Below are 115,343 nucleotides of genomic sequence, written 5' to 3' on the forward strand. Positions count from 1 at the left end.
AATAACGTGAACTGAGTTTGCGGCAGTGGAAGAATATCCATTACCTCACTTAGCGGCAAGCGTGCTGAGGTATCATTTTTGTCGGTTAATTCCACCTCTACATTCGGAGGTAGCGGAATATTTAATTCATCCTTAATATCACCATTGAGGTTTGCTAAGGAGAACGTAAGACCGTCTGCGTCTGAAAGGGCCATTTCAGTAACAACACTGTCTTTAAGCTTAATGTTGTAATAGGCGTCCTCGTCTTTTTTGGCTGTCCGTTCAAGAACGACACCATAGGTGCCTTTACTCTTAGATTCACGATCCTTCGCGAGCTCTTCCGACCAGGATAATCCGGAAGCTTCTGCTGTTCCAAGATCAACGGTATTCTTGTTGCGATCCTCGTCAAATGTGGCTACTGGCCGATATCCGCCATCCTGGAATCGACTGTAGTAAGTAGTATCCGGTAGCCATTTCAGTCCGCTGCGGTAATCCCGGAACAAGCTCTGGTATTCGTCTTTTCCATGTAAGGTAGTCTCCAGAAAAGCTGATACATAGACTTTTGCGATTTGCCGCTGTTTATCTGCTTCCATAATTTGCGCTCGATTTAAAAAGAGTCCAGCAGGTAATGTCTGATCATAGGCACCCCAATCGCTGTTGAACTGACTGTGATTGGCGTCCGCAATATACAGCGAGCTTTTGAAAGCGGAGGACCCTTGGGAATAGGAAGTACGTATATACTGTCGATCACCATAGAAATCATGTACATCCCCATCGCGAGCCCCTTGCAGAGTCAAATAGTTAACATCCTTGAGACGGGCTTGCTGATCGTCTATCGCTTTGTCCGTTGGGGCAAGGGCGACTACAGAGGTTATATTAAAACGATCTACTGCCTTCATAACGGGATCATTTTTGAACCAGCGATCGGCATCTGCAGCCATAGCAACAGCTTGTCCACCGCGGCTATGACCGAGCAGGGCGGTTTTTGTGAAATCTATTTTCTGATAAAAAGGATTGCCCGGTTGTTCTGAGAAATCTGCAAGCTGTTCCAGATGTTTCAGAATGATCCAGGTTCGTACTTTAAAATCATTGTCCGGAATACCAGACCAAGCCGAATAGTTGAGGAAATTCTCATCCAGGGAAATTGCGATAAACCCTCGACTGGCCAAGAGTTCACCGAGATAAGCATACCCTCCGTCAGAGTAATCTTCCATCATGTGATTTCCGTGCACCATCAACACTACCGGATAGGGACCTTCGCCCTCAGGCATCCATACACGACCATTAAGTGGAAGTGCATTATAATCGAATCCCCAGAATAAAGTGCGCAGTTTTGACCAATTCTTAATATAAGCAGAAGCATCTACTGTAGAAGAGATCACATTTGCATCCTTGCCGTATTCCGTTCGGTGCAAATCCTTACCGTTGGCATAGGTGAAGGACTGATAAGCTTGATTGCCAGGTTGTGCCGGATCGGAGGCAGTCAGTGGAATTACATCCGAATCACTGATATCAATAGGCTCCAAAGTAGGAAGTTCCTGCACTCCGTTTGCCAGAGCCAGTTGGGAAAAAGTTACCGTAATGGTAAGCAGAAGTCCCAGTGTTACTCTTTTGCTGCGCAGCAGACCGATAGCCAAACCGCCTAACGCACCTAGTAGTGACAGAAGGACAGCAATGAGTGCCGCTGCTTCAATCTCAAAATCAGCGTAATATAAGATTAGTAGAATAGCTCCAAAATCGCTCAATACACAGCCTGCGAATAATCGTGGGATGCGAAGTCCGGTCAACGCGATCAGTACGGCTATGATATTGCTGGCAATGGCCAGCAGAATGGTGCTCGTACCTGCAGCAAGTGCAATATCTGTGGGCACCCCTAACCCAGTAGGTATACCTAATACAGCAGTCGTGAAAGCCAAAAAGCAAACGATCCAAAGACCAGCGATTGCTGTCCTCCAGACCGTTGTATCATAACGGTAAGTTCCCCTAACTCTTCGTTTAATTTCTTGAGTCATTCGCCTGTGAAGCCGTGGTCTTATCGGCGCAGGGACGTACTCTAAATCCATACCCATGATTCTCACTCCCGACATTAAGCGGTAATTTTCTCTAGACCATAAGCTGTAGCAATAATATTACTTTATAGCATCAATAACAAGTGGATCTTACAGGAACCCACACCATTGCCTGTATAGCGTGGGACTCACAAGATTCCTTTGTCATTGGTTGGAAAAAAAGGTTTGACACAGTTAAAGGGTTTCAGTATTATATCCATATAACCAACTAAGTAGATAGGAATAATCGAAGAAAGTTCTTACCGTACAGACGGAGGGACGCTCGCATTAGGCTCGCAGACACGTGTCATAGGACCGGTTTGACCTGCCATACGTGGGCTTTCCTCCGTTCTTTTTGTTACCTGCAAGCATAAACGCCTCGGCCTCCTAATAAGGACTATAAGCGTTTAAGCGAGAAATATAAGGAAAATGTATAACGTGAAACTTATACTTTCTTATATTTTAAGAATGAAATGATGGCAAGAAAAACATGGGGGAGTGGAAATGATGAAGAGAAAAATGAACAAAGGGCTTCTTGTAGGATTTACCTTGTTGCTGACGGCAGGACTTACTGCGGCTTGCGGCGGCAATAACAATAGCGGAAATAGTGCTAGTTCGGCAACGAACTCACCAGCAACAACTAATACAGCGGAGGCTACGAATGCTGCAGAAGCTACAAAGGCGCCATTCAAAGATCCGGTAGAACTGCTCAACGTCTCCTATGATCCTACTCGTGAGCTATACGAGAACTATAATAAGGCTTTTGCAGCTTACTGGGAAAAAGAAACGGGACAGAAGGTCACAATTAAGCAATCTCACGGTGGATCAGGTAAACAAAGCCGTGCAGTGCTTGATGGTCTGGAAGCGGATGTGGTCACACTGGCCCTTGGATATGATATTGACGCATTGCAGGAAAAGGGTCTTATCAATGAAGGCTGGCAAAGTAAATTTGATCATAACAGTTCACCTTATACCTCAACAATCGTGTTCCTAGTACGCAAAGGGAATCCGAAAGGAATCAAAGATTGGCCGGATCTGCTCAAGGAAGGCGTAGAAGTGATTACACCAAATCCGAAAACATCAGGTGGTGCACGTTGGAACTACTTGGCGGCGTGGGGTTATGCGTTAGACCACAACAATAACGATGAAGCTAAGGCTGAGGAATTTGTAAAAGAACTGTTCAAACATGTTCCAGTGCTGGATACGGGGGCGCGCGGTTCGACGACCACTTTTGTAGAGCGTGGAATTGGCGATGTGCTGATTGCTTGGGAGAATGAAGCTTATCTTTCTGTAGAAGAGCTCGGTCCGGATAAATTCGATATCGTAAATCCATCTGAAAGTATCCTGGCTGAACCGCCGGTAGCAATAGTAGATAAGGTTGTGGATAAAAGAAATACGCGTGAGGTGTCCGAGGCTTACTTGAAGTATCTCTATACGGAGGAAGGACAAAAAATCGCGGCTGAGAACTACTACCGTCCAACGCTAGAAAGCGTGAAAGAACAATATAAAGATAAGTTCCCGGAAATTAAGCTATTCACACTGGCTGATAAATTTGGAACTTGGAAAGAAACACAAGAGAAGCATTTTAACGATGGCGGGATCTTTGACAAGATCTATGTGCCGGGTGCTAAATAACAGATTAATAAAATGGGATTATTACTTTGCTTTTAGAGATTTGTCCCTAGTAAGGGGCTGATCGGCTAACCTGCCGAAGGCGAGAAAGGATGAATAGGGGATGAATGTCACCGCAACTACTACAGCTGCACCGGCGACAACTCGGAGAAAGATACTGCCCGGTTTTGGAATAACGATGGGGTACAGCGTACTTTACCTGAGTCTTGTAGTACTCTTGCCGCTCTCAGCGCTACTGTTCAATTCTACTGGGCTGAGCTGGGCGAAATTCTGGGATGTAGCTACCGATCCGCGCGTATTGGCCTCGTATCGTGTCAGCCTTTCTACGGCAGCGGCTGCTGCTTTTGTGGATGCTATTCTAGGTCTTTTGCTGGCATGGGTACTGGTACGATATGAATTTCCGGGCAAAAGAATATTTGATGCGCTGATCGATCTTCCGTTTGCTTTACCGACAGCTGTAGCTGGTGTCTCCTTGACGGCTCTTTATGCGACAAACGGCTGGATCGGAGCGTGGCTTGAGCCGCTGGGATTAAAGGTGGCATTTACTCCGCTTGGCATTACCCTTGCCTTAATGTTCATCGGGATACCGTTCGTCGTGCGAACGGTACAGCCGGTGCTGGAGGATTTAGATCGGGATATGGAAGAAGCCTCAGCAACCCTTGGTGCAGGCCGCTGGAGAACCTTTCGTTCAGTGGTATTGCCAGAGTTGTTCCCTCCGCTGTTAACAGGCTTTGCTTTGGCATTTGCCCGTGGTATCGGCGAATTTGGCTCAGTCGTATTCATCTCCGGTAATATGCCGATGAGGACGGAGATTGCTCCGTTGCTTATTATGTCTAAACTGGAGCAGTATGATTACGCTGGTGCTACTGCCGTAGCATTGCTGCTACTGCTCATTTCCTTCTTAATGCTGTTAGTCATCAATACGCTCCAGCGTTGGGTGCGTAAGACTTCTCGGTAGGTCTTTAGGTTTTGACTCTCTATATTGCAAGTATTTAATTTGGAAGTTTTGTTTTGCTGAGCGATTCTTAGCGAAGCTATAACCGAACAGGTAAATGACGACTTTATTTTACGAAGCATACTTGCTTCCGTAGAATGCGGAATCCCAAGGAAATTGAGGATTCGCAGAGTGAATTTTCTTTTAGAGGAGCGATAGCGATCTCGAAGTTTTGAACCAGATAACTGGTAAGAAAGGAACGGAGAGGAATATTGGAACTGTAGAAGCGTTAGCGTTCGCCTTTATCCTCGGATTTCTACCGCGGACAGCGGTTCAAATCAGGAAATCTGAGGATAACAGCGATCGGAAGTCCAATATTCCTTGGAAGTGACCCATTACCAGTAATCTTGTTTGAACGATTCCAGCCGCCCGATAACTCCAAAATTCACTCAAAGACGCTTCATATTTCCCGTTGTTCGGCATTTTTCAAAAGCTAATCATGCTTTCGTAAAACCCTTTAAAGGAGGAATAACTTGTGGCAGGCACCGTCCCACTTCAAGCCCCCCGGCTGCAGAAGAATACGTCCTCACCAGCGACAACGGAAACCAAGGTTGTAAAATGGGTGTTGATCGGAGTTGCTGGACTAGTCCTTTTTTGGCTGATTGCTCTGCCTTTGGTTGTAGTGCTGACAGAGGCGCTGAAAAAAGGCTGGGACGTATATATAGCTGCTCTAACTGATCCAGATGCCCGTTCCGCACTGAGGCTGACGCTTCTAGTTGCAGCGATCACTGTACCATTGAACACCTTCTTTGGTGTAGCAGCTGCGTGGGCAGTAACCAAGTTTCGTTTTCGCGGCAAAGGGTTTCTCATTACCTTGATTGATCTCCCCTTTGCAGTATCGCCGGTCATCGGCGGTCTGATCTTTGTGCTCGTCTTCGGCGCCAACGGTTGGTTTGGCCCTTGGCTGAGCGCCCATGATATCAAGATCGTATTTGCGCTTCCAGGGATCGTGTTGGCCACACTGTTTGTTACATTTCCTTTTGTGGCGCGTGAGTTAATTCCACTGATGGAGGATCAAGGGACACAGGAGGAAGAGGCAGCGATTACCCTCGGAGCACATGGTTGGCAAATCTTTTTCAGAGTCACGCTTCCTAATATTAAATGGGGTTTATTATACGGCATTATTTTGTGTAATGCGCGGGCCATGGGCGAGTTTGGTGCAGTCTCTGTAGTATCCGGGCATATACGCGGGGAGACGAATACACTGCCGCTGCACGTTGAGATTTTGTACAATGAATATCAATTTTCAGCATCTTTTGCAGTAGCATCACTGCTCCTCTTATTGGCTTTGGTGACGATGATTATTAAAAGCTGGTTATCACGAAAAAATGCCCATTGACAGTACTTTTGGTTCCGTGCTAAGTTAATTCATAGTATACTGGTTGGTAATAACGGAATTGTGAAAATTAGGCGGATATAATCCTTTGGATGGGGAAAGGGAGGCTAGAGAATGGCTAAACCGCTGAAAGTGGATGATTTATGGCTTACGCGGATTGCAGGGCTTCTGGATGATATGGAGTTTGGCTCCTTGCACATCGTAGTGCATGAAGGTCAGATTGTTCAGATGGAGCGTACGGAACGCAAACGTTTTGAGAATGGCAATGGCAACGCAAATGGGCGTTACATTGGTGAGGGCGGAACCCGGCGAGCTGATTCCCAATCGGCAGGACGTTGATACAATCCCGGGCAATCATACAGGTATATATTATCTTACTGGATTAAAATTATGGAGTTGCCTCAGCAGCCTTGAAAGCCTGCTGAGGCAACTCCTCTGTTTTTTGATACGAAGCATCGATCGGACTCAGAGTACCCCTAAACGCAGTTTTTTTGCACATTTGGCATGCTAACGGACCCTATAGTCGCTATCGCATAAAAAACATCAAATAGGTATCTCTTTTACCAAAAGACAGAGCAGCGATTCATCCGAACATGGAGAAACGACTGCTCTGTTATCTTTTTCCCACGCAAGCGACCGACGATATCAGCCCTTTTAATAGCGAGGGGCTTGGCGTGAGGCGGACACACCCTCCATCAGCAGTACGAGCGCAGTAACGCCGTGCATAATCCAGCCTAAGATAGGAATGAACGCTAAAATCGAGGTGATAATGCCTAGCACGTTTCCGACAATGGGTTTCCGCTCTCTTTGCAGTATAACGATGGCTACTGCGTGGAGCAAAAAAGCAATGGCCAGTGGAACCCAACCATTAGCGATGATAAAGAGTCCACCGATCAACGGCAGAGCCAGAAAGGCTTCATACAGGCACGTACCCCATTTAAACAGCTTTGCTACAGGAGACATTATGCTTCACCAACCTTTTTAGAATATTGTTATAGATACTATTCCACACAGTTAGTAATAGGATTCAAGAATTTGATCTTCCCAAGTCCTGTGAATAGCGCAGTGAATTTTGGTAATGGACGGCATTTTCATATTCATATATAGTGTGAGTTAGATATTTCCAAAAGGATGGTAAGGAGTTGTAATCACCCGATGAGGATACAAACTTTCCTATTAGGTGATTTTCAATTTTTAAAGGAATCACCAAGGGGAGATCAAATTGCTTAGAAAGTCTTTTTTCACAAAACTACTTATTGCCTACCTTATTATTGTATTCGCTTACACGATGATTGCGGTCTGCCTGTCTTTTTTTAAGGACAGTCAAAGAGTGCGTTCAGAACTTAGTCAGAATCAGCAGAATTTTCTGATGCAATCGCGTGACAAAATTGATACGAAGCTCGGTGTTTCTTTCAATTTAATTGCGCAGTTGAGATTAGATGAGCATGTCGTTAAATTCGCTGAAAAAGAACGGAATTACTATGAGATCACACAAACCTCATATGCACTGCAAAATCATATAGATGCATTCTCTGAATTCGGCTACAGCATCGATTTAATGAAGACTAACGACGATCTGGTCATTACGCCGCAAATCTCGTCGGATAGAAGACGTTATATGGAAGATATGGGGATGACTAATGAGGATTTTGCACAATTAGGCACAGACAGCACGAGCCCAAATATAACGCTATCGAGTAGACGAAATACTTCGGTGGGAGATGAAAGCGCATCCATAATAATTGTTAATCCAGAAAGGGTAGGAATAGGGAATTCATTGTTTTTCGTTGTCTCATTCTTTGAGCAATTACTGCTGCCGCCCCTATCATCTGATACGCAAGAAGCTTTTGCCATTATCGAGAATGGTCGATACGTTACGCTCAAATCAAGCTTTGACGATAAACGGGGCAAGGAATTGCTTACTTATCCACTGGCACAACTAGATGGGCAGGCAACCGCTGATTACACGAAGCTGTCCAATGAGGAATTCGATTTCCATTTGATCCGCTCGAAAACGATGCCACAATGGTCGTATATGTATGTTACACAGAATTACTCATTGGCAGACTCCTTTACACCGAACTTGAAAGGGGCTGTACTTCTACTAGTTATTCTCATCATTGTTGGACTTGCGTTCGCATATACAGTTTCCAGGCGCATGTACCGGCCAGTAGGTCATCTCGTCGGCTTGTTCAAAAGCTACGGTGAGCCTGCGGGTACAGACGAATTCGCTTTCCTCAATGAGACAGCGACGAGTATAAGTAAAGCTAATGAACAGATGAAATCTGCACTAAATGAGCATAGACTCTCAATGAGAGACAAGTTTCTGCGGGATTTGCTGCATGGATTAATTTCTCCTGACAAGGTGGATGACCTGCTAAATACGCATCAACTACAAAGCCTTTCTGCCAACTTGAGCGTTTGCGTGATTTCCTTCTCGAACAGTAAGGAATTGGAGGAGCAATATTCGAAAGAAGCGATTCTTACGATAAAATCAAAGACTTCGTTGATCATTTATGAGCAGTTGAAGGTTCATTTCCCTTGTGAGCTGCTTGATCACGATTTCACTAAATTTGTCTTCATAATCAGGGACTCCGATACGGAATCGATTCAGAAGAAGCTCATGAAAGCGATGGCTCAAGTCGAGGATGCACATGCGTATGGATTGACTGCAGCTGTCGGCCAGCCCGTAGCCTCTGCAGGTGAGATTGACCGCTCCTTTATCCAGGCGCTTGATATCCTGAAGCGGAGATCGGCAGTGGATAAGACCTCCGTCATCACTTATAAACAACTCAGCCAAGTTCAGATGGTTAGCTATTATTATCCTATCGATACGGAACGCGAGCTGATTAGCTATGTGATTCGCGGCAAACGGGAAAATGCATTAAATACGCTAAACCGTCTTCTATCGGAAAATCTGGAGCAAAGGCAGTTAACGCGGCAGCAGCTCGACCAGTTCAGCTTGCTTGTGTTGGCTACACTGAGTCGAATTATCCAGCAGTTGAATATGTCTTTCGAAGAATTTGTTCAAGCCCACAAGGAATCTCTGGACATTGTGCAGCACGGCGAATCGAAGGAGCTGATGGTTTCGGCCATCACGACCTTATTTAGCGCTATGCTCGATACGATTGATCAGCAGAATGAAATGATGGATAACAGTACGGTAAAGCGGATGATCGAATATATTCACGACAACTACAACAGGGATTTATCACTTAGCATGATAGCGGAGGAGTTTAACTTCTCTCCCGGGTATGTCAGCATCGCATTCAAAAATCATTCCGGCGAAAATTTTAAAGATTACTTGAATTTTTATCGTGTGCAGCAAGCCAAAGAAATTATGCGTCAACAGAAAGACATTAAGATTGGTGATTTGGCGCTGATGGTCGGCTGCAACAATGCGAACACGTTTATTCGCATGTTCCGGAAGTATGAAGGGTTAGCTCCCGGTCAGTACGCAAAGAAGCTTAACGAGAAGCAATAAGATTTCAAGGCTTTATATAATGAATATTGTTGATTCAACAATAGCCGCCTAGCCTAAGTGCCAGGCGGCTATTGTATGTTCGACGGACGTTTCTCTATAACGAGAAATTGTTGATACATAAAAAAATGCACATTATAGGCCATGACATAAAGAGTTGGTGGTAGATGAAATAATGGTGATAGACAGCGCTTACATTCATTCCTATAGTTTAAATTGCAACGCTGACCTTTCAATTGGGAGCGCTCCTGAGGGGATCAGCTAAACATCGTTGCGAGAGGAGAAGAGAGTGCTGCTTAACTTTAAGGAAATAAAAACCAACCTGATCAGAGACCGTTATCTTTATCTACTCCTGATACCGTTTCTGGCTTGGTATATCATCTTTGCGTATAAGCCGATGTACGGTCTGCAAATCGCCTTTAAGGATTTCAGTGTATATAAAGGAATTGAAGCGAGTCCCTGGGTTGGATTTGAACACTTCGAGACCTTTTTTAAAAGTCCATATTTCTGGCGGCTATTAAAAAACACAGTATTGCTCAGTTTGTATCAATTGCTGTTCGCGTTTCCTGTGCCGATTATCCTCGCTTTGTTATTTAACGAATTGAAGAATGGGGTATTCAAAGCAACGGTGCAGACCTTCACGTATTTGCCCCATTTTATTTCGGTCGTTGTCGTAGCTGGGATTGTTACTAACTTTTTGGCTCCTAGCAACGGCATTGTCAATATCCTGATCGAAATGATGGGAGGAGAAAAACAATACTTTCTGACCAATCCCGATTATTTCCGTACGATTTTTATCGGGTCCATGGATATTTGGAAGGAAGCTGGATTTGGTACCATCATCTATATAGCTGCATTGTCCGGTGTCAATCCGGCTTTGTATGAAGCAGCGGTTATCGATGGAGCTAATAAATGGAAGCAAATGTGGCATATCACGCTTCCCGCCATCATTCCGACGATCTCAATCATGCTTGTCATGAAGGTGGGTTCTATGCTGGAAGTAGGCTATGAGGCGATCATTCTTCTGTATCAGCCAGCCACCTATGAGACGGCCGACGTTATTAACACCTATGTGTACCGGTCCGGTTTGCAGGATGCACGTTACGACCTGGCGACAGCGGTGGGACTGTTCAATGCCGTCGTTGGATTTATTCTCGTCGTATTTGCCAACAAGATGAGCAAGAAGTTAACGGAGACTGGATTATGGTAGGTGATGGAAGATGAAAAAAACCAGAGGCGAAAAGCTGTTTTATATCTTTAACTGTGTATTTCTTGGATTGATCGCTTTGCTCGCGTTGTACCCGTTTGTCTATGTCTTATCCGCATCCATCAGCTCCTCCCAAGCGGTCGTTACAGGCAAGGTGATCTTACTACCGCGCGATATTAACTTTGACTCCTATGCAAAGGTATTATCGGAAAAAGGGATTTGGATTGCCTATTTAAACACGTTTTATTACACCATATTCGGCGTAATCGTCAATTTAATTCTCACCATTTGCGGTGCCTATGCCCTGTCCAAGAAACGGGTTATGGGGCGCACGGCCATCAGCTTCTTTATTGCGCTGACGATGTGGTTCCAACCGGGCATGATTCCGATGTATCTCAATTTCCGAGATCTGAACATGCTTGACAACAGGTTTACGATAATTATTGGTTTCGCGATTACGACCTTCTATGTCTTCCTCATGAGAACGTTCTTTCAGAGTATTCCGGAGGAACTCGAGGAAGCGGCAAAGGTTGACGGAGCAAATGATCTGACGATCTTATGGAAGGTTTATCTGCCGCTGTCCAAAGCTTCTCTTGTGACGATCGGATTATTCTATGCGGTGCACCGTTGGAACGGCTATTTCTGGACGATGATTCTTCTGAGCGATGAGAGTAAGATACCGCTACAAGTTCTGTTAAAGAAACTCATCGTAGAAATGAACGTGAGCGACGAGATGGGGAATATGGCGGTATATTCTAAGGAAACGATCATTTATGCGACGATCATCGTCTCTATTATTCCGATTGTTGCAGCCTATCCCTTCATTCAGAAATATTTCGTCAAAGGCACCATGATCGGCTCGGTCAAAGGATAGTTGGCTGCTTAAATTTTTTTAATATGAAATCAAGAAACCAATAATTGGAGGTCGTGAATGTGGGTAACAAAAAATGGATGAAATCATCTGCAATAATCATGTTGACAGTCGGTATGCTGCTAGCCGGCTGTAGTAACAATAACGCTCCGCAAAATAGTGGAAGCGCGGCGAATGATTCAAAAGAGGCAGAGGCAAACCCTCTATCCGGGCATCTGATCGTTAAAGACCCGCTTGAACTGACGATCCACATGCACTACTCAGATAAGTTTATATTCGACGATAACTGGCCCGTCTTCAAAGAAGCAGAAGCCATGACCAATATTAAGTTGAAGGGAACCGCATCTAAAACCTCGACGAATAGCAAAGAACTGTTCAATACAATGATGGCATCCGGGAAAATTCCGGATCTGGTTCATCATCAAATTAAGGAGCAGTATGACAGTCTGGGGATTGAAGGGGCCTTTCTTGAGCTGGATGGATTGATCGAAAAGCATGCCCCGAACATTAAAAAGTTCTTTTCCGAACATCCAGATGCAGCCAAATATATGAAAGCCTACAACGGAAAAACGTATTTCCTTAACTTTACTCCGGATGGGCCGGCTGCTAAAGGCTGGTTTGTACGCCAGGATTGGTTGGATAAATTGGGACTTGAGCAACCGAAAACGGTAGATGAGCTGTACGCGCTATTGAAAGCATTCAAAGAAAAAGATCCGAACGGTAACGGAGTGAACGATGAAATTCCATACTTCAGCCGGACAAAGCTGGATGGGATTTATGATCTGCTGATCCAGTGGGGCGTGCGGGGCGGGGCCGATGCGGCCAAACGCGGATTTTACGCGGACAACGGTGTCGTGAAGTACGGCATGTATGAGCCAGGATATAAGACGGCCATTGAAAATATTGCGAAGTGGTATAAGGAAGGTTTAATCGATAAAGAAATCTTCACCCGCGGAGCGAAAGCGCGTGACATTTTGCTCGCAGACAATGTCGGTGGCATGACGCATGACTGGTTCGCCAGCACGGCTAATTTTAATGACATTCTTGCAGCTAAGATTCCGGGCTTCTCCTTTGTTCCGATGACGCCTCCAGCGAATACCGAGGGCAAAGTCGTCGAAGAGAGCTCCCGTAAAGAGACGCATGCGAGCGGATGGGGAATCTCAGCGGCAACCAAACATCCCGTCGAAGCGATCAAATATATGGATTTTTGGTTCTCCGAAGAGGGCCGGAGACTAATGAACTTTGGCATCGAAGGAAAGGATTACGACCTCGTGGACGGCAAGCCGAAGTTTAAAGATTCTGTATTGAAAAATAAAGAAAAGACAGTGATCCAACAGCTTCAGGAAGAGGGAGCACAGATCGAGCTGGCCTTTCATCAAGACTATGCTTACGAAGAGCAATGGACCAACGCGACTGCATTGAAAGGCATCAAGGAATACATTGACAATGGCTATATTATGGAGGCTTACCCGCCGATTGCGTATACGGATGAGGAACGGACCAAATTTGAGGAGTTAAATGCTGGCGTACTGACTTATGTGGAGGAGAAGCTTCAGAGATGGGTGCTTGGCGTGGAACCGATCAACGATGAGACATTCAGTAAGTATATCAAGGAATTGGAAGGATTAGGAATAAAGGATTTGCTTGCTTTAGAGCAAGGTGCATACGACCGTTACATGAAATAGCTGGAGTCGCTCCTTCCGGAGTCTTAATGATTTCGGAGGGGGCATTTCGAATTCGAAATAACATAATGGAGATGAATAAATGAATCTGCAATCATGGCTGAAAGAGCCGATGTCTACGACGGAGCTGTTAGCTAACTTGCGATCACGGCTTGAGCCGATGGACGAGAAAGCCGCCTATATCGCAGCACATATGCCTGATCATGTGCGCGAGACGATCACGAATGCCGAATTCGCCTATCAAGGAATGATCATGCTTCCCGGTACGGGGGGAGTCAGGGAATTTGTCGGGAATCCGCCCAGCTGGCTGGAGCGCAGACATAATGACAATGAATATTTATGGCAGCTGAATCGCATGAATCATTGGCAGGACTTACTGGAAGCTTACTCGCTTACCAAGGACGCGAAGTATGGACTCAAGGTCATCGACGAAATGCTGGACTGGATCGAAACGGTTACTATTCCTGAGGACTTGCTCGATAAGCCGATCGGCTATTTTACGGAATGCCATCCGCTGAGGGTTTTGGAGATTGGTATCCGGGGCTACAAAATTTGGCCGCTTGTCTTGGAGCATCTAGGCCGCTCGGAGCTGTTTACGGAGGCAGTATTAGAGCAGTATTTAACGGTCATTTACAAGCAAGTAAAAGCTTTGCGTAACGTGTCGCCTCAGCTGTGGCCTAAAGCGGATCATAACCATTATTTAATGGAGTGTTTGGGACTTCTGACGACTGCCCTTTACTTTCCCGAGCTGAAAGAAGCTGAGGAATGGAAGGCTTTTGCGATCGAGGGCATCGAAAAGTGCAGCATGGCGCAACTGACAGAGGACGGCGGTCAAATCGAGGGCTGCCCATCGTATCATAATGGCTGTATGTTCTGGTTTGGGTTGGCTGTGGTTCTGGCTAAGCGTTTCCAGTTTCAGTTCTCCCCAGCGTACATGGAACGGTTTAGAAAAAATCTGGATTACTCCATTTACTCGTTAAGACCAACCGGGAAATGTGTACCTGTAGGTGATTCCTATGCGAACCCGCTTGCTGTAATGTCCGGTGTCTATGGGTATTTTGCGTTGGATGATGTTTCTTGGCTGGGGCTAGCAACGAACTTGATCGATGTGACTGAGGTGGTACGGGAAGCAAGCAAGCATGTATGGAGAGCACTCGATGTCCGCCAATTCGTGGAAGAGCTGCATTCTCTGCAGGGCAGACAATTTGTATTAGATAAGCAGACGACATTCTGGAATCGTACGCTAGATCAAGCGATTATCCGCAGCGGCTGGGATTCAAAGGCTCTTAGCTTTTTGTTTATATGTAAAAGCCCAATACAGAATGCCCACGCCCATATCGATCTGATGAGCTTTGATTTTACGGCGCTTGGAAAAGACATGATTTGCGATCCCGGATTTTTTTGTTATCGGGATGATGAAGACCGCAAACAGTTTAAGAGCTCAAATTATCACTCCACACTGCTGATCGATGAGCGAGATCATTTCGAGTATATTTCTCCGTTTAAATTCGGGCCGCAAAAGCCCGGTGGAATCTACAATGTAGAAGATAGAGGCTTCTACCGGCTCGCCAGTGCTTGTCATACCAACTACGATCCGGTTGTTCATCACCGGCATATTTCGCTAGTGGATAATCGATTCGTGCTTATTGCCGATCGGGTAGAAGGGCTGAATGACCATAGCGTTCAGCGCTATTTCCATCTAGATTTTGTCGAGGTGGAAGAGAACAAGAACGGTGTGATCGCGACAAGTAATATTGCGAATCTCGCGATAGCGACAAGCCATACGGGAGAATTGAATCTCTTGAAGGGAAGATTATCCGATGAGACCGATCTCTCAAGGCCTTCGACAAGGGTCCGCTTTCAGGATAGGTACAGCGGTACTATGAATTTCATGACCGTGCTTATTCCTTTTCATGGGGTGCAACAGCCTGCCGTTCAGATTATTGAAGAAGAGGAAAGTGTATTCAGCTTCGAGCTTGGAGATCAGTACTTGGTTTCGATAAACGAAAGAGATATGCACATAAGCAAACGGGCTTGAAAAGGGGGGACCCTTAGAAAGTTAAAAATAGGAGTGAGCAGATTGTTGAACCTTCAGGCTGATGATCAAATTTGGGTAGATAATGTCATTTCTAAACTAACGGACAAAATGGACGCCGTATGTGAACGATCAAGAAGCAAAATTCCATATACGACAAGAAATGGCACGCACGACAATCAGATTGAAAAAGATATCAACTGGTGGACGAATGGATTTTGGGGCGGTATGATGTGGCTCATGCACCATGAAACCGGCGCTCAGAAGTACAAGGAAATCGCCAATTTCACGGAAGATGCATTGGATGCCTGCTTCCATCAATTCTACGGTCTGCATCATGATGTCGGATTTATGTGGTTGCCTACGAGCTTGGCCAATTATAAAGTTACCGGAAATCCGGAATCCCGTAAGAGGGCAATGCATGCCGCCAACTTACTTGCTGGACGATTTAATCTGGCAGGCGGATTTATCCGCGCTTGGAACGATGATACGGCCAGCGAAGATACAAGAGGGTGGGCGATCGTGGACTGCATGATGAATCTCCCGCTTCTCTATTGGGCGAGCGAAGAGACTAACGATCCGCGATATGCGCAAATCGCAATGAGGCATGCGGACACCGCTTTAGAAGCTTTTATCAGGCCGGACGGTTCCGTGAACCATATCGTGGAGTTTGATCCGTTCCATGGAGGAGTAGTCCGAACTTACGGCGGCCAAGGCTACGAGGATGGCTCGTCCTGGACACGTGGGCAGACCTGGGCTTTATACGGCTTTATGATCAGTTATACACATACGGGAAAGCCGGAGTATTTGCAGGCGGCCAAACGGGTGGCGCATTATTTTATGGCTAATATTCCGGATAACGGGGTTATTCCAATCGATTTCCGGCAACCGAAGGAGCCCGCTTACGAAGACTCCACGGCAGCGGTGATCGCAGCTTGCGGACTGATCGAGATCACCCAAGTTGTTGGCGAGCACGAAAAGGAGGTCTACCTGAACGCTGCGCTGAAGCTCCTGAGAACAGTGGACGCTACTCGCTGCGACTGGACGACCGATTCCGATCATCTTTTAATGAACGGTTCAGCAGCGTATCATCATAAAGACATTCATGTTTCAATCATTTATGGCGATTATTATTTCATGGAAGCTGTGTTCAAGTTAAAGGGGAACGACTTGTTTTTGTGGTAGTGAAATGATATACCAGATGTGCTAATCAGATTAATGGGAGTAATTGCATAGTTTAATGAGAATCGTTGATTCCAAAAGCCGCCTTGCGTATGTGCTAGGCGGCTTTATTATTTTTGGACAGACATTCCGTTATTCCGAGAAACTGTTGTATGTTCAATATGGGAAGAGGGGTAAGCGTTACCTGAACTATGCTGATCCTTGCCTGTGTACCACAGAGTCGTATATAGTTGGAACAGCAATGCTGAACGGTGCTAAGCTTAGTGTATGTTAAAGAGCTAGGAGGAGAACGGTATGGGGACGACAGGAAAGCTGGATATACGTCATGAATGTCCTTCAGTGGAACAGTATTTAGCGCTGAGAAAAGAAGCTGGTCTGAGTGAAATGAGCGCGGAAGGGGCTGGGATAGGATTGCCTCGATCTATTTTCGCGGTTACCTTGTATGAGGAGAATACCTTGATCGGGATGGGCAGGGTGATTGGCGATGGGGGATGCTTTTTTCAGGTCACGGATATCGCGGTTAAGCCTTCACATCAAGGACGGGGTTTAGGCAAATTGATCATGGGGGAAATTAGGCAATTTCTTCATACTGTACCGGACAAGGCTTATGTAAGTCTGATTGCAGATGGGGAAGCCTCGAAATTGTATGCACAATATGGCTTTGAATCGGTCATGCCACGTTCTCAGGGAATGTTTTTGCGCCCTTAATGCGAGTACATGCTGTTCAGTAGAGAGTGCCCCTTGTGTTGGTTAAGGGGTTTTTCGTTTGGAAGTTAACTTATTGGGAATCTGATTTTAAATAACCCTCGTGGGATAAATAATGTTTAAAGGTTGTAAGGGAAAAGCTATTGAGACGAGTATTGAAAATACAAATAAGTAGGAAGGTCGTACAATGACCTTATCTAAACAAAGTGAGGAAAAACAGATGGATGTTGTAGTATTGGGTGCTTCAGGAACGATTGGAAAGGCGATTGTACAGGAGGCTTTAAAAAGAAAACATGAGGTAACCGCTGCGGTACGTAACCCAGAAACGTTCACTCTTGAACATGAACGTCTGCACATCACGACAGTAGATGTTCTAGATGCTGCTTCAGTTGCAGCTGCAGTCCGTGGACATGAAGAGGTCATTAGTGCTTACGGTCCAGCAGTCGGCCAAGAGAAGGATTTGATAACAGCAGCGAAGGCGATTGTAGGGGGAATGCAAGAAGCTGGGCTTAATCGATTGCTGGTTGTTGGTGGTGCGGGCAGTTTGAAGACAGAAACCGGAGAGCTGTTGATGGATACGGAAAAATTCCCTGCTGAGATTAGACCGTTGGCTGAGGCACATGTGGAAGCTTATGAAATCTATAAAAACACAGAGCTGGACTATACGTATGCCAGTCCTGCCGCGGAAGTTCAGTCAGGTCGACGTACAGGTCAATTTCGCATTGGACTCGACCGTCTCGTTTTTGATGAGAATGGCGAAAGCATGATTAGTGTGGAGGATTTTGCTGTAGCTATGGTAGACGAGCTGGAAGAGGGGAATTTTAGCCGGACGAGATTTACTGTAGCTTATTGATATCAAGCTAGTTGTGGATTGAAGTGTAGCGGAAAGGGGCCGAATCATGTATCTGGTAACTGCTGAGCAAATGCGGCAGCTGGATGGAGAAACGATCCAGCGGCTGGGGATTCCAGCGATTGCGCTGATGGAGAATGCGGGAAGAGTGATCGCAGAGGAGATTGTTGCGCTGTGCCGGCGGAGAGGTGGAGCGAGCTGCAGAAATGCAGCCGATGGAGAAGACGCCGGGCGGACGGATGCCGCGCTTCCCGTCGCGGCATTTCAGGTCAGCGCAGATCATGCGCTGACCCTGGACCATGCCGCCGACGAGCGATGGTTCATCCTCGTCGGCAAAGGCAACAACGGCGGCGATGGCATCGCCGCCGCACGGTACCTTTGCGAGACGGGCATTGCCGTCACGCTCGTCTATGCGGTGCCGCCGGAGTCGCTCTCCGGCGAGGCCGCCCTGCAGCGCGATGCGGCTGCAGCCATGGGCCTGCCTGCCGTGGTATACGGCAGGGACCGGCTGGACCTTGCCGAGTGCAGCGGCATCTTGGATGCGCTGCTCGGCACCGGCGCCGCGGGAGCCCCGCGCGGCGCCTATGCGGAGCTGATTGCCGCAGCGAACAGCAGCGGCAAAGTGATTGTGTCCGCGGACATCCCGAGTGGTCTGAACGCGGACACGGGTGAGACGCATGAGCCTTGCATTCATGCGTCGGTGACGGTATGCCTCGCGTTTCTCAAGCGAGGCCTCCTGCAATACCCCGGCGCAGGCGCTGCGGGGCATGTGAAGGTCCGGGCCATCGGCATTCCGACTTCTCTGGCCTCAGAAAGCGGTGTGCAGGTTCACCTGCTGACACCGGAAGTGCTACATGCCCATCTAGGCGTAGATATAGCCCGCCGGCGTTCGCCTGAGGGCCATAAGGGCACTTATGGGCATGTCCTTCTTGCCGCCGGCACCTTAAGAATGAGCGGTGCCGGACTGCTCTCTGCCCGTGCTGCGCTCCGGGCAGGCTGTGGGTTGGTGACATGGGCGCTTCCTCAGAAGCTGATGCCTGCTATCATCGGTTCTGCCCCTGAACTCATGCTGGCCGATGTTGGAGGCAATGAAGATGGAACCTGGCAAGCAGGGAGCGTTTCAGAGCTGCTGAAGCTAAGTAAAGAGCGAGATGTTCTTGCCGTTGGTCCTGGTCTTGGTCGATTTGAGGCCGATATAGAATGGCTTCGCAATCTCTGGGAAGGAACGGATTGTCCTCTGGTGATCGATGCCGATGCCTTGAACATATTAGCTGAAGCTGATTACAAGAGCTGGGCAAGTAGACGCCATCCCGTGATTCTGACGCCTCATCCAGGTGAGATGGCCCGCCTTGCTAGGATAACAACAGCTGAGGTGCAACGGGACCGCATCAAACTGGCTATAGGTTATGCGAAAGAGCATGGGATTACACTCGTATTAAAAGGAGCACATACGGTTATAGCAACGCCTGAAGGGCAAGCTTATGTAAACACCACAGGCCATCCCGGCATGGGCACTGGTGGGGCTGGTGATGTGCTAACGGGCATCATTTCCAGCCTGCTGGCTCAGGGACTGAATGAGGCGCAGGCAGCAGCTTTTGGTGTATATTTACACGGATTAGCAGGGGAGAGAGCTGCCCGTCAGCGCAATAATCCAGCGGCTATCATTGCCGGTGATATCATAGAAGCACTCTGAGTGCAGCTTATAACAGCAGTAAGCAGAGCAGCGGTAGAAATAGTGCAAATACAGGCAGTAGCAGAGGGGAGCGCTCCACACCCAGTTGCGTCACCCGTAACAGCAACAGTCCCAAAATTCCTGCAAAACCCCATAGCAGTAGCTCTGCACCTTGTTCTGCTGCTAGCCATAGACCTGCACCGAAACCTGCGGCAACGTATACAACAAGGGAAACGATGTGGGATGTGGAGCGTAGGAGGCGCAGCAGAACATCGGCTACTAGTGCTGCTGGCAGTCCATAAGCGTAAATCGCATATGGGATTGAAAGAGGCCAACCCTCAGGTACGCCGTTATGTTGTGGAAACCCAAGCATAAGTAAGGAGATAAGGACGTACGTTAGCCCTGCGCAGGCTAATTTTGTTAAGGCATACATACCACTTGTTAAACGGACAGAAGGAATATCATAATCGGGCATCTTATTCATAGGTATACATTCCTCTCATGGTGTGTTGTGTATCAGCTTGTACCCATGTCTTCACCGTTGACATGAATACACGTCGGCGGGGATTCATCTGATTTTCTAGACCTGGCTGGCGGCTTTGGTGCTGTGTGGGGAAAATGACGGGCTGTTCCTTACATCCTGTTCGTTCCCCATAATAGGGGTAGGTGGGATTCATTTTTCTAATACACTCCTCCTTGCCTTCTATCCTCCGTATATTTCTATGCTTGCGCCCAGAAAAGCGTGCGCTGTCTTTAATACATATGCGTTTATAAACCCGAGTCGGAGGAGGCGCTTGTCCATAGTGAATGATTGGCGAAAAATCGATGATTTGAATCGTGGAACCGCGGTTCAGAAAGAGGTCTATGACCTTCTTACAGAGCTGGATATTATGAATTTACTAACGGACTATAATCCCTTGTTGGTTGGGACAATACCGCTTGGAATTCAAGTGGAGGGCAGCGATTTGGATATCATTTGCGAGGTTCATGATCCTGCGAAGTTTAAGGCGCTAGTTGCTCGATATTTTGGAGCTATGGAGGGGTTTGTTAGCGAGTCGAGGGTGGTTCAAGATATCCCTCGAACGAAAATTAACTTTATGGCAAAGGGCTGGCCTATAGAACTGTTTGGACAGCCGAGGCGAACAGAGCTCCAGAATGGTTATTTGCATATGATCGTTGAAGCTGAAATTTTAGCTCAAATGGATGATGCTTTTCGCAAACAAATCATTTTTTTAAAGACAAATGGATGGAAGACAGAGCCTGCCTTTGCGAAAGCTCTGGGATTAGTGGGAGATCCTTACGAAGCGCTGCTGGAGCTAGAAAAGCTTCCTCGAAGTGCTCTTCATGCTTTATGCCGTTCTGTACAAGCGAGGGGACAAGTATGATTTATAGAGAAATGGTTGCGGATGATTATGAAGCTGCTTATCAGCTGTGGGAGCATACAGAGGGGATGGGACTTAGCGAAGCGGATTCAAAGCCGGAAATTCTGCGTTATCTGGCGCATAACCGAGGCTATAGCCAGATTTGTGAGAATGAAGATGGCCAGATGGTAGGTACGGCATTATGCGGGCATGATGGGCGAAGAGGCTACATGTATCATGTTGCCGTTCATAATGACTGCCGGGGGATGGGTGTTGGTCGTAAGCTTGTGACTCGCTGTCTTGAGAATCTCCGTACAGCCGGTATTGCCAAGTGTCACCTGATGGTTATTGGAACCAACGAACAAGGAAGAGGGTTCTGGGAAGGGATGGGCTGGCAGTATAGAAGTGGAATTATGCTGTACTCCCAGGATATCTTGTGATACTCAGGACATGAAATAGAAATACTAGCCTTTGAATAAGCAATGTTAGGCATATTTATATCACAGCAAATGTCACGGTGAACTCCGACTGCTAGTGCAGTATACTATATAGGAGTACGATAATTGCCTATTCTTGCAGGCAGGAGGTCTTTTATGCGTTTTAAGGATGTATTTTCAATTATTGGTCCGGCAATGGTCGGTCCCTCAAGCTCACATACCGCTGGAGCGGCACGGATCGGGAGGGCTGCAAGGCAGGTGTTAGGAGAAGTACCGCGTGTAGCCGAGGTAACGTTTTTCGGTTCTTTTGCAGCAACTTATCAGGGACATGGTACAGATCGAGCGATTGTTGGAGGGTTACTTGATTTCACTACCGACGATCATCGGCTTCCAGATTCCCTAGAACTGGCGGTTGAAGCAGGGATGGAAGTTTCTTTTAAACAGGGAACAGGTCTGTTTCCACATCCCAACACAGTTAAGCTGAACCTTATCGGACAAGAAACAGGAAGCAAACTGACACTAACAGGGACATCTATTGGTGGCGGGAACATTGAGATTGTCGATATCGACGGTTTTGGGGTGAAGCTTACAGGGGTCTATCCAACGGTTCTGATTAATCATATGGATTATTTAGGTGTTCTGGCGAGTGTTACGGAAGTGATGCGTAACGGACAGTTTAATATAGGGCATATGTCTCTGGATCGAAAAAATCGCAGTGGGGCAGCCTTAACGGTCCTGGAGCTGGATGAAGCAGCTACACCGGAGCTTATTGAAGCGCTTAAAGCGCTTACTGCTGTGAAATCGGTGAAGTTGGTTAATCTAAACGAAGGTAAGCAAGAAGAGAAGGGGAAGGAAAGTTTAACATGAATTTTCAAACACTTAGTGAGCTGGCTGTATTGTGTGAGGAACGGGGTCTCACCATTGGGGCGCTAATGCTCGAAGAGCAAAGCGCGGAATCTGGACGTTCCAGTGAACATGAATTCTCCACGATGCGTGAATATTATGGCGTGATGAAAGAGGCTGTTCATCGCGGGATGCATGAAGATACAACTTCACGCAGCGGTCTTACAGGCATGGATGCCCAGCGTGTAGGCGCATATAATGCAGCTGATGAGCCGTGCCTAGGCGGACCCGCAGGTCAAGCTATGGCTTACGCGCTGGCTGTATCTGAAGTGAATGCCTCTATGGGGCGCATCATTGCAACCCCTACTGCTGGTTCATGCGGGATTATTCCGGGTGTATTTCTCAGCTGTCAGGAGCGGTTTGGCTGGGATGATGATTATATGGTATCCGGATTGTTCGCGGCCGGGGCTATCGGTTATGTCATTGCCAATAATTCGTTTGTATCGGGCGCGGAAGGTGGCTGTCAAGCTGAGGTTGGTTCTGCTATTGGGATGGCGGCAGGCGCTTTAACCGAGCTGCGCGGCGGAACGCCTGCACAAGCAGTGCATGCTGTCGGGCTAGCACTTAAGAATACCTTAGGTCTGATTTGTGATCCGGTTGGTGGACTTGTAGAGATTCCTTGTATTGTTAGAAACGGATTCGGTGCAGTTACCGCACTTGCCGCCGCAGATATGGCATTAGCGGGTGTTCGTAGTGTGATCCCATCTGATGAAGTCATCAAGGTTATGCTTGAGGTGGGCTCAGCAATGCCAGAGAAACATCGTGAAACTGCGGGAGGCGGTTTAGCACAGACACCTACCGGTCGTAAAATCATGCAGGATTTACGCAAAAAGAAGTAATCTATAAGCCTTGAATCACAATTTTTTGTAGATTAGAGCATTTTGAAACGTTCCAGCTGATCCCATTGCCCTTCTTGCCGAAGGATTTCTGCCTGCCTAGGTCCAATGAGGTCAAAGTGGGGAAACGATGAACGATTATGAATATATTGGGCAGGCAATCCATTCTTCTCGCACCAATGTTTCAGTGTGGTAAGATTACTGCAGCCCACCTTGGTGACAGTAGTGATGTCAGGAAAGCGCGGGTCCAGCCAATAATGAGTCAAGAAGGCGATCTCTCCTGCGGAGACCGCTTTTTTCCACCGGGATAATTCTTCTCTATTGATGCCGAAGGCCATAACAGCTCCTCCTTATCTATTGTAGTTGATAACATTATAACCCATGAAAGGGGATTACATCATGAACGGACAAGTACGAGCGGACATTCGTCTGGGGCTTGAAGTGGATATTGTGCTTAAGCAGGATCAGCCTACAGGCAAGCTGACACACGGTACGGTAAAAGATATTCTCACGAACTCGCCTCGGCATCCGCATGGCATTAAGGTCAGATTAACAAGCGGACAGGTAGGACGAGTTAAGAATATTACAGGGAACTAAATAACCTATACTTCTCCATATTAATAAGCGGCCCTAATCTCAAGGCATCTGTTCACGGGAACAGAACAGCCTTCAGAGATTAGGGCTTTTTGATTTAAGAGGTTATATTCGGCCCATAAAATCCTCAACAGATTTATCGGCTTTGGTCTGATTACACAACGTGCAAGCGCAGACGCAATTATCTGGGGTTGTATGGCCGCCTTTAGCGCGAGGTAGTAAATGATCAATAGTATCCCCATAAGCGCCGCAGAAGTAGCAGGTATAGTTATCTCTAGCTAGGATATAAGCGCGAAAATCCTTATTGCTATACAACCGCCTTATGGTTCGACGATTCACAACGATAGCGGCATGTTCCCTGACTAGCGTAACCGCAAGGGCTAGATCGATTTCCTGATGCCAGCGCCGCCCCTTATCGCTATGGCCACGCATTAAGATCATCCCTTTAGCAGTGGGAATCAATTGGGTCGGATCTTCAGGATTTATCTTCGCACCTTGAGAAGGTGTATGTTTTCTTCGCTGCTCCAAACCACGTACGCGGCGGTTCGGATTGGATTGGCCTGAAGAAGCAGCGGCGGAAGATGGTTTCCCCTCTTTGGGACGTTCCAATAGAGCCTGCTGATGGGTTTGGACCATATCAGGTTTTACCAGTAAGGGGTTTGCTGTGAGCTTTATATTTAGTGCTTCCCGTTGTTTACGACATTCACGGCAGGCACCACGGCGTGACTGCCCCTTGGAACGTTTGCCTGTACGTCTGCGAAACTCAGAGAGCGGCTTTTGTTTGTGGCAATAAGCACACTGTTTGGTAGATAGAAGGTCGGTATCATTCATAGGTATGTTAGGTGCAGCGCGTGTGTACGCATGTCCTGTCTCCTTGTTTTATAAGTTTCACACCATACTTTATGTCTTGAATTTCTCGCTTAAACACTTAGCGTCCTTATAAGGACGTCGGAGGCGTTCATGCTTAGGATTCGATGGCTTCTATTTATGAGATCGGTCAGGTGCAATATATTAGCTTCTAAACTTAGTATAACTTAAAGCGCTGGTGTTCACATCGTACGTAAAAAAATCAAAAACTCAGCGAAGTTTGTGATATGCATCTCGGTGAAATACAGGGAAAACTTGTAAAATATAAAAAGGGCAGATTCGTTTTCTAGATAGGGTTGCTCTAATTCTTATTTGGAAATGGGGAAGTGAAATGGAATTAACGAAGGGAAGGCCGGGTACAGTAACATGGCTTTATATTCTTCTTATTTTTTTGGGGGTTGGAGCGTTAGGAGGGGGCGGTGCTCTTGTAATAGATCCAAGCGGGGATCTAATGAAAATGCCGACTTCTATGCTGGAAAGATCGCCATTCTCAGATTTTTTATTCCCGGGTATTCTGCTATTTATCATATTTGGTTTACTGCCCCTCCTCGTTGTTTATGGTCTGATCAAGAGACCTCAGTGGCACTTGGTGGAATTATTAAATCCTTTTAAGAAATTATATAGCTTCTGGGCTATGTCTCTGTATATCGGGTTTGGGCAAATTATTTGGATAACGGTGCAGACGTACATGCTGAATAGTGTTGCAATTATACATTTGATCTATATGAGTCTAGGGCTGTTGATTCAGGCCGTTACACTACTCCCCTCTGTACAAAGTTACTTTTCGCTGGACGGCGGTACGGAAAGACGTTAAAATTGCAGTGAACATAAGGCATTTCATTTGTCAGGGCAAGGAGCGAGCCGATTTGACAACGATATACGATATTGCCAAAAGAACCGGTTACTCTCCAACAACGGTTTCTAAGGCGTTTAATAATTATTCCGATGTACGGGAGAAAACTCGTCAGGAAATATTCCGGGTTGCCCAAGAAATGGGATATTTGCCAAATTCACACGCCCGTACATTGACCACTAAGAAATCGTGGACCATCGGCGTGCTATTTGTAGAGAATACGGGATTTGGTATTCGCCATCCTTTTTTCAGCGCTGTGATCGAGAGCTTTAAGAAGGTTGCTGTTGAAAAGGGTTATGCCCTCATGTTTATCTCCAAAGATGTCGGCGGTAAGCAAAGTGGTTATTTAGAGAATTGCAGGATTCGTGGCGTAGACGGCGTTGTTGTCTTCTTGTCCGATTATGAGGATCCGTATTTCCGTGAACTGCTTGAGAGTGATATTCCTACGGTGATCGTGGATTTTGATACCTCTGAGACACATACGGTATGCTCAGACAATACAGTCGGGGCACAGCTGGCGGTGGAGTATCTAGCTTCATTGGGGCATCGCAAGATTGCTCATATTTCTGGTGGCACGAACACATTTCCAGGAAAAATGCGGGAGCTGGGATATATGTCCGCTATGAAGCAGCGAGGGTTTAAAGTACCCAAGACCTATGTTGTAAACGGAGCCTTTTATTCTCGGGAAAGCGGCTATAACGCGATGTTGGAGCTTCTTAAGCTCCCTGAACGTCCAACCGCGGTCTTTGCTTCAGGCGACTTATTAGCCTTAGGAGCTATTATGGCTGCTAAAGATAGTGGACTTTCCGTACCGATGGATATTTCAGTTATGGGTTATGATGACATCGATCTTGCCGAGTATGTCACACCTGCACTGACAACGGTGCGTCAGGATACAGAACTTCTTGGGAGCCGTGCGGCTGACATTCTTTTAGCTTCAATTGAAGGCAAAGTGTTAGATAAGGAAGCGATTATAGTTCCGGTGGAAGTGGTTGAACGGGAGTCTTGTTCACCTCCGATTAGCTGAATTTAGCTAGTATTAAAATCAGGATAAATCTTGACGAACTGAAAAGAGTCCTGCTAAAGTAAAGGACATCATAGCTTTTATTTTCCTAGTTAGTGGTATTTGATACATCTAATTTAGTGGGATGGAGCTATAATCGAATCATTGAAATAAAAATGCTCTTTCAATTGCTTTCGAAAGATCATTTTTTTTCGAAACAATCGAAACCGGTTTCGATTGTTTCGATGGCTCATGCTCCGAATCTATAACATCGGAAAATGATCCAGTAAAGGGCGTCGAAGACGTTTATGCTTGGTAAGAAAACAATTCAGAGGAGATGGATGAAATGGCAAAAGTTCAAACTGTGGTAACTGCAAAAGATACAGGGGAACGCTTAACTCCAAAAGATGCAATTGTTTTTAGCGCAAGAGTAGGATCTGGGTCTGCCGATGTGGAGCTTAAGCCAGAGCAGGAGTTTCAAAAGATGATTGGATTTGGCGGCGCTTTCACTGAAGCTGCAGCCTATACGTTATCACGCCTGAGCCCGGAGAAACGGGCAGAGGTTATTCATCGGTACTTCCACCCTGTAGAGGGATTAGGCTATAACATGGGGCGTGTTCATATTCATAGCTGTGATTTTGCCCTCGGAAATTATACGTATGTTGCTGATCATGATACAGAGCTAGCTACTTTTGATATCTCTCGTGATCATAAGTGGGTACTTCCGCTGATAAAAGACGCCATGGAAGTAAGAGGCGGCGCATTCACGATGCTGGCTTCTCCTTGGAGCCCTCCGGCATGGATGAAAACAAATGGTGAAATGAATAACGGTGGATCATTGAAGCCGGAATACGCAGAGGTTTGGGCACGCTACTATACGAAGTTCATTGAAGCTTACGGAAAAGAGGGAGTGCCAATTTGGGCGGTTTCCGTGCAGAATGAGCCGGCTGCCGTTCAAGTCTGGGATTCATGTATTTATAGTGCGGAAGAGGAACGGGATTTTGTTAAAAATTATCTTGGACCGGTGATGCATCAGACAGGCCATTCAGATGTGAACATCGTAATTTGGGATCATAACCGCGATATTATGGTCGAACGTGCTTCGGCAGTACTATCTGATCCTGACGCAGCAAAGTATGTGTGGGGGACCGGTATTCACTGGTACGGAGGCGAGGAGTTCGACAAGGTCGAAAAGGTACATGATTTATTTCCTGACAAGCATCTGTTGTTCACAGAAGGCTGCCAAGAGGGCGGCGTTAAGCTGGGGGAATGGTTTACTGGTGAACGTTACGGCAGAAACATGATTGGAGATCTAAATGCGTGGACAGAAGGATACCTGGATTGGAACCTGGTACTGGATGAGACGGGAGGTCCCAACCATGTAGGCAATCTCTGCGATGCACCGATCATTGCAGATACGACAACAGATGAAGTGCACTATAACAGCTCTTATTATTACATTGGGCATTTCAGTAAATTCATTGCGCCAGGTGCAGTACGGATCGGATTTACGTCTGAAGCAGAAGGCATCTTAACCACAGCATTCCGTAATCCTGACGGAAGCATTGCTGTTGTACTGATGAATGAAAGCGAAGAAGTACACAATGTAACGTTAGGTCTAGGCGAAGAGATTGCGAGCTGCGAGCTAGCGCCGCATTCCATCGTAACGCATTTGATTTCATAAATAATCTACAACCTAGGAGGTCATAAGTGTGAGCAACTATTATTTCGAATCAGGTACATTTGTAATGGAGCAATTTGACGAGGGAAAGCCTTTTTCCAGTTTCCTGCCGGGTCTTGCCGGACTGAAGGGAATTCCGATGTGGACTTTTTATGTGAACCGCGGTCAGGCCATTTGCAGCTTCGGGGTACGCGATAAGAACTCGCCGATCATGGAATTCTCACCCGCAAATATCTCTTATAAGAACGTGGGGACGACCGGGTTCAGAACCTTTATCAAGATTAAAGGGGAGCAAGAGATTTATGAGCCGTTTCAATCGGCACGTCCAGATCCTGCAGCCAAGCGGATCATGACGATTTTGCCTAATGGGCTTACCATTGAAGAAAGCCATGCTGGGCATGGTCTGAAGACGACTGTACACTATTTCAATCTGCCAAATGACGATTATGCGGCATTGGTACGTCGGGTAGAGATTGAGAACATCGGTGGCAAAGAGATCGAGTTAGAACTGATGGATGGTCTGCCAGAAATCCTGCCCTACGGTGTAGAGAATAGTGGATACAAGGAAATAGGTAACCTGTTGCGCAGCTGGATGGATGTATACAATTTAGAGAATGGCATTCCGTTCTATAAGCTGCGTTCCAGCACTAATGATAGTGCGCAGGTTAGTGAAATCACCAATGGACATTTCTATCTGTCCTTTACGGGAGAAGGAGAAAAAGTCTCGCCAATTGTCGATTTCGAGCTAGTCTTTGGTGGCAACACCTCGCTTACGTACCCAGACCGCTTTGCGGGATTAACCCTTGCCGAACTGGGCGAGCTTCCGCAATACCCAGTCAACAAGGTTCCGTGCGGTTTTAGCGGAGTGGCAAGACGTTTAGCACCAGGTAGCAATCTGATCCTGAATACACTGGTTGGACATGTAAATGACATCGACAAAATCAATAAGAAGGCAGAGCAGTTATGCCGCGATGAATATATCATGTCTAAATCTCAAGAGGCCGCAGGACTAACGGAAGAATTAACGGAAGACATTGCCACTCACACTTCATCGGCTGTGTTTGATGCGTATTGCCGTCAATCCTATCTCGATAACTTCCTGCGCGGAGGCTATCCTTTTGTCTTCGACAATGGTGGGGATGGCTTTGTCGTTCACTTATACTCGCGTAAGCATGGTGACTTGGAGCGTGACTACAACTTCTTCTCTCTCGCCCCAGAATATTATTCACAGGGGAACGGAAACTTCCGTGATATGAATCAGAATCGGCGGAACGATGTGTTTTTTAATCCGAAGGTGGGTAGCTTCAACATCAAAATGTTCTATAGCTTGATACAAGCGGACGGTTACAACCCGCTGAGCGTACAAGGAACAACCTTTGAAGTGAAACCGGACAGTAAGACGCTAGCTGTGAAGTGGATCGAGGAGGCTGCGGCAGATCATCAAGCTGAGCTTGTAAAGCTGTGCAGCACTCGGTTCACACCAGGTAGTTTAGTGAACTATATTGCAGATCATAACGTTACCCTGAAGGTAAGCGAACAACAATTTCTGTCGGGGCTACTAGCCTTGTCGCAACAAAACATTGAGGCTGCTTTTGGTGAAGGCTTCTGGTCGGATCACTGGACATATAATATGGATCTGGTAGTTGGTTATTTGGATATCTTCCCTGACAAAAAGCAGGAGCTTCTGTTTGGGGATAACACCTATGCGTTCTATGACAGCCCGGCGTATGTGCTGCCACGAAGTGAGAAATATGTAATCAGTGATGGAAAGGCTCGGCAATATGGTGCACTTCTTGAGGATGAGGAGAAGCTGCACAAGCTGAAATGGAAAGCTGGAGATACCCATTGGCTGCGTACCGAAGGTGGACACGGTGCCATTTACCACACCAATCTGTTCGTGAAGATGCTGTCTCTTGCCTTGAATAAATTCGCTACACTTGACCCTTACGGTATGGGGATAGAGATGGAAGGCAATAAGCCGGGCTGGAACGATGCTATGAATGGACTGCCGGGATTGTTCGGCTCCGGAATGAGTGAGACTTTTGAGCTGAAACGTACCGTAGTCTTTTTGCTAGAGGCTCTGAAAGGCAAAGAGAACGTCCAAGGCGCTGTAGACTTGCCAGAAGAAATTGCACAGCTGCTTGAAGAGGTACATCGTGCGGTAACGGCTGTCCTAGCAGGAGATTTGGAACAATTCAATTATTGGGACATTGTAGCTTCAGCGCGTGAGGCTTATAGAGCACGTATTCGTTTCGGTATTACTGGGGCTGAGTCTGCAGTAGCCTTAGAATACATTCGTGAAGCCCTCTCCAAATTCTTAGTTAAAATCGACGAGGGGATCAACAAGGCGGTAGAACTCGGTAACGGACTTACCCCAACCTATTTCCGCTTTGAGGCGAAGAAATTCCAGCAGGTAACAGATGCTGAAGGTCAACCGGTACTTAGCGGATACGGTCTGCCAAAAGCTGTAGTGGAGGAGTTTGAGGTATATGCTTTGCCATACTTCCTTGAGGGACCTACTCGCTGGTTGAAGACGTTGAAAGATCCGGTGCAAGTCAAAGAAATCTACAATTTGATTAAGCAAACGGAGCTGTATGATCCGACTACGTCTATGTACCAAACCTCGGTTAGCCTAGAGGGAGAGTCTCATGAGATCGGGCGAATGAGAGCCTTCACACCAGGCTGGCTAGAGCGGGAGTCTAACTTCCTGCATATGTCCTACAAGTATTTGCTTGAGCTGCTGAAGGGCGGTCTATATGAGGAATTCTACGGCGAGCTGAAGACGTCGCTGGTGCCGTTCCTTGATCCTGCGGTTTATGGACGCAGTACACTGGAGAACTCATCTTTTATCGCAACTGGAGGGAATCCTGATCCCAATAACCACGGTAGAGGGTTCGTAGCAAGACTAAGTGGATCGACCGCTGAATTCCTCAGTATGTGGAGAACGATGATGGCCGGAAGCCATATTTTCAGAGTAGAAGATGGACAGCTTACGTTATCTTTGGGTCCGGTTCTACCGGGCTGGCTATTTGATGAACAAGGCAATCTTTCTTTCACATTCCTTGGTGGTACGGAAGTAACGTATTCGAACCCGCAACGTGAGAATACGTTTGGTGAGAAGAAGGCTGTTATTCAGAGCATGACGCTCGTCTATCACGATGGTACGGTGGCTGAAATTTCTGGAGCACTCGTTCGTGGGGAAGAGGCAGAGGCTCTGCGGCGTGGTGAGATCAAGCAAATTCGAGCAATAATGGCATAGAAAATAAGGGAGGGCCTAGGCCCTCCCTTATTTTTTTCTCCAAATATAAGAAAGTCTTTGAAGGACGCCGAAGGTGTTTTAGCTTGAACCCGAAAAATGGAACCTATAACCCGAAATTCAAAGCCTTACGGAGACAGGCAAAAGCAAATACAATAAATACATAGATATTGTAAGCGCTTCAGAAAAAGAAAAGATATGTAGCCTGGAGGTCCAAAGGATGGAGAACAAAAAAAGCGTGGAAGTAAGTCCAGCGATGAATCCGTTAATTCCTGGCAATTTCGAAACCGGTAAAGTAAATCGTAACTCGCTGTGGAGGAGATTTGTAGCCCAGCGTCATTTACAGACCATGGCCCTACTAGGCGTAGCCTGGATGATCATCTTCAACTACATTCCAATGTATGGAGTTATTATTGCCTTCAAAGAGTTCAATATCGTAAAATCAATTTCCGAAGCTCCATGGGTAGGACTAGCTCATTTCAAAGAATTCCTACAAGATGAAAGCTTGGTTGACGTTATTAGGAATACGTTAGGCATTAGCTTAATCAAGCTCTTTATCGGGTTTCCACTGCCGATTATATTCGCACTATTCTTGAACGAGGTTCGTTCGGTGAGATTCAAAAAGTGGATTCAGACGATTTCGTATTTACCTCACTTTCTCTCATGGGTTGTACTCGGCGGTATTCTAGCGACATGGCTAGCGGATATAGGGATTATCAATAACATCTTGTTAGCGCTAAATATCATTGATCAGCCGATTACCTATTTGGCCGAACCTAGCTACTTCTGGACGATTGTTATTTCCTCTGATATCTGGAAGGAACTTGGATGGTCAGCGATTATATATCTGGCAGCAATCTCTGGTGTATCTCCTGAAATGTATGAGGCGGCTACGATTGATGGTGCTGGAAGATTCCAGAAGATGTGGTTTGTTACGCTGCCGGCGATTAAATCGACGATCAGTATTCTCTTCATTCTTGCAGTCAGTGGTGTACTAAGCTCCAACTTCGATCAGATCTTGGTGCTACGTAACTCGTTGAATGATAGTGCAAGTAATGTAATCGATTATTATGTGTACTACACAGGGATTCTCTCAGGCCGCTTCTCCTATTCGGCTGCGGTTGGACTATTAAAATCGATTATCGCTCTAATCTTGCTGCTGATAGCTAACCAAGTGTCTAAAAAAATCAACGATACATCATTGTTCTAGGATAAGGAGGACCTACACATGTTTGCTCTCAATCGCAAAACGAAGGGCGAGGCCCTATTCGATATCGTCAACAATATCATTATGCTGTGTATTTGCTTCATAACGCTTTATCCGATCTGGTACGTACTCGTCAATGCCTTTAATGAAGGCACGGACGCTATGCGAGGTGGTATATACTGGTGGCCGCGGGTGTTCAGTCTAGGAAACTTCAAGGCAGTGTTCGACAGCCCTGGCATTATGCAGGCGATGTGGATTACCGTTGCCAAAACAGTGATCGGCACAGTCCTGCATGTATTTTTCACAGCGATGGTAGCCTATGCATTTTCTCGTAAAGGCTTGATTGGCGGAAAGTTTTACATGTTAATGGGTACTGTTACGCTCTTCTTCGCGGGAGGGTTGATCCCGAGCTTCTTGCTTATCAAAGACCTTCAGTTACTAGATAATTTCTTAGTGTATATCATTCCTGCGATGTTTAGCTTCTTCGATCTTATTATCTTCATGACCTTCTTCCGAGAGATCCCTGAAGGATTGGAGGAAGCGGCCCGGATTGATGGGGCTAATGATTGGTCCATCTTCCTACGAATTGTGCTTCCAGTGTCTATGCCTGTTATTGCGACCATTGCGCTGTTCCACGGCGTGTTCCAATGGAATGATTATTTTACAGGTATGATCTATATCAATAATACAGAGTTACAGCCGATTCAGACGTATCTGTTCCGCGTTGTAGCACAATCTAGTTCGACTCAAATGATGGTTGCTGCACAAGGTAGCGGTATGACAAGAAGCGTAACGTCACAGTCTATTAAGCTGGCGACGATGGTGGTCACCACACTTCCTATCGTGTTCGTATATCCTTTCTTACAACGCTACTTTGTTAAAGGCATGATGATCGGCTCCATTAAGGGCTGATCCTTAGTAAAGGTAACTCCTCCAGCAGCTCATCTCTATGAGCTCTGGGGTTGAGCTTATAATTAACAATCATAGAAAAGGGGTAAAGAATATGGGTATGAAACGCAAACCGAGAACAGCGATGGCTCTACTTCTGACAGCGGTTATGGCCTTGTCAGCTGCAGGCTGTTCCAGTGGAAATAACGCTAAAGGAAATTCGGATGGCACTAAAGAAACGAACACGGGGGCGACGGATACACCTGCTGCTACATTGTCTGCGGATGAACCAGGCTGGAAGATTGACACTTCACCGATTACGTTTGACTGGTACCTGAACTTCTCTTGGTTCCCCAACAAATGGGGTGTGGACCCAACTTCCCAATATGTAACTAAGAAAACCGGCGTTGATATTAATTTCATCGTTCCGGCTGGTAACGAGAATGAGAAGCTGAACACACTGATTGCCTCTGGTAAATTGCCAGATTTCATTACATTGGGCTTCTATGAAGATGCGATAAAGAAAATTATCGAAGGTGATCTTGCACTACCACTGAACGAGCTTGCTGATCAATATGATCCTTATTTCTACAAAGTATCCGATAAAGATAAGCTGAATTGGTACACTCAAGAAGATGGTAATGTGTACGGCTACCCGAACTCTTCTTCCTCTCCTGCCGACTATGAGAAATATGGAGAGAACTACGTATCCAACCAAGTATTCGCGGTACGTAAGGATATGTATGAAGCGATTGGCAGTCCTGATATGCGCACACCAGAAGGATTCTTGAATGCGCTTAAGTTAGCGAAAGAGAAATTTCCTGACGTAAATGGACAACCGCTAATCCCGCTTGGTCTGCATGAGTTTGGTGTAAACGGTAATGATTCTCTGGAAGGTTATCTTCAGAACTTCCTGGCGATTCCTAGAGAAAAAGATGGTCAGGTATATGCCCGTGAGACAGATCCTGAATATATCCGCTGGATGAAGACGCTTCGTCAAGCGAATCAGGATGGACTGCTTGCTAAAGATATCTTTATCGATAAACGTCCACAAATGGAAGAGAAGATCGCTCAAGGCCGTTATTTCGCGATGCTCTATCAACGTACAGACTTTGCAGCGCAACTAGGTACGATTTACCAACAAGATCCTAGCAAAACTTATATTGCTATTGATGGTCCTTCGAATACGAACTTGGATCAACCGACCCTTGACGGACCTGCGATCGCAGGCTGGACAGTGACGCTGATCTCCAAAGATGTGAAGGATAAAGCTCGCGCTATCCGCTTCCTAAGCTACTTGAACAGTGAAGAAGGTAATAAAGACTTGTTCCTCGGTGAAAAGGGTGTCAGCTACGAAACGATTGATGGCAAAGACCAATTTAAGCCTGAAGTGTTTGATCTAATGAATAAGGATCGTTCGGCATTTGATAAGCAATACGGATCTTCGTTCACCTACTGGATGATGCAGAACACGAATATCACGGATCAATGGGCACCTAAATCAGTAGAACCTTTTAAACAATTGGAAGATTGGACGAGAGGAAAAGCGACTAGTACTTCAACATTCCAACAGATTGATCCTACAGGTAACTCCCCTGAAGGCATCATTGCTACAAAGCTGAAAGAACTGCGTGGGAAGACGATTCCTAAGCTGCTTATGGCTTCTTCAGATGCTGAGTTCGATAAAATATGGACTGAGTATTTAGCGAAACAAAAGGATATAGGTGTAGATAAATTCCAAGCCTATCAACAGAAAAAGTATGAAGAGAACAAAGTGAAGCTCGCCCAATAAAATATAACCCAGAAGCCCGCTGATTGCGGGTTTTTGGGTTATTTTCAAACAAGAATAAGGTATAGTTGTTAAGTAAGTTAAGTATGTTAAGTATTCACGATATTAGCGAGGTGAACGTTGAAGAAGTGAAGAGGGAGAATTTGCGTGAGCGCAGCAGAGAAATATGGAATTCCTTCTTGTATTGGTGGGGGCGAAGGTCGCTGCAGAGTCGTTTGATTGCTGCCTATGTTTTTATTATTATAGGTCCGTGCTTGTTGGTGTCCGTCTATTTTTATGAGTCTATCAACAATACCTATTTCCGAGATGCTGTTGAGAAAAATGAATATTTGCTGCAAATGGAAAAATTGCATATCCACAATCAAATTGAAGCGATGGAGCGGGCAGCACAGATGGCGTATTCTGACTCGGATGTTAAAGACTTTCTTGCGAATGAGACTGAGCCGATGCTTGAAGATTTGGTTGATTTTAATACAAATGCTTATGTGAATATGACACGTATTCAATTTAATAATCCGAATATTGAGCATTTACGGCTGTATTCGAAAAGTAAAACGATGCATGAAATTTGGCCGATTTTATTTCGTGAAGAGCGAGTCTCTTCCGAGCCCTGGTACCAGAAAGCACAGCAGTTGGAGGGACAGGAGTACTGGTCTTTTCAAAGGAGTGATCCGGATCTGATGCAGAGATACTTGGGTGCACCGACTGAGAGTTTGCCGAAGGTTTCTTTACTACGTGAGATGAGTCGTCCTGCTGGCAACCATATTGGGATGGTTCAAGTAGATATGATGTTGAACCGCTTTACGCCAAAGACATATACCGATGTACGGGATAACCAGACACAAATGTTCCTTGTAGATGGTGAGCTCCAGCTATTTACTCGTCCGGATCAGTCTTTTCTTCAGGATAACGAGGAGATGGCCAGTGTTATTACTGAACGATACAAGAACTTCAGGGCTACTGGTGAATGGGATAGCAGTTATTCAGCCAACGGTAAATCTTATTTACTTATTAACACACCGCTGGAACGCATTGATGCTTATCTGTTAAATGTGGTCTCAACGGAGGGTGTTTTGAAGGATATCTCCCGTACACGCAACTTTATTATTGGAGCTAACATCGGATTTATTATTTTACTCACGTTGATCGCTTATGTGATGAATGCCTTTATTCTAAAAAATCTGCGCAGATTGACCGAAACGATGAAAAGCGTGCGCAGAGGTGAAGCCTATAGTGGAATTACGATTCGGGGTGGGGGAGAAGTCGGTGAGCTTGCCCATCATTTCTCTAAGCTAATGAATACAATTAATACGTTGGTCGCTCAGGCTGTGAGTAAGCAGGCATTGTCCAAAGAGGCTGAGCTGCGTACGCTGCATAATCAAATAGATGCACATTTTTTGTATAACACACTTGAAAATATTAAAATGCTTGCTGAAATTGAAAATCAACGAACGATATCAGACGCACTAACTTCGCTCGGTGGAATGATGCGTTATAATTTCAAATGGTCTGGGGAGTATGTGAAGCTTCGCGATGAAGTCCGCCATATTGAGAATTACATTGAAGTAATGAATATTCGTTTTGAGTACCCGGTTAAGCTTGTACTTCATATTGAACCTCGATATTTGGAGCTGGAGGTGCTGAAAATGTCACTGCAGCCTATTGTAGAGAACAGTGTTAAGCATGCTTGGAACGGTGAGAAAGAGAATTTAGAGGACCCGAACATTCATATTCATATTTCGGAAACGGAAGGTGATATTTCCATAGAGCTTCGTGATAATGGTATCGGTCTTACCCCAGAACGTCTAGTTGCTTTAAACGAGGCGATATATGCTAAGGATGAATGTTGTGACAGCTCTTGTGAACAGAAGAAGGATGTAAACCGAAGAGCAGGTGGCATAGGGCTACGGAATGTACACCAGCGTCTGCAAATCTTTTATGGCGAAGAATACGGGCTTGTAGTACAGAGCGAGGCAGGAAGTTGGACGATGGTACGTCTGACCTTGCCGAAAGTTCTTTTGACGGGAGAAAAACAACCATGAAGAAATTACTGATCGTTGATGATGAGAAAAATATCCGTGTAGGTCTGAAGATCATGATTGAAAGGGAATTTCCGTCCGCATATACGATCATAATGGCGAGCAACGGCGCAGAGGCGCTCGAGGTATTTAAGACAGACGGTGCAGATATTATTATTACGGATATTCGTATGCCGGTGATGGACGGAATTATGCTTTTGGAGCAGTTATCTGTAGAAGTTGGGAGCGAGAAAAGACCAGCAGTGGTAATCCTAAGTGGGTATGATGATTTCGAATATGCTAAATGTGCTATACGTTATCGTGTGAAGGATTATCTACTTAAGCCGATTCGCCGAGATGAGCTGTTCGAAATCTTGAAGCATATCCATAAGGAACTGGAAGAACAGGAGTTCAGTGTCAAGAAAATAGAGCGGGAAACAGAACAGTTTCGTAAAGAGCTACGCTCCAGCCGTTTGCGGGGACTGCTGCAGCAGCAGGAGGTTCAATTGGAGTCCGAGCAGCAAGCGGAGCTAGAGGGGTTGGAGGTTCCTTTTATAGTAGGTGTGCTGAATTACTACTATAATGATGGTACACGGATGAAATCTGCAGAAGTTCAGGGGCTCATCGAACGTTTGATGGGGCCGATTGAGAAGTGTTTTTTGGAAATTATAACGGACTGGGATGGCAGATTAGTCTTGATCGGGACTAGTACTCAGAGCTTTATGGAGCTGTCCCGTCAAGCTGGTGCTAGAGAAATAAACGGTTTATCAATCGGAATCAGCAGTGAGGGAAAAAGTCTCGAAGTACTTCGTTCTTGTTATAAGGAAGCGTGCCGGGCATTGCAGTATACTTTTTTATATCCGCAAGAAAATCTTTTGGATTATGAGGATGTCAGTCAAGAACGACGTAATTTTCCTTTGCCGAAGGAGGAGCTTCGGAAGCTGCTTAATATGCTTGGAACCGAACGTGAGAAGGAAATAAAGTACCTGCTGTCCGTTATTTTTCAGACTGAGCATTTGAAGGAACTGGAATTGTCTTATCTTGAGAACGTGGGTCAGAGTATCAATGAGCAGGTACTGGATGAAGTATTTCGGGTATATGGCGAAGCCTCAGTGGAGGTGCTAAAGCTATATCGTACGGTTGGTAATATGTATAACTATCGTCATTTCCATGATTATTATCGAGCGCTTGAGAATTTGCTCCTGAGTGTGAATGATTACATCTTAGGGGTACGGTCTGCTCATACGGAGCATGCTGATATGGAGGAAGCGCTGAATTATATTGAAACGAACTATGCTCGTCCACTAAATATGGCTATGGTTAGTAATCATGTGTCTTTGAATTATTCTTATTTTAGCGAAGCCTTCAAGGCATATACCGGTGAGAATTTTGTCATTTATTTAAAAAAGGTTCGTATCCGTCATGCAAAAGCACTGCTAGCGAAGGGATGTAGCAAGCTTGCCGAAGTCTCGGAAAAAGTAGGCTTTGAGAACAGTAAGCAATTTGCCCGTGTATTCAAAGAGTTGGAAGGGATCTCTCCAGGGGATTATAGAGCCAAAATACTGTCTGAAGATTTGTCGTAAATGACAGGACAAGTAGCTATAGCATATATATCATTGCTACGCTTGTAATCGTAGTGAACATTATGGGTGTCGTTAGAAGTGATCCTCCTATATAATGGCTGTGAGAAGCTTTGCTAGAATTAGCAACATGAGAGTTTGGAGGAATGAAGGGTGGAAGAAATTCAAGGGGATTTGATTACAGTTCAGACGCTGGCAGAAGATTTTCGGAGACTGGGTGTTCAGGCGGGGATGACGATTCTACTGCATTCGTCCTTCAAATCGCTAGGCCAATGGGTGGCAGGTGGGCCGGTTGCTGTTATTTTGGCGCTGGAGGAGGTTCTCGGAGAATCAGGCACACTTGTGATGCCGACTCATTCCAGCGATCTGACAGACCCTGCTGGCTGGAGTAACCCGCCGGTACCCGAGTCATGGTGGCAGACTATCCGGGAGCAGATGCCTGCTTATGATCCAGACCTGACTCCGCTGAGAGGGATGGGGATTATTCCAGACTCTTTTCGTAGACAAAAAGGGGTGAAGCGCAGCGATCATCCGATTCATTCATTTGCGGCTTGGGGCAAGCATAGAGATGAGATTGTATATGGTCACACCCTCGAATACGGTTTGGGGGAAGATTCTCCACTAGCTCGTATTTATGATCTGGGTGGAAGTGTGCTGCTGCTAGGTGTAGGAAATCTAAACAATACTTCATTACATCTTGCTGAATGCCGAGCCTTGTATGAAGGAAAGAAGGAAGTCATTGGCGGGGCACCCATGATGGTGGATGGTCATAGGCAGTGGGTGGAATTCAAGGAGCTAGATTGGAACTCTGACGATTTCGTTGAACTGGCTGAGCAATTCGGACAAGAGGCAGGGCTCATTACATATGGTCATATCGCCTCAGCTACAGCTCAACTGATTCCGCAACGTGAAATCGTTGACTTTGCAGTGAACTGGATGGAGCGAAACAGGAAGTAGACTATCTCTGGTTTTGGGAGTAGGAGGAGAAGCGGCGGATGAGTACTACAACGATATATTTAACGCGTCATGGGCAGACGGAATGGAATGTGCAGAATCGTATGCAAGGTCATATGGATTCTGCCCTCACGACACTTGGCGTACAACAGGCGGAATGGTTGAGCCGGGGAATGCAGGCTATAAATCTGGATGTCATTTATGCAAGCTCCAGTCCAAGAGCACTGCTTACAGCTGAGATTATACGTGGAGAGCGGGATGTTCCGCTGAAGATTTCCGATGCATTCAAAGAAATTGGCATGGGCGTATGGGAAGGTAGAGATTCTGCTGAACTGGCGGCTCAGTATTCGGACCAGCATCGTTATTTCTGGAAGGATCCCGACCAGTTTAAAGTGGAGGGCAGCGAGACCTTCGCAGAGGTGCAGACAAGAGCGCTAGAGAAGCTTCAGGAAATTCTCAAGGCTCATCAGGGTGAGGCGATCCTTATCGTAACGCATACGGTAGTGATCAAGCTCTTGATGGCTTATTTCGAGCGCAGAGAGTTGCCTAAGCTGTGGGATCTGCCTTACATATATCCAACCTGCTTATCCAGAATTGATTTTACGGATGGCGTGCCGGAGATCCTGTTGCATGGGGATACAAGTCATTATGAAGAGAATGAGACGGGGATGGAAAGTTAGGATAAATAGTTTTTTTGAAAAAAAGACGATCTCTTAGTGCCTGCTGCACTTAGAAAATCGTCTTTTTGTGCTATTTATTCATCGCTTGATGTGGAAGCTCTAGCCGCTCTAATCCGTCCATATATTTGCGTAGCGCCTGAGGGATGTAGATAGAACCATCCTCTTGCTGGTGATTCTCCAGCAGCGGGATCAGAATTCTTGGTGTAGCCACTGCGGTGTTATTTAAGGTATGGCAGTATTGTAAGCGACCATCCACATCTCGATAACGTATACCCGAACGGCGAGCTTGGAAATCGAGCAGATTAGAAGCTGAATGAGTTTCTCCGTATGCGTCTCTGCTTGGCATCCATGTCTCAATGTCATACTGCTTATGCGTCTTCAGGGACATATCCCCTGTGCAGACGGCCATGATCCGGTAGGGGAGCTCTAAGAGCTGGAGAATGTGCTCGGCATTTGCGAGGATCTCGTGTAGCATATGGTCTGACACACCTTCATCATTTCGGCATAAGACGACTTGTTCGATCTTCGAGAACTGATGAACGCGGTACAGACCCCGAACATCCCGTCCGGCGGATCCAACTTCACGGCGGAAGCAGGTCGACATTCCGGCCAGCCGCATGGGTGTATCTAGCTCTACAATCTCGTCGCTGTAGAGCGAAACTAGCGACACTTCCGATGTGCCTACCAGCCAGCGATTGTCTCCGCTTAGCTCATACGTCTGATCCATTCCACCGGGAAAGAATCCGGTTCGCTCCAGCGCTTCAGGGCGGACAATCACAGGAACATCCATCACGGTGAATCCGCGTGCAGTGAGCACATCTAGGGCTAGTCTCTGTACAGCGAGATGTAGCATCAGGCCAGCTCCCTTAAGCACATAGCTGCGAGGGCCGCCTGCTTTAACGCCACGGGCAATATCTATGATATCGTGAAGCTCACCTAGCTCCACATGATCACGAGGCGCAAAGCCGAATTCCGGCACCGCTCCGTTCAACCGCAGTTCTACATTATCGTTATCATCGTGGCCGATAGGTGTATCCTGCGACACTGGATTCGGCGCGAGCAGCATGAGCTCTTTACAGCGGCGTTCAGCCTCGTTCAGATCTGCTTCCAGCAGGTTCAGCCGATTATTGAGTTCCCGTACCTGTGCTTTGACGATCTCTCCAGCAGGGCGGTCACCCTTACGTAGTAATTGTTCGACCTCTTTGGTTAGCCCATTACGCTCGGCTCTCATTTGTTCAGTTTCTTGGCGCAGGCCCCGGCGCTTCTCATCCCATTCCAGTAATTCATCTAGTGGGAAGTCGATTCTTTTCCATGTGGCAGTGTTTCTTACAAGTTCCTGATTATCCTTGATCCAGTTCATTTCTAGCATATCGCTCGCTCCTTTTTGTTTAAAAGATAAGAAAGTGTAAGTTTCACACTTCACTTTATCCTTCTATTTCTCGCACAAACACTTACCGTCCTTATAAGGACGCCGAAGGTGTTTATGCTTGAAAAAACGCAAAAAACGCCCTCATCCATGGGACGAGGAGCGTCAGCTCGCGGTGCCACCCAGGTTGATCGAATCTCCTTAACAGCAGGAAAGAATCCGACCCTCTTTGGTCTTCGCGGTAACGGGCGAAACCCGGTGAACTTAGGGAGTCATTATAGGCTCCGGTCGCAGACGCCTCACGGTTGGATGCCGGTCATTGGCCTGATTCTTGGATTTAATATTGTTGTTTAGTATATCGCAAGAGTGGAATGAGTGCAAGCGTTTATGGTTTGACAATAATATCTAATCTGCGATAGGATTAGTATTAATTTAAAGTATTCCTGTCGGGATAAATATTTGCAGTGTGAGCTGCTTAAATGGGATGAAAGAGGTGGAGAAGTGGCTAAAATTGTTGTGATTAACGGAACGCCTTCCCTGGTATCGCGCATCAATGCAGTTATAGAGTATGCGGAGGCAAGCTTAACGGATCAGGGCTTTGAGGTTGAGCGTATTAACGTAGCAGAGCTGCCAGCGGAAGATTTGATTCATACCAAGTTTGAAAGTGATTCTATCGTTAAAGCGAACGGCCTTGTAGCCGAAGCAGATGCGGTAATCGTGGTTAGCCCGGTTTATAAAGCCTCTTATACAGGCGTGCTGAAGACCTTCTTGGACCTAGTTCCACAAAAGGGGTTGGCCGGCAAAATCGTACTCCCGCTCTTCATGGGTGGCAGTCTTGCACATCTTCTCACGATTGATTATGCTTTGAAACCTGTGTTGTCTGTACTCGGTGCACGTTACATTCTTGGTGGAGTGTATGCCGTGGATTCTCAGGTGGTTCGTAATGATCACGGAGTGGTAGAGCTTGCTGAGGAGCTGAAGCTGCGTCTGAATGATGCATTAGCTGAGCTTGCAGAAGAAACTACACATCGAGTAGAGCGTAAGTCTTAAGACTAAGCAGCAGGCATTCGTTTCGGATGGATTCATACCAAATATATAAGCGTCTCTTTCATACCTGATACAGGGGGGAAGGGACGCTTTTTGCTGTAGCAAAGAGGCCACCTCACTGTGAAAGTTGAGAATGGCCTCTTTTATTTAAAAAAATTATTTCAGTCTTACAAATCGTCGAATCCGTTATCGTCGCCAACCTTACCGTAGTTACGGGATTTAGCTTCGAAGAAGTCGGTTTTGGTGGCATTAAGAGCATCATCGGAGAAAGGCTTGATCCAAGGCATGCAGTTTACGTCAACGCCTTGGTAAGCTTTTTCCATACCCATCAAGGTTAAGCGTTTGTTCGCTGTATATTTGATGTAGTCGCTAAGCTCGTTAAGATCAATACCGCGGACATTAGTGAGGGTATAGTAAGCCCAGTTGGTTTCGAGCTCTACCGCGCGGTCGATCGTACGGTACACGTAATCCATGTTCTCCTTAGTGTTCAACTCAGGGAAATCTACAAGCAGCTGTTTAAATACTTCTGCGAAGAAGTAGCAGTGCTGATTCTCGTCACGTTGGATATAAGAGATCATTTGGCTGGTTGCCATCATCTTCTGGTCACGGGCCAGATTGTAGAAGAAGGCGAAGGTGCTGTAGAAGAAAATTCCTTCTAGGATGAGATCCGCTACCAGCGCATGGAAAAAGGTTTGTTTTGATGGATTATCACGGAACTCTTGATAAATATCGGAGATAAACTGATTACGCTCCAGTAGAACCGGATCCTTCTTCCAATATTCAAAAATCTCTTTCTGTTCACTATCCGACACAATAGAGGATAGAACATAGGAATAGGATTGGTTATGCACTACTTCCTGTTGTCCAATAATGGCAGAGATAGCTTCTAGTGAGGAGTCGGTAAAATAACGCTTCACGTCGCCGACGAACATCGTCTGCATCGAATCTAGCACGGCGAGCAGGGAGATATTAATCTTAAATACGCGTTGCTCTTCCGCATCCAGCATTGGGAATTGTTGCGCATCTTTGGACATTGGGATTTCATCCGCGATCCAGTGATTAAGCAGCAGTACCTTGTAGAGCTTGTACATATGCGGCATGCGGATATCGTTCCAGTTCAGAATGCCTGAGCATTCACCGTCGATGATGCGTGTGGACTGGTTAGGTGCTTCAGTATTAAAAATCTTTTGTAGTTGCATTTATTTTCCCTCCATTTTTTTGCGCGGGTAATCTTTCTTTGGTGTCTTGTTCATAGAAAGACGGTGATGGAGTAACGGAGAGGAAGTTTGGAGCTGTAGGAGCGTCAGCGACCGCCTTTGTCATCGGATGTCATCCGCTAATAGCGGTAAAGATCAAGACATCTGATGACAACAGCGGCCGGAAGCCCAAACATTCCTCGCAGTTACGAAATTCATCATCGTTTTTCTATTCAGGGCACTAAGATAATTAGCTAGCGCAAGAATCACACTCTTCTATTGTCAAAGCACGGCTACGCACATAATAAGTTGATTTCAATCCGCCCTTCCAGGCGTTTAGATGCAGTTCAAGGAACTCGGTAGCCTTGATGTCAGGACGAACATACAGGTTGAAGCTTTGACCTTGATCGACGTGACGCTGACGAGCAGAAGCCATGCGGATCGACCAGTTTTGGTCAATTGTGAAAGCTGTTTTATAGTACCAGATTGTCTTGTCGGACAGATCCGGTGCTGGGTTAGCGATCTTGTAAGTTGTTTTCTCTTCATAGGAAAGCAATTCATACAAAGGATCAATGCTGGCTGTGGAGCCGGCAATAATCGATGTGGAGCCGTTCGGTGCAATCGCGAACATCCATGCGTTACGAACACCGTCTTTAGCCACTTCTTCTTGCAGCTCGCGCCATTGTTCAGTGGTTACATATTTACCTTCTTGTTCACCGCTAACGTAGCCACGTGAAGTAAAGTATGCACCTGTCTCCCAATCGGAACCAGCGAACTTCGGATAACGGCCTTTTTCACGGGCAAGCTCCATGCTCGAACGTACCAACAGGTAGTTGATGTGTTCATACAAATGGTTGTTATATTCTACGGCTTCATCAGATTCCCAACGAATGCCCTTGAGTGCCAATAGGTGATGCAAGCCGAATGTGCCGAGACCCACTGCGCGGTACTGGCTGTTCGTGTATTGTGCTTGCAGAACTTCAATATTATTAATGTCAATTACGTTGTCCAACATACGTACTTGGATAGGTACAAGTCTTTCCAGCACACCAGCTGGAATCGCACGTGCCAAGTGAATCGAATTCAGGTTACAGACTACGAAATCGCCAGGGATTTTGGAGATAACAATCCGGGTCTTGCCATCTTTGGTTACTAACTCTTCCTGTTCAATAACGGTAGCGGATTGATTCTGCATAATTTCTGTGCACAGGTTGGAAGAGAAGACCATACCTTGGTGACGGTTCGGGTTCGTCCGGTTAACCGTATCACGGTAGAACATATATGGAGTACCTGTTTCAAGCTGTGATTTCATAATCCGTTTCATGATGTCAATCGCAGGAACTGTAATACGGGACAATTCCAGATTAGCAGTTGCTTCAGCATACTTATCACGGAAAGTGCCTTTACCAAGCTCTTCATCGTAGAAGTCTTCCAGACCAAGCGGACGACCATTCTCATCCGTCCAGCCCATAACCTTCTTCACTTCATGTGGGCAGAAGAGGTTCCAGTGGCTGCGCGATTCAACGGCTTCCATGAACAGATCCGGCAGGGTAACCCCGTGGAAAACGTCATGTGCACGCATACGCTCGTCGCCGTTGTTCAGCTTAAGATCGAGGAAAGCGAGAATATCTTTATGGAATACATCAAGGTAGACAGCGACAGCACCTTTACGTGTACCAAGCTGATCTACGCTGACTGCTGTATTGTTCAATTGGCGAATCCAAGGGATTACGCCGGAGCTAGTGTTTTTGTGACCACGGATATCCGAACCACGTGCCCGTACTTTACCAAGGTAGACGCCGATGCCGCCGCCCATTTTGCTAAGACGTGCTACGTCTGTATTGGAATCAAAGATGCCCTCAAGGGAATCGTCTACTGTATCGATGAAGCAGCTGGAGAGCTGTCCAGCGACCTTTTTGCCGGCATTGGACATGGTAGGGGTAGCAGCTGTCATGTAGATGTTGCTCATGGCCCAGTAAGCTTCTTTTACAAGCTCAAGACGTTTCTCGGCTGGCTCACGGTGCATCAGGTACATAGCGATAATCATGTAACGTTCTTGCGGAAGCTCCATCACACGACCGTCAAAATCATGCGCCAAATAACGGTCGGATAGCGTAAGCAGACCAATGTAATCGAACAGAAGGTCGCGCGTATAATCGATGCATCCACCTAGCTCAACGATTTGTTCTTTAGTGTAGTGAGTTAGAAGCTCTTCACGGTAGATTCCTTTTTTTACGAGATCCGTAATTAGCGGGTACAACTCACCGTAAGGCTCTTCTGGATAAGCTTTATAGCGGCGATGAACGGCTGCTTTTTTATAAAGAGTAGTCAGAAGGGCACGGGCAGCTGCAAACTTCCAAGTAGGCTCTTCCTTTGTTACAAGCTCTAGAGCACTCATAGTGAAGGCGTTGCTGATTTCTTCTCCGCTTACGGAGTCACGGCGCAATTTGGAAATTACTCCCCGCAGCAAAGTTTCTTTATTTAGTTGATCAAGACCTTCCAAGATACGGTCGGCGTAGACAGAAAGGCGCTTCTCATCAAAAGCCAGTTGGCGATTGTCTGGTTTTACTACGAATTGTGGCATGGTTATTTCATCCCTTCTTATTTTGGGTTAATTTTGAATATCAAAAATTGATATATTATAGCGCAGTAGGCTGCCACAGAAAGACCTCCGAGCCGTTCATGCTGGCCGGAATGTCGATTATGCGTTGGTTAGAGCTTCCTCGGTAAGGAAGTGTAGTATCTTTCAGTTCTTCTATAAATCGTCCATCTATTAACACCTGACACTGCGTAAGTAGATTCCACTCCGGCGAACCGGGAAGGGCGATTAGTTCCTCATACGTATAACCACTGTAAATCCAGATATTAAAGCCTGGGAGCACGACGCGGAGCTCATGAATGAATCCCAGAACCTCCTCAGCCGAGAAAAAAGGATCACCACCGGCCAGTGTTAAACCATCAAGCAGTGGATTAGCGGCAATTTCTGCAATAATTTCGTGTTGACGTTCCAGGGTGAAGACTTCACCGTATTTAAAATTCCACGTCTCGGGATTAAAACATCCCGGGCAACGATGGCGGCAGCCGCTGAGGAAGAGGACGGCCCGCATGCCCTCTCCCTCGTTAATCGACTCCGGATAGTAACCGCAAATATTCATAGATGCTTAACGCGGTCTCTCACTTCAGCTTGCTTGGCGGCATTAAAGCGGGTCTGGTAGTCGCCGGTTAAATAACCTGTAACTCTACGCAAACGGCGGATATGAACATCCTTCTCATGCACGCCGCAGGAAGGACAGTTTGTCCCGATTACGCCTTCGTATCCGCAGCCGGAGCAGCGGTCAATCGGGTGGTTAATGCTGAAATAGCTGACCTGCTGTTCTAGTGCGTATTTAATGATTTTGATAAAAGCGGACGGATTACTGCGGGCATTGCCATTTAATTCGACATAAGAAATAGCCCCGGCATTGCAGTATTCATGGAAAGGAGCTTCCAAGCTGATCTTCTGAGCAGCGCCTAGATCGTAGTATACAGGGATGTGGAAAGAGTTCGTATAATACTCACGGTCAGTTACACCCGGAATAGAACCCAGTACCTTGCGATCAATCTTGGTGAATTTGCCGGACAAGCCTTCGGCTGGTGTTGCGAACAAAGTGATGTTGAGATTCAGTTCCTCACTTTTAAGGTCGCAATACTCCCGCATATGACGCACGATAGCGACTGCTTTGGCGTGGACGTCCATATCCTCGCCGTGGTGTTTGCCATACATGGCTTTCATGCATTCCGCCATACCGATGAAGCCAAGCGAAAGACTACCATGCTTCAGCAGTTCGCCTACAGAGTCTTCAGGAGCGAGATGTTCGCCGCCTTCCCAGACGCCTTCTCGCATCATGAAATCGGACGCTTTAGCTTTTTGCGCGGCTTGGATGTTGAAACGATGAAGAAGTCCTTCCAGCGCAATATCCATATAATGATTTAGATCTTCATAGAAGCCAGCTTCGTCTGCGACGGTACGTCGGCCCGTTACTGTGCCGTGTGCCAGACCGAGTCGAACCAGATTCAGTGTATTAAAGGAAAGGTTGCCCTTTCCGGAGCAATGATTACGCCCAAAACGGTCACCGAGCACGCGGGTGCGGCAGCCCATTGTAGCAAATTCCGTATCAGGATCACTTGGATCATAATACTGCAAGTTGAGCGGAGCGTCCAGATTAGCGAAGTTCGGATATAGTCTGCGTGCAGAACATTCCGCTGCTTTTAGGAACAATTCATAGTTCGGATCACCTTGCTGTTGATTGACGCCTTGCTTGCATTTGAAGATTTGAATCGGGAACACAGGTGTCTCTCCGCTGCCAAGTCCGTTCATCGTTGCTGTTAGCAGGGAGCTGATCACAAGCTGACCTTCTGGTGAAGTACAAGTCCCGTAGTTAATGCTGGTGAACGGAATTTGCCCACCGGATCGGCTGGACATGGTATTCAGATTATGTACCATACTTTCAGCCGCTTGCAGGGTTTCAATCTCGGTCTCTTTTAGTGCAAAACGGAACGCTTTTGGATATAACTCCGCCAGATCGGTCCGGCTCATCGTAATCTCGCCCAAAGATTCATCAGCTTGTCCTTCTTCAAAATAATCCAGACCCTTGCGGAATAGCTTAGCGAAGGATTTGGTTACATAAGGGGCTAGATCATAGTCGAGCTTATTAGCGGATACACCGCCATATTGAGCATTTTGCTGGGATTGAAAAATGATTGCTACCAGTGACATAGCCGTCATTATGGAGTTTGGAGGACGAACACTGCCGTTGCCGGTGTTGAAGCCTTCGCGGAGAAGTTTATCAAACGGGATAAAAATACAGTTCGTCGTTCCGATCGCGTATTGATCCAGATCATGCACATAGACGACATTGTCATCAATGGCCTGCACTAGCTGCGGTGGCATCGTAAAGTTGCGGGCATACCATTTTGAATATTCACTGCCGAACTTGCTCATTTTACCGGAGAAACTCTCTCCGTTCAAATTGGCATTCTCGCGCAGTAAGTCCAAATCCCGACTGTCGATAATATCGCGCCCTAAATCAATGAGCTCTTCTAAAAGAACTTCTCGTGCATTTGTTGTACCGTTAAATTGTCTCTCCAACAACGTCATTGTATAGCTCTCCTCTCAGTCTATCGTCCTATCATTAAGAAGCCCGACCGCATAAGCGGCCGTATATTCATTCTGATCTCATAAAAAAAGCATCCCCTAGCGAGGATGGCAGAAAATGCCCGATGCGTTATGTAAATATCCACACGGATATTTGCGGTGGTCTCTCAGAAGATGACCGCATGCGGACACCGTTCCTGTTCCTCGCAGGCACTCATAGTTGGTGTCGTCGAAACAGGCAGGTCTCCTGGCTTCCGCAGGATCTCTCAGCGCCTTCCCAAGGGGTTCGTAACCCTCAGTGGCTTCTGCTGGGAGATCTGTCCGTCTTAAGCTTCTAAAAGCTTGTGAAGGACATCCGGTTACAGTGGCGGGACCGCAGCGGAATCTCACCGCACTTCCCTATTAAGCTCTAATTCAAATAAAGGATCAAAGCACCTGTCTCCACTATATTTTGTTGTGATTAGATAAAAATAACCCAAGATGTTGTGTTTGTAAACAGTTTTTTAGAAAACCCAAGCGGGGAGCGGCTTCTTTAAAAGTACTCCACAAATGATCCACAGGCTGTCCATAAGTAATCCACAATTGATCCACAGGCAGATGGAAAATGATTCATAAATTGTCCGAAAAGATGCCACAAATAGTCCATAAATGTAGTGCAGACGACCCTAGAATTCATGTAAGAGAAAGTACTCGTGGCGAAAGCTGTATTTCGGAGTACTTGGGGGGAAAGAAGGGGCATAATAATGCGGGCATCATTTGTGGGAGAGCGGTGGAGTTGTTACAATAGATGGAGACACACTTTAAAATTCGAAGGAGGTATTCCCATGCCTATTGCTGAAGTAACCGTTATTCCGATTGGAACAGGCAGTACCAGCCTTAGCAGTTATGTTGCGGATATGCAGCGAGTGCTGCAGACGGTAGAAGGAATTACTTATGAGCTTACATCGATGGGTACAATCATTGAAGGACCTCTCCAACGTATATTTGCAGCGGTGGAAGCATTGCATGAGTCTCCTTTTGCCGCAGGTGCAGAACGTGTCTCTACCTCGCTTAAAATAGACGACCGCCGCGATAAGCCCTCCACTAGCCGCGGAAAGCTGGAGTCTGTGGAGCGTAAGCTACAGGTGGAGTAGCAGCAGTCTAGGAGAGTAGAAAACAGGGAGAAATAGACTTGCGTTTCTAGCTGAAAGTTGTATAATGTTTTTTGTTTGACAGAAAATTAGCTATAAGCTGGTGTAGCTCAGGGGTAGAGCAACGCACTCGTAATGCGTAGGCCGGGGGTTCAATTCCCTTCACCAGCATATTTTCCGCTATATCAACGTTGTCAGCGTTAAATGTTGTTTTCCGGACGTTAATTCGTCGGTGCGTACCTGCTGATATACGGTTAAATATGAAGCCTCCTACGGAAAACTGTGGGAGGCTTTGTTATGTACATTTAATCACTCTACCTAATCATAATCACGGAAGCACTACGCTGACACCAGCGGGCGGTCGTACGTACGGAGTCTCTTAATATATCTTTCATAATGTAGAACTGTTGGGTATAATTGGAATAATGCTATCCTTAGGAGGTTCATACGTATGAAGAAGAAAATAGTAGGGATTGCAGCTGCAGCGCTGTTGCTCGGAGGATCAATAGGATTTGCAGCAAGCTCGTCAATAATTGGCGCTAAAGTTACCGGACTGTATACGATAAAGCAAGACGGAAAGAAGATTGCGGACGCAGCTATTATAAACGGATCAGCTTACGTACCCGTGCGCACGATATCCGAAGCGACTGGAACGGACCTGACAGTAGAAGGGAAGACAATAATACTGGAGAGTAAAGTAACGGAGAAGCCCGCGGCAATATCTGAGACTGACACAACGGCTGCAGATCGGACAGGAACACCAAAGGCAATCATTGAGGCGGCTAAACTCCGGGAAAGATTAGCAGTGGCAGAATCCAGCGTGCAATTTCTCAAAGAAGCGATCCAACAAGCGGAAGCTACTGCGGCCGATCTAACAAGCACAGCGGACCAAGAAGCTCGCAGAAGCTATATCGCCGATTTGAATAAACGCCTTGTGTACACGGAAACAGAAATTGCGCAGATCAAGGAGCAGCTTGGTGAATAAAGCACTGGTGCATGTTGAACCAAAGCCTCTATATGTTGGATCTGAGATGCACCTACCATAAGCATGATACTACGGCCATCCTTCGGGTGGTCTTTTTGTTATGTACATTTTTCCTTTTAATAGGTTTAATTAATCATATAGTTAAAGGGGATATTACTATGAACTCATTAAGCGCGAACCAGTTAACTGCGGTATTCCGGGAATTCGGAGACCACGCTTTTCTGTATCTTCCGAGGGGGTGGATATGATGCGGTGTTTAACGATACGACAGCCTTGGGCAACGTTGATTGCTCTTGGTGAAAAACAGTTCGAAACTCGATCATGGAGAACAGCCTACCGCGGGGGGTTAGGTATTCATGCCGGAATGAGGATAGATAAGAAGATATGTGAACAGGAACCATTCAGGTCGATATTGGCGAAGCATGGTTATACAGCAATAAATTTACCGACAGGGGTTATTATTGCGTTAGGTCAACTCACGGGGTGTTATGAGGTTACACCGGAGGCGGACCTAAGGGAATGGATAAAGGGAAATGAATATGATTTTGGCGACTATAGTGAAGGGCGTTTTGCTTGGAAGCTTGAAGATGTTCATCAGTTAAGTCATCCTGTACCGGCTAAGGGCAGATTAAGCTTATGGGAGCATCCAGATCTAGCCTAAACCAAAAATTGATCTTTTTAATGTGATTTTCATGTGAGCATCATCTTATTTTCAGGTTCGGGGTATATATTGAAGACACCAAACACCCCCCCAGTGTTTTGTGGTATAAATCTCTTAGGTCTTGCCAACTCCCATGGTAAGGCCTATTTTTTTGTTCGCTAATGGAAATGGGGGGAGGGGCGTAACTTTTTACGCGGCTTTACTTAATCTGATACTGCCCTTCATAGCTCTTAAAAGATGAAATATCCAGCCCGAGATATCTGCGCATATGAATAGCAGCTTGTGCAGCAACGATGTCGTTTAACAGCAGCATTCGTTCATGGTATCCGCGACATATAAATTTGGCTTCTATCCCTGTGTTGAGCCTGTTCTGCTCATATACCTTGATTCCCCGTTTTCTCATTTCCGAACGAACATCTCTTAGATCTGCTGTAGCTACTGCCGCGGCGGTTCCAAGAACCTCCAGATAGGGGGCGGGCGTTCGTAAATGTGTAGATAAAATGGCGGAGTCCCGTTCGAAAGCTGATAAAATCATCGGAAGCAATAAATAAGATTTCACCAGCATGTTGTCTCTGCTTTCAGCTCTATGCATGAATCTCATCACCTCTAATGGGAACGTATATTCGTATTCTACCCCGATATCCCAAAAATAATCAATGGTATTTCTAAACAGCCAGTCCAATGTGATTAAATTCACAACTAAAATAGAAAGAATAAAATATATTAAAATTGTAATAATAAAAATTAATGATTTAGGCTTATGAAAAGGAGAATTAGGATGAGAGAGGAAGGAAGTCTCCGCCGTGGATTGGTATTTGGTTTGATTTTTAGTATTCCATTATGGATATCGATATTAGGCTATATACAGTTACTTTAAAATTGAATAAAAACTTTTGCGTGAAGCGCCTTTAGGTGCTTTTTTTGTGCTGGTTAATGTGTATGATTATTAAAAGGAATTGATTGACATTTGTGGGGGCGGAGCGCTAAACTATTATTAGTTCAAAAGTATTAAAAGTCATAGACGATTATTTAATAGGATGCTTAAACTGCCGGTTCTATTTTGCAAAGGGTATACATATATAATCATGATAATAGCAAACCGCCCGAAAGGGTGGGACGCAAAGTCCAGGAGTCTAAAGTGTCTTAAGGACACTATGACCGTCCGACTGCCATGAGAAGGGAATTCTACTTCTTTTTTGGCGGTCTTTTTTGTTGTTAGGTCTTTTAGAGTTTCTGGTAATTATTCTGATTAGATATAAATGATAGATTTAGGAGGTGTGCTTTTTGAAAAGAAGAATAAAACCGCTACTCTCACTAGTATTAGCGGGGGCTTTAATGGTAGGCAATGGACTTTCCGGAGGGCATTTGGTAAATGCAGCAGGGGAGGTACCTCCCTATACTCCTACACCTGTGTTAGGTATTGCAGGGAATTTTAATACTTTTATTTTTGGGGATTTCAAACAATCTAATGATCAGGTTCATGGGCGCCTTGCCGCCAAAGGTAACATTACATTGCAGAATTACGGCGTATCCAAGGATAATCCAGGTGGAGATGTCCTTATTGCTGGTAATGACATTACTTTTACTAATGGTACTATTCATGGAGCATCCGTTTATGGTGGTGTTTTTTCCAGCAACGGTGTAGATCTTAAAGAACCAGCGAGAAAAGGAACGCCTATTGATTTTGATGCTGAAGAGCAATTTCTTATCGGACGTTCTAATGAATTCTCTTCACTTACTACAGTTGGAACTTTCAAAAAGGAATATGGGAAAATAACAATTGATGCTCCGGAATCATTTAACGTTCTTAATCTAAGTGCTGCCGATTTCGCTAATGCTAATGGCTTACAGTTTAATATTGCAAATAACGCCACAGTTATCGTTAACGTTAGTGGAAGTTCAGTTGAAATTCCAAGTTTTCAAATATGGGGAGGCAGCCCTAACAAGGTATTATTTAATTTTTATGAAGCTAGCACTGTAAACATAGGAAGTTTAACGATAGAAGGAACTATCCTAGCTCCGCATGCGAAAGTAACTTATAATTCTGGTGAACTGCATGGGACACTGATTGCAAAGGGATTTGCTGGTGGGGTACAGATGCATTGGTATCCATATGGAGGGGAGGAACCACCTCCGACACCAACGCCGACCGTGACACCAACACCAACGCCGACTGCGACGCCAACACCGACGCCGACTGTGACGCCAACACCGACGCCGACCGTGACACCAACACCGACGCCGACCGTGACACCAACACCGACGCCGACCGTGACACCAACACCGACTGTGACACCAACACCGACGCCGACTGTGACGCCAACACCGACGCCGACTGTGACGCCAACACCAACGCCGACCGTGACACCAACACCGACGCCGTGCGTGACACCAACGCCGACCGTGACGCCAACACCGACCGTGACACCAACGCCGAAACCAACACCAACGCCGAAACCAACACCAACGCCGAAACCAACACCAACGCCGAAACCAACACCAACGCCGAAACCAACACCAACGCCGAAGCCAACACCAACGCCGAAGCCAACACCAACGCCGAAACCAACGCACACACCAAAACCAACACACACACCAACGCCGACTGTGACACCAACACCAACGCCGGACGTGACGCCAACACCAACGCCGACTGTGACGCCAACACCAAAGCCGACTGTGACGCCAACACCAACGCCGGACGTGACACCAACACCAACGCCGGACGTGACGCCAACACCAACGCCGACTGTGACGCCAACACCAACGCCGGACGTGACGCCAACACCAACGCCGACTGTGACGCCAACGCCAACGCCGGACGTGACGCCAACACCAACGCCGGACGTAACGCCAACACCAACGCCGGACGTGACGCCAACACCAACGCCGACTCCGTCGTCTGAGGCAACACCAACGCCGACTCCGTCGTCTGAGGCAACACCAACGCCGACTCCGTCGTCTGAAGCAACACCAACGCCGACTCCGTCGTCTGAGGCAACACCAACACCGACTCCGTCGTCTGAAGCAACACCAACGCCGACTCCGTCGTCTGAGGTAACACCAACACCGACTCCGTCACCGGTGGCTCCGGTATTCCCAACACCAACGCCATCCTCCGTAATTGGCATTATCGTCGTTAATGATGACCCTGTGCCACTTGGACCTGTAGCTTCATCGACGCCAGTACCAGTACCAACACCAACACCGTCGGGTAGCACAGAGGTACTTGTTGATGATGACGAGATTCCATTAGGATCAGCAACGGAGGTAACGCCAACACCGTCACCAGAGGATATCGCCGTGGTGGATGATACAATCCCGCTAGGTAATCCACCTGTGGATGAACTTCCGAAAACGGGAGAATCAAGTCCAGTCCCTTATTATGTAGCTGGTCTAGGTTTTGCACTTATTGGATTGCTAATGAGAAATAGATTCTCCAACAAGAAATAATAAACGGTAATTATAACGAGAACACAAGGTATGCCAGAACAGAAAAGAGCCGCTTTCGGGACTTATTCCGATAGCGGCTTTATTTTGTAATGATTGATATATTTTGGAGCAATCTAAGTAGATGCTATACTGATTTACAACGGATATGAGGAAAGGACGGGGAAGATGAATTGGTATGGTTCTTCATTAGTGCGATCATCGTCATAGGGGCTCTGATCTTTGCGGGCTTTTTCTTTTATGGTATTGCTATTAAACGAGCGCCGAAGGAATTTCTGAGTAATAATCGTGACTTGAAGGTTGATCCCCCGGTTGCCGGGGCTTCTTGGGGGGAGGGGAAGGATTGGATCTCCAGTCAGAGCTTTGAGAATATGGAGATTACATCTGAGGACGGGCTACAACTAAGAGGGTACTTGCTCCTTTCAGATCGTGCTGAAGGTCGTACGGCGATTATAGCTCACGGTTATTCTGGAAAAGGGAAGGATATGGGGGCGTACGCCAAAATCTATTACGAGCGACTGGGCTTTAATATCCTGATTCCCGATGCCAGGGGACATGGGGAAAGCGCTGGGAATTATATTGGTTTTGGATGGCATGAGCGCAAGGATTATTTGCAGTGGATTGAATATATAATAGAAAAGACTGGGCCCAGTGCTCAAGTTGTGCTTCATGGGGTCTCTATGGGTGGTGCTACCGTGCTAATGACCTCAGGTGAAAATCTCCCACCGCAGGTCAAAGCTATTGTCTCGGACTGCGCTTACAGCTCAGTTAAAGCACAATTAGCCTACCAACTACGGCGCATGTATCGCTTGCCAAGTTTCCCTTTTATTCAAAGTGCGAGTCTAATTACTCGTTTGAAAGCAGGGTATGGTTTTAGTGAAGCGTCTGCTTTGAAACAGGTGCGGAAGGCGAAGGTGCCGATTCTTTTTATTCATGGGGATGCCGATAATTTTGTACCATATAGTATGATGAATGAATTGTATGAGGCATGTCAGAGTCCCAAAGAGAAGTTCGTAGTGCCGCAAGCAGGGCATGGATTAGCATATGATATGGATAAGACGGGGTATATAAACGTAGTAACAGCCTTTGTGAATCAATATGTAAATTAGATGCCCTGAACGTAGACAGCGCCCGATATCCGCTAGGTAGCGGTTATCGGGCGCCTATATTTTTCCACACATGGCGTGAGTCCTTATGTAAGGTTCGTATGGCCATGCTTTTTCGTTATATTCATCCCCCGCCGTTCGTGAGTAACGGGTGTCTTAATTCCTTGTTATTTCCAGCAGCCGTGTGGCGAGAATAATCCTTCCAATACGACAAAAGCCCTACCTCTCTTTTGCCCTTGCGGCTCCATTGACCGCGCCAGTGTGAATCGGAATGCTATATTTCGAATTTAGTCTCATAAAAAGGAAAGTTTCTGCAAGAAAACATAAAGCCTCTGTGTCCAAAATGCCGATGTGTAAAAGAGTCGGCCTGACATCTTCTTGATGGGGATATTCAATATATCGAAAAACAAATACGATATAAATATAACACAGTATTGTTTAAAAGGCAAATATAATAATCAATTCCAAGATAAGGGTAGTTTGATTTAGGAGGGGAACAAGTAGACCAAGATAGAGCGTTTGATTCGAATATAACTTATGCCGGATTATTTGCGGATTAATTCGGAAAAGCTAGTAAGCCAGAGGGAATGGGACTACGGGGGCTATTTTGCGTGCCTATTTTGTGAACTGCTCTCTAAAACTTACATTAAACCCCAACATTGATTGAAGGATTGAGGGTAGACCGTTATAATTAATAAGTCTGGATTTTAATTAAAAAATAAGGGAGATTTTTATGAAACGCGCAGATGTGTGGTTGATTTCCATCGTGTTAATTGCTGCGCTCGCTTTTCTCGTACCGAGATGGTTTTCGGACAATGATGATAAAGGTGGGGCCGGTAAAAATCTCGTAGCCAATGTGACAGTGGACGGCGAGTTATTTAAAACGGTAAAGCTTACAAAAGAAGAACAAACTATTGAGGTCCGTACCGACCGTGGTTATAACATCTTGAAGGTGCATGATTACGGGATTGAAATGTACGATGCTGACTGCCCGGATCAAGTGTGCCTAGGTTTCGGTTTTATTACCCTGCCCAAACAGACGATTGTCTGTCTACCGCATAGAGTATTAGTGGAAATCACGAGTGCGTCGGGGGAGGATGATATAGATGCCTATGTCCAGTAGTGAATCTGCAACAGCTTTAAAAAGAACGGTAATTATTGCAATTTTCGCCGCGGTGGCGGTAGTGCTTAGTCTAATAGAGGCACAGATTCCGTTGTCAGGAATGGGACTGGTACCGGGTGCTAAGCTAGGATTAGCCAACATCATGATTTTGACTTGTATTTACTTTTTACGTGGACGGGACGCATTCCTGCTTGTCATCCTCAAAACACTGCTCACTGCATTTCTGCTAGGTACTTTTTCGAGCTTATTGTTCAGTTTATTCGGTTCGCTTTTTAGCTTTGTTGTAATGTTCGTATTAATGCTGATTAGTGGCAAAGGTAAGAGTATAAGTTTGATCGGAATTAGTATAGCTGGTGGGATTGCACATAATATCGGTCAGCTGCTGGCAGCTTCAATGGTATTCTCATCCCTTAGTATTTTTTATTATCTTCCCATGCTGCTGATCACTGGAGTAGTAACAGGAATTGCCGTGGGCTATGCAGTCCGTTATTTGGTGGCTTCATTGTCAAAAATATCGTTGTTTGAAGAGTTTTTGGACTGATTAGTCACATCAGCGGAAGGATGACTAACATGAATGAATCATTTGAAGGTCAAGAATTAGAGGGAGAAGGACAAGCTATCATCTCTCTGGATGGGGTATCGTTTGGTTACGATCCTGAGCATCCGATTCTTCAAAATATAACGTTATCTATTTCACAGGGACAATGGGTTAGCTTGGTTGGTCCTAATGGCTGCGGGAAGTCAACGCTAGTTAAGCTACTAAATGCATTGCTGCCTAAGAGTGCTGGCGAAATTGTGGTTAGTGGTATGCAGCTGAGTGAGGAAACGATCGGCAGCATTCGGCAATGCATCGGTATGGTGTTCCAAAATCCAGATAATCAGTTTATTGGAGCCACTGTAGAGGAAGATATCTTATTCGGCCTGGAAGGGCTTTGTTTGTCGTACACAGAGATGGCTGAACGGCTGCACTCATATACGACGAGGCTGGGAATAAATCATCTGTTGTCCAAACACCCGAGTGAGCTGTCTGGAGGTCAGAAGCAGCGTGTCGCTATCGCCTCCATTTTGGCTATGGAACCAGGCATCGTCATTTTTGACGAGGCCTCTTCTATGTTGGATGAGGGTAGCAGAAATGATCTTCTTGGCATTTTGCAGGATATGAGAGCGGAAGGAAAGTATACGATCCTTATGATTACGCATGATGCAGATGAGATTCTGGCATCGGATCGGGTGCTTGCGTTGCATGGAGGTGGTCTGGCTGCTGATGTTACACCGGCGGAGCTATTCCGGAACGAGGAGCTTCTGCAAAAATGCCATCTGTGTGAGCCGTACCCTTGGCGTCTTGCACGTGAGCTGCAGAATCAGGGCATTTATGTGGATGTTCCCGCCAGTGAAAAGGAGCTTATAGACACGTTATGGCCATAGAATTACAGCAAGTAAGTTACTCCTATTCTGACCGAAGCCTATGGAAGCTGACGGCGCTCCGCGACATTAACCTCAGTGTTCCACTAGGCTCTATGGTTGGTATTGCTGGGGCGACAGGCTCTGGTAAATCGACGCTGCTGCAGTTGTTTAACGGGATACTGAAACCAACGGAGGGTACGGTAAAAGTACTTGATGTAACCATTCAGGCGGGTGAAAAATCACCTAAGCTGATGCCGCTGCGCCGTAGAGTCGGTTTAGTATTTCAATTTCCAGAACAGCAAATGTTTGAAGATACGGTCGAAAAAGATCTCATCTTCGGTCCTCTTAACTTCGGCATGACCCTCGAAGAGGCCAAGGCACGTGCAAGACAGGCAATGTTGGATATGGGCCTGGATCTGGCGCTGCTAGAGCGGAATCCTTTTAAATTGAGCGGTGGACAAATGCGTAAGGCGGCTATTGCATCCGTGCTAGCTATGGACCCTGAGGTCATCGTTTTGGATGAACCTACGGCTACACTCGATCCTATCAGCCGTGCAGAGCTAATCCGCTTGCTGGAGCGATTATGCCGTGAGCAGGGGAGAACGATCATCGTCGTCACGCATCGTATGGATGAGTTATTGCCTTACGCGGATAACTGGCTTGTCCTTAAAGAGGGCAGCACGGCGTTTCAAGGCAGCGTAAAGGCGCTGGCAGATGACCCTTCGATTCTGGAACAGTGTGGCTTGACGGTTCCACAGTCCCTTCGTTACTGGCGTGCAGTCGCTGATCGCTTTGGCCTTACGGATGAAGCTCCTCGCTTGACGGCAGAGAGCTTAGCAGAGCTGATCGCTTCGCTGCCATCTGGATCAGGCAACTCTAGCGAGCAGCACGAAGGAAAGAGGGACGGCCATGAATGAGAAGCTAATCATAGGACGCAGTATTGAGACCGGTTCATGGGTGCACAAGCTGGATGCTCGTGCCAAAATCACCGGAATGCTATTATACGTAGCTGTTATTCTGCTCTCCCGTTCGTGGATGGCCATGGCACTGCTGGCTATTTTCTCAATAGCCGTTATGGCTTCCACTCGGATTCCGCTTAAATACTTCCTGAAAGCAGCTAAGCCTTTACGTTATTTAATGCTATTTATCTTTATCGTACAGCTGCTGTCTGTGAAGACAGGGGAAGCGGTGCTGACGCTTGGTTCGTGGTCTATCTATGAGGGAGGGCTAAGATTAGGCGCATTTTCGGTCATCCGCATGTTTTTTCTGATCACCTTCACGGCGCTACTTACATTCACCACAACGCCGGGTAAGCTGAATCAAGGACTAGAGGGGATTTTGGCTCCTTTCAAAAAGCTAGGCTTGAAGCCCGACCGTATCACGCTGATGATCAGTATTTCACTCCGGTTCATTCCTACGATTCTAGATGAGTCGCAGATTATTATGAAAGCGCAGGCCTCACGGGGTGCTGATCTGAAAGAGTTACCTTTGAAGGAAAAGGGAAAGATGCTAGTCTCCCTGCTGGTTCCGATTATCGCCAGTGCGTTTAGGCGTGCACAGGATCTGGTGTATTCCATGGAAGCCCGTGGCTTTCGTATGGATGCTCCGCGCAGCCAGTATCACCGCCTAAGGTGGGGAATATTTGATACTATTTTTATTACTATGTTTGTTGTCATGGGGATTGTAGTAGCTTTGGTTTAAAATACAACATGTTTGAAGAGTATCAACTTGGGAGGGAACTTGAATGGCACGTTATTTTAACGGTAGAGAGATTGAATTATTAGCACCCGCAGGGACGTTTGAGATTTTCAAGGAAGTAATCCAGTCACGGTGTGATGCAGTTTATTTTGGTGGACCAGTACTGAATATGAGAATGATGCGTAAAGGATATAATCTGTCTCATGAGGAGATCGTAGAGGCACTAGATATCGCACACCGTCTAGATAAAAAAGTGTATATCACAGTGAATAACCTGTTTAGTGAAGAAGATGTGGAAGAGGCTAGAGAATATCTGCGTTTCCTTGACGGTGCCCGTCCGGATGCCTTGATTGTTCAGGATATGGCGGTGTTGGAGCTTATCCGTGAGATGGAGCTTAATCTTCCTATTCACTCTTCGGTCATGATGAATGTTAATAATCTGGAGATGATCTATGCGCTGCGTGATCTTGGGGTAAGCCGTGTGGTTACTTCACGTGAAATGGATCTGCAAACAGCTAAATTGCTTGGTCAGCGGAGTGGGATGGAGCTGGAGTATTTTATTCACGGGGATATGTGCTCGGTTCACGGTGCGAATTGTTACTTCAGCTCCCATGTATTCGGTATGAGCAGTAACCGTGGGAAATGTATGAAGCCTTGCCGCTGGGATTATCGGGTTAAAAAAGACGGGTATGTATATCCGGCTGAATACCCGCTGGCTGTAAAAGATATGTTCATGTATGAGCATCTTCCGGAATTGATTGAATCCGGTATTACCTCCTTCAAAATAGAAGGCCGTATGCGGGATAAGGAATTTATGGTGATGCTGGCGAATAGCTACGGCGAAGCCATTGACCGCTATATCGATGATCCGATAGGTTTTGATCGCACGGTCGATACGAAAGAGCTCTATAACAACCGTAAACGTGACTTTTCCACAGCTTATGCTTTTGGTAAACCAGGATTAGCTAACATTAACCGTCGTTATGAAGGTACAGGCAAATTCTATAGCACTGGAAAAGTATTCAGTACACCAACTGCAGAGCGTGATCTGTCAGAGAAACGTGTTGAGCAGTTGCGGGAGAGATTGGCTGAGGTCGAGCAGCCGCAGAAGACAAAAGCTAAGTTAGCTGTACGTGTGAATAATATGGCGCAGGCTCGGATGGTCTTAGAGCTTGGTGTGGATAGCCTGTACTTGCCGGGGGACGTTTTTGAACCGGATAGACCTTTTACAAAGCGCGACATCAAGGAACTAGGTGAGCTGAAGGGCGATTGCAAAATCTACTTGGGTTTGCCACGTATGATGACCGAGCTGCATTTTGACCAATATGATCAATTGCTGGGCGGAGAATGCTTGCCGATTGACGGTCTTATCGTTACAAATTTGGGAGCCATTCGTCGTTACAACTCCACAGGATATCCACTAATTGGGGATAGTAATTTAAATGTATACAATCATCTTTCAGCGCAATTATATGCTAAATTAGGTTTGACTCAGCTTTCAGTTTCACCGGAAATGACGTTAGAGCATTTTGCTACCTTTGCCTCTCGTTGTGAAACACCTTTGGAGGTTGTTGTTCATGGCACACCTGCACTAATGTATATGGAGCATGATCTTTATGAGAATACGGAGTTAATGGAGCCTGTTGCTGAAGAGGATAATCAATATGTGCACAATAATGTTTTGGTTCTAAAGACAGACAAAGGTGAGAATCCGGTATATCGTGATCAGCACGGCCGTTGCCATCTTTTATTCGCAAAAGAACTTTGTTATTTACCTTTATTGAATGAGATGAGTGGACTAGGGATATCAAGCTTCCGTATTGAAGGAGCAACCTATAGCGTCGAACAGCTACGTGAAATTATTGTTTCTTATCAACAGGCTTTGAACGGATCTGATATGAAGGATGATATGCTGGGTGGCCTTAAGCCGGTCTATGCTGGTTATACTTTGGGCTCATTACAGTTCAACTAAGTGTATTTTTATGGGAACTAGCTATCGCCGAGTGATAGGGTGGTGCACAGGACTCTATGAATAAGTTACTATTTTCACAAAAAGGAGAGAGAAGCCTTCATGGAACAACAAGACTATATCGGAAGAGAAGCGGTAGCATCCAAACGCAAGCAATATTTCTATCCTTGTACACAGCATTTTTACCGTGATGCTCCTCAGCTTGTTCGTGGTTCAATGCAGTTTGTTTATGATGAGAAGGGTAAGTCTTATACCGATTTCTTTGCGGGAGTATCCGTAGTTGCTTGTGGACACTGTAATCCTGCTATAACGGAACGTACAATTGAACAACTGCAGCAGCTGCAGCATACGACAACGATCTATCTGACTCAACCGAGTGTAGATTTGGCAGAACGTTTGGAAGAGGTTATGCCGGGTGGGCTGCGTCGGACCTTCTTTGTTAACAGTGGCTCTGAGGCTAATGAGGGGGCTCTGCTGCTCGCTCGGATGTATACAGGACGTAAAGGGTTTATTGCACTGGAGAGTGGCCTGCATGGCCGTACCAATCTGACTATGAGTGTGACCGGCCTGCCTATGTGGCGTACCGATAAATACTTGGATCATGACGTTGAGTTTATTCCTCGCCCTTATCATCCGGATTTATCGCTGGAGGAAGCAGCATCGTTATCCCTGGAATCACTAGAGCGGGTGCTTGAAGAGAAGGGGAATACGATTGCTGCCATGATCGTAGAGCCAATCCAAGGCAACGGCGGAATGATTATGCCAACCCGAACCTACTTCCGTGATGTAAAAGTATTGTTAGAGAGATACGGTGTGCTCCTAATCGCTGATGAAATCCAAACTGGTTTTGGACGTACTGGCAAAATGTTTGCTATGGAGCATTTTGACGTTGTACCCGATATTATAAGTATGGCCAAAGCACTCGGTAACGGAATTCCAGTTGCAGCCTTTGCTACAACCGATGAGATTGCTCTTGCCTTAAACCGTCCTTCCGCTTCCACGTTTGGGGGGAATCCGGTATCTGCTGCAACAGCCTTGGCTGTGCTTGATTATATTCGAGAGGAACGGCTTCCTGAACGCTCGGTACAGCTCGGAGAACGATTGAAAGCAGGTCTGAAGGATTTGCAAGCTCGTTATCCTTCGTTGATTGTTGATGTACGGGGAACTGGCCTTATGTTGGGGGCAGAGCTAGCTGGTGCAGATGCTGAGGGTGCAGCGGCGCTTACAGATCAAGTGCTGGAGGCGATGAAGGACCGAGGTTATCTAATCGGCAAAAATGGTATAGGACGCAATGTGCTAGCCTTCCAACCACCGATGATTATTACGGAAGAGGATATTGACGGGATGCTTAACGTCCTGAATGAAGTCCTTGCAGACCATAATGATTAATGGACTTAAACACAGTAGTGAAGAAAGAGGAATGCACGAATGGCGATTCTAAACATATGTAAAACTGCAGGTCTAAAACTTAAAATGTTCAGCGAACTGGTAATGTTCTCTCATACGCTTTTTTCGCTACCATTTGCTATTATATCGATGGTATGGGCCGCAGGGGGCTGGCCATCAGGACATGTGATGATCTGGGGACTGATTGCATTAATAGGCGCCCGTAATGGCGCCAATGCATTCAATCGGCTGGCGGACCGTACGTTCGATGAACAGAATCCCCGTACCGCACATCGACATCTGCCTCAACGCTTACTGGCGGAAAAAGAAGTTGTTGTCTTTGTTATTGTTAACTATGCCATTTTCATTGTGGCTTCAGGCATGCTTAATTTGCTCTGCTTGATCTTATCACCGGTGGCTATCGTATTGATATCAACCTATTCTTACACGAAGCGGTTTACCTTTCTCAGTCATTTATATTTAGGTTTTGTTATTGCTTCTGCACCGATTGGTGCATGGTTTGCTGTAACCGGAAATATTGAATTTACACCGTTTGTTATCGGAACAGTGGTTATGTTATGGATTGCCGGCTTTGATATTATTTACGGCACGCAGGATATCGAATTTGATCGGCGGCATGGGCTATGGTCGATTCCTAGCTTCTTCGGACTGGAGAATGCCCTGCGTATTGCAAAAGGTCTACATTTCATCATGATTATGCTGCTATTGTTCCTATATCTATGGCGTGATCTCGGCTGGATGTATCTGGTGGGGATTGGCATTGCGACGCTGCTGCTGATGACTGAGCATAAGATTATTAAACCATCGAATCGTAAGCTAATGAAGGTGGCTTCTTATAATCTGAATCAGGTGATCAGCATGGTGATATTATTGTGTACGCTGATTGATTTTTTTTATGTTAGCTAGGGAGCTGGCGTTGGTGAGTCGGCCGGTTAGGAAGCTACACTGTGTGGAATGTTGGACTTTCGTGCGAGCGCTACGCTTCTACAGTTCCGAAATTCCACGCAGTGAAGTCCTAACCATTGGCGCATTGCCTCCAAGCTAACAACAAAAGACAAAAGCCTACCCAACAGGGGGTTGGCAAAGGGAATCGGAAAGCTGGCTTATGCTGGCTTTCTTTTTTTGTTTTTTGTGATCAGCGAAGGATTGCTAGATCAATGCAAGGAGGTGAACTTAATCAAGGCAGAAGTTTAGGGAAAACCTCCCTGATTTTTCTCTGTTTATCGCTGTTAGGGGCTTATTTAGGGAATTTCTCCCTAAAATTTAGCTAATTAGTCCATAAACCATGCTAAATTAAGTTTTATTAGGGAGTAATTCTCTAATAATGAGCATTTCAAGCGATTATTAGCTAATTATAGGGAGGTTTTCCCTAATTAGTCCCTGAGAGACTAATCTCCAAGAACTGCTAAACACGCTCACGTTCCGCTGCGCTACGTTCGCTTGTTTAGTTAATATCAGAGCGACCATCCAGAGGTAAAGCACACTCACGTTTTGCTATACTCCGTTCGGGCTTGTTTAGTGATACAACGTAGTGGGAATATTAGTAGTGAAAAAAGGTACCACCTTATATGGATAAAAATGGGTTAATGTGAAATGATAAAGATAGTTAGGGAATGGAGGGATCTGACTGAATAATAAGGTTACTTTCTCAATTGCCGTAGGACTGTGTGTGGTTGGTTTAGGTACGAGTTTGATTTCAGGAGCTAAGCTAATAGAGCTTGTTCCGGGGTATGCTGCAGTATTTTCTTCAGTAATGCTTCTTAAGCAAAGAAATAATAGTCTGAAGTAAATATTATTACAAGAAACGCTTATTTAATCGAAAAAAACGGATACCTGCCCAAGTGAAAGGGAGATATCCGTTTTGGTATCCATTTTCGATTGCTTTAAGAGCATCTGCTTAGCGATCGCGCCCAGCAAAATATTGCAGCAGCGTATCCAGATCGGCATGCGCCGGATAAGAGGAAAGCTGCTGAACAATAGCTGCGGCTTGATCCAGATAGCTCTGGCTAACCTTTTCAGAGCGAGATAGGGCATCGCTACTGTTAATAAGAGCGAGCACATGAGCTACCTCTGCGTCTGAAGAGTCAGGGCCGATTGAACGGATCACAGGTGATAGATGTGGGTCCCGTAATGCGAAGAGTACAGGCAAGGTTACCTGACCATGGCGAAGATCGCTACCGGCTGGCTTACCGAGTACAGCCTCAGACTGTGTGAAATCAAGCAAGTCATCTTGGATTTGAAAAGACATCCCTAAGGCTTCTCCGAAGGCATAAAGGAGGTTGGCAACTTCCTCGGTGCTTTCAGTAGATAACGCACCAACACGTAAGCAGGTAGCCATAAGTAGGGCAGTTTTGTTTAAGGATTTCTCCAAGTACTGCTCCATGGTAATGTCATAATCAAAAGCATGTTCCATCTGCTGATATTCACCCAGACATAGCTGTGCGGTAGCTACCGAGGATAAGTCATGGACGTACTTATTTTTGTCACCGGTATATTTACTTAGAAGTTCAATGACTCGTGCAGACATATAATTGCCGATATGAACAGCTGGCAATGTCCCCGTCTTCATATGTAAGGCGGGACCGCCCCGCCGTAACTCAGAACCGTCAATGATATCATCATGAATTAATGAGGCAACATGAATAAATTCAGCGGCAGCAGCTAATTGAAGCGCTCTACGACCTGTATCCTTTAGGCCGAATCGGCTGCCAACAATGACCATAAGAGGGCGGAGGCGTTTACCACCTGAATTTATAAGTTCAAGAACACTCTGCGCGAGCTGAGATTTCTTAGGAACATCTTTATCACGTGCTACAAGGTTTACGATTTCGCGATTGATTTCATTTATGTCTATATTTAAGGCTTCATGAAGCTTCATTTTATGAAATCCCACCTGTCAAATGGCTTTACTAGTGCGACTGCGCTGTCTGCACTCTTGAATCAAGAACTGTTCGATTCCAGCCGCCGGATCTTGTTCCGCGAAGTCTCCATTTGACCGTCTAATCTGCATTTTTTTGATCGAAGGAGCCAGGTAAGCAACTAGGTCGAGCTCACGGCATTTCACCGCAAACTGCAGATAAAAGCTATACAAATAATCTCCATCCAAAATGTTGCGGGTAAGGTCGGGATGATGTGGGATACATTCCATATGGCGCTCTGCTGCCAAAGTGAGAATAGTGTAAATACCCAGCAAATTGACTTTGCGGTTGTATTCCAGATCATGGCGTTCCAGTACCGAGAGTAGCTGTTCACATGCCGCCGGAGAGGGCTGAAGCTGGATTCCGGCAATAGGTGACATTTCAGTATGCAACAACCGGAGGGTATCTTCTATGAGTTGTTTGTTCACAAGATTCTCTCCTTCTTGTCGGTTTTGCCGGAAGAAACCATACCCCTGATCATCCCTACAAAACCATTCATTAAAAAAGAAATAAACCATTTCCTGATATTAGGAGGAATATTTCCTTCTTGTAAATAAGGAGAGTAATGTGTCCTAGGGACACATTACTCTGAAGTACATCCATATTTAACTATACTGACATGTAATCTACATATTTGTTTTAAAATAAATTACACGAATTCAGGGCATTATAATCAGTCGGTGTATAGATACCATCGTCTGACGAGCGGAACTCTCTTCCAATGTTTCTTAAGCCAAGGAAGTACATAGTAATCTAGGCCAAATGTGCTGCCTGATCCGCCGATGCAGGCGATACCCGCACCAACATACCATAACATTTCTGTAGAAGCCATTTTGGTCGACCAGATCATGACGGACATGGCTATCGTCGCTATAGAAGCAATAGCTGTGAACAGACCCACGATGAGCATAATACCGAACACGATTTCTGCACATACCATACCGATTTGGAACCATTTCGCGAGGAAAGTATAACTTCCGTCGTTGTTGTAGAACATCAAGTCCATGAACCAGTTCGTAATATTATATACGAATCCAGGAACTGGTAATGCTTCAACCGCTTCTTTTGCAGTGGATACTGCTGAAGCTGCAGATTGTGCGTCTACTGTTGTTTTAACTGCATCCACCGCTACGCTGGCTGCTGATGAAGCATCCGTTGCAAAAGGAGCGGCTGGAATCAGGAATATCTTGTTCGGATCTACCCAAATTTTCCGTAGCTTATCTATACCTTCATATAACCACATTCCACCAAGCAGCATGCGAAGCGGAACGAGCCAGAAGTTAGGTGAACGCTTGGAGAAGTGTCCGCCCAAGAAGCTCTTACGGTTCTCAACATGGAAGAACTCATGCATCATGTAAGTCCAAACTTTATTGAAGCCTACAACCTGAGACAGGTAGAACATATTGATAAAGTGTTTGGATAGCATTGCCATAAATCCAGTAAGCATAAAGAACTTGCCTGGCAAACCAACGTTTGCTACACCGTAGCGGCTACCGATGGATACCATGGTACCGTGGAAACCTGGTTTGTATGCTTTTTTAGCAGTGTTCTGAATGTCAGCTGCAATGTTACCAGCAACGATCGGAGCTGCTTGTTCAGCATTCTCAACCATTTGTGGTACAGGACGAGTTTCACCTTCAGGAATGAAGAAAATGTTGTCCCCTACTACATATACGTTCTTATGATCTACACTTTCAAGGTTCTCATTCGTAACAATACGTTTGCGGCCTTGTTGTTGTACTTCAAGTCCACCTACGATTTCGGAACCTTCAACACCTGCAGTCCAAACAATAGTTTGTGAAGCAACGACGTTTTTCTCACCAAGGGCAACACTACCTTCGCCTACTTCAGTGATCTTAGCGCCTGTAACAATTTCCACGTTCAGCTTGCGTAGGTGAGCTTCGGCTTTTTGAATCAGCTTATCTGGAAGGATAGGCAGAATCTTCGGAGCCATATCAGCCACAATCAATCTTACTTCGGATGGGTCGATATAGAACTCCTTGCATAGTTCCTCGCGTTGCTCAGCCATTTCCCCAACTAGCTCGACACCAGTGAAGCCGGCACCAATGATAACAAAAGTTAGCATTGCACGGCGTACTTCTGGATTTTTCTCCATAGCTGCTTTGGTATACATGTCGCGGATTTGACGCTTCAATGCTACCGCATCATCGTAAGACCAGAAGGAGAAGGTATTCTCTTCTGCACCTGGAATACCGAAGAAAGTTGGTTTGCTACCTGTACCGATTACAAGGTAATCGTACGCATAGGTAGTTTTGTTAGATTTGAGTTTCTTACCCTTGAAATCAATATTGCTGATTTCGTCAAGAACAACATTCACTTTAAGACCAGCAAAGATTTTCTTAAGATCGATCTTGATTGAATCCTCTGGAGCACGGTTCGCGGCAACCTCATGCAGCTCAGTCAATAGAGTGTGATATGGATTCCGGTCGATCAGAGTAATTTCAACATCTTTGTTTTTCTTAAATTTCTTTGCCAGTTTCTTAGCCGTGAGTACGCCGCCGTAGCCGCCGCCCAAAATGACTATTTTTTTCAAAAGAAATTCACCTCATTCGTCTGATTAACTGCAGAAGGTTATGCGAAATTATTTCGCGCCTTCGAGTGCTTTTTCAGCAAGTGTAAAATATTCACCAACATGAATACTCACGCCGGAAATTGCATCAGTTTTACCTTCAGCTGTAAGTTCTGGAGCAGCGCCTTTTTCAAGGAAGTATTGCTCAACTTTAGCGATCTCTTCATGCCATTCAGCGGAAGCACCGCCAGCTTTCATACCGTATTTACCATCGACGGAGAATTGTTTCTTGTCGTCGCCAGCAGCATTTACACCACTGAATTTAACAGCAACAACGTTACCGTTAGCAACAGTCAAGTCAACAGTGGATTTCCAACCAGAGTCTTTATCCATTTCGCCTTCAGCATGGTAGCCTCCGTCTTTGTATTGACCAGGTTCAACAGGTCCAGCAGCCAAAGCAGCTTGAGCAGCCTTCACAAAGTCAGATACGTGTACAGATACGCCGGAGATAGCATCAGTTTTCCCCTCAGCGTCAAAAGTTATAGCTGCTGGATCTTGTTTTTCAATCAGGAAAGCTTCAGCTTTTGCTGCTTGCTCGTGCCATTCAGAAGAAGCACCACCAGCTTTCATGCCATATTTACCATCTTCGGAAAGTTTTTTCTTCATGTCGCCAGCAGTGTTTACGTTAAATGCATCCCAATCAGCTTTAGTGATCTTTCCACCTTCTACAGTTAAGAGTGCGAAATATTGCCAGCCAGTTTTAGCATCAACATCGGCAGTAGCATAGTAAGTTCCGTCTTTGTACTTAGCTGCTTCAGTTCCTGTGTTAGTGGAATTAGTAGCTGTACTGTTTTCTGTTGGAGCATTAGTAGCTGCCGGGGTGTTGTCTGTGTTGTTTCCACAACCTGCGAGCAAACTACCTAGGATAAGGGCAGTCGACAAGATTACTGATGTTTTTTTCATTTGTTATGACCTCCAAAAATATAGTTTAAAATATATATATTAAAATGTAAAACATTTTAATAGTAATGCGAAGTGATAAAAATCACTTTATAAATGATATTTGTCACTTTAATCATGGGGTGAAGTGCCAAACTCTAACAGTGTCATGACATATATCGGCATACAATAGAAAAAAATTTAACGATGTTGTTTCAGCTCCGAGGGCATTCTAGCACATAGAGCAGATAACTCATGTGAAAAAAATCACTTAAAAAATTAAATGTTTAATTTATATCTGGATTATATCAAATTTTAAAGGATTTGAATACCTTTTTTTAAACTATTATTTGACAGGATGTGACTTATTTTAGAACGGGTCAGATTCAGGGGGAATAGGACAGGGTAATGTAACGATAACACAGTACCCTAATTAATTCAGCTAAGGAGATGAGCATATAATGGATAATAACGTGTTTAAAGGAAAATGGAAACAGCTCAAAGGCGAGGCCAAGAAGCAATGGGGCAAGCTTACTGATGACGATCTTGATGTGATTGATGGTGAGAAGGATAAATTGGTAGGGAAACTGCAAGAACGTTATGGTCATTCGAAAGATGAAGCGGAAAAAGAGTATCAAAGCTGGGGACGTTCCTATCGTGATTAAGTAAATTAGCTAATGCTATAAATACCTAAACTATATAATGTTATAGGAAGAGCGCAAATCGTATACGATTTGCGCTCTTCCTATGCAACAATTAGACGAACGGAGGTTAAGCTATGGTATTATTATGAGATGAAATCTGTAATTTATCTTGTGCTACCGGGAGCGAATCTATGGGGTATCTTAAAATATTTTTCGGGAATACCGCAATTCTTATAGCCGTGGCCTATTTGGCTAATCTGATATATAAACATACAATTTCAAATGCAACGGTAGGAATAAAGAAGGTAAGCTGGGTGATCCTGGCGATTTTTGCCGGTTGGGTCAGTACTCTTTTTGGTTATAATCTGGACGACCATGTGATCTTTGATTTGCGCTTTGTACCTCTAATTATCTCGACGCTGGCGTATCCTAGGCCTATTACTCTTGTGTTGATTGGTATAGGAACGGGACTTACAAGGTTAACCTTTGGGGTGAACGAGGCAGCGGTGGCAGGGATGATTAATTTGTTTATTTTGGGATTTATTTGCGCCGCACTTAGTTACTGGGTTAGACGTTCAACCCTCAGTATAGTGAATCAGGGTTTGATCGTTATTCTGATCATAAATCTAATGAATGCAATAAACATTATGATATTAGGCGTTATCCCAGTGGAAGAGTACATAAAAGAGATTATGCCAATTACGTTCCCTGCAGGGTTAATTCTAAGCATTTTATTTTCATTAATTATCCGTGATTTTCAACTTGGTCTCTTAAGGAATGAGCAGATCCAGCGTGCTAACGAACAGCTGTCTGCTCAGACTGAAGAATTGCATAAGAATAAGCTTGTACTTGAAGAACGTGCTAATCAGTTAATGATGGCGTCTCAATTCAAATCGGAATTTCTCGCAAACATGTCGCATGAGCTTAGAACTCCACTGAATAGCATCATAAATTTATCGCAATTAATTGAAGAAAATGATGATTCACTTACTGAAGAAGAAATAAAGGAGTATGCGGCCATTATCCATCGTTCGGGGGATGAATTGTTGATGATCATCAGCGATATTCTGGATCTGTCCAAGGTGGAGGCGGGACGACTGGATATTATAAATGAAGAATTAAATGTTAGCGAGATTCCAGAGTTGCTGGCTATGCAGTTCGCTGTGACGGCCAAGCAAAAAGGACTGGAATTTCATATCTCTATGGATGAGAATGTCCCTACAATGATTCATTCCGATCCACATCGAGTGCAGCAGATTCTGCGTAACTTGCTCTCTAATGCTATTAAGTTTACAAAGACAGGTTACGTATCGCTGCAAATCCGCAAGCAGGAATTTGGGGAAGGGGATACCCTTCAGCGCTGGCTTGTATTTGATGTGGAGGATAGTGGCATAGGAATCCCGCCGGAGAAGCATGACATGATCTTTGAAGCCTTTCAACAGGCAGACAGAACTACTAACCGGAAATATGGTGGAACAGGACTAGGACTTTCTATTAGTAATGATTTGGCCAGATTGCTCGGCGGGTTCATTTCTATGGAGAGTGAGGAAGAGAAGGGAAGTACATTTTCGCTTTATTTGCCCCTTGAAACGGATAGTGAGTAAAGCTCCAATATTATTTGGTGATTTGGCGTATTGACAGTAGATTGATGCGGAGTAGAATGAAGCCAATGCCGCATCAAAGGAGTGTTACCGCCTCTATGGACAACATGGAAAATAAACATCAGGTTACGGTTTCAAAACGTACTCGTAAACCCTCAGTACATCGCAGAAATCTGCGTATAGCAACATTGGAAGGTGTGCCTTCAACTATCTTTCAGGTACTGCTGCAAGGGCAGTTTCTAACAGGATTCCTTCTATATTTAGGAGCCTCCTCTAGTCAAATCGGATTTGTGCTAGCGCTTACTACATTAGTTAACGTGGCGCAGATCGGTGTAGCTTTTTTAATTCAGAAGTTGCCAAGTCGCAAATGGGCCATGGTTACTTTTATCGGTCTGCATAGGATACTTTGGGGTTCTACGGGACTGATCCCGTTTATTTTTCCTAAAGAATATTGGGTTATCGCATTTATTGCTTTATACACGACTGCTTTTATTGCCAATACCGCTGGTGGTGTGCTGTGGAGCTCAGTGATTAGCGATCTGGTTCCAGCGCGTGTACGTGGACGTTATTTTGGAATTCGCAACACGGTCCTGAATGCACTTGGAAGTTTGGTTATGTATGGCGGCGGTATTATTCTGGATCGTTATCCCGGTGGTCATGGTTTTCTGATTCTATATATTGTTGTCTGGATCTTCTCGTTATCTAATGTCGTAGTGTTCTTTTTTTATCCGGATGTGCCTTTCGAGAAATCGGAAGAGCATAAGTTTTTGCCTATGTTTAAGAAACCGCTTAAAGATACATTATTTATGAAATCAACCTTGTTTCTGGCTGCCTGGCTGTTGTTGCAGAACCTAACGGTTCCGCTATATTCTTATGTCATGTTGCAGTTGCTTCATATTAATTATGAAACGTTGTCATTGCTTAATGTGTCCCAGACTGTGTTTATGATGGCTAGCTTCTACGTTTGGGGTAATCTAAATGCGAAATACAGCAATAAGCGACTGCTGTTTTTTACTTTGCCTATTATTGCGTTGTCTTCATTGATGTGGGGACTCTTATCGGTGATGCCGATGCTGCCGGTGTTATTTGCGGCTCATATTGTTTTTGGTGTTGGTGTAGGCGGTTTCAACCAGCTGGCCTTTAATTTTATTATTGGAGACACGCCGAAAAAAGAGCGTCCGATGTATATGGCTACATATGCGGCGCTTACGGGTTTATCATCCTTTTTTGGTCCGCTTATTGGGGGGCAACTATATGAAAGAATTGCGCACTGGCCGCAATGGACTCAAGTATACGGTATGCAGCTGGTGGTAGGGACGCTTATGATTGCGCTTGCGTTTCTGTTAGGTCGTCGTATTCTAAAGGACTGAATAAGAAGTAAAGGGGGTTATTCCTTGTTAAGGATAGCAATGGTATTAGGCGCCACCGGATTGGTAGGCAAAGCGGTTACGGAGGAATTGTTAAATCACGATGGTTGGGAAGAAGTGAGGGTGCTTGTACGGACACCGTTGGCCATAGAACATCCCAAGCTTAAGCAAATCGTTGTAGATTGGGAAAACCTAAGGAACTATACAGAATCGTTCGACGGGGTACATTCTATCTTCTGTTGTTTAGGGACCACGATAAAGAAGGCGGGTTCACAAGAAAAATTTGAACGAGTCGATCTACATTATCCGCTTGATGCTGCAGCCATAGCGAGAGAACAGGGTATTAAACAGTTTTTGGTTGTCTCTTCGATAGGAGCAAATGCGAAATCGCGTAATTTCTACAGTCGGACTAAGGGAAGGGCGGAAGAAGGGTTAACCGCTATTGGATTTCAAGGCTTGCATATATTTCGTCCTTCCTTGTTATTGGGCCAACGTGAAGAATTCAGATTAGGAGAAAGAGTCGGAGCTGGATTGATGAAAGTGCTGGATCCCGTAATGGTGGGCAAAGCAGCTCAATATCGTGCCATACCTGGCACTACAGTAGCAAGAGCTATGGTGAACATTGCTTCTGCAGATACCCATGGATTACATATTTATATGAATGAAGTAATTCATGTGATTGGGAAACGCTAAGCTCTCAGGGGCTCTAATAAATTTGCATTAAGATGAGAACAGGACTTACAATGAACAATAAATGATCAGCGCATAATGGAAAGGGGTAGTAAAATGAGCAAAAAACAAGTAGCTACAACAAAAGCACCCGGAGCAATTGGTCCTTATAGTCAGGCCATCACCACGGGTAGCTGGGTATACACTTCTGGACAACTTGGTCTGAATCCGGAAACGGGAAATTTGGCGGAGGGCGTACAAGAACAAGCGCGTCAAGCGCTTAGCAATGTACAAGCCATTCTTGAAGAAGCTGGTGCAACGCTGGACCATGTAGTAAAGACAACTGTTTTCTTAAAGGATATGAATGATTTCGCGGCTGTTAATGAGGTGTATAGCACCTTCTTTAAAGAACCTTATCCTGCCCGCAGTGCCATTGAAGTTGCGCGTCTGCCTAAAGACGGACTTGTTGAGATTGAAGCGGTAGCTCGGAAGAAATAAGACGTTATCTTTTTGCACTTTTATTATTTTACAAAATGGCAGGCTAAGGTGGGTAACCTTAGCCTGCCATTGTTATATTAGGATCAGTAACTTCTGTATCTGTTATACCTATTACGACGCGGTGTAAGCAGTAGCCAGATGCTGTAAAGCAGCAGGAGCCCTGCTGTAATCAGGCCAGTGATATAGACATTGCTGGCCTCTTTTTGTTCCAAGGCAATCGCGATGAAAGCCCATACGAATACGAGTGGATAGATGCTATCTCGGTAAGGATAGCTGACCACAACCGCAAGCAGAGTCCCCACGCAGAGCATGATAACGGCCCAAGTGCTACCGCTAAGGCCCCAACCTTCCCAATGATTCTTCTCCAGAACAATGCTGACGTTCACGATAGTGGCCACAGAGATCCAGCCAAGGTATATACTGAAGGGTAACTTCACCAGCCAATTCTCGCCTGAAGTAGGATTTGCGATCAGGCGTGTTTTTCGATAAATGACAATCAGTGTGATTAACATGAGCACCATAGCGACCAGAGAGAGCTCAATGTATAAATATTGCCAGAGGAAGAGCCAGCTCATATTAAAAATACAGCTCAGAACAAACCATATACCAATGGCTTGTATAGAATCCCGAGTGCTTGTATTTGGTCGGAATTGATAAATGACGAAGCCGGCTAAGAGTAGATAAATTAGTGACCAGATGGAGAAAGCGTAACCAGCAGGGGTCAAGTAGGTATGATATTTGTCGGAAATTTCACCGGTGCTGTTTCCGCCTAATGGCAAGGTCACTGAGAGTACATTGACAATGATCACACCTAGGAAGAACAGAAGATTCCACCATTTATAAGGATTATAACGTCTCAAAGAATTCACTCCCTAGCTTTTTTTAATAGGGTAATACCTACTTAAAATATACCCGCTTTCAGCACAATTAAGACTATAAATAGAAAATAAATGACTTGTGAGTCACAATATTCATGGATAGCATGGTAGTGGTGCAGGGTATTTTACGATAGTGACTAGAACATTGATTGAAAATATGCTGAATTGAATCAAATTTATGGGTGTTTCTATGTACTTCAACTTTATTTGCATAAAAATCTGCAGAAAAAATGCAGAAACGTTTTTAAATCAGCGCTTTTTCGTATAAGATGAAGAGATGAAGATTCAAGAGCAGATTAGTTTTATCCTAGTTCTTTATCCTTATATTTCTTACAGGAGCGTATCTCATCTCTAAAAGGATGGAGAAACTACTTCTACTTGTATAGCTTCAAAATTTATTTCTCGCGGAAAAGGTTGCAGTTACCACCAAATGGTGGCGACTGGTTCTTTTTTTGCTTGCTTAAAAGACAGGAGATCACCGATGACTAAGCACCTTTATGCAATATGGTTGGGGGATGTGTTATTTTGCTTCTCTGGCGAAACTTCGGAGCCTAAGGTTGACGCTTGGACCCGAGTGGTGAAGCGGCTGGAGCTGCAGGGAGGAGTGCGCCCCTTTGCGAGTGCTGCTCTGCGGTTGGCAGAAGTGAAATATCCGGCTCCTCCTGTAGAGGGGAAGCCAGCACGACGTGGATTGCCCGGACGGACATTCGAAGGGCTTGCCTTAGTCCCTAGCGATGCATTTGAACTGCTTCTGGCATGGGATGAGACGTTGTGCCGAGATCAGGGAGTGGAGCCTGGCGGCGAATTGCGCTATTGGGCAGCGGCAGCCCGCTTTGCGCTGGAGCTGATGGGCACTGGGGGAGTTACGCCAGGAGCCTTGCCACCGCGTCCGGTAGGTTCGCGTCGACGTGGTGGTGAACAGGCAGCAACAGTCTGCTGGTCTCCGGCTTTTCGAAAGCAGGAGGATAAGGAGATCTTTCTGCAGCTGGCAGCATCCATGCCGGTGTTGGCTCTAGGGACGCATATCGCTGAGGCGGGGGATTTATCCTCGCGGGAAGAGGCTGGCGCCTATGTGTTGTACTCCTTTATGCAGGCAGTAATGACTGCAGAGATAAAGAAAGTGATTGCGGGCATTGAAAGTGAACTTACACCTTACAAAGCCAACTATCGCCGCGGTTATTCCCCTTTAACGGAGTTATGGTGGAATAGCCTTCTTACAGGAAGCAGGGATATACCTGTTCAGGGAACTCAAGCAGAGGTGACAGATCTTCTGGCTACCGTGAATGAGACCGCTGGAAGCGATGTGCCGCAATCTGAACCTGAAGAAGCGCGGAGCGGTCAGCTGGGTCTTGGGCTACGTCTCGAGCCACCTGGAGATAATGACGAAATCTGGCGGTTAACCTTCTGGGCAGAGAACAAGGAAGAGGGCGAATTCTGGATTCCGGCGAAATCCATCTGGAGCAGTAAGGAGCGAGAGTTTACGTTATGGGGCAAACGCTATCGCAATATACAGCAGCAGCTTCTTATAGCGCTGGGGCGAGCAGCAAGAATCTCTCCTGATATTCAGCGCGCTCTTGATAAGCCTGCACCCACGGGAGCGGATTTGGAACCAGAGCGTCTTTATTTCTTTTTGAAGGAGACAGTGCAGCAGCTGCGTGAGCGGGGAATAACCGTGCAGATGCCATCGCGCTGGAGCCGTGAGGGACGCCGCCGGATTGGCATGAAGATGAAAATGCAGCCGAATGTTAGTGGAATTGATAGTCCTGCACCTGTGGCTCTTGGGATGGAAGAGCTGATTTCATTCCGCATTGAAGCTTCGCTTGGGGAGAGTACAATCAGCGAAGAAGAATTGAACGCATTAGTGGAAGCTGGCGTACCTTTTGTACGTTTCCGCGGGGAATGGATTGAAGTAGACCCTAAAGAAATTCGCCAGGTTCTTAGATATATGAAACGCCACGAAAATGGGGAAATGACCGCAGCCGATTGGATGCGGCTAGAGGCTGAGGATGGCGATGAGCGACTCTGGAAAGGGATGTCGGTCACCGGGATGGAAACATCCGGGCTATTGTCATCGCTGATGCGGGGAGACATTTTGCGTAATCTTCCGGTCCGCCCGGTGCCTGAAGGTCTGCATGGAACGCTAAGACCTTATCAGGAGCGCGGTTATCAGTGGCTTTCAGTCCTTAGTGGTCTGGGCTTTGGAGTGTGTCTGGCTGATGACATGGGTCTCGGGAAGACGGTGCAGGTCATCACCTGCCTGCTGGATCGGGCATTAAGTGCTCCACCTGAAGAGAAGCAGGAGCCTGTGCTGATTCTATGTCCAACATCACTTCTGGGGAACTGGCAACGGGAATTACAGCGCTTTGCACCTTCGCTCAAGGTTCACATTCATCATGGTGGACGCCGTGTGCGGGGGGACAGCTTTTTAGAACTGGCTGCCAGTCATGATATCGTATTGACGACCTATCACTTAGCGGGTCGTGATAGTGAGGATTTAGCGAATGTTCACTGGTCCACTGTGGTGCTGGATGAAGCTCAGTATATTAAGAATCATCGGACGAAACAGGCACAAAGTGTGATGAAGCTATCAGCGCCGCATCGCATAGCTATGACAGGGACTCCGGTAGAGAACAGACTAGGGGAATTATGGTCTATTTTTCACTTTTTAAATCCGGGCTATTTAGGGACCTACCATTCCTTCCGGCAGCGTTATGTGTCTGGTGAGGGGGGAGAACGACTGCGGGAATTGCATCGCTTGGTGTCCCCATTCTTGTTACGGCGCTTGAAGAGTGATCCGGATATCTCTAAAGATTTACCGGAGAAGCTGGAGCTGAAGTCTTATTGTCCGCTGACGGAGACACAGGCAGCCCTGTATCAGGGTGTTGTGGATGAAATGCTTGGCGTGATCGGAGAGAGCAGTGGGATGGCTCGCAGAGGACTCGTATTGTCTTCTCTGACGAAGTTGAAGCAGATTTGCAATCATCCACAGCTCTTCCGCAAAGAAGAAGGGCGGGGCCCGCGAAATGAACATTCCGGTAAAATGGAGGTCATGTTCGAGATTCTGGACAGCATTGCGGAAGTCGGAGAATCTGCGTTGATTTTTACTCAATATGTAGCAATGGGTGAGCTCTTGGTTAGCAAGCTGACTAAACGTTATGGAACGGCACCATTGTTCTTGCACGGCGGAATTCCAAAACGAGAGCGCGACGAGATGGTCCATGATTTTCAAGAGGGGAAAGGTCCATCCTTCTTCGTACTTTCGCTTAAAGCGGGTGGCGTAGGGCTGAACCTTACAAGGGCTAACCATGTTATCCATTACGACCGTTGGTGGAATCCGGCAGTTGAGAATCAGGCGACAGACCGGGCGTTCCGAATTGGTCAGGATAAAAATGTTCAAGTGCATAAGCTGATTTGCCAAGGTACGTTGGAAGAACGCATTGATGAATTGATTGAGCGTAAGAAAAATCTTTCCGAGCAAGTTGTTGGCTCTGGCGAAACATGGTTGACTGAGATGTCTAATCATGAACTAAAGGAGCTTATTGAACTGCAGGATCAGGACTGGATGTAAGACAGATATGAGTTTTACGGAGGGATCAAACAATGAGTGAACGTTTAGAGATGCGGCTGGAAGTTGTGCCTGGATTAGTAAAAGCAGCATGGGCGGTGCTACCTGGGAAAGTGACGGGAGGCTCACGGTCAAAAGGTGAATCGAATACCGGCGCTCCTGCTCAGGAACAACAAGCAAATCAACCTCTCTCTCTGAAGGTTCCGGTATGGCATGCTTCCCGAAGAAAAGAAATATTGCGAAGTCTGGCGCTAAGTCCAGGAGAAGTATTTGCCTTGCTGCAAGGGCGTTTGACGGGTGAGCTGGCTGAACTTGAGCTTTTGCCTACAGATAGAGAGCTGGAGCAAGCCCTTTTTGAGGGTGACGAAGTGGAGTATAAGGCGGAGACGCTGAGGCTTATTAAAGAACGTCTTGCTGAAGAGCCGTTACTGGCGCTTTCGCTGAGAGGGTTTACTAAAGGAGAGCTCTTGGACGGGATTTTTGCCCTTTGGGCTGAAGGGGATATTTCCAGCGACGAAGCTGAAACAGAGGAAGAAGAAGTTTCGGTTAGTGATCTTTCTACGGAATTGGCTCGGCTTGAACGTAAGGGGCCGGCTATTTCCTCTGGAGAATGGCTGGCAGAAGCGGCTGCTGAAGGTTCGCTACATCAGCCTGGGCCACAGTTCCATGAGATTGCAGCTAGACCGTTTCCTTCGCCGGTAGTTGTAGCTGAAGTTACAGAAGACTGGGGAACGTTGCTACCGCAGACACCTAAAGCCATTGAGGGATTAACTTTGATTATGCAGCGGGTTGCAGAAGCGTCTGCACGACGGGCCAATAAGGGTCTGATTAAGAAGTAGCTGGACATACGAAAGCCGCATCTCTGATGAGAATGCGGCTTTTAATTATTCTAATGCTGTTCACTGGAGGGAGAATCACCCTCGGAAAGTTCTAGAATCTCACGGCGAAGACGCAGCATTTTCTGATCTAGTTCATCAGCGGCGCGCGCGGCTTCTTTTAGTTCCTCGGCAACATGGGAAGGAAGCTGTTTATCGAATTTATAATACAAAATATGCTCCATGCTTGCCCAGAAGTCCATAGCCAGGGTGCGCAGCTGTATCTCAGCCTTGACCCAGCGTGTTCCTTCCAGCAGGACGAGCGGGATTCCCACTATAAGATGAAGGCTTTGATATCCGTTTGGTTTAGGATGAGCTATATAATCTTTAATCTCAAGCACGCGGATGTCTTCGCGTGTACTAAGATGGTCTACTAAACGGTATATATCTTTAACAAAGGCACATACAATCCGCATTCCGGCAATATCGTGAATATATTGCTCCATATTTTCCAAGCTGAAACCGTAGCCTTTGCGCTCCATCTTTTGAAGAATACTCTTGGGTTCTTTGATTCGGCATTTGACATGTTCGATGGGACTGAAGCCGTCGCGGGATTGCCATTCCGTCTTAATTACATCGATTTTATTCTGAAGATCATTTAACGCGTGACGATAAAGGGCCGGCAAAGCTTCGAACTCGTTTATCAGTTTGGCGAAATCCTCGTTGCTGTTACCTTGCCACTGTTGCAGATCCTTAACGTGTACTTGTAGCTGACTAAGCGTAAGCTGTGTGCTCTCATGTTCTTCCACTGAAACTCTCCCGATTTCGTTATTTGTGATAATTCTATTTTAACCGATGTAGAACCTCTGACGCAAAATTACATTCAAAATCAGGAAATATAACCCATAAGTGTAAGGGGGAAGTGGCTTAAATCAATTAGTCTGGATTTTATAGGAACATTCTCCTCTAAATCGCGTATTAAAGCACATTAATGAATCTACTCGATACATTTGGTATGATAGAAACACGTATCGCTGGAGAGGGAGGAACTGTAATGAGTTTTATCAAAAAAATTAAAGATAGCGCGAGCCGGGTTACCGAAAAAGCCCAAAACTCAGTAGAGATCGGCAAGATGAACGGACTTATTTCCGATGTTGAACAAGAGATGGAAGTTGAATTTACGAAAATGGGCAAGCTTTTTTACGAAGGATATCGTTCAAAGGATATGTCGGTAGCTGAAGGTAAAATGGTGGAGCTATCCCGTAACTGTTCCAAGCTTCAGGAAAAAATTGAAGTTCTGCGGACGAGAATTGCTGAGCTGAAAAATGAGCGGCTATGTTCATGTGGTCATATTGTGGCGCTTGATGCTAACTTTTGTCCGAAATGCGGAAGTAAGCTGGAGCCGTTGTCCGCTTCAAGAAGGGTGCCTTCTACACCGGTATTTGTTCAATCTGTGAATGAAGATGATGAAGATCAATATTATGGTGCGGATGAGCTTACGGATGAAGAGAAGGAGATTGCGATGAAGCTGCACCCGCAGAGTGTGGTGTATGCTGAAGTTCAGCACCCGGATGATGAGCTGCCACTCGAAGAATATAAGGCGAGTGAACAAGATATTGAGCGGGAACGTAAACAAGCTGAGCAGCTGGAACGTGAAAGAAAAAGACAACTTGAGCTGGATCGCCGCTTTGGGGAATGGCACAAGAATGAGCATCAGGAGGAATCTGCAGTCACTGAAGATAACGGTGTGCGAGATATGATCCAGTGCCAAATTTGTCGAAATGAATTACCTAAGGGCTCCTTATGGTGTCCGAGATGTGGATCAGAGCAAATATAGTACGGATTTCAGTCAGCTTAGGGGGACAACAAGATGGAACAGCTGCTGCTGCATCTGCGCAATCTGGGCTTCACGGAGATGGAGTCCAAAATTATGGTAGAGCTTGCGACAAAAGGCCAGGCTTCTGGCTATGAGGTTGCCAAACAGCTCGGAGTTTCAAGATCGAATGTGTACGCGGCGCTACAACGCCTTACGCAGCAGGGATATGTACGATGTGGCGAAGGAGAACCTGCGCGGTACAGTGTTCTCAATCCAGAGGAGCTCGCGACCATGATCTCGGGACGGGTGCAAGCTTCACTGGCATATATGGAAAGTGAGATGCCTCGCGGTGGACCTGTTAGCCCTTCGTTTTATAATGTGGAAGGTGACCGCAATGTATTGGGCGCTCTTATTCGCCAACTTAATATGGCTGAGCAAGAGATCGTAGTGGATATGTGGCGTGAGGAAGCGTCACTTCTGCGGAGTGAACTTGAACAGGCGGAGTTGCGTGGCGTTAGACTCTTATGGGCGTTTGACGGAGGCAATGCTGCTCCGGCCTCTTATCCGGTATGGCCGCCTCTCGGAAGAGATTCGCAGCGACAGGATGGACGGAAGTTCTCATTCGTGATCGATCGGAGCTGGTGTATGCTCGGGATGCGCTATGAAGATGGATCAGCGCAAGCGGTTGTAACCGAGCACCCGGTGTTAGTGGATCTGCTATTGAATCATTTTTCACAGGAAATGGTATTGTTCGAGCTGGAGCAGGATATGGGCGCCGAATTAGAAGAACGTTATGGTGAACGTTACAGCAAAATTCACAGCAAATATGTGATGTATGATCCAGGCGATGATGGGGAAGAACAGGCGCAGTAGCTATTACAGGGAGGTGAAAAGCATGGAATGTATCGTACATTTTGAAGTGGTGCATGAGGATGGTCCTAAAAAATTGCGCGGACTGCTGTTTCTGGATAAAGGAGCAAGTCCCGGAGAAGCAGAGCTAGTTGAAATGTTCAAGGACATGAAATTTAACGTGAGACTGGAAGACCGCGAGAAATTGATCTTTAAGCCGGTAAATCCGGGCGATTTCGTGGAGATTCGAATTACGGGTTATGATAACGGGCAAGAAAAGAGCAAAGATGATCATAATTTAAAATCTATCGTTGGAAATTTATTGCCACAAAAACCGACAGGTCTTTAAAGTGGGGAGAAAGGATTCATTGATGGGAGAGGAGGAGCACTATGGAGCTGTTGAGACAAAAGGTGTTGAAAGAAGGTATTGTACTCGGGCAAGGCGTGCTCAAGGTAGATTCTTTTCTGAATCATCAGATGGACCCCTTTCTAATGCGTGAGGTTGGCCGTGAGTTTACCCGCCGTTTTTCCGGCGAAGAGATTACGAAGGTACTGACAATTGAATCTTCGGGGATTGCTCCGGGGATTATGACGGCATTAGAGCTGGAGGTTCCGCTGATTTTTGCCCGTAAGCAGAAATCGTTGACACTGACAGAGGACATTTATGTAGAAAAGGTTTACTCCTTCACGAAGAAAGAAACGAATGAAATTACCGTTTCCAAGAAGTTCATTGCTCCGGGTGAGCGGGTTCTGATTGTCGATGATTTCTTGGCGAATGGCGAAGCCGCCTTCGGGCTTGCTCGTATTGTTGAGCAGGCAGGGGGAAGCGTGGTTGGGATTGGTATTGTGATCGAAAAAGCATTCCAGCCGGGGAATCGGCTTCTGCAGGAAGCTGGCTACCGGGTAGAATCGCTCGTGCGAATCGCTTCGCTGGAGGATGGAAGAATTTCTTTCGTGGAAGAAGAGGAAGGGCTGCTTAGCTGAGACTCTTTAGTGTAAATTCGAAGGAAGTTAACATTAAAACAGCAAGAGACAGGTTTATAAGCCTGTCTCTTGCTGTTTTTTTTGTGTTATGCAACGGGTATGGTTTACCCGTTGCCACCGCATGCCGCTGCAGGATCGGCGTGGCGCTGCACGCTAACCGCCGCCAGCGGCGAGAGCACCCGCAGCGCCCCTGGCTCGCAGCGTGCGGCAAGCGGCCCGTTGCCGAAGCTCTCGCCATCGCCGATCGCCGGCCGGGCCTCTGCGAAGTTGACGGCTACGCTACGTCCACGCAGCATCGACACGAAGGGCAGCGCTATATGCTTGCCCTTCAGTACCGTTGGGAACAGCCGCAGCAGTTGCCCGCGGCTGCACCCATGTACGACGCAGACGTCGAGCTGGCCGTCATCGGCCTTCGCCTGCGGGCAGATCAAGAGCCCGCCGCCGTAGCTGGGCAGGTTGCAGACCGAGACCAGCCATGCCTTCTCAAAGACGTGCTCCGTCCCGTCGCACGCAACACTCACCCGGCATGGCTTAAACGTCATCAGCGTATGTAATATGCCGATGATATAAGCCAGTTGGCCTGCGCCAATGGCGTTGCACAGCCGTTTGTAACGGCTGGCATTCACATTCTCGGCCACCTGTGCATCAAAGCCGTTGGCAACGGCTGTTAAAGTCAGTCCATTTGCACCTGAGATCAGATCAGCTTCGATATATCGCTCGCTAAGTGCGGCTTCCAGTGCAGCTTCAGTCGAAAGCGGAATGCCGAAGCCGCGTGCGGAGTCGTTGCCGGAGCCGGCTGGAATGATCGCCATGGGAATATCTTTGCCGCGAAGGGCACCCAAAATGCTGTGCAGCGTGCCATCGCCGCCGATTATAATCGCGGCCTTCCAGTCCTCACGGTGTTTAAGTGTGTTTAGAACGAGAGCTTCTGCACCCTCTGCGCTATGCGTAAACAAGGTCATATATGGCAGCATCCGCTCTTTCATGAGCGCCTCTACAGTATGCCAGGTCCGCCCGCCTGCGCCCCCGCCGGAACGTGGGTTTATGATGAATAGATACATTTAAATTCCTCCAGCCTGTAGAATTCCGTTGATGCCCGTCTTTCCATTGTAAGGAGTGGATGGGCAAAAGGGAATACTTTTCAGCGATAAGAGGTGTTAGTTCAGTGGTACTTATAGATGTCGAATCTGACTTTCCGCGATATCCCCCACCCAAGGAAGCTTATACCATCTGCTGCTCAAAGCCTGATAGATCATAAGTAGCCATATAGCAAAGCTGCAAAGAGAAAGGATTGCACTCATCAGGGAGCCGAGGAAAGGAATAAATCCGGTTAGAACATGGAGGATCATCAGCACGCCGAACGTAAGCAGGGATTGCAGAGCGTGGAACAGCACGAAACGGTTGCGTTTCTCCAGAGCGAGAAAGATCACACCGCCAATAAAAGGAAAAAAATAGCACAGCGCGCCTGCAATATTATCAGGCAGTCCGGTGGATGATTTGAAAGGGGACAAAGGGTTCACTCTCCTTCTACTTGGACAAGAAGGGATGGGGTTGGTTAGCCAACCCTTCTTCCTTAAAGCCTATGACTTGTCAGGAAAAAGTATGTTTAGCTCATTGAGGGTATAATATATTTTTCCAACAGTTTACGAGGGCTCTTCCAATTGTTTGTCTTGCTCTCTGCTGTAAAGACCACAACCGCATCTAACTTTGGCAGGAGAAGGATTTGCTGTCCGCCATGCCCATGCGCAAGCTTGTAGGGTTGACCGCTCATTGTACCCATCCAGAACTGATATCCATAATCTCCAAAAGCCGGATATCCCGTAGTCTGTGCGGTTAGCGCTTCTTGCAACCAATGATTTGGAATGATCTGCTGCTCTGCATATACACCGTCATTAAGTAAACAAATTCCGAATTTAGTCATATCTCTTGAGTTCAAGTATAGACCAATATGTCCCATACTGTGTCCCTCAGGACTTGGTAACCAAGCGGTGTGAGTCATTCGGAGAGGGCTAAATAAATGCTCAGCTGCATAGGTGAACGCATCGAGACCTGTACTTTCACTAAGAATCATCGAAATCAGATGGGAGTCAATACTACGGTATTGAAATTGACCGATATGTTCCGGAATTATGTTCATACTAAGGGCAAAGGAACCCCAGCGTCGACTACGATGGAGATTCCGGACGAAAGGCTCTCCTAGCTTTTTGCCCGTGATCCAGCTAAATCCGGAAGTCATGGTGAGCAGATGACGGAGAGTGATTTTGGATAAATGAGGGGAGTGAAGGTATGGAACATGTTTACGTAGTACCTTGGAAACCGAAATATCGATATCGGGGATATCTCCCCGATCGATAGCAATTCCGGTAATTGCGCTGATAAAGCTTTTGGTAGCAGATCTAAGATCATTTAATGTCCCGGCATGATGGTTGCCGTAGTATCGTTCGAAGATTAGCTTACCGTGGCGGGCAATAAGCATACTATGCATCTTTGGATATTCCTTTTGAATTACACAATGAGCCTGTTCAAGACCTTCCCGACGCGTTGCAGTTTCCTCTGGTAGCGCGATGGTCATCGCGGGAACTATGTTATAAGCTGAAGTCAGCAATGGTGTAGTTTGGCCCATAGAGTTCTCCTTTTCTTGCTGTGGTAAGTAATAGGTGTGGCCAGCTATAGAGCATATTGTATTTTAACCCGACACGACGAATATGACTTACGATGATCATTATAAAAAATAAAAATTTTCCAATTAGCACATTTTACAAGGAAAGGTGGAAGTTGGACCGGAATATGATACAATATAACGATAAGGCCCGAAAGGGGTGATTCAGTAAGTGGCTCTTCGGGTAATAAAAGTGTCAAGGAGCTATCGTTCATCAAGCGTCCTTACTCTCAGCCCAAATCACGACGAACCTGCTTCACCGGCGAACCAGTATCTCAAGGCTTTGAAGCTTTGAATTTTACGTTTTGGCGGATAATGCAAGCCACGTATGTGTAATGGTTACTTCACTTGCATTCGAGGTTACGGCGTACTTTTCATCATGCATTCTCTACAACGGAGCATTCATTTTCAATGTTTTGGGAGGGAACTGATCATGGCAAGTAAAGGTCATAACGAAGTCAAGGAAAGTTTACGGGAAATGACACGCATTTTCCGGCCCAAAGATCCCAAGAAATTCGTAAAGGAGTACGTCCGAAAATATCGGATTACCGGAGGCTATGAAGAAGAACTGACCATGGTCGTGGAGCATGAGCTGGTAAAGATGAATTCATCCGTCTCCTAGCTAACAGATACGAGTGTCACTTACTTACTTTTGACATCATTTTGAGTAATAACATCCACGAGGATTCTTATAAACCGTGCCCGAGCAACGTTTGTTGCAGGAATCGGTTTTTTTTGTATGTACATTTATGAATAACAAATATTGTCTCTCATAAAATAGTCAAATGAATTAATAGACACATTTCACAATGAATGCGCTTTAACGATCATTTTTTATTTGATTGCGTTTTCAAAAAAAACGCATAAATGCAGGCGGGACAAGGGATTATTATGTCGAAAATTACAATGTGAACTAGTTGTGAACGATTGACAAAACTTTCCCTTAAACTTATATTAATAGTGATTGTTATAATTGACAGAAAAAAACAGGAACCTACGAAATCGGGAAAAGCGGGGTAGATCAATGATGAAAACGTGGCAGGCTGTAAAGCGACTCCTTCCCATGACCGCTATGTTTGGTCTCTTTCTTGCCGGGTGCGGCCGTGAGGACTTGTCAGTGCTCAGACCACAGGGGCCTCAGGCGGAAATGTCTTATGGATTAATGGAGCTGTCGATCAGTATTATGATCGTCGTGTTGCTGATTGTCTTTACGATTGCAGCTTATGTACTGATCCGTTTCCGTCGAAAGCCGGGTCAGAATGAAATCCCTGAGCAGGTTGAGGGTAGCATCAAGCTTGAGATTCTCTGGACGGTCATTCCGCTTATCCTCGTAGTGGTACTGGCAGTTCCGACGGTGAAGGCAGTATTTGCCGCAGGAGATGATCATGCCAATGACAAGGATGCGATTAAGGTTAAAGTAACCGGCCACCAATATTGGTGGGAGTTTGAGTATACCGATTACAAGGTGACTACAGCGCAGGATCTAATTATTCCAGTAGGCAAGGACATTGCTTTTGAACTGGAAACTAAAGACGTGCTGCACTCCTTCTGGGTCCCTTCCCTTTCCGGTAAAATCGATACTAACCCAGCCGGAACGATTAACCGCTTCAGCTTCAGTGCACCTAATGAAGGCGTTTACCGCGGAAAATGTGCGGAGCTATGCGGACCGTCTCATGGATTCATGGAATTTAAGGTGAAATCGGTTAGTGAACAAGATTTTCAGAAGTGGATAGATTCCATGAAAGCACCTGTAGCTGTGCTGCCAGAGGATCCTGCTTTAGCTGAGAAATTCAAAGCAGCGTGTCTGACTTGCCATGCTGTAGGTGATCAAGGGATTAATAATGCGCCGAACTTGACCGGAATTGGTTCTCGGGAGTCGATAGCAGGGATCCTGCTAAACGATGATACGAGGGAAGATGGTGCGCCAATTGAGGAAAATCTCAAAACATGGCTGCATGATCCACAATCGGTAAAACCGGGCAATCTGATGCCTAACCCCAAAGATCTAGGCCTAAGTGATGCGGAGATTGACGGCATTGCTGAGTATCTGGCCAACTATAAGCTGGACTAATGCCTTAGCCTAAAGGCGGGCGGAACTTTCGAAAAAGGGGGTACGAACTTTGGCTCAAGCAGCGCATACCTTGAATTCATCCAAGCCTCTGGGGCATGGCCACAGTGTGAAGCGCCATACAGGACTTATGGATTGGCTAACAACCGTCGATCATAAAAAAATCGCAATTTTGTACCTATGGGCCGGAGGATTATTTTTTGGTATCGGCGGGATTGAAGCACTTCTGATTCGCTGGCAACTCATCAAACCAATGAATGACTTTTTGGACGCCCAAACGTTTAATGAACTCATTACTATGCATGGTACGACGATGATCTTCCTAGGCGTCATGCCAGTCATCTTCGCCTTAATGAATGCCGTCATACCGCTACAGATTGGTGCGCGTGACGTAGCCTTTCCTTTTCTAAATGCTCTTGGCTTCTGGACCTTCCTGTTCGGCGGAATTCTACTGAATCTCAGCTGGGTAATGGGTGGCGCTCCTGATGCCGGATGGACCTCCTACACCCCACTATCTACGAGTACATACAGCACTACACATGGTGTAGACTTTTATACGATCGGTCTTCAAATTGCCGGATTAGGTACCCTTATCGGGGGGATTAACTTTCTAGCCACGATCATTACGATGCGTGCGCCGGGAATGACCTACATGCGGATGCCGATGTTTGCTTGGACTACTTTTATTACTTCCGCAATTATTTTGTTTGCATTTCCAGCAGTTACAGTAGGTTTAGTACTGCTGACATTCGACCGGATTCTTGGAGCCAATTTCTTCGAGGTTGGAGCTGGGGGTAATCCGGTGCTATGGCAACATATCTTCTGGATATTTGGTCATCCGGAAGTATATATCCTCATTCTACCTGCCTTCGGAATTATATCGGAGGTCATCCCGACTTTTTCGCGTAAGCGACTGTTCGGGTATAGCTCGATGGTGTTCGCTACCATCCTGATTGCCTTCCTGGGCTTCATGGTTTGGGCTCACCATATGTTCACTACCGGACTTGGGCCTGTAGCCAACGCGTTGTTCTCTGTTTCGACGATGCTCATTGCAGTTCCGACCGGAATTAAGATTTTTAACTGGCTGTTCACGATGTGGGGCGGGCAAGTGCGTTTCACGACACCGAACCTGTTCGCGGCAGGATTCATTCCTACCTTTACAATGGGTGGTGTAACTGGTGTCATGCTGGCATCGGCGCCTGCTGACTTTCAGTTCCATGACACGTATTTTGTTGTAGCGCATTTCCACTATGTTATTGTCGGCGGCTTGGTGCTTGGCTTGTTTGCAGGTCTGCATTATTGGTGGCCGAAGATGTTCGGTAAGATGCTAAGTGAGAAGCTGGGCAAATGGACCTTCTGGACATTTATCATCGGATTCCATCTGACCTTCTTTGTACAGCATTTCCTTGGACTTATGGGGATGCAGCGCCGCGTATTCACTTATTTGCCGAATCAGCAATTTGATTTGCTGAATTTAGTCAGTACAATCGGTGCTGGGCTGATGGGAGTCGGTACGATTATTTTCTTAGTGAATTGCTTCATAACTTCAAGAAAGCCAGCAGATGCAGCGGATGATCCGTGGGAGGATGGACGTACACTGGAATGGACGATTCCTTCGCCACCGCCGGAATATAACTTCAAGCAAACGCCGCTTATCCGTGGTATTGATGCATTCTGGAAAGAAAAAATGGCAGGAAATAAAGGTATGACTCCAGCAGAACCGGTAGGCTCGATCCATATGCCGTCTGCAACCATATTGCCGTTTACTATGTCTGTTGGGATATTCATCGCTGGACTTGGCTTTATGTTTAGCCGGGATGACTTCGGCAACGCCTTTATGAGCTTTTTATTTAATAATTATATCGTTACTGCGATTGGTCTTATTATTACATTTGGATCTATGCTGATACGTTCACTGTATGATGATCACGGATGGCATATTGAACCCGAAGAGCTGGAAGGAAGTGAGCGGACATGACAACGGCACATGCAGAAGCTTCTAAGGACACCCTTCCGCACGAGCCGGAAAAAGCTACGCTCGAAGGCCGAAACAAGGTACTTGCTTTTTGGTTATTTCTCGGCGGAGAAGCGGTGCTGTTCGGCACGTTGTTCGCTACGTTTCTTGCACTGCGCAACCAAACGAATGAGGGACCTTCAGCGAATGAGCTGTTTCACCTGCCGCTTGTAGCTGCTGCAACATTCCTTCTCCTGGCAAGCAGTCTGACCAGTGTATTCGCTATCCAGGCGATGCATAGAAACCGTCCGGCAGTGCTTCGTAACTGGCTTTTGGTGACTGTAGCCTTAGGGCTAAGCTTCCTAATTCTAGAGATCTATGAGTTTACTCAATATGTAAGACACGAAGAATTCGGAATGACTACAAGTGCATTTAGTTCGGCATTCTATACACTAGTAGGCTTTCACGGTGCGCACGTAGCCTTCGGGATTGCATGGATCTCCATCCTGATTGGGCAACTTATGCGTAAAGGATTAACCGTAGTTACTGCACCGAAGATATATGTGTCAGCTATGTACTGGCATTTTATTGATGTGGTATGGGTCTTCATCTTTACGGTTGTATACCTACTTGGAAAGGTGGGCTAGACACTATGACGACAGATCAGCATGTGCCAGAGAACGGCGGGTATAAGCATCGTCATCGGCATGAAGGACCACAGAGGCATATTGTTGTCTTTATATTGTCCATTGTCTTGACCTTAATTGCTTTCGCCGCTGTTGCGGCTGGAGGGGTGAATGCCACCTTTGCAGTTATTCTTCTACTGGTAATGGCAGTCATTCAGGTCATTGTACAGATGGGTTTCTGGATGCACCTGAAGGATAAAGGACATCTAATGCCAATTATCTTTATGCTGGGTGGTTTCTTTATCGCTGGTACCTGTATTATCATGTCGCTGTATTGGGTTTGGTGGAATTAACGGACAATAAAGAAGAGGTGGGCTGAGATGCCCCCTCTTTTTGATGTTCTAATAGATCCTGCGTTAGGGGGTTAGGGTTATGCTGGGATTACAATACTTTAGCTTTGCTGAACTATGGAGCCCGCTTTTTCTGGCGGTTATGCTGCTGCTGACGGCGGGATATTTCGTTTGGATTGGTCCGATTGCCGGACGTTATGCCGATGCAGCTCCGGTTCCATTCTGGCGGAGAGCGCTATTTGTGTGCGGAATGCTTGCGCTTTATCTGGCACAAGGGGGCCCCGTTAGTCTATTAGGGCATATAATGTTTTCCTTCCACATGGTTAGTATGGCCTTGTCATATCTGGTGGCGGTGCCGCTGATTATGCTGGGGATTCCAGATTTTATCTGGCGGAGGATACTGAAAGTAAACCCATTTCGTAGGCTGTCTTTTTTAGCTCGACCGGTGGTAGCTGCTCTAATGTTTAACGGACTATTTTCCTTGTACCATATTCCTGTTATCCATGATTATGTGATGCTGCATTTTACCGTTCACCGGATCTACTATATTGTTTTGTTCCTAACAGCCGCCTTAATGTGGTGGACGCTGATCAATCCGCTACCGGAGCGCCGAATGGCGAGTGGATTGGGCAAGATTGGGTTTATTTTTCTAAATATGGTATTGCTGACCCCGGCATGCGGACTGATTATTTTTGCAGATCAACCGCTCTATGCCACTTACAGTGATCCAGAGACTTGGGCACTTGCTATGGGCTATTGCATATCGGGTGATCCTTCTGCCTTACTACAGAATTTTGGAGGTCCTGCGTTCTTTGAGTTATTGTCACCAAAGGTGGATCAGCAGGTGGGAGGCATTGCGATGAAGTTCATTCAGGAATTTATTTTTGCCTCTATGCTTGCTTATGTGTTCTATCATTGGTATAAAAAAGAGAACGGACAAGACGACGATGAGTTTTCGACGCCCTCCTCTGCACTTGAGGAGAGTACCTTGACCCGTGCATAACTGGTAGACTGCCAAGGAGGAGAATCATGGATATTTTTACGGTGTTTCCAACTATTAGCACATCGTTCATCGTACTCAGTGCGGTGCTCGTAGCTATTGGCTGGTGGCTCATCATTAAGGGCAAACGCGAGGCGCACAAGAAGACGATGATTGCTGCCGCAATCGCCGCGCTCCTGTTTTTTATTGTTTACGTATCTAGAACGTTGTTCGTGGGAAACACCTCATGGGGCGGACCCGATGAACTGCAGACGATTTATCAAGTGTTTCTGATCTTCCATATCGTGCTGGCAACAGTAGCAGCGGTATTCGGACTTACTACGTTAACTCTTGGATTTAAGGCGAAGTACTCCAAGCACCGTAAGTGGGGCAGAGTGACATCTATCATTTGGTTCATTACTGCGATTACTGGCGTTATGGTGTATGTGCTGCTTTATGTTCTGTATCCAGGCGGACACACTAAGCCGGTGTGGGAAGTTATTTTAGGCGCGTAGGTTAGTTGCGTGAAAAGGTAAATTGGTAGTGTGAATAGAGCATGTGAATATGCGTGTGAATATGTCATGCGAATTGTATCTGATTTGTGTGAATAGGAATGAATAAGCCTGTGTATCTGCGTTTCCCTTAATAGGGATAGTGGATGACGGGCTTATTTTTGTTACTGGAATTGGGATACCTTTGTCTGGTCGTAAAATTGTATTGTGAAACCACTCGTGATTGGATTAGTGCTTGGAGCGGCACTGTGGGGAGAATCGAAAAGTGGAGGATGGCACCAGTTAAAAGAGTCGGTGGAGTGGAGTATGGAACTTGGTAGGAAATGCGAGCGAATGGAGTCTGGAAGAGATGGAACTGGTAGAAAGGCAAGCAAATCGAGTCTGGAGAGTTGAGAAGGAAAAGCGAGAAGAAAAGTACTTAGAAAGTAATCTATTTGCTTACTTTTAGGGAAAACCTCCCTGAAAAAGATGAGCTTTGTGTTCGAATAACGATAATTAGGGAATTCCTCCCTGTTTTTTAACTATTTTAGCGCTAAAACGCAGAAATGGCTGATTTTTAGGGAGGATTTCCCTAAAAACGTTGATTTCAGGCTAAATCAAAGAAATTTGAGGGAGATTTTCCTTAATTGTTGATTCTACTTCATATGATGTCATACCTCAGTAGTACCCAACGAGCCTTCGCTTCCATCCAGCAGTAGCACCCAATTGAGCATTCACATCCACCGAGCATCAGCATCCATCCAGCAGTAGCACTCAATTGAGCATTCACATCCACCGAGCATTTGCATTCCATCCAGCCATAGTACCCACCGAGCCTTCGCAACACATTGAGCGATATACGCTCAGCCTCCCGCACCCTACACATACCGCACATTAGCGAAGCCACAATGAGAATCGCCATTGTGGCTTCGCTCTCATACTACCTCGGCATCCCCACCATTTAATCCTCTGATTAGTTAATCCCAATAATGATTCAGTAACTCACATGCAGAGCCACCTCCAAAGACCTGGAAAATTAAACCTCCTAATGCCCTTGAATATTTTCCGTTTAAAGGATTGACAATGGTAAATTAAGGGCATATACTGTGTATATAGATATATACAGTAAGCACAGGGATATGAACACCTGCTTCTGCAAGACGCTGAAGACATTGTAAAGCGAGGTTAGCATTAATGAGAACAATAAAGGATTCGTGGTTTATTGTGTGCTCTGATTTTCGAGGAGACAAATTAAAAGTATTAGGAACGTTCCTAACTACAATTATTTTTATGGGTTATCTGGCAGGGATGACTAGTTTGGTAACAAATGACGTATTAGCTGATCAAGATCGGACAATGATAGCGGATTTTTTACTTCTCTCATTAATGCCGTTACTCGGAGTCACATTCTCCCGACGTTCTATGAAATATTGGAGTGAAGACTCCTACACGAGAATGCTGGCTTACTTACGATCTTTACCGATTCCTCTGAATGTGGTATTAACTCGTAGAAAGTTTCAGGCAATAGGCTCCTTTACTGTTAATGGTGTATTGTTCTTTGGAATTGTCTATATGCTCGGTGAGAATTACCGCAAGGAGATGGCATTACCCGCGTTTATTGCTTTTGCTATAACTTGGATCGGTGTCGGACTCATTGTTTCAGGACTGTATATTTTCATTGAATATCTATTTAGCGGTAAAGCTTATCTAGGGCTAACCGTGCTAATCGTAGTGATATCTTGGGGAATATCGTTCCTGGTTTTGCTAGGGGGAGGCAACCTATTCTTGTATAGCATCTCCGTTTCCAAGGAGTGGGGGCTGCTATCTCCGATCATGTGGGGGACGCTTCTTCTAGGTACAATATCTGTGCAATTATTCTCTAAATGGACTATCCATCGACTGAAGAGTCGCGATCTCGTATGAACAATGTGAAATGGCAAGGACGGCGCTCTAGCAAGCTAGAGTGGAAGGCGAGGTGTAAACATGTGGATACCTGTACAAATCAACGAAAATAGTGCTGAACCCCTCTACCATCAGATAGAGACTCAGCTTAGATCATTAATCATTAGTGGAGTCATTACAGAAGGAACGCTGCTACCCTCCATTCGTGAATTCGCTGGAGATCTGAAATGTAGTGTGATTACGGTACGACGCGTGTATCAGGATCTAGAGAACGAAGGGTTGCTACGAACAAGACAAGGAACAGGTACCTTTGTATCCCATGTAGGTGCCTCTGCGATGGAGGAATATAAGCGGGAAGCGATCAGCAAAGCCCTCGAGAGCGCAGTCGACATCGGCAAATCGGTACATTGCAGCAAGGAAGAGCTTGAGGAGATTTTTCAGGAAATTGTAGAACTTAAATATAGGGAACAGGAATGAAAGGCGGGCGCTAACTCACATGGTACAGATGGCGATAGAATTGCGGAATGTACGCAAACAGCGGCGTAGCAAGACAATTGGACCGCTAAACCTGAATCTGCCTCAAGGTTATATTACAGCTTTGGTAGGTCAGAATGGATCTGGCAAAAGTACGCTACTGAATCTACTGCTCCAGCTGAAGAACCCAGAGGAAGGCGATATTTATTGGTTTGAAAATAAGTACGATAGCGAGCTGCCATTAGAGCTTCGACAGTCTATTGCATACGTTCCTGAGAATTCGATTTCGGAAGAAAATCACTGGAATGCGGAACAAGCGGCCCGATTTCGAAAGCATTGGTATCCGAACTGGGATGAGTCGTTTTTTCAGGAGCTGATGGATCGATTTGAAGTCCCGTATCATATGAAACTTTCGAAGATGTCTAAGGGTGAGCGTCGGAAATTTGAAATTGCTGCAGCTCTTGCGTCACGTCCACGTCTGTTGTTACTGGATGAACCCTCTTCTGGACTTGATCCTTTTGCCTGGAAGATTATGATGGAGACGCTTCGTAAGTATATGGAAGAGACTAATGCAACGATGATTATCTCTACACACATTGTGGAAGAGGTACGGCGGCTGGCAGATTATATCGTGCTTATGCATAGGGGTGAACTGCTGGGTATGGCCGAAAAAGACAGTCTATTCGGTGCTTGGACCGAGGTGTGGGTAAATGTTGCAGATGAAGAGGAGCTTGCTGAGTTGTCAGCGGAATTACCGGGTGGCATAAACTTTACCATGGATACACCGGGTGTAGCTTCTTTTATCATAGAACAATTTTCTAAGAACGAGAAACGCATTCAGGACTTGGGCGTAAAGGTTATCAAGAGTCGCAGTTTGGAATTGGACGAAATATTAGGCTTATGGACACAGGGACACCGTCCTATCCTAATTGATCACAAGAGAGGGGACTAGAGAAATGGAAGCCTTAAAGCTGGAAAGTGTAATGAAGCAATATGGAGAAAAAACCGCTGTAAACGGAATTAACCTAACGGTAGGCAAGGGGGAAATTTACGGATTACTGGGGGCAAACGGTGCAGGAAAAACAACCACAATGCGCATGGTGCTTGGCCTAATTTACCCTGATGGCGGGAATATTTTGTATAATGGAAAGCCGTATAACAGCGAACTTCAGCAAATCATGGGCTATCTACCCGAAGAAAGAGGATTATATCCAAAGGTAAAGGTAAGCGATCAAATCGTCTACTTGGCACGTCTTCGCGGGATGTCGGCTAGTGATGCGGATAAGAGCCTTCGCTACTGGCTCGATCGGTTTGAGGTTCCGGATTATTACAATAAGAAGATTGAAGAGCTCTCCAAAGGGAATCAGCAGAAAATGGGCTTTATCGCCGCAGTTGTTCATAAGCCGCAAATTCTCATCCTTGATGAAGCCTTCAGTGGTTTGGACCCTGTTAACGTGGAACTACTGAAAGATACGGTAAAAGAATTGCGTGATCAAGGAACGAGTATCTTATTCTCTACGCACCGGATGGAGCATGTTGAAGAGCTTTGCCGTAATATTACGATTTTGGATCGTTCCAATACTGTCGTGCAGGGCGATATTCGTACGATTAAGAGTGGGTATCCTCGTGAACAAGTATTGTTGCGTACGGATAACGAAGTGACCGGTTTAGAATCAATTGCAGGTGTAACAGCGGTACAGCGACAGGAGCGAGGTTATCTGTTGTCAATCAGTGAGATCGGCGCAGCACAACGTATCCTACAGCAGGCGATGGCGCAGGGTGAAGTGGAGCATTTTGAAATTAAGGAACCAACGTTAAATCAAATCTTTATCAGAGCGGTGGGTGAATCTCATGAATAAGATGGGGACAATTATTGGCTTTACCTTTAAAAATAAAGTAAGAACGAAATCATTCATGATTACTACGTTAATTCTAGTGTTGCTGCTTAGTATTGGGATGAATCTTCCGTACATCATCGATCAGTTTAAGGGTGATTCTACAACAAACGCAGAGACTCAAATTGCTGTGATCGCGGAAGAAGGAAATCAGGCGGCAGAGTTGTTGAAGGCCTATACTTCACCTGAGGGAATGCCGCAGGCAAAAGTTGTGCAATACACTTCTGCCGATGATGCGGAGCTAAAGAAAGCTTTAGATGAAGGGACTATAGAAGGGTATGTTACTTTTGCAGAACCGACTGGTGAAGGACTTCCACCCGTTACTTATTATAGTGAAAATGGTGAATTGAAGGGCGATGTACAAATCTATCTCCAAAATGCCCTTCAGCAGGCCAACACCCAGTTCGTCGTTGGCGACAAGCTGACGCAGGAGCAGATTGCTGCTATGTCAACACCGGTACAGATCGCTACTCAGCAGCTCAACCCTGATGGGACTGCGGGAGATAAGGATGCGTCGCGGGAATCCGCTCCAGCTATTAATTACGTCATTGTATACGCCATGCTTATGCTGTTCTTCATGTCTATCATGATGACCGGTAATATGATCGCGGCTGAGATTACTTCAGAGAAGAGCTCACGGATCATGGAGATTCTGATTACAAGTGCCTCACCTTTAGCGCAAATGTTCGGTAAAGTTATCGGTGTCTTCTTAGTAGGATTATTACAGATTGGCGTCATTATCGCAGCGGTAGTTGTCAATCTTAAGCTTCCGCATAATGCAACGATTTTGAAAGATTTAGATCTGGATTTAGGCCAGCTTAATATTAACTTGTTGCTTTATGGAATTGTTCTTTATGTACTAGGTTATTTCCTCTATGCCTTGATGTATGCAGCTGTAGGTTCGATTGTCAGCCGTACAGAGGATCTTGGCCAAGCGGTTATGCCGATTATGATGTTAGGCTTCGTAGCATTCTATGTTCCGCTGTTTAGTATCTCCAATGCGGATACTCTGCTGGTTAAGGTAGCGAGTTATGTGCCCTTCACCTCTCCATTGACCATGCTGCTCCGAATTGGTGTTGGTGAAGTAGCGATCTGGCAAGTTATTGTATCATTAGCCATCTTGCTTGTTACCACGTTCATCTTTGGATGGTTGGCTGCCAAGATCTATCGCACAGGCGTATTGATGTACGGTAAACGTCCAAGTATTAAAGAGATCAGAAAAGCGATGAAGGCTTACAAGATCTAAGTGGCTTCATATAACTTTTAAGGAGTGGTAATCATGACTAAAAGTGAACAATACAATATGATGCTTTTAATGAGTTCGGTATCTCTGGCTACGGTTAGTAGAATGCTCTCGACCAATGGGTCCGCTTTGATGGATTTCACTCAGGGTGTATTGACTGGTATTGCCATGGTGGGGATGATTGCGGGATTGTGGATGTACGGTAAGGCACGTAAGAGTAAAGCGTAATAGTAGGAAATAAGGAAGCCACGGCAGAGGCCGTGGCTTTTTTATATGCTCGAAAAGAGTGAAAAGCAAAATGATCGCGTTAGCAAAATTCAGTTCGGTATTTGTGTAATTTTAGTGAAAAAAAGTACAAAAAAGGAATTGGTGATATAAGCTAAGATTAGTCTCTTAAAAAACTTCTTATTTAAATGAGCAATAACGTGATTATTAGAGAAAGCATATAGGGGAGAGGTTCAATGAGCAGGATGAGGTATTTCACTAAGGTGGAATTCTACAATTATAGGGCGGATAGCGGCGATGAAAAAGCTGGTTATTATGCTTTGATCTTTTTTGTTTATAATGCCTTAATCATTTATTTATTTGGTCTATTGATGTATAAAACCGATTTTTTAGAACGAGCAAGGCTTTATTATTCAAATGAACATTTATTTAAATTAGCCATCTATAGTCCTATTTTCATTCTTGAATTAGCGCCATTGCTATTCTTATTGAGGTCAAAGAAGGAGAACCTGCAGAGCATTGGATTAACTACTTCTAATACTGCAATATCTATTCTTCTAGGTATTGTTGGGGCCATTCCTTTTACCTATCAAATTATTCTAGACTTCATTCTACATAAGAAAGAAATTCAATTGGAAGGAGCAAATCTGTGGGTAGAGTTCTTAATACTCTTCATTTTCACTGCACTGCCTGAAGAATTAATGTTCAGAGGTTATATCCAGACTCGAATTACAGGCTTGATTAAGAATAAATATCTTGCCATTGTAGTGGTTGGATTATTATTTGCGTTGATGCATATTCCTTTTCAAATGAGTATGGTTAATATGACCTTTATGGATTATTTAATTACTAATTGGGTGTATATGATTCAATTGATGGTTATGCATATATATTTTGTCTATCTTTATACTCGAAATAATAATATCCTTGTCCCAATCATTAGTCATACCCTCATAGATTATATTCAATTATATATAAAGTAACTCCCACGGGAGGGTTGAAATACTGAATGTCAGCCCTCCAACTACGCTAGTTAGCTTTTCGGCCAAAGTGAGCTCCGAGGGCTATACAACGGACAAATTACCGCTGGGCAGCAAATCCTCTTGAGCAGTCATTTGCTCCCGCACATGTCTAAGCTGATCTTTCAGTACAGGAACACTCTTTTGCAGGATAATGCTAATTTGAGGTAAAGATAGCTTTAGGCCATACCACATCACTTTTACGAGCTGTTCCTCCCAAGGCAGTGCCTTGGCAGACAGAAGAGACCGGCGTGCGTAATAATCGGCGCATTGACGGATACAAGAGCGGTAAGCTTCGATAGAGAATAGCTGGCTGTCGAAGCTTTTTTGACGGAATATTTTATGAAGCTCTTTAAAAGTTCGGATAGTAACTCTCTCGGCTTCTGCTGATTGTTGTAACAACATAGAACTGAGCGCATAGATATCATTCGTATTCTTTTGAACACACTCTGCAAATATAGTTCTACGGGGCGATCCGGCAGGTAAGGGGTCAGGCATGATAAACACGATCCTTTCAGAATGGGTTATGGGATGAACCTATAATATAGAAAAGTAAGAAATGGATTTGTTGATAAGCTCGGCGGTATCAGGTTCTGGATAACTATGCTTTTGAAGCGCAATACTGGATACGGACTTAGATGGTTTATAGTATAGCCGCCCCCCTCTGGAATCTCTTCCACCGGCAACAGCTCTGTACAGACGACCTTGCTCAATATGATCTGCCAATGATTTACCCTGCAGCTTGGCTTTTAAATCCTGTAAAGCATCTTGCACTAGCTCAAACTGAGTCTGATCCCACTCTGAACCATGGGTACGTACTTTATCTATCGCTTCCTCAAGCCGGCAGTGGTATATCATTCTGAGAAAAGAACTCCATTTAATAAGGTCGAAGGTATTAGTATTGGCTGAGATAAGACATGCCCCCCAGCTGCTACCCCCTTTACAGGTAAGTTTCAGGATGCCATACCGGCTGCCTGGATCAGCCTCCATTCCATAGTGAATAGGCTCAGGTGAATCAAAGACGAATACTTCAATGCGAGATAGTCTTCGCTGGTCCATGACAAGTTTCTCCTCCCTAGGGTTCCAAAAGCTTAAGCTCAACATGGTGAGTAAGGTTAGCCTTCTCTATACAGGCGAGCATTTCAGCTTCGTTCTCACAGACTGCGGCATGCTCCAGCCATAGTCGGAATTTCTGTTTACGTATAATGGATAAATGTAAGGGGAAGGTGCTGCGGGATCTCATTACGTACCAACCAATAGCAACGTCCTTCCAAGGTTTCTTAAAGGGGGCGAGCCACGGAAAACATTGGTGTGCGGACCAATCCTGCAGCTGCTGCTTTTCTCTGATACTTTTATATATTTCGTATATAATTCTTCGGTCCATACAGTACTCACAAGTAGAAGGGCTGCTGAAATGGCGCAAGGATTCAATTTGGTTCTGACCAAATGCATAGCCGACAATAGTTCTGTGATGATCCTCTTCGAACCATAACGCTCCAAAGCAAACATAATTTAGACTTATCGGCTCAAGCAGCCCTTGCTGAATTCCCCAATAATAGTGTTTCATTCCTTTCACCCCGTCCAGCATGCTATTACCCGGGTAGGTTCAGGTAACGCAAAAACCGCAGCAAGAGGAGGACCTCTGCTGCGGTTTTGGAATACAGGCATACACACCTGTGCCAAAGCGTGGCGGATCAAGGGTCTCTCTCTTTACGCTTACGAGGTTAGCTGTCGGATTCGGACGGTGAGAGTCGCCCTACCTATGTGAGACTTGAACAGTCTCCTTCGGATTCACCCCAAGTAGGCCATGTGGCCCGATGGTTCCCCCGTTCCCTGCAAATACAGGAACTCAGCGTTGATTGTATTTCGTGAAATAGATTCAATCCGAATCATACTCTTTTCAAGGTGTTTCTGTAAAAGCAGAAAGTGTTCTTTTGAGCGCAATTTGAACCGTATCCTACCAACTGCGACGAAAAATCCTGCCAAATAGGTATTTATTGCGTGTTATCGAGCTTCTTCCTCGTTTAATCTCGACTTCTCGTTTCCTTTCCTATATAGGCGATTTTTGGTGATTTCTCCAGCTGTGGTGAATAAAATCACAGAGTCCGTCCGCTTTTCGCTAATTGATTCAAATTCGAGTAAACAAGAGATATAGAGAGATTGAATATCAAGTAAGCGCTATCCAATGCGAAAATAGTTTTTAATTTGCATTATTTTGGCATCAATCACGTTTTACAATACTTCCTGCATAAGGGTATGATTACTCCTGTTTCAACAACAATCGAATATTTGATCCGCTTAATTTCCGGTAAGGAAAGCGGGGGAACCAACAATCGGCAGACGATGTGAGAGTCGGAAGCCGGTTATGGGGTGAATCCTGTAGAGGATGCGAGTGAGCTCGCATCCTCTACAGGTAGGGCGACTCTCACCGCCCGAATCCGACAGCTAACCTCGTAAGCGTATGGAGAGAGGATGAGTGCAATGTGACCGCTAGCGAGCCACAGAGGAGAATCCTTTGTGGCTTTTTGCTGTGCTTTTTTAAGCAAAGCATTTATGGAAAACCTCAGGAAGAGGTCGTTATATTCATCATTAGCGGTAGCTTTTCTTTCAAGACCAGGGTGATCAAGCTCTGATCTTACAAGCAAAGCATTTGAGGAGAATAAGAGATGACAGATCAGAATGAATATGTACTGGTATGTGCGCCAACGAAGGCAGGAGAACATTTTATTAAGCTTCTAAAATTTAGAGGCATTAAGATGGCGGGATTGACCAACAACTTGCCTGAGAAGTCCCTACTTGAAGAGATGGGGATTGAGAAAGTCGTTCTAGTAGATACCCGCCATCAGAATACTTGGTTTCGCCCGCCGTTCCCGGTAGGCCGGGTATATCTGTTCGAGAGCAGCTTTACGTTATGCTGCCGCTACATTCAGATGTGCCGCACCTGGACGACGCAGCCGATTTTTGTGATCACAAGCTCAATAAATCCTAGATTGGTCTATAAAAGACTTGGTGCAAGTTATGTAATCTATTCCCACAGTGGAGATGCTGATTTTCTGATCGATAAATCACCTCATCAAGGATAAAAGAAGGAGTGCGGGAGATATGATGGATCTGTATATGGTGGCTTCGTTAGCTGTAATTTACGGGTTGTTTTATGGATTTATGCGCTGGTGCGCAGGTGTAGTTGAGGATACAGGGAGGGATAAGCTGTGATTCTAGTCATCGCTGTTACCCTACTGCTGTTTTTATATCTTGTTTACGCATTGATTCATCCGGAGAAATTTTAAGGAGGGGCATTCATGGGCATTTTGCAAATCGTAGCTGTAATCGTCATTCTCATCTTGCTGGTTAAGCCGATGGGCACGTATTTATATCATGTATTTTCTAATGAACCCAATCGTACGGATCGATGGTTTGGAGGCGTGGAAAAAGGGATTTATAAGCTGATCGGACTGAAAAAACGGGAAGGTATGTCCTGGAAAAAGTATGCGCTCAGCTTTGTTTTAACGAATATCGTACTGGTTACTTTCAGCTATATCTTTCTTCGATTGCAGCGGGGTTTACCGCTAAATCCGAATGGAATTGCGGATATGGAACAGACGCTTTCGTTCAATACGGTGATCAGCTTTATGACTAATACAAACCTGCAGCATTACAGCGGGGAGACGGGACTTTCGTATTTTTCACAAATGGCTGTCATCACGATGATGATGTTCACGTCTGCAGCGAGCGGATTTTCAGTTGCGGTTGCTTTTGTCAGAGGGATCACAGGACGCAAATCAGTCGGGAACTTCTTCGAGGATTTCGTCAAAGCACATATTCGTGTGTTCATTCCGCTGGCTCTGCTGGTTTCATTGGTACTGGTAGGATTACATGTGCCGCAAACCCTCAAGCCATCACTTGAAGTCACTACACTAGAGGGGCAAACGCAACAGATTGCTATCGGTCCAGTAGCTTCTCTGGAATCGATCAAGCATTTGGGCACGAACGGAGGCGGCTTCTTCGGGGCCAATTCATCGCATCCTTTTGAGAATCCTAATCCACTTACGAACGTGCTGGAGATTCTTTCTATGTGGATGCTGCCAGCTTCGCTCCCTTATATGTACGGACTGTTTGCTAAGAACAAACGTCAGGGCTGGGTTATTTTTACCGCAATGATGACCTTGTTCGTACTACTGCTGGGACTGAACTATTATGCTGAATCAAAGGGTAATCCGGCGATCAATGCACTAGGAATCGAATCTTCACAAGGCAGCATGGAGGGTAAAGAGGTACGCTTCGGCATTCCGCAGTCTTCCTTGTTTACTTCAGTAACAACCGCAGCTACGACAGGTAGTGTTAACAATATGCATGATACGCTGACACCACTGGGAGGTATTACGCCTCTGGCACTGATGATGCTGAACAATGTCTTTGGGGGTAAAGGTGTCGGACTGATCAATATGCTGATGTATGCGATTCTGGGTGTCTTCCTGTGCGGTCTGATGGTCGGCAGGACACCAGAGTTTCTCGGACGGAAGATAGAGGCCAAGGAGATGAAGCTGATTGCCATTGCGATCCTTGTTCATCCGTTCATTATCCTAGTACCAACCGCAGCTGCGTTCCTGACCGATTTGGGGCAAGGGGCGATTACGAACACTGGATTCCATGGGCTCAGCCAAGTGTTATATGAATATGTCTCTTCTGCCGCGAACAATGGCTCAGGATTTGAGGGGCTTGCGGACAACACAACCTTTTGGAATGTTACAACCGGGATTGTCATGCTGCTAGGCCGTTATGTCTCGATTATCGCAATGCTGGCAGTAGCAGGTTCTTTACTTCAGAAGAAGCCAGTTCCTGAGACCATTGGTACATTCCGCACAGACAATGGTCTGTTCACGGGGATTCTGATTGGTACCGTAGTGATTATCGGTGCGCTGACGTTCCTGCCGGTCATTGTACTCGGCCCCATTGCAGAATATCTAACCTTACGGTAGGAAGAGGGAGAATAAGATGAGTACTGTAAAAAGAAAAAAACTGCTAACGGGACCCATACTCCTTAGCGCTGTAAAGGATAGTTTTATAAAGCTTAACCCAGTAACGCTAATCAAAAATCCAGTCATGTTCGTGGTTGAGGTCGGTACGATCATTGTCCTCCTCATGGTGCTGGCTCCTGGATATTTTAATGCAGAGCAATCGATAGGCTTCAATATCACAGTGTTGTTCATTCTGCTATTTACAGTGCTGTTTGCGAACTTTGCTGAGGCACTGGCAGAAGGCCGCGGAAAAGCCCAAGCCGATTCACTCAAGAAAACAAAACAAGATATCACAGCAAACAAAATCGTTGGAGGGTCGGTGAAGACAGTATCCTCCTCCGAGCTGCGTAAAGGAGATATCGTCATCGTCAGCCAGGGAGAACTTATCCCTGGTGACGGTGAAGTGATAGAAGGGCTGGCTTCCGTAGATGAATCAGCGATTACAGGTGAATCTGCACCTGTAATCAAGGAAGCCGGTGGGGACTTTGGTTCCGTTACAGGCGGTACACGGGTCGTCAGTGATGAGATTAAAGTAAGAATTACAAGTGATCCTGGTGAGTCGTTTCTAGATCGAATGATCTCCCTTGTGGAAGGGGCGAAACGTCAGAAGACACCTAATGAAATTGCGCTAAATACACTCTTGATCAGTCTGACGCTGATTTTCCTGATTGTAGTAGTGACCTTGCGGCCGATTGCAACGTATCTAGGTGTTGATCTTGATATTCCCGTTATGATCGCCTTGTTGGTCTGTCTGATCCCGACAACAATCGGGGGACTGCTCTCCGCAATCGGAATAGCGGGTATGGACCGGGTGACCCAGTTTAATGTACTCGCGATGTCGGGGAAGGCAGTTGAGGCTGCCGGTGATATTAATACGATGATCTTAGATAAGACCGGTACGATTACCTTTGGAAACCGGATGGCGAGTGAATTTGTACCTGTCGGGAATGAATCGGAAGCGGAGCTCACAGCATGGGCGGCCATTAGTTCCTTGAAGGATGAGACACCTGAAGGACGATCTGTTATTGAGCTGGCCAAGAAGCTGGAACGCAGCTATGACAGTAAGCTTGCTGAAGGTGGGGCATTCGTAGAGTTTAAGGCAGAAACACGGATGAGTGGTATTGATCTGCAAGATGGACGCTGTGTACGTAAAGGTGCGGTGGACTCCGTGAAGAAGTGGGTACAGTCTAAAGGCGGAATCATTCCCGCCAACCTCGACAGTAATTCTGATGCCATCGCTCGGATGGGGGGAACTCCGTTAGCGGTTGCGGTAGATAATCGGATCTATGGACTTATTTACTTGAAGGATACGGTTAAACCGGGCATGAAAGAGCGGTTTGATGAGCTGCGGAAAATGGGGATCAAGACCATTATGTGTACGGGTGACAATCCGCTGACCGCAGCTACAATTGCTCGCGAAGCGGGTGTGGATGATTTTATCGCGGAAAGTACACCTGAGGATAAAATAGCAGTCATTCGCCGAGAACAGAACGAGGGCAAGCTGGTTGCCATGACAGGGGATGGTACAAATGATGCCCCTGCCCTTGCCCAAGCTGATGTGGGCTTAGCCATGAACAGCGGTACGACAGCCGCTAAGGAAGCGGCCAATATGGTCGACTTGGACTCCGACCCTTCGAAGATTATTGAGGTTGTTGCGATTGGTAAACAGCTGCTGATGACGCGGGGCGCATTGACAACCTTTAGTATCGCGAATGATATCGCGAAGTATTTCGCCATTATTCCGGCGATGTTCATGCTCGCCATACCGGAAATGGAAGCCCTGAATGTAATGGGACTAGGCTCACCAAGCTCAGCTATTATATCCGCTTTAATATTTAATGCGATTATTATTCCGCTGCTCATCCCTCTGGCTATGAAGGGTGTCTCGTATAAAGCTATGAGCTCTACGAAGCTGCTCGGACGCAATATTTTTATTTATGGGCTGGGCGGAGTGGTTGTTCCTTTTGCGGGCATCAAGCTCATTGATATGATCGTAAGTGTATGGATTTAAGACCAATTGACTAATCATTGAAAGGGTGAGAGCATCGTGAATAACGGAAACTCCATGGAGGATACTGATGAGCAGTTGTCATCATCGAAAAGTTCTTATTTCTTTATTATTGTACGATTAAGTCTAGTATTTATTGTTCTTTGTGGAGTGATCTATCCTCTGACGACTACAGCGCTTGCCCAGGTTCTGATGCCGTCGCAAGCGAACGGCAGCTTACTTAAGGACGATGCTGGAGTAGTTGTAGGCTCGGAACTTATCGGACAGAACTTTACGAACCCGGCTTTATTTCATGGACGTGTGTCGAGTATTGAGTATAAAGCAGAGGCTTCAGGCTCCAATAACTACGCTCCATCCAATCCGGATATGCTGCAGCGGACCAAGGATTTCATTGCGCAGTGGCAGCTCGATAACCCGGATGTGCCCGTGAACAAATTGCCAGTCGATTTGATCACCAACTCAGGTTCAGGTCTGGATCCGCATATCACACCTGGCTCGGCTATCGTGCAGATTCCTCGGATTAGCAATTTAACGGGTATTCCTGCTTCGCAGCTGGAAGAGCTGGTGAATAAGCATACTGAGGGCCGTGACTTGGGACTGTTCGGTGAAGAACGGGTTAATGTATTGAAGCTAAACATGGATCTATTGAAACTATCGAACAAATAAATATAACAAAAATCCCTGCCAGATTCCTTAGAATCGGGCAGGGATATCTTCCTTTCTAGAATATAAGAAAGTATAAGTTGCACATTATACATCATCCTTATATTTCTACGGGAAACGGCTGTCATCTTTGAAGGACGACAACGTCGTTTCTTCTTGGAACAGAAGAGTACATGCATGATCGGGGTTATTAAGGAGTGGTCTTGATGGGAACATACCGGAGGAAGACGCCGGAGGAGCTGCTGCTCTCGATCTATGAGCTGCATCGGGGACGTCTGAAAATCTATATCGGTCCGGTCAGCGGGTCGGGCAAAACGTATCAGATGCTGCGTGAGGGTCAAGCGCTTAAAGCGCAAGGAATTGACGCCGTGATCTGTGCGGTTTCGACGAACCAAAGTCCTGAAACAAGGGATCAGCTGGGCGATTTGGAACGGATACCAAGTATTCATTGGTTTCAGAAGGATATCGAAAAGAAGGATCTTGATGTAGAAGCTATTGTGGCACGTAATCCTGAAGTAGTGCTTACTGATGGCTTGGCTCACCAGAATCGCGAAGGTGCAGAGAGGTCAGGAAGGCTGGACGATATCAAATATTTATTGAGTAATGGGATCAGTGTCATCACAACTGTAAACGTATATGAACTAGAGGGTGCCGCGGATCTGGCGCGGAAATGGACCGGAATTGAGGTTGAGCATTCCCTTCCAGCTGAAGTGCTTACGCTTGCCGATGATATTGTTCTAATTGATGTGACACCGGAAAAGATACTTCAGCGCTTGTCCGACGGACATTTAGGTAAGCACCAGCAGATATCGCTTTTTAACAAGGGGAATTTAAGCAAGCTGCGGGAGCTGGCACTTCGGATGGTTGCTGAGGATGTTAATGATTCGCTGGAGAAACATCGGGAAGAGCAAGGGCTGCAGGGAGCGTCAGGGATTGCCGAGAAAGTCTTAGTCTCTGCACAGTATTATTGGAACGGCTCGATCCATATCCGCCGTGGACAGCAAATCGCCAAACGGTTAAATGGGGAACTTTCAGTTGTGTCATTTTGGAAGCAGGGTCTCACCTTTTCTAAGGAAGCAGCCACCTTTAAGCGATCTCTCTGGAAGCTGACCGAGAAGATTGATGCCTCTATGGAGGAGATCACCTATCGCTCGAAGCGGGAGATCCCTCGTCTGTTGGTAAAATACGCAACCCGGCACAATATAACCCGAATCGTTATGGGACATTCCAAGCAGACCGCTTGGCAGGAATTATGGAAGGGCTCGATTGCCAATTCGTTACTGAAGCAAATCCGAGGTGTGGATGTGTTCTTCGTGGCGGACCGTGCTGACCGTGAGGGAGAACGTGTACTTCCAACCCGGCAGAGTCGTAATGAACGGAAAACGGATGTCTATCACAGGTTAAGCAGTCAGGAAGTACAGGATAAAATTGATGCGATTCGCGGAGGCACCTTTAAGGTATATATCGGGGCAGCGCCCGGTGTGGGCAAGACTTACAAGATGCTGCGTGAAGGGAATGATCTCTTGAAGAGAGGGATCGATGTCGTGATCGGACTTTTGGAAACACATGGCCGTAAAGAAACCCTTGAACAAATCGGTGAATTGGAGATCCTTCCGCGTCTACGTATGGAGTATCGCGGGACCGTCCTGGAGGAAATGGATACGGCAGCTATTATTAAGCGTAATCCTGAAGTCGTGCTAGTGGATGAACTTGCTCATACCAATATGCCGGGCAGTAAACATAAGAAGCGGTATATGGATGTTATGGAGCTGCTGGATGCGGGAATATCTGTGATCTCTACCGTGAATGTTCAGCATTTAGAAAGTCTGAATGATGCCGTAGAGCAAATTACAGGCGTTAGAGTAAGAGAGACTTTTCCGGACAGTATTCTACAGCGGGCTAATGAGGTAGAGCTTATCGATGTATCACCCAAGATGCTTCAAGAGCGGATGAAGGACGGGAAAATCTATGCCATGGCCAAGGTGGATCAGGCGCTCGGGGCTTTTTTCAAAATCGGGAATTTGATCGCTCTTCGAGAGCTGGCACTGCGGGAAATTGCTGATGATGTGGATGAGCGGCTGGAAGCTTGGGAGCGTGTCGGTTCACTACGGGGACCGTGGCGGCGTCAGGAAGTCATTTATGTATGTATCACTTTGGGGGATCATGCAGAGCGCTTAATTCGGCGTGGTTTTCGAATTGCATATCGTCTAAAAGCCTGCTGGTATGTTACGTATGTGCAGGAAATTAAACAGAATGGACTCGTTTACGATAAACGTATAAATGATTTAAAAGAATTGACGGAACGACTGGGTGGAACGTTTAAAATGATTGAGAGCGGGCTTCCCGCACGAGTGGCGTCCTTGCTGCTAGAGAGATCTCAGGCTTTGCAGAGCACTCAGATTATTATCGGCCAGTCTCAACGCTCATGGCTGCGTAAATGGCTACGCGGGGATGTTACTAAGCAGATTCTACGTTCTGCCAGAAACGTGGATGTACTGGTTGTGGCGGATCTCATTCGTGAGGAACCATAGATTATGACTAACAAGTAAAAACGCCTTATGTGTCCCTAAAGGACGGTAAGCGTTTATGCGAGAAATATAAGGATAATGTATAGCGTGAAAATTATAGATTCTTATATTTTGAAAAAGAGTACCCTCAAGTCGATCGGCTGTGAGGATACTCTTTTTTTGCAGCTATGAATTACATCAGGTACTGAATAGTTTAATGGGTGAATTATTGGGCAGCTTCGATGAGTGCTTTGAGTGCAGGAAGATTAAATCCCTTGATCGCTTGATCCCCTGCTACGGTGACAGGAACGCCCATGAATCCAAGCTTCTCAACTTCCTCTTGATAGACTGTGCTGGTCATAACATCTCTTACTTCAAAAGGGACACCCTGCTCCGTAAGATAATTTTTAACCAAAGTACAGTCACTGCATCCTGCGGTTGAATAGACAATCACTGGCTCACTCATTGGTTCACAGCCTCTTTGATAGCATCTCTTGTGATCTTCCAGTGGGAAGTGTTCCAGCGAACCTCATTGTCCTCAAGCAGGAAGAGTTGTGGAGATTCATGTTTGATGCCGAAATCCTCAGCAATTTGATTGGAAACGGGACGATCCTCGATGACTAAGACCACTGCAGCGGCAGTATCCGCATCCTTCAGATAAGCCTGAAACTCTTCATTAGCTTTAGCACTAATCGGGCAGGTCGTGCTGTGTTTGAACAGCAGCTTCTTGCCAGGCTTAGCTACATATTGCTCAAGATCCTCCAGCGTATGGAGTTGTTGAATAGACATAGATATCACCCTCCTGGGATCGTTATTTTGCTAACAATTGTGTTGTTAACAACCTGTAATCATGATTGTAACATATATCAAAATTAAAACAAAAAGGATTCTGAAGGGCTTGCATAAGAGGGTGCTATACCTGAAACCAATCCCGTTGAAAAAAAGAGTACAGCATGCTAAGGTGAAAAGAAGCAACATGCCTAACTATATCGCTACGAGATAGGAGTGTTCAGAAGAATGAAGAGAGTTGCATGTGTAACTGGAGCTGATCGCGGGCTCGGACTGTCGCTTGTACGTTCGTTGCTGGCCAAACAGTTCTCAGTATTTGCAGGACAGTTTTTGAAAGAATCAGAAGATTTGAAAGCGCTTAAAGAACAATATCCTGAACAGTTAGAGCTTATCTCCCTAGATATCAGCAATAAAGACAGTGTAAAGCAGGCCGCAAGAGTAATAGCCAGTAAAACTGGGTATGTCGATATTATTATTAATAATGCAGGTATTATTCGTGGTGCTGATAATGCTACTGTGCTGGTGGAGCTGGATGATGAAGCCATGGCAGAAATATATAATGTAAATACGCTTGGCGCGTTAAGAGTCAGCAATGCACTGATGGGACTGCTGCTGCAAAGTAAGGATAAATTAATCGTCAATATTTCTTCGGAAGCGGGCAGTATTGCCCGAAATAAGCGTATCAACATGTACGGCTATTGTATGTCGAAGGCAGCACTGAATATGCAGTCCTCCTTGATGCATAATCATCTAACAACGCTTGGCGGTCAAGTGATGGTATTCCATCCTGGCTGGCTGCAGACTTATATGCATGGTAAGAAGGATGAACAAGCGCAAACGACTCCGGAAGTGTCGGCGGAACAGATTATAGCTCTTGTTCTCGATTATAAAAAATATCTGGGCGAGGAACCGGCCTATCTGGATATGGATGGCAGTGCGTGGCCTTGGTAGAAAGGGTATCTCAAAATAGGATTGGAAGAAAGGCGCTGATAATATGTCAACACTAAAGGCACTCGCACTCGGAAGCTACTCGGAGGTTAAATATCACCCCTTTGCTGGCGTGGATCGGGAGATCGAACAAATACTTGCTAATGACTTACAGGTTTTTTCCTCAGAGGATTATGCGCTGCTTCATAAAGAAACGTTGTCTGACTACAAGCTGGTAATCTCCTACACCGAATTTTCTGATGATAAAATCCCGGCGGAACAAAGCAGTGCTTTGCTGTCCTATGTGGCTGAGGGGGGCGGACTACTAGTGGTACATAACGGAATTTCCTTACAACGCAATCAGGAGTTAGGTGCTATGCTGGGCGCACACTTCACCCATCATCCAGAATACACTAAGCTACAGATGTCCATACCCGCACGGGAGCATCCCATTATGCAGGGAATTGAAGAATTTGTGATCGAGGATGAGCCGTATTATTTTGAGATGCATCCGTATTTCGAAACGACGGTGCTTGCAGAATATCCACATGAAGGAGCTATGCGACAAGCAGCTTGGTGTCACGAATTTGGTTTGGGTCGGGTGGTTTATTTAATGCCAGGGCATCATTTACCTTCATTTTCGGTAGAGCCATTCCGTGAAATGATTCGTAGAGGTGGGCTTTGGGCAGCAGGATTATTGTAGGTTATAAGTGGACAACTATATTATAGATGAAAAACGAGTCCAACTGTGGGATAACTACGGTTGGATTTTTTTGTTGACTCTTACATTGGTGTCAGGGTTTATACTGGTGTAGAACAATTCTCATGAACCCCGGGGAGAATGCTATGAAAATAGGTGAGCTTGCTAAACTAACGGGCGTAAGCGTCCGTTCACTTCGTTATTATGAGAGTCAGGGATTAATCTCACCGGTCCGTCAGGCCAACGGATATCGGGAGTACTCTTCACTCGCTGTGGAGACGGTAGAAACGATCAAATTATATTTGAACCTGGGTCTGTCAACAGAACAGATTGCAGGCTTTCTACATTGTGTCTTGATGAACAAAGAAGCTTTCTGCGCAGAAGTGATGCCACTATACCGCAGTAAGCTTGAAGATATTGAACGTCAGCTTGTAGAGCTGAATCAGATCAAGCGGAATTTGGAAGAAAGAATGGCATCTATCTTGCAAGAGCAGAACGAAAGTAGGTTAGGGGCTTGTACACTGGAGAACTTGGAGTAGGTACTGCCGGTGTTGAAAACTATGAGGAGGAATGACAAATGGCTATTACAAATGCAGATAGTGCTGATTGGGTACGAGCAGAAATAGGCGGCGGTGGAACGGTATTGGTAGATTATGGTGCGCCATGGTGTCCTCCTTGCAAGGTGCTGCTGCCTCTTCTGGAGGATCTTCATCAGGAATATGGAGACGATGTTTCTATTGTAAAGGTGAATTGTGACGAATTTCCGGATCTGGCTGGGGAAGCCGGGGTTATGGGAATGCCTACAGTCATTGTATATAAAGATGGGCAGCCCTTGGAAAAGTTGGTTGGCTTACGTCCGATAGGAGCCTACCAAGGTGTATTGAACAAGGTTATTCAAGCATAGGGAAATAATTATAAAGATAATCTTAGGGAGACCCCATATTGTGGGGTCTTCTTTTGTATGCATGAATTATCCATCTTCGGTAAAAAATACGGTCACAGCTATAAAGGAGGGGTTAGGGGTGTGGAATGAGGTAATAGAATTAATTCCGAGTTGGGGTGTGATTTTCCAAGGGATTATGATTTTCTGTGTCCCTTTCTTCCTACTTCGTACAATAAGCTGGGCTAAAGCCAAAGAAGACAGGAAAACCACTAGAGCGGAAAAAGCTACTGGCAGTAAGGGTGGAGGGGTTCCTTACGGAGAAGCAGCATCTGGAAAAACAAGCCTATTAGAACGATCCCAGGAGCAGTCTAGCTCGGATGTAGTAACTAAGGATAAGGGAAAGAGAATCACTTATAGCGGCCACTTTGAGGATGATTTGCAGAAGTTTAAAGCGATCAGCGCCGATATGCATGATGTGAATGTAAGGGAGCTGCGAATCGGAAGCATAAAGACAAGAGCAGCGCTATTGTACGTAGACGGACTAACAGACAAAGACAAAATGGATCGGAATATATTGAAGCCGTTAATGAATGCGTATCAGCCATTTAAGGATATGAACTCGGTACCGGCAGCAAAGGATCTACAAGATATTCTCATCCATGAGATCCTGCTTATCTCGGAAGTGGGGCTTACGAATAATGCATACCTCTCTCTTCAGAAGGTGTTATTTGGATCTGCCGTGCTGCTTGTGGAGGGAATATCAGAGGCTTTTGTGCTCAGTAGTCCGAAGGGGGCTACAAGAGGGATAGAGGAGCCGGAATCTGAAGCAGTCCTGCGGGGCTCACGAAGTGGATTTAACGAGACCTTAAGCGACAACACGGCAATGCTGCGTAGACACGGGCAGAGTACAGAACTAGCTATGATTTCTTTTACTGTAGGAAAGAGAATGCAGAAGGAGCTCATCCTAACCTATATCAAGGATATTGCGAATGATGAACTTGTAGAAGAGGTCAAACGAAGAATTGAAACGATAGACTTAGATGATATTCAAGAATCTGGCTATGTTGAGCAATTAATCGAAGATAATAGCTACAGTCCTTTCCAGCAGATTCAAAATACAGAGAGACCGGACCGTGTAATGGCAGCACTCCTGGAAGGAAGAGTAGCCATTTTACTTGACGGTACACCCTTTGCATTGATTATGCCGGTAACCTTCGGGATGTTACTGCAATCGCCAGAGGATTATAATGATCGCTGGATGGTAGGCTCGCTGCTGCGCCTTTTACGTTTTTTTGCGGCAACGATATCACTGTTTGCCCCGGCACTATATATTTCCTTCCTCTCGTTCCAGCCGGGATTGATTCCCACTAAGCTAGCCATTTCTATTATTGCCTCTCGGCAAGGTGTTCCCTTCACTGTATTAATCGAAGCCTTGATTATGGAGACCTCGATTGAAATCTTACGGGAGGCTGGACTTCGCTTGCCTAAACCTATCGGTCCGGCAATGGGGATTGTCGGCGGTCTGATCATCGGTCAAGCTGCGGTGGAAGCTGGAATCGTGAGTCCAATCCTAGTCATTGTAGTATCAATTACGGCTGTTTCTTCCTTCTCTATGCCAATGTATAGTGCTGGGATG

Annotated in this window: 107 protein-coding genes, 1 tRNA gene and 4 riboswitches (2 of these 112 only partly in view); of the genes, 82 read left to right on the top strand and 26 right to left on the bottom strand. The window is 45.8% G+C overall.

The window, feature by feature from the left end; genetic code table 11:
* Positions 1 to 2,048: the 5' portion of an alpha/beta hydrolase gene (locus NSU15_RS02095; RefSeq protein WP_339288942.1), read on the bottom strand. It extends 220 nt beyond the left edge of the window; only the first 2,048 of its 2,268 coding nucleotides appear in the window; it begins with the start codon at positions 2,046 to 2,048; its stop codon lies off the left edge, out of view.
* A 486-nt stretch (positions 2,049 to 2,534) separates the two neighbouring features.
* On the opposite strand from NSU15_RS02095, the gene NSU15_RS02100 reads away from it, so the two are divergent.
* The 4 genes from NSU15_RS02100 to NSU15_RS02115 all read left to right on the top strand — a co-directional run bounded on the left by NSU15_RS02100 (position 2,535) and on the right by NSU15_RS02115 (position 6,328).
* Positions 2,535 to 3,662 (top strand): sulfate ABC transporter substrate-binding protein, encoded by a 1,128-nt coding sequence (locus NSU15_RS02100; RefSeq protein ID WP_339291214.1) that lies wholly within the window; start codon positions 2,535 to 2,537, stop codon positions 3,660 to 3,662.
* 100 nt (positions 3,663 to 3,762) lie between these two features.
* Complete coding sequence (gene cysT / locus NSU15_RS02105) at positions 3,763 to 4,617, top strand: sulfate ABC transporter permease subunit CysT (protein WP_042123674.1); 855 nt, start codon at positions 3,763 to 3,765, stop codon at positions 4,615 to 4,617.
* 511 nt (positions 4,618 to 5,128) lie between these two features.
* Positions 5,129 to 5,992 (top strand): sulfate ABC transporter permease subunit CysW, encoded by an 864-nt coding sequence (gene cysW, locus NSU15_RS02110; RefSeq protein ID WP_076116607.1) that lies wholly within the window; start codon positions 5,129 to 5,131, stop codon positions 5,990 to 5,992.
* A 111-nt stretch (positions 5,993 to 6,103) separates the two neighbouring features.
* The gene (locus tag NSU15_RS02115; RefSeq protein ID WP_042123679.1) at positions 6,104 to 6,328 is read left to right on the top strand and encodes a YezD family protein; all 225 of its coding nucleotides are present in this window, start codon (positions 6,104 to 6,106) and stop codon (positions 6,326 to 6,328) included.
* Between the two features lie 315 nt (positions 6,329 to 6,643).
* Here NSU15_RS02115 and NSU15_RS02120 read toward each other — a convergent pair whose 3' ends face one another.
* Positions 6,644 to 6,952, bottom strand: a complete 309-nt coding sequence (locus NSU15_RS02120; protein ID WP_042123682.1) for a hypothetical protein — start codon at positions 6,950 to 6,952, stop codon at positions 6,644 to 6,646.
* A 259-nt stretch (positions 6,953 to 7,211) separates the two neighbouring features.
* Between NSU15_RS02120 and NSU15_RS02125 the strand changes: the two genes are divergently transcribed.
* The 10 genes from NSU15_RS02125 (at position 7,212) to NSU15_RS02170 (ending at position 19,695) form a co-directional block, all read left to right on the top strand.
* Positions 7,212 to 9,473, top strand: a complete 2,262-nt coding sequence (locus NSU15_RS02125; RefSeq protein ID WP_339288944.1) for a helix-turn-helix domain-containing protein — start codon at positions 7,212 to 7,214, stop codon at positions 9,471 to 9,473.
* Between the two features lie 286 nt (positions 9,474 to 9,759).
* Positions 9,760 to 10,680, top strand: coding sequence for an ABC transporter permease subunit (locus tag NSU15_RS02130; protein ID WP_339288945.1), 921 nt, complete (start codon positions 9,760 to 9,762; stop codon positions 10,678 to 10,680).
* Between the two features lie 10 nt (positions 10,681 to 10,690).
* Entirely contained in the window at positions 10,691 to 11,551 is an 861-nt protein-coding gene (locus NSU15_RS02135) for a carbohydrate ABC transporter permease (protein ID WP_339288946.1), read from the top strand.
* A 59-nt stretch (positions 11,552 to 11,610) separates the two neighbouring features.
* Positions 11,611 to 13,233, top strand: coding sequence for an extracellular solute-binding protein (locus NSU15_RS02140; RefSeq protein ID WP_339288948.1), 1,623 nt, complete (start codon positions 11,611 to 11,613; stop codon positions 13,231 to 13,233).
* A gap of 79 nt (positions 13,234 to 13,312) precedes the next feature.
* Positions 13,313 to 15,268: an alginate lyase family protein gene (locus NSU15_RS02145; RefSeq protein WP_339288949.1), complete on the top strand. Its 1,956-nt coding sequence runs from the start codon at positions 13,313 to 13,315 to the stop codon at positions 15,266 to 15,268.
* 108 nt (positions 15,269 to 15,376) lie between these two features.
* Positions 15,377 to 16,450: a glycoside hydrolase family 88 protein gene (locus tag NSU15_RS02150; protein WP_081954226.1), complete on the top strand. Its 1,074-nt coding sequence runs from the start codon at positions 15,377 to 15,379 to the stop codon at positions 16,448 to 16,450.
* A gap of 55 nt (positions 16,451 to 16,505) precedes the next feature.
* A complete protein-coding gene (locus NSU15_RS02155; protein ID WP_042123693.1) occupies positions 16,506 to 16,721 on the top strand; it encodes a hypothetical protein in 216 nt (71 codons plus the stop codon).
* A gap of 20 nt (positions 16,722 to 16,741) precedes the next feature.
* Positions 16,742 to 17,155: a GNAT family N-acetyltransferase gene (locus NSU15_RS02160; RefSeq protein ID WP_042123695.1), complete on the top strand. Its 414-nt coding sequence runs from the start codon at positions 16,742 to 16,744 to the stop codon at positions 17,153 to 17,155.
* A 217-nt stretch (positions 17,156 to 17,372) separates the two neighbouring features.
* Positions 17,373 to 18,005 (top strand): NAD(P)H-binding protein, encoded by a 633-nt coding sequence (locus NSU15_RS02165; protein WP_339291217.1) that lies wholly within the window; start codon positions 17,373 to 17,375, stop codon positions 18,003 to 18,005.
* A gap of 46 nt (positions 18,006 to 18,051) precedes the next feature.
* Positions 18,052 to 19,695 (top strand): NAD(P)H-hydrate dehydratase, encoded by a 1,644-nt coding sequence (locus tag NSU15_RS02170; protein WP_339288951.1) that lies wholly within the window; start codon positions 18,052 to 18,054, stop codon positions 19,693 to 19,695.
* A 7-nt stretch (positions 19,696 to 19,702) separates the two neighbouring features.
* On the opposite strand, the gene NSU15_RS02175 is transcribed toward NSU15_RS02170, so the two are convergent.
* Together NSU15_RS02175 and NSU15_RS02180 are read right to left on the bottom strand one after the other, a co-directional pair.
* On the bottom strand, positions 19,703 to 20,158 hold the full coding sequence (locus NSU15_RS02175; protein WP_339288952.1) for a hypothetical protein: 456 nt from the start codon (positions 20,156 to 20,158) through the stop codon (positions 19,703 to 19,705).
* Positions 20,151 to 20,351 carry a hypothetical protein gene (locus NSU15_RS02180; protein WP_339288953.1) on the bottom strand — a complete coding sequence of 67 codons (201 nt, stop codon included), beginning with the start codon at positions 20,349 to 20,351 and terminating at the stop codon, positions 20,151 to 20,153. Before NSU15_RS02180 ends, NSU15_RS02175 begins: the two co-directional genes overlap by 8 nt.
* A gap of 126 nt (positions 20,352 to 20,477) precedes the next feature.
* Here NSU15_RS02180 and NSU15_RS02185 point away from each other — a divergent pair, with 126 nt between their 5' ends.
* The 4 genes from NSU15_RS02185 to sdaAA all read left to right on the top strand — a co-directional run bounded on the left by NSU15_RS02185 (position 20,478) and on the right by sdaAA (position 23,214).
* A complete protein-coding gene (locus NSU15_RS02185; RefSeq protein ID WP_339288954.1) occupies positions 20,478 to 21,059 on the top strand; it encodes a DUF4269 domain-containing protein in 582 nt (193 codons plus the stop codon).
* Positions 21,056 to 21,475, top strand: coding sequence for a GNAT family N-acetyltransferase (locus NSU15_RS02190; protein ID WP_339288956.1), 420 nt, complete (start codon positions 21,056 to 21,058; stop codon positions 21,473 to 21,475). Before NSU15_RS02185 ends, NSU15_RS02190 begins: the two co-directional genes overlap by 4 nt.
* Before the next feature lie 153 nt (positions 21,476 to 21,628).
* On the top strand, positions 21,629 to 22,339 hold the full coding sequence (gene sdaAB / locus NSU15_RS02195; RefSeq protein ID WP_339288957.1) for an L-serine ammonia-lyase, iron-sulfur-dependent subunit beta: 711 nt from the start codon (positions 21,629 to 21,631) through the stop codon (positions 22,337 to 22,339).
* On the top strand, positions 22,336 to 23,214 hold the full coding sequence (gene sdaAA / locus NSU15_RS02200; protein ID WP_042123707.1) for an L-serine ammonia-lyase, iron-sulfur-dependent, subunit alpha: 879 nt from the start codon (positions 22,336 to 22,338) through the stop codon (positions 23,212 to 23,214). The genes sdaAB and sdaAA overlap by 4 nt, the downstream gene beginning before the upstream one ends.
* Before the next feature lie 32 nt (positions 23,215 to 23,246).
* Here sdaAA and NSU15_RS02205 read toward each other — a convergent pair whose 3' ends face one another.
* Positions 23,247 to 23,549, bottom strand: a complete 303-nt coding sequence (locus NSU15_RS02205; RefSeq protein ID WP_042123708.1) for a hypothetical protein — start codon at positions 23,547 to 23,549, stop codon at positions 23,247 to 23,249.
* A 61-nt stretch (positions 23,550 to 23,610) separates the two neighbouring features.
* Between NSU15_RS02205 and NSU15_RS02210 the strand changes: the two genes are divergently transcribed.
* The gene (locus NSU15_RS02210) at positions 23,611 to 23,808 is read left to right on the top strand and encodes a YwbE family protein (RefSeq protein WP_339288958.1); all 198 of its coding nucleotides are present in this window, start codon (positions 23,611 to 23,613) and stop codon (positions 23,806 to 23,808) included.
* Positions 23,809 to 23,910: 102 nt separating this feature from the next.
* Here NSU15_RS02210 and NSU15_RS02215 read toward each other — a convergent pair whose 3' ends face one another.
* The gene (locus NSU15_RS02215) at positions 23,911 to 24,636 is read right to left on the bottom strand and encodes an HNH endonuclease signature motif containing protein (protein ID WP_339288959.1); all 726 of its coding nucleotides are present in this window, start codon (positions 24,634 to 24,636) and stop codon (positions 23,911 to 23,913) included.
* A gap of 367 nt (positions 24,637 to 25,003) precedes the next feature.
* On the opposite strand from NSU15_RS02215, the gene NSU15_RS02220 reads away from it, so the two are divergent.
* The 11 genes from NSU15_RS02220 to NSU15_RS02270 all read left to right on the top strand — a co-directional run bounded on the left by NSU15_RS02220 (position 25,004) and on the right by NSU15_RS02270 (position 40,581).
* On the top strand, positions 25,004 to 25,486 hold the full coding sequence (locus tag NSU15_RS02220; RefSeq protein WP_339288960.1) for a hypothetical protein: 483 nt from the start codon (positions 25,004 to 25,006) through the stop codon (positions 25,484 to 25,486).
* Positions 25,487 to 25,538: 52 nt separating this feature from the next.
* Positions 25,539 to 26,552 (top strand): LacI family DNA-binding transcriptional regulator, encoded by a 1,014-nt coding sequence (locus tag NSU15_RS02225; protein ID WP_339288961.1) that lies wholly within the window; start codon positions 25,539 to 25,541, stop codon positions 26,550 to 26,552.
* Positions 26,553 to 26,874: 322 nt separating this feature from the next.
* Positions 26,875 to 28,212: a glycoside hydrolase family 30 protein gene (locus NSU15_RS02230; protein ID WP_339288963.1), complete on the top strand. Its 1,338-nt coding sequence runs from the start codon at positions 26,875 to 26,877 to the stop codon at positions 28,210 to 28,212.
* 28 nt (positions 28,213 to 28,240) lie between these two features.
* Positions 28,241 to 31,468, top strand: a complete 3,228-nt coding sequence (locus NSU15_RS02235; protein WP_339288965.1) for a cellobiose phosphorylase — start codon at positions 28,241 to 28,243, stop codon at positions 31,466 to 31,468.
* A gap of 217 nt (positions 31,469 to 31,685) precedes the next feature.
* Positions 31,686 to 32,675: an ABC transporter permease subunit gene (locus NSU15_RS02240; protein WP_081389681.1), complete on the top strand. Its 990-nt coding sequence runs from the start codon at positions 31,686 to 31,688 to the stop codon at positions 32,673 to 32,675.
* Between the two features lie 18 nt (positions 32,676 to 32,693).
* Positions 32,694 to 33,584 (top strand): carbohydrate ABC transporter permease, encoded by an 891-nt coding sequence (locus NSU15_RS02245; RefSeq protein ID WP_042123720.1) that lies wholly within the window; start codon positions 32,694 to 32,696, stop codon positions 33,582 to 33,584.
* Positions 33,585 to 33,675: 91 nt separating this feature from the next.
* Positions 33,676 to 35,352 (top strand): extracellular solute-binding protein, encoded by a 1,677-nt coding sequence (locus tag NSU15_RS02250; protein ID WP_339288967.1) that lies wholly within the window; start codon positions 33,676 to 33,678, stop codon positions 35,350 to 35,352.
* Positions 35,353 to 35,462: 110 nt separating this feature from the next.
* Positions 35,463 to 37,391 carry a histidine kinase gene (locus NSU15_RS02255; protein WP_339288969.1) on the top strand — a complete coding sequence of 643 codons (1,929 nt, stop codon included), beginning with the start codon at positions 35,463 to 35,465 and terminating at the stop codon, positions 37,389 to 37,391.
* Positions 37,388 to 38,950, top strand: coding sequence for a response regulator (locus tag NSU15_RS02260; protein ID WP_339288971.1), 1,563 nt, complete (start codon positions 37,388 to 37,390; stop codon positions 38,948 to 38,950). Before NSU15_RS02255 ends, NSU15_RS02260 begins: the two co-directional genes overlap by 4 nt.
* A 150-nt stretch (positions 38,951 to 39,100) precedes the next feature.
* Positions 39,101 to 39,904: an AAC(3) family N-acetyltransferase gene (locus NSU15_RS02265; protein ID WP_339288972.1), complete on the top strand. Its 804-nt coding sequence runs from the start codon at positions 39,101 to 39,103 to the stop codon at positions 39,902 to 39,904.
* A 38-nt stretch (positions 39,905 to 39,942) separates the two neighbouring features.
* Complete coding sequence (locus NSU15_RS02270; RefSeq protein WP_076116632.1) at positions 39,943 to 40,581, top strand: histidine phosphatase family protein; 639 nt, start codon at positions 39,943 to 39,945, stop codon at positions 40,579 to 40,581.
* 70 nt (positions 40,582 to 40,651) lie between these two features.
* Here NSU15_RS02270 and serS read toward each other — a convergent pair whose 3' ends face one another.
* Positions 40,652 to 41,950, bottom strand: coding sequence for a serine--tRNA ligase (serS, locus tag NSU15_RS02275; protein WP_339288973.1), 1,299 nt, complete (start codon positions 41,948 to 41,950; stop codon positions 40,652 to 40,654).
* A 147-nt stretch (positions 41,951 to 42,097) separates the two neighbouring features.
* Between serS and NSU15_RS02280 the strand changes: the two genes are divergently transcribed.
* Together NSU15_RS02280 and ssuE are read left to right on the top strand one after the other, a co-directional pair.
* Positions 42,098 to 42,301 (top strand): hypothetical protein, encoded by a 204-nt coding sequence (locus NSU15_RS02280; RefSeq protein WP_339288975.1) that lies wholly within the window; start codon positions 42,098 to 42,100, stop codon positions 42,299 to 42,301.
* A 147-nt stretch (positions 42,302 to 42,448) separates the two neighbouring features.
* Positions 42,449 to 42,997 carry an NADPH-dependent FMN reductase gene (gene ssuE / locus NSU15_RS02285; RefSeq protein WP_339288977.1) on the top strand — a complete coding sequence of 183 codons (549 nt, stop codon included), beginning with the start codon at positions 42,449 to 42,451 and terminating at the stop codon, positions 42,995 to 42,997.
* A 164-nt stretch (positions 42,998 to 43,161) separates the two neighbouring features.
* On the opposite strand, the gene NSU15_RS02290 is transcribed toward ssuE, so the two are convergent.
* The 4 genes from NSU15_RS02290 to NSU15_RS02305 all read right to left on the bottom strand — a co-directional run bounded on the left by NSU15_RS02290 (position 43,162) and on the right by NSU15_RS02305 (position 49,327).
* Positions 43,162 to 44,193, bottom strand: a complete 1,032-nt coding sequence (locus NSU15_RS02290; RefSeq protein ID WP_042123735.1) for a ribonucleotide-diphosphate reductase subunit beta — start codon at positions 44,191 to 44,193, stop codon at positions 43,162 to 43,164.
* 247 nt (positions 44,194 to 44,440) lie between these two features.
* Positions 44,441 to 46,774, bottom strand: coding sequence for a ribonucleoside-diphosphate reductase subunit alpha (locus tag NSU15_RS02295; RefSeq protein ID WP_339288979.1), 2,334 nt, complete (start codon positions 46,772 to 46,774; stop codon positions 44,441 to 44,443).
* Positions 46,775 to 46,829: 55 nt separating this feature from the next.
* Positions 46,830 to 47,345 carry an anaerobic ribonucleoside-triphosphate reductase activating protein gene (gene nrdG / locus NSU15_RS02300; protein WP_339288981.1) on the bottom strand — a complete coding sequence of 172 codons (516 nt, stop codon included), beginning with the start codon at positions 47,343 to 47,345 and terminating at the stop codon, positions 46,830 to 46,832.
* Positions 47,342 to 49,327, bottom strand: coding sequence for an anaerobic ribonucleoside triphosphate reductase (locus tag NSU15_RS02305; RefSeq protein ID WP_339288983.1), 1,986 nt, complete (start codon positions 49,325 to 49,327; stop codon positions 47,342 to 47,344). Before NSU15_RS02305 ends, nrdG begins: the two co-directional genes overlap by 4 nt.
* Before the next feature lie 216 nt (positions 49,328 to 49,543).
* A riboswitch (cobalamin riboswitch) is annotated at positions 49,544 to 49,778 on the bottom strand.
* A 370-nt stretch (positions 49,779 to 50,148) separates the two neighbouring features.
* On the opposite strand from NSU15_RS02305, the gene NSU15_RS02310 reads away from it, so the two are divergent.
* From NSU15_RS02310 to NSU15_RS02325, 4 genes are all read left to right on the top strand, one after another.
* A complete protein-coding gene (locus NSU15_RS02310) occupies positions 50,149 to 50,457 on the top strand; it encodes an MTH1187 family thiamine-binding protein (protein ID WP_042123742.1) in 309 nt (102 codons plus the stop codon).
* A 96-nt stretch (positions 50,458 to 50,553) separates the two neighbouring features.
* Positions 50,554 to 50,625 (top strand) — tRNA-Thr (locus NSU15_RS02315).
* A gap of 280 nt (positions 50,626 to 50,905) precedes the next feature.
* Positions 50,906 to 51,439 (top strand): hypothetical protein, encoded by a 534-nt coding sequence (locus tag NSU15_RS02320; RefSeq protein ID WP_339288985.1) that lies wholly within the window; start codon positions 50,906 to 50,908, stop codon positions 51,437 to 51,439.
* 244 nt (positions 51,440 to 51,683) lie between these two features.
* Positions 51,684 to 52,100: an ASCH domain-containing protein gene (locus NSU15_RS02325; RefSeq protein WP_339288986.1), complete on the top strand. Its 417-nt coding sequence runs from the start codon at positions 51,684 to 51,686 to the stop codon at positions 52,098 to 52,100.
* 199 nt (positions 52,101 to 52,299) lie between these two features.
* On the opposite strand, the gene NSU15_RS02330 is transcribed toward NSU15_RS02325, so the two are convergent.
* A complete protein-coding gene (locus NSU15_RS02330; RefSeq protein WP_042123749.1) occupies positions 52,300 to 52,692 on the bottom strand; it encodes a hypothetical protein in 393 nt (130 codons plus the stop codon).
* Positions 52,693 to 53,183: 491 nt separating this feature from the next.
* Positions 53,184 to 53,274, top strand: a riboswitch (cyclic di-GMP riboswitch).
* 110 nt (positions 53,275 to 53,384) lie between these two features.
* On the opposite strand from NSU15_RS02330, the gene NSU15_RS02335 reads away from it, so the two are divergent.
* From NSU15_RS02335 to NSU15_RS02380, 10 genes are all read left to right on the top strand, one after another.
* On the top strand, positions 53,385 to 55,553 hold the full coding sequence (locus tag NSU15_RS02335; RefSeq protein WP_339288987.1) for a collagen-binding domain-containing protein: 2,169 nt from the start codon (positions 53,385 to 53,387) through the stop codon (positions 55,551 to 55,553).
* A gap of 170 nt (positions 55,554 to 55,723) precedes the next feature.
* Positions 55,724 to 56,659, top strand: a complete 936-nt coding sequence (locus NSU15_RS02340) for an alpha/beta hydrolase (RefSeq protein WP_076116676.1) — start codon at positions 55,724 to 55,726, stop codon at positions 56,657 to 56,659.
* A 730-nt stretch (positions 56,660 to 57,389) separates the two neighbouring features.
* Entirely contained in the window at positions 57,390 to 57,779 is a 390-nt protein-coding gene (locus tag NSU15_RS02345) for a NusG domain II-containing protein (protein ID WP_076116678.1), read from the top strand.
* Complete coding sequence (locus NSU15_RS02350) at positions 57,763 to 58,320, top strand: Gx transporter family protein (RefSeq protein ID WP_042123757.1); 558 nt, start codon at positions 57,763 to 57,765, stop codon at positions 58,318 to 58,320. The genes NSU15_RS02345 and NSU15_RS02350 overlap by 17 nt, the downstream gene beginning before the upstream one ends.
* 29 nt (positions 58,321 to 58,349) lie before the next feature.
* The gene (locus NSU15_RS02355; protein WP_076116680.1) at positions 58,350 to 59,204 is read left to right on the top strand and encodes an ATP-binding cassette domain-containing protein; all 855 of its coding nucleotides are present in this window, start codon (positions 58,350 to 58,352) and stop codon (positions 59,202 to 59,204) included.
* Positions 59,195 to 60,100, top strand: a complete 906-nt coding sequence (locus tag NSU15_RS02360) for an ATP-binding cassette domain-containing protein (protein ID WP_339288991.1) — start codon at positions 59,195 to 59,197, stop codon at positions 60,098 to 60,100. The genes NSU15_RS02355 and NSU15_RS02360 overlap by 10 nt, the downstream gene beginning before the upstream one ends.
* Positions 60,093 to 60,884, top strand: a complete 792-nt coding sequence (locus NSU15_RS02365) for an energy-coupling factor transporter transmembrane component T (protein WP_042123761.1) — start codon at positions 60,093 to 60,095, stop codon at positions 60,882 to 60,884. Before NSU15_RS02360 ends, NSU15_RS02365 begins: the two co-directional genes overlap by 8 nt.
* Positions 60,885 to 60,927: 43 nt before the next feature.
* Entirely contained in the window at positions 60,928 to 62,853 is a 1,926-nt protein-coding gene (locus NSU15_RS02370) for a U32 family peptidase (protein ID WP_339288993.1), read from the top strand.
* Between the two features lie 99 nt (positions 62,854 to 62,952).
* On the top strand, positions 62,953 to 64,239 hold the full coding sequence (locus NSU15_RS02375) for an aspartate aminotransferase family protein (RefSeq protein ID WP_339288995.1): 1,287 nt from the start codon (positions 62,953 to 62,955) through the stop codon (positions 64,237 to 64,239).
* Positions 64,240 to 64,278: 39 nt separating this feature from the next.
* A complete protein-coding gene (locus tag NSU15_RS02380; RefSeq protein ID WP_339288997.1) occupies positions 64,279 to 65,163 on the top strand; it encodes a UbiA-like polyprenyltransferase in 885 nt (294 codons plus the stop codon).
* A gap of 991 nt (positions 65,164 to 66,154) precedes the next feature.
* Here the strand turns inward: NSU15_RS02380 and NSU15_RS02385 are convergent.
* The 4 genes from NSU15_RS02385 to NSU15_RS02400 all read right to left on the bottom strand — a co-directional run bounded on the left by NSU15_RS02385 (position 66,155) and on the right by NSU15_RS02400 (position 70,668).
* Entirely contained in the window at positions 66,155 to 67,135 is a 981-nt protein-coding gene (locus tag NSU15_RS02385) for a polyprenyl synthetase family protein (RefSeq protein ID WP_339288998.1), read from the bottom strand.
* 18 nt (positions 67,136 to 67,153) lie between these two features.
* The gene (locus NSU15_RS02390) at positions 67,154 to 67,603 is read right to left on the bottom strand and encodes a hypothetical protein (protein ID WP_042123771.1); all 450 of its coding nucleotides are present in this window, start codon (positions 67,601 to 67,603) and stop codon (positions 67,154 to 67,156) included.
* Positions 67,604 to 67,848: 245 nt separating this feature from the next.
* Positions 67,849 to 69,729, bottom strand: coding sequence for an FAD-dependent oxidoreductase (locus NSU15_RS02395; protein ID WP_042123773.1), 1,881 nt, complete (start codon positions 69,727 to 69,729; stop codon positions 67,849 to 67,851).
* A gap of 48 nt (positions 69,730 to 69,777) precedes the next feature.
* Positions 69,778 to 70,668 carry a hypothetical protein gene (locus tag NSU15_RS02400; protein ID WP_042123775.1) on the bottom strand — a complete coding sequence of 297 codons (891 nt, stop codon included), beginning with the start codon at positions 70,666 to 70,668 and terminating at the stop codon, positions 69,778 to 69,780.
* 437 nt (positions 70,669 to 71,105) lie between these two features.
* Between NSU15_RS02400 and NSU15_RS02405 the strand changes: the two genes are divergently transcribed.
* The 5 genes from NSU15_RS02405 (at position 71,106) to NSU15_RS02425 (ending at position 75,423) form a co-directional block, all read left to right on the top strand.
* A complete protein-coding gene (locus tag NSU15_RS02405) occupies positions 71,106 to 71,309 on the top strand; it encodes a CsbD family protein (protein ID WP_042123776.1) in 204 nt (67 codons plus the stop codon).
* 170 nt (positions 71,310 to 71,479) lie between these two features.
* Positions 71,480 to 72,892, top strand: a complete 1,413-nt coding sequence (locus NSU15_RS02410) for an ATP-binding protein (RefSeq protein ID WP_076116687.1) — start codon at positions 71,480 to 71,482, stop codon at positions 72,890 to 72,892.
* Positions 72,893 to 72,996: 104 nt separating this feature from the next.
* Positions 72,997 to 74,259: an MFS transporter gene (locus NSU15_RS02415; protein WP_139328447.1), complete on the top strand. Its 1,263-nt coding sequence runs from the start codon at positions 72,997 to 72,999 to the stop codon at positions 74,257 to 74,259.
* Positions 74,260 to 74,283: 24 nt separating this feature from the next.
* Positions 74,284 to 74,949, top strand: coding sequence for an oxidoreductase (locus tag NSU15_RS02420; RefSeq protein WP_339289000.1), 666 nt, complete (start codon positions 74,284 to 74,286; stop codon positions 74,947 to 74,949).
* A gap of 93 nt (positions 74,950 to 75,042) precedes the next feature.
* On the top strand, positions 75,043 to 75,423 hold the full coding sequence (locus NSU15_RS02425) for a RidA family protein (protein WP_042123782.1): 381 nt from the start codon (positions 75,043 to 75,045) through the stop codon (positions 75,421 to 75,423).
* Between the two features lie 83 nt (positions 75,424 to 75,506).
* Here the strand turns inward: NSU15_RS02425 and NSU15_RS02430 are convergent, their stop codons facing one another.
* Positions 75,507 to 76,283, bottom strand: a complete 777-nt coding sequence (locus NSU15_RS02430) for a TspO/MBR family protein (RefSeq protein WP_339289002.1) — start codon at positions 76,281 to 76,283, stop codon at positions 75,507 to 75,509.
* Between the two features lie 499 nt (positions 76,284 to 76,782).
* Here NSU15_RS02430 and NSU15_RS02435 point away from each other — a divergent pair, with 499 nt between their 5' ends.
* Together NSU15_RS02435 and NSU15_RS02440 are read left to right on the top strand one after the other, a co-directional pair.
* The gene (locus NSU15_RS02435; protein ID WP_042123786.1) at positions 76,783 to 79,869 is read left to right on the top strand and encodes a DEAD/DEAH box helicase; all 3,087 of its coding nucleotides are present in this window, start codon (positions 76,783 to 76,785) and stop codon (positions 79,867 to 79,869) included.
* 32 nt (positions 79,870 to 79,901) lie between these two features.
* Positions 79,902 to 80,705 carry a hypothetical protein gene (locus tag NSU15_RS02440; protein ID WP_076116688.1) on the top strand — a complete coding sequence of 268 codons (804 nt, stop codon included), beginning with the start codon at positions 79,902 to 79,904 and terminating at the stop codon, positions 80,703 to 80,705.
* A 50-nt stretch (positions 80,706 to 80,755) separates the two neighbouring features.
* On the opposite strand, the gene NSU15_RS02445 is transcribed toward NSU15_RS02440, so the two are convergent.
* Complete coding sequence (locus NSU15_RS02445; RefSeq protein ID WP_042131811.1) at positions 80,756 to 81,430, bottom strand: GTP pyrophosphokinase family protein; 675 nt, start codon at positions 81,428 to 81,430, stop codon at positions 80,756 to 80,758.
* Positions 81,431 to 81,735: 305 nt separating this feature from the next.
* Between NSU15_RS02445 and NSU15_RS02450 the strand changes: the two genes are divergently transcribed.
* The 4 genes from NSU15_RS02450 to NSU15_RS02465 are packed head-to-tail and all read left to right on the top strand — an operon-like array spanning position 81,736 to position 84,330.
* Positions 81,736 to 82,518: a zinc ribbon domain-containing protein gene (locus tag NSU15_RS02450; RefSeq protein ID WP_042123788.1), complete on the top strand. Its 783-nt coding sequence runs from the start codon at positions 81,736 to 81,738 to the stop codon at positions 82,516 to 82,518.
* 33 nt (positions 82,519 to 82,551) lie between these two features.
* Positions 82,552 to 83,370, top strand: a complete 819-nt coding sequence (locus NSU15_RS02455) for a TrmB family transcriptional regulator (RefSeq protein WP_042123790.1) — start codon at positions 82,552 to 82,554, stop codon at positions 83,368 to 83,370.
* Positions 83,371 to 83,392: 22 nt separating this feature from the next.
* Positions 83,393 to 83,695, top strand: a complete 303-nt coding sequence (locus tag NSU15_RS02460) for a hypothetical protein (protein ID WP_042184527.1) — start codon at positions 83,393 to 83,395, stop codon at positions 83,693 to 83,695.
* A 41-nt stretch (positions 83,696 to 83,736) separates the two neighbouring features.
* Positions 83,737 to 84,330 (top strand): xanthine phosphoribosyltransferase, encoded by a 594-nt coding sequence (locus NSU15_RS02465; protein WP_042123794.1) that lies wholly within the window; start codon positions 83,737 to 83,739, stop codon positions 84,328 to 84,330.
* A 104-nt stretch (positions 84,331 to 84,434) separates the two neighbouring features.
* Here NSU15_RS02465 and NSU15_RS02470 read toward each other — a convergent pair whose 3' ends face one another.
* From NSU15_RS02470 to NSU15_RS02480, 3 genes are all read right to left on the bottom strand, one after another.
* Complete coding sequence (locus tag NSU15_RS02470; protein ID WP_042123796.1) at positions 84,435 to 85,391, bottom strand: diacylglycerol kinase family protein; 957 nt, start codon at positions 85,389 to 85,391, stop codon at positions 84,435 to 84,437.
* Between the two features lie 111 nt (positions 85,392 to 85,502).
* A complete protein-coding gene (locus NSU15_RS02475; protein WP_042123799.1) occupies positions 85,503 to 85,841 on the bottom strand; it encodes a membrane protein in 339 nt (112 codons plus the stop codon).
* A 95-nt stretch (positions 85,842 to 85,936) separates the two neighbouring features.
* Positions 85,937 to 86,953, bottom strand: a complete 1,017-nt coding sequence (locus NSU15_RS02480; protein WP_042123801.1) for a serine hydrolase — start codon at positions 86,951 to 86,953, stop codon at positions 85,937 to 85,939.
* Between the two features lie 469 nt (positions 86,954 to 87,422).
* Here NSU15_RS02480 and NSU15_RS02485 point away from each other — a divergent pair, with 469 nt between their 5' ends.
* From NSU15_RS02485 to NSU15_RS02555, 15 genes are all read left to right on the top strand, one after another.
* A complete protein-coding gene (locus NSU15_RS02485; protein WP_042123803.1) occupies positions 87,423 to 87,611 on the top strand; it encodes a hypothetical protein in 189 nt (62 codons plus the stop codon).
* A gap of 402 nt (positions 87,612 to 88,013) precedes the next feature.
* On the top strand, positions 88,014 to 89,060 hold the full coding sequence (coxB, locus tag NSU15_RS02490) for a cytochrome c oxidase subunit II (protein ID WP_042123804.1): 1,047 nt from the start codon (positions 88,014 to 88,016) through the stop codon (positions 89,058 to 89,060).
* Between the two features lie 127 nt (positions 89,061 to 89,187).
* Positions 89,188 to 91,035 carry a cytochrome c oxidase subunit I gene (gene ctaD / locus NSU15_RS02495; protein WP_042131812.1) on the top strand — a complete coding sequence of 616 codons (1,848 nt, stop codon included), beginning with the start codon at positions 89,188 to 89,190 and terminating at the stop codon, positions 91,033 to 91,035.
* A complete protein-coding gene (locus tag NSU15_RS02500; RefSeq protein ID WP_042123806.1) occupies positions 91,032 to 91,658 on the top strand; it encodes a cytochrome (ubi)quinol oxidase subunit III in 627 nt (208 codons plus the stop codon). The genes ctaD and NSU15_RS02500 overlap by 4 nt, the downstream gene beginning before the upstream one ends.
* A gap of 5 nt (positions 91,659 to 91,663) precedes the next feature.
* Positions 91,664 to 91,990: a cytochrome C oxidase subunit IV family protein gene (locus tag NSU15_RS02505; protein WP_042123808.1), complete on the top strand. Its 327-nt coding sequence runs from the start codon at positions 91,664 to 91,666 to the stop codon at positions 91,988 to 91,990.
* Between the two features lie 79 nt (positions 91,991 to 92,069).
* Positions 92,070 to 92,990: a cytochrome c oxidase assembly factor CtaG gene (ctaG, locus tag NSU15_RS02510; protein ID WP_042123810.1), complete on the top strand. Its 921-nt coding sequence runs from the start codon at positions 92,070 to 92,072 to the stop codon at positions 92,988 to 92,990.
* A gap of 26 nt (positions 92,991 to 93,016) precedes the next feature.
* Complete coding sequence (locus NSU15_RS02515) at positions 93,017 to 93,481, top strand: DUF420 domain-containing protein (protein ID WP_042123812.1); 465 nt, start codon at positions 93,017 to 93,019, stop codon at positions 93,479 to 93,481.
* 204 nt (positions 93,482 to 93,685) lie between these two features.
* Positions 93,686 to 93,871, top strand: a complete 186-nt coding sequence (locus NSU15_RS02520) for a hypothetical protein (protein WP_339289004.1) — start codon at positions 93,686 to 93,688, stop codon at positions 93,869 to 93,871.
* 780 nt (positions 93,872 to 94,651) lie between these two features.
* Positions 94,652 to 95,380, top strand: coding sequence for a hypothetical protein (locus NSU15_RS02525; protein ID WP_042123814.1), 729 nt, complete (start codon positions 94,652 to 94,654; stop codon positions 95,378 to 95,380).
* Positions 95,381 to 95,440: 60 nt separating this feature from the next.
* Positions 95,441 to 95,836: a GntR family transcriptional regulator gene (locus tag NSU15_RS02530; RefSeq protein ID WP_042123815.1), complete on the top strand. Its 396-nt coding sequence runs from the start codon at positions 95,441 to 95,443 to the stop codon at positions 95,834 to 95,836.
* Between the two features lie 28 nt (positions 95,837 to 95,864).
* Positions 95,865 to 96,785, top strand: coding sequence for an ABC transporter ATP-binding protein (locus NSU15_RS02535; RefSeq protein ID WP_339289005.1), 921 nt, complete (start codon positions 95,865 to 95,867; stop codon positions 96,783 to 96,785).
* A gap of 4 nt (positions 96,786 to 96,789) precedes the next feature.
* On the top strand, positions 96,790 to 97,692 hold the full coding sequence (locus NSU15_RS02540; protein WP_042123817.1) for an ATP-binding cassette domain-containing protein: 903 nt from the start codon (positions 96,790 to 96,792) through the stop codon (positions 97,690 to 97,692).
* Complete coding sequence (locus NSU15_RS02545; protein ID WP_339289007.1) at positions 97,685 to 98,974, top strand: ABC transporter permease; 1,290 nt, start codon at positions 97,685 to 97,687, stop codon at positions 98,972 to 98,974. Before NSU15_RS02540 ends, NSU15_RS02545 begins: the two co-directional genes overlap by 8 nt.
* A 33-nt stretch (positions 98,975 to 99,007) precedes the next feature.
* Positions 99,008 to 99,199: a hypothetical protein gene (locus tag NSU15_RS02550; protein ID WP_042123819.1), complete on the top strand. Its 192-nt coding sequence runs from the start codon at positions 99,008 to 99,010 to the stop codon at positions 99,197 to 99,199.
* 233 nt (positions 99,200 to 99,432) lie between these two features.
* The gene (locus tag NSU15_RS02555; protein WP_339289009.1) at positions 99,433 to 100,179 is read left to right on the top strand and encodes a CPBP family intramembrane glutamic endopeptidase; all 747 of its coding nucleotides are present in this window, start codon (positions 99,433 to 99,435) and stop codon (positions 100,177 to 100,179) included.
* Positions 100,180 to 100,260: 81 nt separating this feature from the next.
* Here NSU15_RS02555 and NSU15_RS02560 read toward each other — a convergent pair whose 3' ends face one another.
* Genes NSU15_RS02560 through NSU15_RS02570 form a run of 3 tightly spaced genes read right to left on the bottom strand, consistent with a single transcriptional unit; the run spans position 100,261 to position 101,782 of the window.
* On the bottom strand, positions 100,261 to 100,713 hold the full coding sequence (locus NSU15_RS02560; protein ID WP_042123823.1) for a hypothetical protein: 453 nt from the start codon (positions 100,711 to 100,713) through the stop codon (positions 100,261 to 100,263).
* Between the two features lie 39 nt (positions 100,714 to 100,752).
* A complete protein-coding gene (locus NSU15_RS02565; RefSeq protein WP_339289011.1) occupies positions 100,753 to 101,274 on the bottom strand; it encodes a hypothetical protein in 522 nt (173 codons plus the stop codon).
* A 16-nt stretch (positions 101,275 to 101,290) separates the two neighbouring features.
* Positions 101,291 to 101,782, bottom strand: a complete 492-nt coding sequence (locus tag NSU15_RS02570; RefSeq protein WP_042123824.1) for a hypothetical protein — start codon at positions 101,780 to 101,782, stop codon at positions 101,291 to 101,293.
* 132 nt (positions 101,783 to 101,914) lie between these two features.
* A riboswitch (cyclic di-AMP (ydaO/yuaA leader) is annotated at positions 101,915 to 102,080 on the bottom strand.
* 420 nt (positions 102,081 to 102,500) lie between these two features.
* Positions 102,501 to 102,691: riboswitch (cyclic di-AMP (ydaO/yuaA leader) on the top strand.
* Positions 102,692 to 102,881: 190 nt separating this feature from the next.
* Here NSU15_RS02570 and NSU15_RS02575 point away from each other — a divergent pair.
* The 5 genes from NSU15_RS02575 to NSU15_RS02595 all read left to right on the top strand — a co-directional run bounded on the left by NSU15_RS02575 (position 102,882) and on the right by NSU15_RS02595 (position 110,432).
* A complete protein-coding gene (locus tag NSU15_RS02575; protein WP_042123826.1) occupies positions 102,882 to 103,298 on the top strand; it encodes a hypothetical protein in 417 nt (138 codons plus the stop codon).
* A gap of 216 nt (positions 103,299 to 103,514) precedes the next feature.
* Positions 103,515 to 105,191: a potassium-transporting ATPase subunit KdpA gene (gene kdpA, locus NSU15_RS02580; protein WP_042123828.1), complete on the top strand. Its 1,677-nt coding sequence runs from the start codon at positions 103,515 to 103,517 to the stop codon at positions 105,189 to 105,191.
* A 16-nt stretch (positions 105,192 to 105,207) separates the two neighbouring features.
* Positions 105,208 to 107,241, top strand: coding sequence for a potassium-transporting ATPase subunit KdpB (gene kdpB / locus NSU15_RS02585; RefSeq protein ID WP_042123830.1), 2,034 nt, complete (start codon positions 105,208 to 105,210; stop codon positions 107,239 to 107,241).
* A gap of 54 nt (positions 107,242 to 107,295) precedes the next feature.
* Positions 107,296 to 107,904: a potassium-transporting ATPase subunit KdpC gene (gene kdpC, locus NSU15_RS02590; RefSeq protein WP_156114902.1), complete on the top strand. Its 609-nt coding sequence runs from the start codon at positions 107,296 to 107,298 to the stop codon at positions 107,902 to 107,904.
* 203 nt (positions 107,905 to 108,107) lie between these two features.
* A complete protein-coding gene (locus NSU15_RS02595) occupies positions 108,108 to 110,432 on the top strand; it encodes a histidine kinase (RefSeq protein WP_339289014.1) in 2,325 nt (774 codons plus the stop codon).
* A gap of 202 nt (positions 110,433 to 110,634) precedes the next feature.
* Here the strand turns inward: NSU15_RS02595 and NSU15_RS02600 are convergent, their stop codons facing one another.
* Both NSU15_RS02600 and ytxJ read right to left on the bottom strand, forming a co-directional pair.
* Positions 110,635 to 110,874, bottom strand: a complete 240-nt coding sequence (locus NSU15_RS02600) for a glutaredoxin family protein (RefSeq protein ID WP_042123835.1) — start codon at positions 110,872 to 110,874, stop codon at positions 110,635 to 110,637.
* Positions 110,871 to 111,197 carry a bacillithiol system redox-active protein YtxJ gene (gene ytxJ / locus NSU15_RS02605; protein WP_042123836.1) on the bottom strand — a complete coding sequence of 109 codons (327 nt, stop codon included), beginning with the start codon at positions 111,195 to 111,197 and terminating at the stop codon, positions 110,871 to 110,873. Before ytxJ ends, NSU15_RS02600 begins: the two co-directional genes overlap by 4 nt.
* 228 nt (positions 111,198 to 111,425) lie before the next feature.
* Here ytxJ and NSU15_RS02610 point away from each other — a divergent pair, with 228 nt between their 5' ends.
* From NSU15_RS02610 to NSU15_RS02630, 5 genes are all read left to right on the top strand, one after another.
* Positions 111,426 to 112,148 carry an SDR family NAD(P)-dependent oxidoreductase gene (locus NSU15_RS02610; protein ID WP_042123839.1) on the top strand — a complete coding sequence of 241 codons (723 nt, stop codon included), beginning with the start codon at positions 111,426 to 111,428 and terminating at the stop codon, positions 112,146 to 112,148.
* A gap of 43 nt (positions 112,149 to 112,191) precedes the next feature.
* On the top strand, positions 112,192 to 112,827 hold the full coding sequence (locus NSU15_RS02615; RefSeq protein WP_042123841.1) for a ThuA domain-containing protein: 636 nt from the start codon (positions 112,192 to 112,194) through the stop codon (positions 112,825 to 112,827).
* A gap of 143 nt (positions 112,828 to 112,970) precedes the next feature.
* A complete protein-coding gene (locus NSU15_RS02620; RefSeq protein ID WP_042123843.1) occupies positions 112,971 to 113,363 on the top strand; it encodes a MerR family transcriptional regulator in 393 nt (130 codons plus the stop codon).
* 38 nt (positions 113,364 to 113,401) lie between these two features.
* Positions 113,402 to 113,728 (top strand): thioredoxin family protein, encoded by a 327-nt coding sequence (locus tag NSU15_RS02625; RefSeq protein WP_042123844.1) that lies wholly within the window; start codon positions 113,402 to 113,404, stop codon positions 113,726 to 113,728.
* A 118-nt stretch (positions 113,729 to 113,846) separates the two neighbouring features.
* Positions 113,847 to 115,343 carry the 5' portion of a spore germination protein gene (locus NSU15_RS02630; RefSeq protein ID WP_339289017.1) on the top strand. 249 nt of this gene lie beyond the right edge of the window, so 1,497 of the gene's 1,746 nt are visible here — the first part of the coding sequence; the start codon lies at positions 113,847 to 113,849; the stop codon falls past the right edge of the window.

It is taken from the genome of Paenibacillus sp. FSL E2-0201, assembly GCF_037963325.1.
GTDB lineage: Bacteria > Bacillota > Bacilli > Paenibacillales > Paenibacillaceae > Paenibacillus_AQ.

Coding starts and splice junctions, on each gene's coding strand:
- NSU15_RS02100 (WP_339291214.1), top strand. CDS start 2,535: ATGAAGAGAAAAATGAACAAAGGGCTTCTTGTAGGATTTACCTTGTTG.
- cysT (WP_042123674.1), top strand. CDS start 3,763: ATGAATGTCACCGCAACTACTACAGCTGCACCGGCGACAACTCGGAGA.
- NSU15_RS02115 (WP_042123679.1), top strand. CDS start 6,104: ATGGCTAAACCGCTGAAAGTGGATGATTTATGGCTTACGCGGATTGCA.
- NSU15_RS02120 (WP_042123682.1), bottom strand. CDS start 6,952: ATGTCTCCTGTAGCAAAGCTGTTTAAATGGGGTACGTGCCTGTATGAA.
- NSU15_RS02135 (WP_339288946.1), top strand. CDS start 10,691: ATGAAAAAAACCAGAGGCGAAAAGCTGTTTTATATCTTTAACTGTGTA.
- NSU15_RS02145 (WP_339288949.1), top strand. CDS start 13,313: ATGAATCTGCAATCATGGCTGAAAGAGCCGATGTCTACGACGGAGCTG.
- NSU15_RS02150 (WP_081954226.1), top strand. CDS start 15,377: ATGGACGCCGTATGTGAACGATCAAGAAGCAAAATTCCATATACGACA.
- NSU15_RS02155 (WP_042123693.1), top strand. CDS start 16,506: ATGAGAATCGTTGATTCCAAAAGCCGCCTTGCGTATGTGCTAGGCGGC.
- NSU15_RS02160 (WP_042123695.1), top strand. CDS start 16,742: ATGGGGACGACAGGAAAGCTGGATATACGTCATGAATGTCCTTCAGTG.
- NSU15_RS02165 (WP_339291217.1), top strand. CDS start 17,373: ATGGATGTTGTAGTATTGGGTGCTTCAGGAACGATTGGAAAGGCGATT.
- NSU15_RS02170 (WP_339288951.1), top strand. CDS start 18,052: ATGTATCTGGTAACTGCTGAGCAAATGCGGCAGCTGGATGGAGAAACG.
- NSU15_RS02175 (WP_339288952.1), bottom strand. CDS start 20,158: ATGAATAAGATGCCCGATTATGATATTCCTTCTGTCCGTTTAACAAGT.
- NSU15_RS02180 (WP_339288953.1), bottom strand. CDS start 20,351: ATGAATCCCACCTACCCCTATTATGGGGAACGAACAGGATGTAAGGAA.
- NSU15_RS02190 (WP_339288956.1), top strand. CDS start 21,056: ATGATTTATAGAGAAATGGTTGCGGATGATTATGAAGCTGCTTATCAG.
- sdaAB (WP_339288957.1), top strand. CDS start 21,629: ATGCGTTTTAAGGATGTATTTTCAATTATTGGTCCGGCAATGGTCGGT.
- sdaAA (WP_042123707.1), top strand. CDS start 22,336: ATGAATTTTCAAACACTTAGTGAGCTGGCTGTATTGTGTGAGGAACGG.
- NSU15_RS02205 (WP_042123708.1), bottom strand. CDS start 23,549: ATGGCCTTCGGCATCAATAGAGAAGAATTATCCCGGTGGAAAAAAGCG.
- NSU15_RS02210 (WP_339288958.1), top strand. CDS start 23,611: ATGAACGGACAAGTACGAGCGGACATTCGTCTGGGGCTTGAAGTGGAT.
- NSU15_RS02215 (WP_339288959.1), bottom strand. CDS start 24,636: ATGAATGATACCGACCTTCTATCTACCAAACAGTGTGCTTATTGCCAC.
- NSU15_RS02220 (WP_339288960.1), top strand. CDS start 25,004: ATGGAATTAACGAAGGGAAGGCCGGGTACAGTAACATGGCTTTATATT.
- NSU15_RS02230 (WP_339288963.1), top strand. CDS start 26,875: ATGGCAAAAGTTCAAACTGTGGTAACTGCAAAAGATACAGGGGAACGC.
- NSU15_RS02240 (WP_081389681.1), top strand. CDS start 31,686: ATGGAGAACAAAAAAAGCGTGGAAGTAAGTCCAGCGATGAATCCGTTA.
- NSU15_RS02245 (WP_042123720.1), top strand. CDS start 32,694: ATGTTTGCTCTCAATCGCAAAACGAAGGGCGAGGCCCTATTCGATATC.
- NSU15_RS02250 (WP_339288967.1), top strand. CDS start 33,676: ATGGGTATGAAACGCAAACCGAGAACAGCGATGGCTCTACTTCTGACA.
- NSU15_RS02260 (WP_339288971.1), top strand. CDS start 37,388: ATGAAGAAATTACTGATCGTTGATGATGAGAAAAATATCCGTGTAGGT.
- NSU15_RS02270 (WP_076116632.1), top strand. CDS start 39,943: ATGAGTACTACAACGATATATTTAACGCGTCATGGGCAGACGGAATGG.
- serS (WP_339288973.1), bottom strand. CDS start 41,950: ATGCTAGAAATGAACTGGATCAAGGATAATCAGGAACTTGTAAGAAAC.
- NSU15_RS02280 (WP_339288975.1), top strand. CDS start 42,098: ATGGGACGAGGAGCGTCAGCTCGCGGTGCCACCCAGGTTGATCGAATC.
- NSU15_RS02290 (WP_042123735.1), bottom strand. CDS start 44,193: ATGCAACTACAAAAGATTTTTAATACTGAAGCACCTAACCAGTCCACA.
- NSU15_RS02295 (WP_339288979.1), bottom strand. CDS start 46,774: ATGCCACAATTCGTAGTAAAACCAGACAATCGCCAACTGGCTTTTGAT.
- nrdG (WP_339288981.1), bottom strand. CDS start 47,345: ATGAATATTTGCGGTTACTATCCGGAGTCGATTAACGAGGGAGAGGGC.
- NSU15_RS02305 (WP_339288983.1), bottom strand. CDS start 49,327: ATGACGTTGTTGGAGAGACAATTTAACGGTACAACAAATGCACGAGAA.
- NSU15_RS02310 (WP_042123742.1), top strand. CDS start 50,149: ATGCCTATTGCTGAAGTAACCGTTATTCCGATTGGAACAGGCAGTACC.
- NSU15_RS02320 (WP_339288985.1), top strand. CDS start 50,906: ATGAAGAAGAAAATAGTAGGGATTGCAGCTGCAGCGCTGTTGCTCGGA.
- NSU15_RS02325 (WP_339288986.1), top strand. CDS start 51,684: ATGATGCGGTGTTTAACGATACGACAGCCTTGGGCAACGTTGATTGCT.
- NSU15_RS02330 (WP_042123749.1), bottom strand. CDS start 52,692: ATGCATAGAGCTGAAAGCAGAGACAACATGCTGGTGAAATCTTATTTA.
- NSU15_RS02345 (WP_076116678.1), top strand. CDS start 57,390: ATGAAACGCGCAGATGTGTGGTTGATTTCCATCGTGTTAATTGCTGCG.
- NSU15_RS02350 (WP_042123757.1), top strand. CDS start 57,763: ATGCCTATGTCCAGTAGTGAATCTGCAACAGCTTTAAAAAGAACGGTA.
- NSU15_RS02355 (WP_076116680.1), top strand. CDS start 58,350: ATGAATGAATCATTTGAAGGTCAAGAATTAGAGGGAGAAGGACAAGCT.
- NSU15_RS02360 (WP_339288991.1), top strand. CDS start 59,195: ATGGCCATAGAATTACAGCAAGTAAGTTACTCCTATTCTGACCGAAGC.
- NSU15_RS02365 (WP_042123761.1), top strand. CDS start 60,093: ATGAATGAGAAGCTAATCATAGGACGCAGTATTGAGACCGGTTCATGG.
- NSU15_RS02370 (WP_339288993.1), top strand. CDS start 60,928: ATGGCACGTTATTTTAACGGTAGAGAGATTGAATTATTAGCACCCGCA.
- NSU15_RS02375 (WP_339288995.1), top strand. CDS start 62,953: ATGGAACAACAAGACTATATCGGAAGAGAAGCGGTAGCATCCAAACGC.
- NSU15_RS02380 (WP_339288997.1), top strand. CDS start 64,279: ATGGCGATTCTAAACATATGTAAAACTGCAGGTCTAAAACTTAAAATG.
- NSU15_RS02385 (WP_339288998.1), bottom strand. CDS start 67,135: ATGAAGCTTCATGAAGCCTTAAATATAGACATAAATGAAATCAATCGC.
- NSU15_RS02400 (WP_042123775.1), bottom strand. CDS start 70,668: ATGAAAAAAACATCAGTAATCTTGTCGACTGCCCTTATCCTAGGTAGT.
- NSU15_RS02405 (WP_042123776.1), top strand. CDS start 71,106: ATGGATAATAACGTGTTTAAAGGAAAATGGAAACAGCTCAAAGGCGAG.
- NSU15_RS02410 (WP_076116687.1), top strand. CDS start 71,480: ATGGGGTATCTTAAAATATTTTTCGGGAATACCGCAATTCTTATAGCC.
- NSU15_RS02415 (WP_139328447.1), top strand. CDS start 72,997: ATGGAAAATAAACATCAGGTTACGGTTTCAAAACGTACTCGTAAACCC.
- NSU15_RS02425 (WP_042123782.1), top strand. CDS start 75,043: ATGAGCAAAAAACAAGTAGCTACAACAAAAGCACCCGGAGCAATTGGT.
- NSU15_RS02435 (WP_042123786.1), top strand. CDS start 76,783: ATGACTAAGCACCTTTATGCAATATGGTTGGGGGATGTGTTATTTTGC.
- NSU15_RS02440 (WP_076116688.1), top strand. CDS start 79,902: ATGAGTGAACGTTTAGAGATGCGGCTGGAAGTTGTGCCTGGATTAGTA.
- NSU15_RS02450 (WP_042123788.1), top strand. CDS start 81,736: ATGAGTTTTATCAAAAAAATTAAAGATAGCGCGAGCCGGGTTACCGAA.
- NSU15_RS02455 (WP_042123790.1), top strand. CDS start 82,552: ATGGAACAGCTGCTGCTGCATCTGCGCAATCTGGGCTTCACGGAGATG.
- NSU15_RS02460 (WP_042184527.1), top strand. CDS start 83,393: ATGGAATGTATCGTACATTTTGAAGTGGTGCATGAGGATGGTCCTAAA.
- NSU15_RS02465 (WP_042123794.1), top strand. CDS start 83,737: ATGGAGCTGTTGAGACAAAAGGTGTTGAAAGAAGGTATTGTACTCGGG.
- NSU15_RS02470 (WP_042123796.1), bottom strand. CDS start 85,391: ATGTATCTATTCATCATAAACCCACGTTCCGGCGGGGGCGCAGGCGGG.
- NSU15_RS02480 (WP_042123801.1), bottom strand. CDS start 86,953: ATGGGCCAAACTACACCATTGCTGACTTCAGCTTATAACATAGTTCCC.
- NSU15_RS02485 (WP_042123803.1), top strand. CDS start 87,423: ATGGCAAGTAAAGGTCATAACGAAGTCAAGGAAAGTTTACGGGAAATG.
- coxB (WP_042123804.1), top strand. CDS start 88,014: ATGATGAAAACGTGGCAGGCTGTAAAGCGACTCCTTCCCATGACCGCT.
- ctaD (WP_042131812.1), top strand. CDS start 89,188: ATGGATTGGCTAACAACCGTCGATCATAAAAAAATCGCAATTTTGTAC.
- NSU15_RS02500 (WP_042123806.1), top strand. CDS start 91,032: ATGACAACGGCACATGCAGAAGCTTCTAAGGACACCCTTCCGCACGAG.
- NSU15_RS02505 (WP_042123808.1), top strand. CDS start 91,664: ATGACGACAGATCAGCATGTGCCAGAGAACGGCGGGTATAAGCATCGT.
- ctaG (WP_042123810.1), top strand. CDS start 92,070: ATGCTGGGATTACAATACTTTAGCTTTGCTGAACTATGGAGCCCGCTT.
- NSU15_RS02515 (WP_042123812.1), top strand. CDS start 93,017: ATGGATATTTTTACGGTGTTTCCAACTATTAGCACATCGTTCATCGTA.
- NSU15_RS02525 (WP_042123814.1), top strand. CDS start 94,652: ATGAGAACAATAAAGGATTCGTGGTTTATTGTGTGCTCTGATTTTCGA.
- NSU15_RS02530 (WP_042123815.1), top strand. CDS start 95,441: ATGTGGATACCTGTACAAATCAACGAAAATAGTGCTGAACCCCTCTAC.
- NSU15_RS02535 (WP_339289005.1), top strand. CDS start 95,865: ATGGCGATAGAATTGCGGAATGTACGCAAACAGCGGCGTAGCAAGACA.
- NSU15_RS02540 (WP_042123817.1), top strand. CDS start 96,790: ATGGAAGCCTTAAAGCTGGAAAGTGTAATGAAGCAATATGGAGAAAAA.
- NSU15_RS02545 (WP_339289007.1), top strand. CDS start 97,685: ATGAATAAGATGGGGACAATTATTGGCTTTACCTTTAAAAATAAAGTA.
- NSU15_RS02550 (WP_042123819.1), top strand. CDS start 99,008: ATGACTAAAAGTGAACAATACAATATGATGCTTTTAATGAGTTCGGTA.
- NSU15_RS02555 (WP_339289009.1), top strand. CDS start 99,433: ATGAGCAGGATGAGGTATTTCACTAAGGTGGAATTCTACAATTATAGG.
- NSU15_RS02560 (WP_042123823.1), bottom strand. CDS start 100,713: ATGCCTGACCCCTTACCTGCCGGATCGCCCCGTAGAACTATATTTGCA.
- NSU15_RS02565 (WP_339289011.1), bottom strand. CDS start 101,274: ATGGACCAGCGAAGACTATCTCGCATTGAAGTATTCGTCTTTGATTCA.
- NSU15_RS02570 (WP_042123824.1), bottom strand. CDS start 101,782: ATGAAACACTATTATTGGGGAATTCAGCAAGGGCTGCTTGAGCCGATA.
- NSU15_RS02575 (WP_042123826.1), top strand. CDS start 102,882: ATGACAGATCAGAATGAATATGTACTGGTATGTGCGCCAACGAAGGCA.
- kdpA (WP_042123828.1), top strand. CDS start 103,515: ATGGGCATTTTGCAAATCGTAGCTGTAATCGTCATTCTCATCTTGCTG.
- kdpB (WP_042123830.1), top strand. CDS start 105,208: ATGAGTACTGTAAAAAGAAAAAAACTGCTAACGGGACCCATACTCCTT.
- kdpC (WP_156114902.1), top strand. CDS start 107,296: ATGGAGGATACTGATGAGCAGTTGTCATCATCGAAAAGTTCTTATTTC.
- NSU15_RS02595 (WP_339289014.1), top strand. CDS start 108,108: ATGGGAACATACCGGAGGAAGACGCCGGAGGAGCTGCTGCTCTCGATC.
- NSU15_RS02600 (WP_042123835.1), bottom strand. CDS start 110,874: ATGAGTGAGCCAGTGATTGTCTATTCAACCGCAGGATGCAGTGACTGT.
- ytxJ (WP_042123836.1), bottom strand. CDS start 111,197: ATGTCTATTCAACAACTCCATACGCTGGAGGATCTTGAGCAATATGTA.
- NSU15_RS02610 (WP_042123839.1), top strand. CDS start 111,426: ATGAAGAGAGTTGCATGTGTAACTGGAGCTGATCGCGGGCTCGGACTG.
- NSU15_RS02615 (WP_042123841.1), top strand. CDS start 112,192: ATGTCAACACTAAAGGCACTCGCACTCGGAAGCTACTCGGAGGTTAAA.
- NSU15_RS02620 (WP_042123843.1), top strand. CDS start 112,971: ATGAAAATAGGTGAGCTTGCTAAACTAACGGGCGTAAGCGTCCGTTCA.
- NSU15_RS02625 (WP_042123844.1), top strand. CDS start 113,402: ATGGCTATTACAAATGCAGATAGTGCTGATTGGGTACGAGCAGAAATA.